89 protein-coding genes, 5 tRNA genes, 2 rRNA genes, 1 pseudogene and 1 riboswitch are annotated in these 100126 nt (G+C 42.3%); of the genes and pseudogenes, 38 read left to right on the top strand and 59 right to left on the bottom strand.

Annotated elements, in window-relative coordinates; all coding sequences use genetic code 11:
* Positions 1 to 138 precede the first annotated feature (138 nt).
* From FTT88_RS06045 to tpiA, 12 genes are all read right to left on the bottom strand, one after another.
* Positions 139 to 804, bottom strand: coding sequence for a M48 family metallopeptidase (locus FTT88_RS06045; RefSeq protein ID WP_180173775.1), 666 nt, complete (start codon positions 802 to 804; stop codon positions 139 to 141).
* Between the two features lie 167 nt (positions 805 to 971).
* Complete coding sequence (locus FTT88_RS06040; protein ID WP_180088887.1) at positions 972 to 1379, bottom strand: ribosome-binding factor A; 408 nt, start codon at positions 1377 to 1379, stop codon at positions 972 to 974.
* A complete protein-coding gene (infB, locus tag FTT88_RS06035) occupies positions 1379 to 4072 on the bottom strand; it encodes a translation initiation factor IF-2 (RefSeq protein WP_168378201.1) in 2694 nt (897 codons plus the stop codon). The genes FTT88_RS06040 and infB overlap by 1 nt, the downstream gene beginning before the upstream one ends.
* Before the next feature lie 10 nt (positions 4073 to 4082).
* The gene (gene nusA, locus FTT88_RS06030; protein ID WP_180010651.1) at positions 4083 to 5567 is read right to left on the bottom strand and encodes a transcription termination factor NusA; all 1485 of its coding nucleotides are present in this window, start codon (positions 5565 to 5567) and stop codon (positions 4083 to 4085) included.
* A 35-nt stretch (positions 5568 to 5602) separates the two neighbouring features.
* Positions 5603 to 6127, bottom strand: a complete 525-nt coding sequence (gene rimP / locus FTT88_RS06025) for a ribosome maturation factor RimP (protein WP_078189416.1) — start codon at positions 6125 to 6127, stop codon at positions 5603 to 5605.
* A 216-nt stretch (positions 6128 to 6343) separates the two neighbouring features.
* Positions 6344 to 6420, bottom strand: a tRNA-Met gene (locus FTT88_RS06020).
* 90 nt (positions 6421 to 6510) lie between these two features.
* Positions 6511 to 6587, bottom strand: a tRNA-Met gene (locus FTT88_RS06015).
* Positions 6588 to 6645: 58 nt separating this feature from the next.
* Positions 6646 to 6722: transfer RNA gene (locus tag FTT88_RS06010), tRNA-Met, on the bottom strand.
* A 73-nt stretch (positions 6723 to 6795) separates the two neighbouring features.
* A tRNA-Met gene (locus FTT88_RS06005) sits at positions 6796 to 6872 on the bottom strand.
* A 48-nt stretch (positions 6873 to 6920) separates the two neighbouring features.
* A tRNA-Leu gene (locus FTT88_RS06000) sits at positions 6921 to 7005 on the bottom strand.
* A 52-nt stretch (positions 7006 to 7057) separates the two neighbouring features.
* Positions 7058 to 7387 (bottom strand): preprotein translocase subunit SecG, encoded by a 330-nt coding sequence (secG, locus tag FTT88_RS05995; RefSeq protein ID WP_078192560.1) that lies wholly within the window; start codon positions 7385 to 7387, stop codon positions 7058 to 7060.
* A 13-nt stretch (positions 7388 to 7400) separates the two neighbouring features.
* Positions 7401 to 8192 (bottom strand): triose-phosphate isomerase, encoded by a 792-nt coding sequence (gene tpiA / locus FTT88_RS05990; protein ID WP_180173774.1) that lies wholly within the window; start codon positions 8190 to 8192, stop codon positions 7401 to 7403.
* Between the two features lie 275 nt (positions 8193 to 8467).
* Here tpiA and pilB point away from each other — a divergent pair, with 275 nt between their 5' ends.
* The 4 genes from pilB to coaE are packed head-to-tail and all read left to right on the top strand — an operon-like array spanning position 8468 to position 12908.
* On the top strand, positions 8468 to 10177 hold the full coding sequence (gene pilB / locus FTT88_RS05985; RefSeq protein ID WP_078192562.1) for a type IV-A pilus assembly ATPase PilB: 1710 nt from the start codon (positions 8468 to 8470) through the stop codon (positions 10175 to 10177).
* Positions 10178 to 10209: 32 nt separating this feature from the next.
* Positions 10210 to 11436 carry a type II secretion system F family protein gene (locus FTT88_RS05980; protein WP_180173773.1) on the top strand — a complete coding sequence of 409 codons (1227 nt, stop codon included), beginning with the start codon at positions 10210 to 10212 and terminating at the stop codon, positions 11434 to 11436.
* Complete coding sequence (locus FTT88_RS05975) at positions 11436 to 12296, top strand: A24 family peptidase (RefSeq protein WP_180173772.1); 861 nt, start codon at positions 11436 to 11438, stop codon at positions 12294 to 12296. The genes FTT88_RS05980 and FTT88_RS05975 overlap by 1 nt, the downstream gene beginning before the upstream one ends.
* 9 nt (positions 12297 to 12305) lie before the next feature.
* Positions 12306 to 12908, top strand: coding sequence for a dephospho-CoA kinase (coaE, locus tag FTT88_RS05970; RefSeq protein ID WP_180145506.1), 603 nt, complete (start codon positions 12306 to 12308; stop codon positions 12906 to 12908).
* 14 nt (positions 12909 to 12922) lie between these two features.
* Here the strand turns inward: coaE and FTT88_RS05965 are convergent, their stop codons facing one another.
* The 3 genes from FTT88_RS05965 to FTT88_RS05955 form a co-directional block, all read right to left on the bottom strand.
* Positions 12923 to 13843 carry a DMT family transporter gene (locus tag FTT88_RS05965; protein ID WP_373886702.1) on the bottom strand — a complete coding sequence of 307 codons (921 nt, stop codon included), beginning with the start codon at positions 13841 to 13843 and terminating at the stop codon, positions 12923 to 12925.
* An 8-nt stretch (positions 13844 to 13851) separates the two neighbouring features.
* Positions 13852 to 14610, bottom strand: a complete 759-nt coding sequence (gene rlmB / locus FTT88_RS05960) for a 23S rRNA (guanosine(2251)-2'-O)-methyltransferase RlmB (protein ID WP_168378207.1) — start codon at positions 14608 to 14610, stop codon at positions 13852 to 13854.
* Positions 14611 to 14787: 177 nt separating this feature from the next.
* Positions 14788 to 15111 carry a pyrimidine/purine nucleoside phosphorylase gene (locus FTT88_RS05955; RefSeq protein ID WP_067763086.1) on the bottom strand — a complete coding sequence of 108 codons (324 nt, stop codon included), beginning with the start codon at positions 15109 to 15111 and terminating at the stop codon, positions 14788 to 14790.
* Between the two features lie 598 nt (positions 15112 to 15709).
* Here FTT88_RS05955 and recN point away from each other — a divergent pair.
* Complete coding sequence (gene recN, locus FTT88_RS05950) at positions 15710 to 17371, top strand: DNA repair protein RecN (RefSeq protein WP_078189423.1); 1662 nt, start codon at positions 15710 to 15712, stop codon at positions 17369 to 17371.
* A 61-nt stretch (positions 17372 to 17432) separates the two neighbouring features.
* Here recN and FTT88_RS05945 read toward each other — a convergent pair whose 3' ends face one another.
* The gene (locus tag FTT88_RS05945) at positions 17433 to 18158 is read right to left on the bottom strand and encodes a hypothetical protein (RefSeq protein WP_180110460.1); all 726 of its coding nucleotides are present in this window, start codon (positions 18156 to 18158) and stop codon (positions 17433 to 17435) included.
* 308 nt (positions 18159 to 18466) lie between these two features.
* On the opposite strand from FTT88_RS05945, the gene FTT88_RS05940 reads away from it, so the two are divergent.
* Together FTT88_RS05940 and ruvX are read left to right on the top strand one after the other, a co-directional pair.
* On the top strand, positions 18467 to 19021 hold the full coding sequence (locus FTT88_RS05940) for a YqgE/AlgH family protein (RefSeq protein ID WP_078189425.1): 555 nt from the start codon (positions 18467 to 18469) through the stop codon (positions 19019 to 19021).
* On the top strand, positions 19014 to 19457 hold the full coding sequence (ruvX, locus tag FTT88_RS05935) for a Holliday junction resolvase RuvX (RefSeq protein WP_180074133.1): 444 nt from the start codon (positions 19014 to 19016) through the stop codon (positions 19455 to 19457). Before FTT88_RS05940 ends, ruvX begins: the two co-directional genes overlap by 8 nt.
* Before the next feature lie 105 nt (positions 19458 to 19562).
* Here the strand turns inward: ruvX and FTT88_RS05930 are convergent, their stop codons facing one another.
* From FTT88_RS05930 to FTT88_RS05920, 3 genes are read right to left on the bottom strand one after another with little or no spacing between them, the layout of a single operon-like run.
* Positions 19563 to 20567, bottom strand: coding sequence for an HlyD family secretion protein (locus FTT88_RS05930; protein WP_180088872.1), 1005 nt, complete (start codon positions 20565 to 20567; stop codon positions 19563 to 19565).
* Positions 20568 to 20601: 34 nt separating this feature from the next.
* Positions 20602 to 20808, bottom strand: coding sequence for a DUF1656 domain-containing protein (locus tag FTT88_RS05925; protein ID WP_168378210.1), 207 nt, complete (start codon positions 20806 to 20808; stop codon positions 20602 to 20604).
* The gene (locus tag FTT88_RS05920; protein WP_180173770.1) at positions 20801 to 22900 is read right to left on the bottom strand and encodes an FUSC family protein; all 2100 of its coding nucleotides are present in this window, start codon (positions 22898 to 22900) and stop codon (positions 20801 to 20803) included. The genes FTT88_RS05925 and FTT88_RS05920 overlap by 8 nt, the downstream gene beginning before the upstream one ends.
* A gap of 463 nt (positions 22901 to 23363) precedes the next feature.
* Here FTT88_RS05920 and FTT88_RS05915 point away from each other — a divergent pair, with 463 nt between their 5' ends.
* On the top strand, positions 23364 to 24140 hold the full coding sequence (locus FTT88_RS05915; RefSeq protein ID WP_168378212.1) for an IclR family transcriptional regulator: 777 nt from the start codon (positions 23364 to 23366) through the stop codon (positions 24138 to 24140).
* A 230-nt stretch (positions 24141 to 24370) separates the two neighbouring features.
* Here the strand turns inward: FTT88_RS05915 and FTT88_RS05910 are convergent, their stop codons facing one another.
* Positions 24371 to 24997, bottom strand: a complete 627-nt coding sequence (locus FTT88_RS05910; protein WP_078192573.1) for an alpha-ketoglutarate-dependent dioxygenase AlkB — start codon at positions 24995 to 24997, stop codon at positions 24371 to 24373.
* A gap of 172 nt (positions 24998 to 25169) precedes the next feature.
* Here FTT88_RS05910 and FTT88_RS05905 point away from each other — a divergent pair, with 172 nt between their 5' ends.
* Positions 25170 to 26966: an ABC transporter ATP-binding protein gene (locus FTT88_RS05905; protein WP_078189432.1), complete on the top strand. Its 1797-nt coding sequence runs from the start codon at positions 25170 to 25172 to the stop codon at positions 26964 to 26966.
* 58 nt (positions 26967 to 27024) lie between these two features.
* On the opposite strand, the gene phoU is transcribed toward FTT88_RS05905, so the two are convergent.
* Together phoU and FTT88_RS05895 are read right to left on the bottom strand one after the other, a co-directional pair.
* Positions 27025 to 27741 (bottom strand): phosphate signaling complex protein PhoU, encoded by a 717-nt coding sequence (gene phoU / locus FTT88_RS05900; protein ID WP_078189433.1) that lies wholly within the window; start codon positions 27739 to 27741, stop codon positions 27025 to 27027.
* Positions 27742 to 27824: 83 nt separating this feature from the next.
* Positions 27825 to 29180: a TolC family outer membrane protein gene (locus FTT88_RS05895; RefSeq protein WP_168378215.1), complete on the bottom strand. Its 1356-nt coding sequence runs from the start codon at positions 29178 to 29180 to the stop codon at positions 27825 to 27827.
* Positions 29181 to 29512: 332 nt separating this feature from the next.
* Here FTT88_RS05895 and FTT88_RS05890 point away from each other — a divergent pair, with 332 nt between their 5' ends.
* The 7 genes from FTT88_RS05890 (at position 29513) to FTT88_RS05860 (ending at position 36238) form a co-directional block, all read left to right on the top strand.
* Entirely contained in the window at positions 29513 to 30481 is a 969-nt protein-coding gene (locus FTT88_RS05890) for a hypothetical protein (protein WP_180173769.1), read from the top strand.
* A gap of 102 nt (positions 30482 to 30583) precedes the next feature.
* Positions 30584 to 30710, top strand: a riboswitch (TPP riboswitch).
* A gap of 116 nt (positions 30711 to 30826) precedes the next feature.
* Positions 30827 to 32722 carry a phosphomethylpyrimidine synthase ThiC gene (gene thiC, locus FTT88_RS05885; RefSeq protein WP_180173768.1) on the top strand — a complete coding sequence of 632 codons (1896 nt, stop codon included), beginning with the start codon at positions 30827 to 30829 and terminating at the stop codon, positions 32720 to 32722.
* A 76-nt stretch (positions 32723 to 32798) separates the two neighbouring features.
* Positions 32799 to 33419: an NUDIX domain-containing protein gene (locus FTT88_RS05880; protein ID WP_111884865.1), complete on the top strand. Its 621-nt coding sequence runs from the start codon at positions 32799 to 32801 to the stop codon at positions 33417 to 33419.
* Positions 33420 to 33429: 10 nt separating this feature from the next.
* A complete protein-coding gene (gene cpdA, locus FTT88_RS05875) occupies positions 33430 to 34233 on the top strand; it encodes a 3',5'-cyclic-AMP phosphodiesterase (RefSeq protein ID WP_180173767.1) in 804 nt (267 codons plus the stop codon).
* A 209-nt stretch (positions 34234 to 34442) separates the two neighbouring features.
* On the top strand, positions 34443 to 34970 hold the full coding sequence (gene dksA / locus FTT88_RS05870) for an RNA polymerase-binding protein DksA (RefSeq protein ID WP_078189438.1): 528 nt from the start codon (positions 34443 to 34445) through the stop codon (positions 34968 to 34970).
* A 4-nt stretch (positions 34971 to 34974) separates the two neighbouring features.
* On the top strand, positions 34975 to 35892 hold the full coding sequence (gene gluQRS / locus FTT88_RS05865; protein ID WP_373886701.1) for a tRNA glutamyl-Q(34) synthetase GluQRS: 918 nt from the start codon (positions 34975 to 34977) through the stop codon (positions 35890 to 35892).
* Positions 35893 to 35977: 85 nt separating this feature from the next.
* A complete protein-coding gene (locus tag FTT88_RS05860) occupies positions 35978 to 36238 on the top strand; it encodes a zinc-ribbon domain-containing protein (RefSeq protein ID WP_078189439.1) in 261 nt (86 codons plus the stop codon).
* Here the strand turns inward: FTT88_RS05860 and ftsW are convergent.
* From ftsW to FTT88_RS05835, 5 genes are all read right to left on the bottom strand, one after another.
* Entirely contained in the window at positions 36227 to 37423 is a 1197-nt protein-coding gene (ftsW, locus tag FTT88_RS05855; RefSeq protein WP_111884862.1) for a putative lipid II flippase FtsW, read from the bottom strand. The two genes, FTT88_RS05860 and ftsW, sit on opposite strands and share 12 nt — an antisense overlap.
* 21 nt (positions 37424 to 37444) lie before the next feature.
* Positions 37445 to 38791: a UDP-N-acetylmuramoyl-L-alanine--D-glutamate ligase gene (gene murD, locus FTT88_RS05850; RefSeq protein ID WP_180173765.1), complete on the bottom strand. Its 1347-nt coding sequence runs from the start codon at positions 38789 to 38791 to the stop codon at positions 37445 to 37447.
* Positions 38792 to 38949: 158 nt separating this feature from the next.
* Positions 38950 to 39201: a DUF6587 family protein gene (locus tag FTT88_RS05845; protein WP_168378221.1), complete on the bottom strand. Its 252-nt coding sequence runs from the start codon at positions 39199 to 39201 to the stop codon at positions 38950 to 38952.
* 36 nt (positions 39202 to 39237) lie between these two features.
* Positions 39238 to 41103 carry a ferrous iron transporter B gene (locus FTT88_RS05840; protein ID WP_180173764.1) on the bottom strand — a complete coding sequence of 622 codons (1866 nt, stop codon included), beginning with the start codon at positions 41101 to 41103 and terminating at the stop codon, positions 39238 to 39240.
* Positions 41100 to 41363: a FeoA family protein gene (locus FTT88_RS05835; RefSeq protein ID WP_180049855.1), complete on the bottom strand. Its 264-nt coding sequence runs from the start codon at positions 41361 to 41363 to the stop codon at positions 41100 to 41102. Before FTT88_RS05835 ends, FTT88_RS05840 begins: the two co-directional genes overlap by 4 nt.
* Positions 41364 to 41535: 172 nt before the next feature.
* Between FTT88_RS05835 and xerD the strand changes: the two genes are divergently transcribed.
* The 4 genes from xerD (at position 41536) to thrC (ending at position 45999) form a co-directional block, all read left to right on the top strand.
* On the top strand, positions 41536 to 42453 hold the full coding sequence (xerD, locus tag FTT88_RS05830) for a site-specific tyrosine recombinase XerD (protein WP_180173763.1): 918 nt from the start codon (positions 41536 to 41538) through the stop codon (positions 42451 to 42453).
* A gap of 96 nt (positions 42454 to 42549) precedes the next feature.
* Positions 42550 to 43362: a DsbC family protein gene (locus FTT88_RS05825; RefSeq protein WP_078189446.1), complete on the top strand. Its 813-nt coding sequence runs from the start codon at positions 42550 to 42552 to the stop codon at positions 43360 to 43362.
* 130 nt (positions 43363 to 43492) lie between these two features.
* Positions 43493 to 44797, top strand: a complete 1305-nt coding sequence (locus FTT88_RS05820; protein WP_078192857.1) for a homoserine dehydrogenase — start codon at positions 43493 to 43495, stop codon at positions 44795 to 44797.
* 62 nt (positions 44798 to 44859) lie between these two features.
* Entirely contained in the window at positions 44860 to 45999 is a 1140-nt protein-coding gene (thrC, locus tag FTT88_RS05815) for a threonine synthase (RefSeq protein ID WP_078189447.1), read from the top strand.
* A 126-nt stretch (positions 46000 to 46125) separates the two neighbouring features.
* Here thrC and FTT88_RS05810 read toward each other — a convergent pair whose 3' ends face one another.
* Positions 46126 to 47175, bottom strand: coding sequence for a serine hydrolase (locus tag FTT88_RS05810; protein WP_180004717.1), 1050 nt, complete (start codon positions 47173 to 47175; stop codon positions 46126 to 46128).
* A gap of 212 nt (positions 47176 to 47387) precedes the next feature.
* On the opposite strand from FTT88_RS05810, the gene FTT88_RS05805 reads away from it, so the two are divergent.
* The 3 genes from FTT88_RS05805 to FTT88_RS05795 are packed head-to-tail and all read left to right on the top strand — an operon-like array spanning position 47388 to position 51058.
* Positions 47388 to 48023: a response regulator gene (locus tag FTT88_RS05805; RefSeq protein WP_078189449.1), complete on the top strand. Its 636-nt coding sequence runs from the start codon at positions 47388 to 47390 to the stop codon at positions 48021 to 48023.
* A 22-nt stretch (positions 48024 to 48045) separates the two neighbouring features.
* The gene (locus FTT88_RS05800; RefSeq protein WP_180173762.1) at positions 48046 to 49611 is read left to right on the top strand and encodes a PAS domain-containing sensor histidine kinase; all 1566 of its coding nucleotides are present in this window, start codon (positions 48046 to 48048) and stop codon (positions 49609 to 49611) included.
* A gap of 19 nt (positions 49612 to 49630) precedes the next feature.
* Positions 49631 to 51058: a sigma-54 dependent transcriptional regulator gene (locus FTT88_RS05795; protein WP_180173761.1), complete on the top strand. Its 1428-nt coding sequence runs from the start codon at positions 49631 to 49633 to the stop codon at positions 51056 to 51058.
* Positions 51059 to 51080: 22 nt separating this feature from the next.
* Here FTT88_RS05795 and FTT88_RS05790 read toward each other — a convergent pair whose 3' ends face one another.
* The 4 genes from FTT88_RS05790 to lptF form a co-directional block, all read right to left on the bottom strand.
* Positions 51081 to 52256 carry a S41 family peptidase gene (locus tag FTT88_RS05790; RefSeq protein WP_180059120.1) on the bottom strand — a complete coding sequence of 392 codons (1176 nt, stop codon included), beginning with the start codon at positions 52254 to 52256 and terminating at the stop codon, positions 51081 to 51083.
* Between the two features lie 17 nt (positions 52257 to 52273).
* Positions 52274 to 53821: a 2,3-bisphosphoglycerate-independent phosphoglycerate mutase gene (gene gpmI / locus FTT88_RS05785; RefSeq protein WP_180064891.1), complete on the bottom strand. Its 1548-nt coding sequence runs from the start codon at positions 53819 to 53821 to the stop codon at positions 52274 to 52276.
* A gap of 122 nt (positions 53822 to 53943) precedes the next feature.
* Positions 53944 to 55014, bottom strand: a complete 1071-nt coding sequence (lptG, locus tag FTT88_RS05780; RefSeq protein WP_078192591.1) for an LPS export ABC transporter permease LptG — start codon at positions 55012 to 55014, stop codon at positions 53944 to 53946.
* A gap of 1 nt (position 55015) precedes the next feature.
* Positions 55016 to 56116 carry an LPS export ABC transporter permease LptF gene (lptF, locus tag FTT88_RS05775; protein ID WP_180173760.1) on the bottom strand — a complete coding sequence of 367 codons (1101 nt, stop codon included), beginning with the start codon at positions 56114 to 56116 and terminating at the stop codon, positions 55016 to 55018.
* Between the two features lie 159 nt (positions 56117 to 56275).
* Here lptF and FTT88_RS05770 point away from each other — a divergent pair, with 159 nt between their 5' ends.
* The 4 genes from FTT88_RS05770 to FTT88_RS05755 all read left to right on the top strand — a co-directional run bounded on the left by FTT88_RS05770 (position 56276) and on the right by FTT88_RS05755 (position 59163).
* Complete coding sequence (locus tag FTT88_RS05770) at positions 56276 to 57724, top strand: leucyl aminopeptidase (RefSeq protein WP_180173759.1); 1449 nt, start codon at positions 56276 to 56278, stop codon at positions 57722 to 57724.
* Positions 57717 to 58124 (top strand): DNA polymerase III subunit chi, encoded by a 408-nt coding sequence (locus FTT88_RS05765; RefSeq protein WP_078189457.1) that lies wholly within the window; start codon positions 57717 to 57719, stop codon positions 58122 to 58124. The genes FTT88_RS05770 and FTT88_RS05765 overlap by 8 nt, the downstream gene beginning before the upstream one ends.
* A 39-nt stretch (positions 58125 to 58163) precedes the next feature.
* On the top strand, positions 58164 to 58802 hold the full coding sequence (locus FTT88_RS05760) for a hypothetical protein (RefSeq protein ID WP_180173758.1): 639 nt from the start codon (positions 58164 to 58166) through the stop codon (positions 58800 to 58802).
* 142 nt (positions 58803 to 58944) lie between these two features.
* Positions 58945 to 59163: a hypothetical protein gene (locus FTT88_RS05755; RefSeq protein WP_180035948.1), complete on the top strand. Its 219-nt coding sequence runs from the start codon at positions 58945 to 58947 to the stop codon at positions 59161 to 59163.
* A gap of 62 nt (positions 59164 to 59225) precedes the next feature.
* On the opposite strand, the gene FTT88_RS05750 is transcribed toward FTT88_RS05755, so the two are convergent.
* The 7 genes from FTT88_RS05750 to glnK form a co-directional block, all read right to left on the bottom strand.
* Positions 59226 to 59771: a VTT domain-containing protein gene (locus tag FTT88_RS05750; protein WP_078189460.1), complete on the bottom strand. Its 546-nt coding sequence runs from the start codon at positions 59769 to 59771 to the stop codon at positions 59226 to 59228.
* Positions 59772 to 59883: 112 nt separating this feature from the next.
* Positions 59884 to 60543 (bottom strand): riboflavin synthase, encoded by a 660-nt coding sequence (locus FTT88_RS05745; protein ID WP_078192598.1) that lies wholly within the window; start codon positions 60541 to 60543, stop codon positions 59884 to 59886.
* A 33-nt stretch (positions 60544 to 60576) separates the two neighbouring features.
* A complete protein-coding gene (locus tag FTT88_RS05740; protein WP_078189462.1) occupies positions 60577 to 61869 on the bottom strand; it encodes a DNA adenine methylase in 1293 nt (430 codons plus the stop codon).
* Complete coding sequence (gene ribD, locus FTT88_RS05735) at positions 61866 to 62969, bottom strand: bifunctional diaminohydroxyphosphoribosylaminopyrimidine deaminase/5-amino-6-(5-phosphoribosylamino)uracil reductase RibD (protein WP_180110449.1); 1104 nt, start codon at positions 62967 to 62969, stop codon at positions 61866 to 61868. The genes FTT88_RS05740 and ribD overlap by 4 nt, the downstream gene beginning before the upstream one ends.
* 36 nt (positions 62970 to 63005) lie before the next feature.
* Entirely contained in the window at positions 63006 to 63464 is a 459-nt protein-coding gene (nrdR, locus tag FTT88_RS05730) for a transcriptional regulator NrdR (protein WP_067763170.1), read from the bottom strand.
* Positions 63465 to 63602: 138 nt separating this feature from the next.
* Complete coding sequence (locus FTT88_RS05725; RefSeq protein ID WP_180173757.1) at positions 63603 to 65009, bottom strand: ammonium transporter; 1407 nt, start codon at positions 65007 to 65009, stop codon at positions 63603 to 63605.
* Between the two features lie 61 nt (positions 65010 to 65070).
* Positions 65071 to 65409 carry a P-II family nitrogen regulator gene (glnK, locus tag FTT88_RS05720; RefSeq protein ID WP_067763174.1) on the bottom strand — a complete coding sequence of 113 codons (339 nt, stop codon included), beginning with the start codon at positions 65407 to 65409 and terminating at the stop codon, positions 65071 to 65073.
* Positions 65410 to 65687: 278 nt separating this feature from the next.
* Between glnK and FTT88_RS05715 the strand changes: the two genes are divergently transcribed.
* Positions 65688 to 65915, top strand: a complete 228-nt coding sequence (locus FTT88_RS05715) for an accessory factor UbiK family protein (RefSeq protein WP_078189551.1) — start codon at positions 65688 to 65690, stop codon at positions 65913 to 65915.
* A gap of 66 nt (positions 65916 to 65981) precedes the next feature.
* Positions 65982 to 67472: a YifB family Mg chelatase-like AAA ATPase gene (locus FTT88_RS05710; protein WP_180173756.1), complete on the top strand. Its 1491-nt coding sequence runs from the start codon at positions 65982 to 65984 to the stop codon at positions 67470 to 67472.
* A 43-nt stretch (positions 67473 to 67515) separates the two neighbouring features.
* Here FTT88_RS05710 and FTT88_RS05705 read toward each other — a convergent pair whose 3' ends face one another.
* Together FTT88_RS05705 and FTT88_RS05700 are read right to left on the bottom strand one after the other, a co-directional pair.
* Positions 67516 to 68253, bottom strand: coding sequence for a TorF family putative porin (locus tag FTT88_RS05705; RefSeq protein WP_180173755.1), 738 nt, complete (start codon positions 68251 to 68253; stop codon positions 67516 to 67518).
* Between the two features lie 396 nt (positions 68254 to 68649).
* Complete coding sequence (locus tag FTT88_RS05700) at positions 68650 to 69426, bottom strand: TorF family putative porin (RefSeq protein WP_180064897.1); 777 nt, start codon at positions 69424 to 69426, stop codon at positions 68650 to 68652.
* Between the two features lie 715 nt (positions 69427 to 70141).
* Between FTT88_RS05700 and FTT88_RS05695 the strand changes: the two genes are divergently transcribed.
* Positions 70142 to 71461 (top strand): OprD family outer membrane porin, encoded by a 1320-nt coding sequence (locus FTT88_RS05695; RefSeq protein ID WP_180026517.1) that lies wholly within the window; start codon positions 70142 to 70144, stop codon positions 71459 to 71461.
* A 103-nt stretch (positions 71462 to 71564) separates the two neighbouring features.
* Here FTT88_RS05695 and ppa read toward each other — a convergent pair whose 3' ends face one another.
* Positions 71565 to 72101: an inorganic diphosphatase gene (gene ppa, locus FTT88_RS05690; protein WP_180173754.1), complete on the bottom strand. Its 537-nt coding sequence runs from the start codon at positions 72099 to 72101 to the stop codon at positions 71565 to 71567.
* A 115-nt stretch (positions 72102 to 72216) separates the two neighbouring features.
* Positions 72217 to 72615: an MAPEG family protein gene (locus FTT88_RS05685; protein WP_078189470.1), complete on the bottom strand. Its 399-nt coding sequence runs from the start codon at positions 72613 to 72615 to the stop codon at positions 72217 to 72219.
* Between the two features lie 107 nt (positions 72616 to 72722).
* Here FTT88_RS05685 and FTT88_RS05680 point away from each other — a divergent pair, with 107 nt between their 5' ends.
* A complete protein-coding gene (locus tag FTT88_RS05680) occupies positions 72723 to 73112 on the top strand; it encodes a hypothetical protein (RefSeq protein ID WP_180173753.1) in 390 nt (129 codons plus the stop codon).
* Positions 73113 to 73169: 57 nt separating this feature from the next.
* Here FTT88_RS05680 and FTT88_RS05675 read toward each other — a convergent pair whose 3' ends face one another.
* From FTT88_RS05675 to FTT88_RS05650, 6 genes are all read right to left on the bottom strand, one after another.
* A complete protein-coding gene (locus FTT88_RS05675; RefSeq protein ID WP_168378241.1) occupies positions 73170 to 74849 on the bottom strand; it encodes a long-chain-fatty-acid--CoA ligase in 1680 nt (559 codons plus the stop codon).
* Between the two features lie 149 nt (positions 74850 to 74998).
* Positions 74999 to 77218, bottom strand: a complete 2220-nt coding sequence (gene parC, locus FTT88_RS05670) for a DNA topoisomerase IV subunit A (protein ID WP_180010706.1) — start codon at positions 77216 to 77218, stop codon at positions 74999 to 75001.
* Between the two features lie 163 nt (positions 77219 to 77381).
* Positions 77382 to 78701, bottom strand: a complete 1320-nt coding sequence (locus FTT88_RS05665; protein ID WP_078189474.1) for an MFS transporter — start codon at positions 78699 to 78701, stop codon at positions 77382 to 77384.
* A 144-nt stretch (positions 78702 to 78845) separates the two neighbouring features.
* Positions 78846 to 79490 carry a trimeric intracellular cation channel family protein gene (locus FTT88_RS05660; RefSeq protein ID WP_078189475.1) on the bottom strand — a complete coding sequence of 215 codons (645 nt, stop codon included), beginning with the start codon at positions 79488 to 79490 and terminating at the stop codon, positions 78846 to 78848.
* A 59-nt stretch (positions 79491 to 79549) separates the two neighbouring features.
* Positions 79550 to 80017 (bottom strand): YchJ family protein, encoded by a 468-nt coding sequence (locus tag FTT88_RS05655; protein WP_180173752.1) that lies wholly within the window; start codon positions 80015 to 80017, stop codon positions 79550 to 79552.
* Between the two features lie 389 nt (positions 80018 to 80406).
* Positions 80407 to 81978 (bottom strand): TerC family protein, encoded by a 1572-nt coding sequence (locus tag FTT88_RS05650; RefSeq protein ID WP_180022085.1) that lies wholly within the window; start codon positions 81976 to 81978, stop codon positions 80407 to 80409.
* Between the two features lie 320 nt (positions 81979 to 82298).
* On the opposite strand from FTT88_RS05650, the gene FTT88_RS05645 reads away from it, so the two are divergent.
* A complete protein-coding gene (locus FTT88_RS05645; RefSeq protein ID WP_078189478.1) occupies positions 82299 to 82919 on the top strand; it encodes a TIGR00730 family Rossman fold protein in 621 nt (206 codons plus the stop codon).
* 85 nt (positions 82920 to 83004) lie between these two features.
* Here the strand turns inward: FTT88_RS05645 and FTT88_RS05640 are convergent, their stop codons facing one another.
* Positions 83005 to 83970 carry a hypothetical protein gene (locus FTT88_RS05640; protein WP_078189479.1) on the bottom strand — a complete coding sequence of 322 codons (966 nt, stop codon included), beginning with the start codon at positions 83968 to 83970 and terminating at the stop codon, positions 83005 to 83007.
* 157 nt (positions 83971 to 84127) lie between these two features.
* Entirely contained in the window at positions 84128 to 86032 is a 1905-nt protein-coding gene (locus FTT88_RS05635; protein WP_180173751.1) for a choice-of-anchor I family protein, read from the bottom strand.
* A gap of 174 nt (positions 86033 to 86206) precedes the next feature.
* On the opposite strand from FTT88_RS05635, the gene mdtD reads away from it, so the two are divergent.
* The 6 genes and pseudogenes from mdtD to FTT88_RS05605 all read left to right on the top strand — a co-directional run bounded on the left by mdtD (position 86207) and on the right by FTT88_RS05605 (position 92591).
* Complete coding sequence (mdtD, locus tag FTT88_RS05630; protein WP_180035938.1) at positions 86207 to 87598, top strand: multidrug transporter subunit MdtD; 1392 nt, start codon at positions 86207 to 86209, stop codon at positions 87596 to 87598.
* Positions 87599 to 87675: 77 nt separating this feature from the next.
* Entirely contained in the window at positions 87676 to 88461 is a 786-nt protein-coding gene (locus FTT88_RS05625; protein ID WP_180173750.1) for a GH25 family lysozyme, read from the top strand.
* Between the two features lie 59 nt (positions 88462 to 88520).
* Positions 88521 to 89534 (top strand): annotated as a pseudogene (locus tag FTT88_RS05620) (MBL fold metallo-hydrolase).
* 63 nt (positions 89535 to 89597) lie between these two features.
* Positions 89598 to 90653, top strand: a complete 1056-nt coding sequence (gene dinB, locus FTT88_RS05615; RefSeq protein WP_180110442.1) for a DNA polymerase IV — start codon at positions 89598 to 89600, stop codon at positions 90651 to 90653.
* A gap of 235 nt (positions 90654 to 90888) precedes the next feature.
* Entirely contained in the window at positions 90889 to 92205 is a 1317-nt protein-coding gene (shiA, locus tag FTT88_RS05610; RefSeq protein WP_180173776.1) for a shikimate transporter, read from the top strand.
* A gap of 29 nt (positions 92206 to 92234) precedes the next feature.
* Complete coding sequence (locus FTT88_RS05605) at positions 92235 to 92591, top strand: RidA family protein (RefSeq protein ID WP_180005213.1); 357 nt, start codon at positions 92235 to 92237, stop codon at positions 92589 to 92591.
* Positions 92592 to 92672: 81 nt separating this feature from the next.
* Here the strand turns inward: FTT88_RS05605 and FTT88_RS05600 are convergent, their stop codons facing one another.
* From FTT88_RS05600 to FTT88_RS05565, 8 genes are all read right to left on the bottom strand, one after another.
* Entirely contained in the window at positions 92673 to 93215 is a 543-nt protein-coding gene (locus tag FTT88_RS05600) for a DUF2726 domain-containing protein (protein WP_078189487.1), read from the bottom strand.
* Between the two features lie 434 nt (positions 93216 to 93649).
* Complete coding sequence (locus FTT88_RS05595) at positions 93650 to 96061, bottom strand: YgiQ family radical SAM protein (protein ID WP_180055481.1); 2412 nt, start codon at positions 96059 to 96061, stop codon at positions 93650 to 93652.
* A gap of 229 nt (positions 96062 to 96290) precedes the next feature.
* Positions 96291 to 97121 carry a M48 family metallopeptidase gene (locus FTT88_RS05590; RefSeq protein ID WP_180117092.1) on the bottom strand — a complete coding sequence of 277 codons (831 nt, stop codon included), beginning with the start codon at positions 97119 to 97121 and terminating at the stop codon, positions 96291 to 96293.
* Between the two features lie 110 nt (positions 97122 to 97231).
* Positions 97232 to 97702: a transposase family protein gene (locus FTT88_RS05585; RefSeq protein ID WP_180135299.1), complete on the bottom strand. Its 471-nt coding sequence runs from the start codon at positions 97700 to 97702 to the stop codon at positions 97232 to 97234.
* The gene (locus tag FTT88_RS05580; RefSeq protein ID WP_180173749.1) at positions 97659 to 98060 is read right to left on the bottom strand and encodes a transposase family protein; all 402 of its coding nucleotides are present in this window, start codon (positions 98058 to 98060) and stop codon (positions 97659 to 97661) included. Before FTT88_RS05580 ends, FTT88_RS05585 begins: the two co-directional genes overlap by 44 nt.
* A gap of 294 nt (positions 98061 to 98354) precedes the next feature.
* Positions 98355 to 99548 (bottom strand): MFS transporter, encoded by a 1194-nt coding sequence (locus FTT88_RS05575; RefSeq protein WP_180173748.1) that lies wholly within the window; start codon positions 99546 to 99548, stop codon positions 98355 to 98357.
* Positions 99549 to 99710: 162 nt separating this feature from the next.
* Positions 99711 to 99825 (bottom strand): 5S ribosomal RNA (gene rrf / locus FTT88_RS05570).
* 196 nt (positions 99826 to 100021) lie between these two features.
* Positions 100022 to 100126, bottom strand: a 23S ribosomal RNA gene (locus FTT88_RS05565); the annotation flags it as partial.

The raw sequence follows: 100126 nt of genomic DNA, 5'->3' as shown, positions 1-100126 counted from the left end.
CTGATGCTAGTTGGTCTAACACCTTGCAATGTTTGTCTTTTATACGTAATTTAAGGGTTTTCATGTACTTATATTAACAATCAAAACTCAAGGAAAATAGTCCTTAGTTAAATCAAACGACACTTCATGTCGTGTCGCTTATATCTCTGACCTGAAGGACTGAGTTTTACGCTCCATTTGATAAAACAGCTGTGCCATCACGGCATTCTGTCTTGAAACAAAATTTTTCCGCTCATTAATCTGTAAACTGGCCTGCTCTCGTATGGCATCGTATTCCGCTGTTGTGAGTTTTCGTTGATTCTTCCAGTGCGCATCAGGTACATAACCTATTCCATAATGTACATTCAACAATGGATATTCATGAAAATATTTTGCTGTCGCACGTTTTTCTTTGGCTGTTAAAATATTCAGATGAATCCATTCACTGCCAAGATGTATCGATGGATCACGCTTCATGCCTTCAGCAATCCATTTTTTGGCCTGTGGAATATTGCCAATCAACTCATATGCAGTACCTAAATTCACTGCAGTCTTTGGTAAACCTGGATGCTCTTTTTCAATTGCACGCAAAACCTTAATGGCTAAATCGTAACGGCCTGCGTAGATCTGATGTACGGCATAATCATTTTCTGCCTGATAGTCTATTGGGCTAGGATGCCTTGAGACAAAGTTATTCAATTTTTCATCATGATCTTCTTCGTGTTGATTTTCTTTTTCTGAATCAGATGTATAAAAATCTTCTACATAGGTATTTAAACATGCCCAACTTGGCATAGTGATGAGTAATATGCTGCTCAATAGCATGATTTTTTTATTATATTGTGTGTATAGACTGGACTATCCAATGTCATTTTCAAGCTTAGTTTTATCATCTAGTTATAATTCTGTGTGTTATTGGGGATTTTTAAAGAATGACCATTCAAACATAAAAAAGCCACCCGAAGGTGGCTTTTTTCATTCAGCGAACTGAATTATTCATCATCTTTTTTTGCTTCGTCAGTAGGAGGTAAGTCCTTGACCGCTTCCGCAATTAGACCAAACATATAGTTGCCATAAGCATTTGTTTTGTCGTAATGGAAACGCAAACGTGGCGTAATACGTGTTTTGATACGATGGCTTAGTTCATGACGCAAGAAACCAGATGCTTTATTCAAGACATCTAAAGTCTCTTTATTTGCGGCTTCACTTTGCTCATCGCCTAGCTCACGACCCATTACAGTCACATAAACTTCGGCATATCCTAAGTCTGGGCTCACCTTCACGGCAGAGATGGTCACTAGACCACCTAAGCGTGGATCTTTCAGCTCCTGACGGATCAGTTCTGACAACTCACGTTGTACTGTATCCGCCATACGCTTCAGACGTTGACTACCCGCCATTAAAGACTCCGTTTAATTAATTGAACATCGTACACTTCAATCTTATCTTGTGCTTTGATGTCTTTATAGCCTTTCACCGCAAGACCACATTCCATACCGGCACGAACTTCTTCAACCACATCTTTGTAGCGACGAAGAGATTCAAGCTCACCTTGGAATACCACCACGTCATCACGTAATACGCGAATCGGTTTATTACGGTGTAATGTACCTTCAAGTACCATACAACCTGCAGCAGCACCGAATTTACTTGAGTGGAACACTTCACGTACTTCAGCAACACCCAGAATTGTTTCACGGTGTTCAGGCGCCAATTTACCGCTCATCGCATCTTTCACATCATCAATTAATTGATAGATGATTGAGTAGTAACGAATGTCGATACCATCAGCATCAGCTTTTTGACGTGCAGTATTATCAGCACGTACGTTAAAGCCGAGAAGAACCGCTTCTGATGATTCAGCAAGTGTTACGTCAGACTCAGTGATCGCACCAACACCTGAACCAATAATACGTACTTTCACTTCATCAGTTGCAAGTTCAGCAAGTGCAACGTGTAATGCTTCCAAAGTACCACGTACGTCTGTTTTCAATACCACGTTGACAATAGGCACATCTTTCTTGCCCATAGACGCCATGATATTTTCAAGACGCATCGCAGATTGACGCTCAAGACGTTTTTGACGTTCACGATCCATACGTGCATCAGCAACTTCACGTGCTTTCTTCTCGTCATTTACAACAAGAACTTCGTCACCCGCCATTGGCGCTTCAGGAAGACCCAAGATTTCCACAGGAATCGAAGGACCAGCAGATTTAATACGTTGACCATTTTCATCTGTCATTGCACGTACACGACCGTATGACGAACCTGCAAGAACAAGGTCACCCACTTTCAATGTACCGTTTTGAACAAGAATCGATGTTACCGCACCACGCCCTTTGTCTACACGTGCTTCAATTACAACACCTTGTGCCGCACCCTCTTCAGATGCTTTAAGCTCAAGAAGTTCGGCTTGAATTGAGATCAAGTCAAGAAGTTCGTCGATACCTGCACCGCTGTGCGCAGAAACCATTGCCACTGGAACGTCACCGCCCCATTGCTCAGGTACGATTTCTTTCGTCGTCAACTCATTCAATACGCGATCTGGATCAGCAGACTCTTTATCCATTTTGTTGATAGCAACAATAATTGGCGTACCTGCTGCACGTGCATGGTCAATCGCTTCCGCAGTTTGTGGCATAACACCATCATCTGCTGCAACAACCAACACTACGATATCTGTAGATTTCGCACCACGTGAACGCATTGCAGTAAATGCTGCGTGTCCCGGTGTATCTAAGAAAGTAATAATACCTTTTTCAGTTTTCACATGGTAAGCACCAATATGCTGTGTGATACCACCTGCTTCACCTGCAGCCACTTTAGAGCGACGAATACGGTCAAGAAGTGATGTTTTACCATGGTCAACGTGACCCATAATTGTCACAACTGGCGGACGAGTGGTTTGGACACCACGCGCTTCTTCAGCTGCTTCAAGTAAGTTGTCTTCTGCTTGTGTATCCGAAACAAGTACTGGATTGTGACCCATTTCTTCAACAACAAGTGCTGCAATTTCTTGATCAATCGCTTGGTTTTGAGTAACCAATTCGCCCATTTTCATGAGTGATTTGATAACTTCGCGAACTTTAACCGCCATTTTCGCAGCCAAGTCAGCAACAACAATTGTTTCACCAATTTCAACATCATAAACTTGTTTTTTAACTGGTTTTTCAAAGCCATGCTTGTTCGCTTGACTTGTTTTTAAACCACGTTTATGTGAGTTATCACGGAAAGATTGCTCTTCGCCACGACGACCACCTTTTTTAGGTGAACGTGAATTGTTGGTATTGGTACCACGTTTAATTTCACGGTCTTCTTTCGCAAATGAATCTTCATATGCCTGACCTACAAGGCCGGCAGCAAGCGGAGAATCATCTACAACACGAATGGTCGCAGTAGTGTCTTCGTTAGAATACTTAGACGCCATTTGACGCATTTGCTCAAGCGTACGTTGTTGCGCTTCTTCAGCGGCTTTACGACGCGCCGCTTCTTCTACAGCTTTCAATTGTGCTGCTTGAGCTTCACGTGCTTTTTTCTGTTCTAGAGTTTCAACAGGTTTTGTAATTGGCTTGTTGTTTGACTTACGTTTTACAACAACCGCAGCTTTCGGTGTTTCTTGCTTCGCATGTTCTTGCTTCGCAGCAGCACGCATTGCTTCTAAAGCTTGTTTCGCTTTAGATACTGGTTGTTGCTTCGGTTCTTCAGCTTTCGCTTCAACCTTAGGTTCCTGTTTACGTGCTTGTTGGTCAGCTTGTGCTTTCGCTAATGCTTCAGCTTTAATTTGCTCAGGATCCGGTTTAACAAATGTATGTTTCTTACGAACTTCTACATTAATCGTTTTTGCCTTGCCCGATGTACTCGCCACTTTAGCAGTACTGGTAGTTTTACGTTTCAACGTGATTTGTCCTGCATTGCCCGCATCCTGACCATGAACTTTTTTCAAATGGTTAACGAGGGCATTTTGTTGTTCAGTGGAGATAATATCTTCAGGTTTAGTTTGTGTTAAACCTGCATCACGAACCTGTTCCAGCAGCTTCTCAACTGGACGACCCACGCTGAGAGCTAACTCCTTAATCGACTTGTCCGTCATATATTACCTCCTAGTTAAACCATGATTCGCGCGCTTTCATAATAAGTTGACCTGCTTTTTCAGCACCTAAACCTTCAATATCAGAGATATCGTCAGTGGCTTGATCTGCAAGATCATCTACAGTTACCACACCGCGAGCGGCAAGCGCATACGCGATTTCTTTAGTCACGCCTTCCATTGCAGCAAGCTCTTCGCTTGGCTCTTGGATGTTCTCTTGTTGTTTCAATGCATCAGCCAATGCAACTTCTTTTGCACGACCTTGTAGCATTTCAACAGTTTCAGCATCAAGTTCGATCTCATCGAATGTTTCCGCAGGAACATACGCGATTTCTTCTAATGATGTGAAGCCCATTTCAACCAACGCCATCGCTAAGTCTTCATCAATATCTAGACGTGTAACAAACATATCTAAATATTGTTGCGCTTCGTTTTGTTGGCGTGCGTGATATTCTTCTTCAAGCATCATATTGAGCTTGTAACCAGTCAATTCAGATGCTAAACGTACGTTTTGACCTTGAGAGCCAATTGCACGCGCTAACTGATCACTCGTTGCAAAAATAATATCTGCAGTACGTTCTTCTTCATCAATCACGATACCTGATACATCAGCAGGCTCTAAAGCACTTGCAATGTACTGTGCCGCGTCATCCGACCAAACGACTACATCAATACGCTCACCATTTAACTCTGACTGAACCGCTTGGATACGTGTACCACGCATACCAATACATGCACCTACAGGATCAATACGGTGATCGTTTGTTTTCACAGCGATTTTAGCACGAACGCCAGGTTGGCGTGCAGCTGCCTTAATCTCAATGATTTCTTCAGCAATTTCAGGAATTTCTTTCTTCATCAATGCGATGAGCATTTCTGGTTTAGAACGAGAAAGTAATAACTGAGCACCACGGCCTTCACGGTTCACATTAAACAAAATCGCGTTTACACGTTGTTTAGGACGTAGAATTTCTTTAGCGATCATTTCTTCACGCGCAAGATATGCTTCTGCATTGTCACCTAAGTCAATGATAAAGCCATCTTTGGTTTGTTTTTTCACTTCACCGTAGATGAGTTCACCAACTTTAGACTCGTAAGCATCTGCAATTAATGCACGTTCTGCTTCACGAATTTTTTGAACAATCACTTGTTTCGCAATTTGTGCCGCAATACGACCGAAATCAATCGATTCAACTTCAAGTTCACGAATATCACCAATTGCCCATTTTGCAGGATCTACATCAGAGATCGCATCTTGGCATGCTGGCATTTCGTGATCTTCGTCGGCAACCACTTCCCATTGACGGAAAGTACGGTAATCACCAGTACGACGGTCGATTTCTACACGTAGACGAGCTTCTTCCGAGTGAGTTCCCTCGTAGAATTTCTTCTTAGTCGCTGCAACTAAAGCTTGTTCAAGCGCTTCAAAAATTGCATCACGACTTACACCTTTTTCGTTACTAACCGTTTCTACTACGGTAAGAATTTCACGAGCCATAAGTCACCTATTCGTTCAGATTCTTATTTATTAAATTAATCTTGGAAAACCAGATTTGCTTTATCAATATTGTGGCTGTCAATATCCAACACTTGTTGCTTTTCAACTTCAACCTGAATCATTTCGCTTTCAAGGTCTACGCTTACAAGTTTGGCTTGGAATTTACGACGATTATCCACAGCACTGATCAAACGCAAAGCGACTTGCTGACCAATGTATGCCGTCATTTGTTCCAATTTAAAGAACTGACGATCCCAACCTGGAGATGACACTTCCAATGCATATTCGCCTGAAATTGGATCATGTACATCCAACATCGCACCCACTTGCTGAGTGACACGAACACAGTCCTGCACGCCGATACCACGGCCTTGCTCAACTTCGCCATCTTCATTGATGACAGGTTCTGCATTTTCATCAACTTCACGGTCGATATAAATACGTAACAGTGAACGTTTTCCTTGAGGTTGGAAATCAATCCCCCAAAGTTCTACATCACATGCTTGCACCGCTGGGGCAATTAAGTCCTGAAGTGCTTGAGTTTTATTTGATAGCTTCATTTACTCTCGTCAAATTTGTGCGATTCGATGGTCGAAATGACCACTACAGACCAATGCAAAACTATAGTAGTAGTGAAACATGACGGTTTGACCAAAATACTGTCGACACTACACGATAGCCAATAAAAAAGGGCGTAAATCGCCCCATTATTACACAGAAAACCATAGTCCACTGTGCAAAAAGGCCCACCTAGTTGTGAGCCTCTTTTAGAAACTTGGTAGCGGGAGCTGGATTTGAACCAACGACCTTCGGGTTATGAGCCCGACGAGCTACCAGACTGCTCCATCCCGCATCAACATGCAAAAATTATATACAATTTCTTGGTCATTTTCAATCTAAAACAACCTGAAGAATTGCCCCACTGAGTTGCATCTCAGAGGATTGGTAGCGGGAGCTGGATTTGAACCAACGACCTTCGGGTTATGAGCCCGACGAGCTACCAGACTGCTCCATCCCGCATCAACATCACAATGACTTTCAGATAAACTGCTTATATAGATTGTGTGCTATATAAGATTGGTAGCGGGGGCTGGATTTGAACCAACGACCTTCGGGTTATGAGCCCGACGAGCTACCAGACTGCTCCACCCCGCATCAATATGCAAATAGTTCTCTCAGCTTTAAAAGCTGTCCATTTAAAAGTTTGCATCTTAAAAATAGAATTGATTGGTAGCGGGAGCTGGATTTGAACCAACGACCTTCGGGTTATGAGCCCGACGAGCTACCAGACTGCTCCATCCCGCATCAACAGAGTTTTGCTGCATACACCAACTTATGTTCTGGATTATAAGTTGGTGCGGAAGGGGGGACTTGAACCCCCACGCCCGAAAGCACTACCACCTCAAGGTAGCGTGTCTACCAATTCCACCACCACCGCAGCTGTGACGCATTCTAGTCGCAACACGTCAAAAAAGAAAGCGCTAAATAAATTATTCAGCGCTTTTTGGTGCAGTTGGCGAAGTTTCAGCCGATTTTGCTGGCGCAGTCGGTACTGAAGAAATCGCATTCAGACTATAAGCATCTGTCGTTTGTTTCTTTGCAAACACCGCAAGTGTCAAGCTCGTAACAAAGAACAAAGCCGTTAAAATTGCAGTCAAACGGGTCATAAAGTTACCCGAACCAGATGCACCAAATACAGTTGCAGCACCGCCGCCACCAAAAGATGCACCCGCATCTGCGCCTTTACCATGCTGAACTAAAATCAGCACGATCATTAAAATCGCTAAGATAATATGTACCACCAGCACAAACGTATGCATGCTGAACTCCTAATTATTTTGTATTTGCAAATGCTTGAGCAATTTTATAAAACGACTCTGCATTTAATGATGCACCACCGACCAGCGCACCATTGATATCTGGACAGGCTGCCAACTCTACTGCATTTTCAGGTTTTACACTACCACCATAAAGAATTGCAGTATGAAGTCCTATTGGGGTGATTTGGCTTAAACCTTCACGAATTTTAGCATGCATCGCTTGCGCATCTTCAGGTGACGCTGTTTTACCTGTACCAATGGCCCAAATTGGCTCATAAGCAACCACAATTTGCTTCCACTGCTCTGCTTGTACGACAGCAGCAATATCACATATTTGTTGTAACACAACCTGTTCTGCTTGGCCGCTTTCACGTTGTTCTAAGCTTTCACCCACGCAATAAATCACAGTCAAACCTGCGTTTAATGCATTTTTTACTTTTTCATTAATGATATGCGGTTGATCAGCAAAAATTTCACGGCGTTCTGAATGACCAATAAGTACAAATTCAATACCATAATCTTTTAATAGCTCAGCACTAAGCTCACCCGTGTATGCACCTGTACCTGCGACGCGAGAAACGTCTTGTGCAACAGTCATGATGTAACGGCTTGCTTGTGCTAATTCATTTTGCACCGAGGTCAGAGCAATAGCTGTTGGTGCAACCCCAATATGGCATGCCGCTTCAGCAATATTTTGTTCATTTAATAATTGCTTAAAATTCTTAAGAAGTGCGCCAGCATCGGCTTGCAATGGGTTCATTTTCCAGTTACCCACTACCCAAGGCGTAATCGTCGAACCCGACATATTTATCCCACATGACAAAGATGAAATCGGGCACATTCTACACGTAATTCATAATTTTGAAGATACATTTCAACACATTTGCATCTTCGAAGCACACCAGTCATTCCAAGATCTTCACTTTTCTGTAAAAAAATTAAGCAGATTTAAGGACTGGTTCATGCTTTTTACCAATTCTTAGCTAGTGACAACACTTTAAGATATGGTATTTTTGTGCAACAAAAGTATAATTTTGCTATACCAATTATAAACAGACTGAAGCATAGGCAAGTAAAAGCATGACAGCAGTTCAAGGTTCTTCAAGATTTACGGGGTTTATTCGTCGCTTAGTTGACGAAGGGCATCTGTCTGCCGAAAAAATGCAAGCAGCGCTGCAAAATTCAAAAAAGGCTCATCAAGATATCGTGCCGCATTTGATTCAGGAATATCACCTTTCAGCACGCCTGATCGCAGAAACCATCTCGATAGAGTTCGGTGAACCGGTTTTTGATATTTCAACTTATGATACGTCTTTAATTATACGTGATGAATTTGAAGATAAACTCATTACCAAGCATCGTATTTTGCCTATTTTTAAACATGGCAATTTATTATTCGTTGCGATCAGTAATCCCACCAATATTGAAGCAGTGGATGCCATTCGATTTGGTAGTAAGCTGAATACTGAAACAATTATTGTTGAACATGACAAACTTGAAAAGTTAATTGAACAGAACTTTGCTGAAGAAAGTACTTTTGACTTTGATGATGACTTTGATCTTGATTTAGAACAGGAAACTATTGATCCAGCGAAAGAAGATGAAGATGAGGCAACAGGGGATGAAGCTCCGATTGTTAAATACATCAATAAACTACTAGTCGACGCCATTCGTATGGGTGCATCTGACTTACATTTTGAACCCTACGAAAAAACCTATCGCGTCCGCTACCGTGTCGATGGCGTGTTAAGAACAATTACAAATCCGCCATTACAGCTCGCTACACGACTCGCTTCACGTTTAAAAGTCATGTCACAAATGGACATCTCGGAAAAGCGTATACCTCAAGACGGTCGTATCAAGTTAAAGCTGTCAAAGAACAAAGCTATCGACTTCCGTGTGAACTCTTTACCGACATTGTTTGGTGAAAAACTTGTTCTACGTATCCTTGATCCATCTAGTGCGATGCTAGGGATTGATGCGTTGGGTTATGAACCTGATCAAAAAGAACTGTTCATGCAGGCTTTAGAAAAACCACAAGGCATGCTACTCATTACCGGTCCAACGGGTTCCGGTAAAACCGTATCTCTATATACAGGTTTAAATATTCTCAACCGTGAAGATACCAACATTTCAACGGCCGAGGATCCTGTGGAAATTAACTTAGAAGGGATCAATCAGGTCAACGTAAATAATAAAGTCGGCCTCACCTTCTCTGCAGCCTTAAAATCATTCTTACGTCAAGACCCTGATATTGTGATGGTCGGTGAGATTCGAGATTTAGAAACGGCTGAAATTGCAATTAAAGCGGCTCAAACAGGTCACATGGTTATGTCTACACTGCACACCAATAGTGCACCTGAAACACTGACACGCTTACGCAATATGGGCGTGCCTTCATTTAACATCGCGACATCCGTAAACCTTGTCATTGCGCAGCGACTTGCACGTCGCCTATGTTCACAATGTAAAGAAACAGTAGACGTACCAAAACAAAGTCTATTGGAGCTTGGTTTTACCGAAGATGATTTAAATACACCAGAATTTCAAATATACCAACCTGTTGGTTGTGCCGAATGCCGTGAAGGCTATAAAGGTCGTGTCGGTATATATGAAGTCATGAAAGTGACACCTGAAATTTCAAGAATTATTATGGAAGATGGCAATGCCTTACAAATTGCCGAAGCTTCAAATCAAGCAGGTTTTAACAATTTACGCCGTTCAGGCTTAATTAAGGTCATGCAGGGGGTGACTTCACTTCAAGAAGTCAATCGTGTGACCAGTGAGTAAGTGAATTAGTATTTAAAAATAAGGATAAATTCATGGCTGTAAAAAAAGCGCAGATGATGCCAACCTTCAGTTATGAAGGCGTGGATCGCAAAGGGGCGAAAATCAAAGGGGAAATGCCTTCGCGTAATATGGCTTTAGCCAAAGTCACTTTACGTAAGCAAGGCATCACCATTAAAACCATTCGAGAAAAACGCAAAAATATTCTCGAAGGCTTGATGAAAAAGAAAGTATCCACTTTGGATATCACGGTATTCACGCGCCAACTTGCAACCATGATGAAAGCCGGTGTACCGCTCGTTCAGGGTTTTGAAATCGTGGCGGAAGGCCTAGAAAACCCAGCCATGCGTGAAGTGGTCTTGGGGATCAAAGGTGAAGTTGAAGGCGGTAATACCTTTGCTGGTGCGCTGCGCAAATATCCGCAGTATTTCGATAACCTATTTTGCTCCTTGGTTGAATCAGGTGAACAGTCGGGTGCATTGGAAACCATGCTAGACCGTGTTGCCATTTACAAAGAAAAAAGTGAATTGCTTAAGCAAAAAATCAAAAAAGCCATGAAATACCCAGCAGCGGTCATCGTTGTCGCTGTTATTGTGACGATTATTTTGATGGTAAAAGTGGTTCCCGTATTCCAAGACTTGTTTTCATCATTTGGTGCAGACTTACCTGCCTTTACCAAAATGGTGGTCAACATGTCGGAATGGATGCAAAAATATTGGTTCTTCCTCATCATTGGAATTGGAGCTGTGATTGCTGGTTTCATGGAAGCGAAAAAACGTAGCAAGGCTTTCCGTGACTTCTTGGACAAAGCTGCACTGAAAGCACCGATTTTTGGTGATTTGGTTTATAAAGCAATTATTGCCCGCTACAGCCGTACCTTGGCAACCACATTTGCAGCCGGTGTACCCTTAATTGATGCGCTTGAATCAACTGCAGGTGCAACCAACAACGTGGTATATGAAACAGCTGTGTTAAAAATTCGTGAAGATGTGGCGACCGGCCAGCAATTGCAATTCGCCATGCGTGTCACCGATAAATTTCCCTCTATGGCGGTTCAAATGGTGGCTATTGGTGAAGAATCAGGTGCTTTAGATACCATGCTAGATAAAGTGGCAACGCATTATGAAAACGAAGTTGATAATGCCGTAGATGGCTTAACCTCGATGATGGAACCCTTAATTATGGCGGTACTGGGTGTCCTCGTTGGTGGTCTTGTGATTGCAATGTATCTTCCAATCTTCCAAATGGGTTCTGTGGTTTAATGCAAGAATTAATAACATATTTAATCAATACCCCAATTGCGATGTATATCGCAGTTGGGATTTTTAGTCTTTGCATCGGTAGTTTTTTAAATGTGGTGATTTACCGTACGCCAAAGATGATGGAACAAGAATGGCGCACGGATTGCCAACTGTTTTTACATCCAGACCAACCGATTATTGATGAAACAAAGATCACCCTGAGTACACCTGCTTCAACGTGTCCAAAATGCAAAACACCTATACGTTGGTATCAAAACATTCCAGTCATCAGTTGGATCGTGTTACGCGGAAAATGTGGAAGTTGCCAAAACCCGATCAGTAGCCGTTATCCACTGATCGAATTACTCACCATGATCTGTGCGCTGATTGTTGTTGCAGTTTTTGGCCCAACCATCCAAATGCTGTTTGGTCTGGTGCTGACTTATGTCTTGATTGCCTTAACATTTATTGACTTTGACACCCAACTTTTACCTGACCGTTATACCCTTCCTTTGGCTGCACTCGGGCTTGGCGTGAATAGCTATGCCATTTATACCTCTGTAACCTCAGCCATTTGGGGATATATCATCGGCTTCTTATGCCTATGGATTGTTTACTATTTATTTAAAATCATCACTGGTAAAGAAGGCATGGGCTATGGTGACTTTAAGCTTTTAGCTGCCTTAGGTGCATGGATGGGCCCTTTCCTGCTTCCACTGATTGTATTACTCTCTTCACTGGTGGGTGCAATCATTGGCATTATTTTGCTCAAAGTCCGTAAAGAAAACCAACCTTTTGCATTTGGTCCCTATATTGCCATCGCCGGATGGATCGCCTTTTTATGGGGTGATCAAATTATGAAAATTTATTTGGGTCAGTAAGGTCGTTGTATGACATTTGTCTTGGGTTTAACAGGTGGTATTGGTAGCGGTAAATCTGCTGCAAGCAATTGGTTTGAACTCCAAGGCATTCAAGTCGTTGATGCTGATCTCGTTGCACGTGAGATAGTCGAACCTGGTCAACCCGCACTGAATCAAATTCAGCAACATTTTGGTGATTGGGTTTTACAGGAAAATGGTGAGTTAAATCGGCGCGCTTTACGTGAACATATCTTTAAAGATCCTACAGCACGTCAAGCACTTGAAGCCATTACCCATCCTGCAATACGCCAGTCCATTATCCAACAATTAAACGAAGCCACTAGCCCCTATGTCATCTTGGTTTCACCACTATTATTTGAAACCAATCAACATGAATTGACCAATCACACCTTGCTGATTGATGCCACAGAACAATTGCAAATTCAGCGTGCATCACAGCGCGATGGTCAAAATATCGAGCAAATCCAAAAAATTATTCAAGTTCAAATGTCACGTCAGGAAAAGCAAAAAATCGCCGATGATATCGTGCTGAATGATGGTCATTTAGATCATCTTTATGCGCAGCTTCGGCCCTTGCATCTCAAGTACTTAGCGCACGCTGAAAAAAACTAAATAAAAAAGCAGTCTTACTCAGACTGCTTTTTTTGTTGTTCGAGTTGCTGCTCTAGACTGTCCTTTCGCCCCAACCATTTCCACGGTTGAATCGCTCCAATCCCCATCCCGACTAATCCGCACACGATTGCAAAACTTAAAGGTTCATTTAGCAGCGGCACCGCTAAAATCGCAGCAATAAAAGGTGCCAAAGTTACGATGCTTCCGGCTTTAAATGCACCCAAGCGCTTGATCGCCTCTACATACGTTAAAGTCGCAATAATCACCACAAAAATACCGTGAAAGATGACTTGCCCAATGAGCTGCAGCGGCTCAGGATCGGACCAATGTTTAGGGGAAAATAGTAGGTAAATTGGCACAAATACCACGGCAGACCAAATCGCAACCCCCGCCATGGCATGCCAAGCAGAGAGTTTCCATTGTTTAAGCAATACCGTAAATATCCCCCACCAAATGGCACTGATAAAAAACAGCAAATCACCGAGACCAAATGCTACACCGGTTTCCACATACATCAGATAGCTCATTAAGCTAATGGCCGAAACCATAATGACCACACTGATCCAGGTATGCTTATCGAGCGGCTGCTTGAAGATCAAAAACGCGGCTATGGCTGTACATAAAGGAATACAACCATTGAGGAAAATTGCAGCATGGGCCGCAGGAGCATAATGAAATGCGCTATAGGCCGTTAAACAATAGGTCACCCCACCGAGCATAGCAAGGATAAAAGGCTCTTTTTTCCATAAAAAAGCCGTATCTTTTTTATAAATCAAAATTGGCATTAAGATGCAAAATGCCAAAGCAAACCTGAGCGCCGTGATATCCCAAGCACTGATTCCCCAATTGGCGCTTAAACGCGCCGTTAAGGTAAATCCACCCCAAATACACATGGTAATGAACACATATAAATAACCTTGCTTTTGAGGAGACATCATCACTGCTATTTCAATTCATTATTACGTTGACGGCATGCTTCATACAATGCCATACCTGTCGCGACACTGACATTTAAGCTTTGCAAATTACCAGCCATTGGAATGTAAACAGTTTGATCACATTGCGCCTGCGTAATAGGACGTAAACCTGTATCTTCAGCGCCCATCACCACACATACACCCGTACCTGTGAAGTCAAAATTTTGAATCGGCAATGCTTTTTCATCTAGCATAGTGCCGACCACACGTACATTAAAGTCTTCTTTGATTTGAGCCAAGGTACGTGCCAAGTTCGTCACCTGAATAAACTTCACTTTTTCAGCACCACCTGCAGCAACTTTACGGGCTGTTGGGGTAAGCGTCGCTGAACGATCACGCGGTGCAATCACAGCTTCAACACCCATGGCTGCCGCTGTACGAATGCATGCACCAAGGTTATGTGGATCTGTAATATGATCTAATGCCAATAGCAACGCATTTGGATTGGCTTGTAATAAAGCCTCTAAATCTTTTTCGTTCAAAACTGGATGTGGACGTACAGCAGCAACCACACCTTGATGGAACGGTTGTCCCGCAAGTTTTTCCAAACTATCACGACTAGCTTTTTGAATGCTGACACCAAACGGTTCTGCAAGCTCAAAAATACGTTTTAAACGCTGATCATCACGTCCTTTTAACGCAAATAAAGTTAAAACGCGTTCTGGCTCAAGTTCCAGTAATGACTCCACTGAATGAACGCCATAATAATATTCCGGTTTCGCCATGAACGACCTCTAAATTGCAAACTTCGATAAACTTTTGAACAGGGTATGATATCCCTAGAGCACAGCATAGGCTGCCAAAAAGAAAAATCCTGCAAAGCAAGCTTTACAGGATTTATGCTATGACACATAGTTTAACCGATTTGAGGTTAAAAAACTGTGCCTAAATTGATTGAATCATTAGCCTTCTAAGTGGCACACATAATCCAACACTTCGTCTGTTTCAATTTTAAATCGGCTATTACCTGGCACGTAGAATGATTGACCCGCACGGAATAATTCGCTTTCTTCGCTATCTGCAATTTGAACACGACATTCACCTGAAATAATTTCCATACGTTCAGGTACATGGGTTTCAAAAGTCAGCGCTTGTTCAGTTGGAAGCAACACACCCAGTGTTTTCTTTGTTCCATCTTCAAATTGCACAGTATGGCTGATGCATAGACCGCCAAAATAAACATTTGATTTTTTGATTACCGATACATGATCAAACTGTGCTGACATGCGTTTTCTCCAGATAAAGCATATTTATAATATTTTGATCGATGTAGTTTAATTGTGCTGCAAAAACTAATCAATCTGTGTTGAAAACTGTGCGATAGATAATTACAAAAATCTGAGTACTGGATGTGCCCCTATTTCATCCCACCACCTCAACATTTAGAGTCTAAAACAAGCTGTGCTGTTGTACAAAATACTTTTTTGTTTCATCCACTAAAGTCCTAGTTAGGGTTAATTGAAACGCTGCAAACTCATTTCAAAAAAATAGCAGCGTGATGAATCATATTGGTGGATTTGAGTGACCAAATCATGACGTTTTATGGCAATAACACGCTAGATTAAATACAAGAATACATACACAAACGTGTTTTGTGAGGACTTGGCAGGACATTTGATGGTTTCAGCTCACGTTATGCAAGATCACCTACTCTTTACATCACAACACTGCATGGATACAGCGGATAAGAAACTAATTTCTTGTTAAACTGAAATTTAAGATAGAATTATGAGGTTTTTCGTCATCTTAAAATAAAACTTGTCTTGTGACCAAAACAAAACTTAATTATCTTTAACTAGAACTTTTCGCAGCTCGGATGCGTTTATGCTGACACATTTAACTCTGATCAATTTTGCATTAGCCGACCATTTAGCCATCGACATTGAACAAGGCTTTAATGTCCTGACGGGTGAAACGGGTGCAGGTAAATCTTTACTTCTAGACGCATTATCAGCTTGCTTAGGTGAACGTACAGACACCAACTACGTGCGCTATGGATCAGACAAAGCCGATGTGACAGCGACCTTTAGCTATCAAGAGCACAGCCCTGAAGCGCTTTGGCTCAAAGAACACGAACTAGATGATGAGTCTGGCGAAATCCATTTACGTCGCGTGATTTTTGCAACAGGTCGCAGCAAGGCATGGATAAATGGACGTCCGAGCAGCTTGTCCGAGTTAAAAGAAATTGGCCGCTTATTGGTACAACTTTATAGCCAACACAGCCAACAACAACTCTTAGAACCACCCTATCCAAAGCATTGGTTGGATCGTTATTATAATTTTTATCAGCCTGCTCAAGCCGTGCGTGATGCCTATAGCAAATGGCAAAAGGACATTCGTCAGCACCAAGCAGCACTCGATGCACAGGCTACACGTAAGCAACGGATAGAAACGCTTGAACTTCAATTGGAAGAACTTGAAGACGTTGTGCAAACGGACTACAAAGAAATCGAGCAAGAATTTGACCGTCTCAGTCATCATGAACATATCATGCAAGATTGTAGCTATGGTCTAAATGCCCTCGATGATGCCGAGCAAAATATCAATCAAGAAATGGGCGCGATCATTCGTCGGATTGAATCGCATGCAGGACGTAGTGAACAACTTTCTGAAATTTATACATCGCTGCTGAACGCTCAAAGTGAAATTGAAGATGCGACAGCAAATTTACGTCAGTTTATTGATCGTCAAAGTTTCGATCCTGAACGTATGGACGAATTAAACACTAAACTCGAAGTTTTTCATCGCTTAGCGCGTAAATATCGTACTCAGCCTGAAGACTTAAAAAATGATTATGATGCGTGGCAACTTGAGCTAGAACAATTACATCAACTTGAAGATCCTGAAACCTTAGCTGAACAAGTGGAAGTGTCTCATCAAGACTTTTTAGCCAAAGCACAGCATTTGGATGATATTCGTCGTGAAGCGTCTACCCCATTGGCGAAGCAGTTGACTGAACAAGTGAAGCAGCTCGCGCTCCCAGAGGCTCATTTTGAATTTAAATTTGAGCCTCTAGAACAAGCTTCAAGTGAAGGTTTAAGCTTTATTCAACTTCTGTTCACCGCAAACAAAGGGATTCCTGCTCAGCCTTTAGCACGCGTGGCATCGGGGGGGGAATTGTCACGTATTGCATTAGTCATGCAAGTGATGAATGCTGAAAAAACCGAATCCGAAGTGTTAGTCTTTGATGAAATTGATGTCGGGATCAGTGGCGGAACGGCAGAAATTGTCGGACGTTTGTTGGCTGATTTGGCACAGCATGTTCAAATTTTATGTATTACTCACCAAGCCCAAGTCGCTGCTCAATCTGACCAACATCTCCTGGTGAAAAAACGTCAAACGGATCCTGCAAGCAGTACCATTATCGAATTAGAAGAAGATGATCGGATTCAAGAGCTGGCTCGAATGACTGGTGGTGTGGAGATTAGTCAAACGACCTTACAACACGCAAAACAGTTGCGACAATTAAAATTTCAACATAGTTAATTTTTGATGCTTTCAAAAAAGCCTGTGTATTCAAAGTACACAGGCTTTTTTCTTAAATACACTATTTGAAAATCCCCTGATACACAAAGCCTTTTGAGCCCAAGCTATAGCGTAAATATTTATACTGCGGCTGATGTTGTTGATTGAGTAACATAACATCCACGTGTTTCGGACTGATTTTGAGATATTCATTACCGCTACGACGATCGGTTTCATAATGGCAGTCATAATCTACCGAGATTTGATCTAGTTTCTTTTGCTTAGTTTGAAATACATAAGATTTAAGTAACTGTTTTGGTCCAACTTCAACAGCTCTTAGATGATGTAGTCCACTGCAATTATCACCTTTATAATAACTCTTCACCAAATATACGGTTTTATTTTGGATGTTGACCGGCAAAATTTGATTGATATAGCCTGAGTCAAATTGATCTAAATGTTGCGTTTTTCCCGTTGCATATTGCACATAGCTGCTCCACTCCCCCATCGTGCCTCCGCCAGACACATCAAAACTATAAAATTTAAGTTTTTTATCTGGTGAATATTGCACATGAACAAAACCTTGCTTTTCGAGTTGCGTAAATCCGTAGTGAAAACTGCTCGGATCTGCCGCAATGACATCCACAATTTCACGTTCTATCGCTTCATTGACCTCATAAAAATTTAAGTTTTTATATTTTTTAATCACCTGAGATTCATGTTTTTGTAAGTCAGCGCTTCCTGCAAAGCCTGAAATAGGTAGGCTTGCACAGAGTGCCATCCCTATTATTTTTGAATAATGTGTCATTGTTTTACCCTCAGTTTATCCTGCTATTTTAAGCAATCTCAGTCATCCATCACGTATATCTTCTCCTCACTTTTGTACTGCTGTTGTTCAAATCACCAATCATCGCTTCACAATTCACCGTATTGTAGACCTGCCTGCACGATGAAGATTTTTAGCATGTCCCTCATCGGTCGTGCATGACAAATATTGAATTTGCAGAAAAACTCATTGTTGAAAACTTGTGAGTCTAGTATGTTGATAAATACAACGTTATTCGAATGCAATTCACCCCAAGAATGAAACTTACCCCAATAAGGAGAAGCCATTAGGTGACTAAACAATACCTTACACACCGCTGCCTGATTGCTCCACCCGAAATGAACGATGAATTCTTTGCCAATACGGTGATTTATTTAGCGCGACATGATGAAGATGGCGCTCAAGGCATCATTATTAATCGTCCATCAGGTTTACAGATCAAAGAACTCTTGAATGATTTGGAAATTGAGGCAGATAATGTGCATCCTCATGAAGTGTTGCAAGGTGGACCTTTGCGCCCAGAGGCAGGTTTTGTTCTTCATACCGGTCAACCGACATGGCATTCGTCTATTGCTGTAGGTGAAAATGTCTGTATTACCACGTCTAAAGATATTTTAGACGCGATTGCACACAATGAAGGTGTGGGTCGTTATCAGGTGGCCCTAGGCTATGCCAGTTGGGGTAAAAGCCAATTAGAAGAAGAAATTGCTCGGGGTGATTGGCTCATTTGTGACTCAGACATGGATTTAATATTTAACTTACCTTATGACGACCGCTGGGACGCTGCCTATAAAAAAATGGGCGTAGACCGCATGTGGTTATCATCTGAGATTGGACATGCCTGATTTACAACAATATCAAATGATTATGGCCTTTGACTTTGGCACACAAAAAACAGGAATGGCTGTGGGACAAGCCCTGATTGAAAGTGCAAATCCCCTGCCACTCTTTCCCATGAAAGATGGCATTCCCAATTGGGATAATCTACTCAAGATTGTGAAACAGTATCAGCCGGATTTGTTCATCGTGGGTCTACCGCTCAATATGGATGATAGCGAATCTGAACTCTCCACACGTGCGCGTAAATTTGCACGACGCCTTCGCCACCAAACCAATATTGAAACCTTGATGGTCGATGAACGCTTAACGACACGTGAAGCGCGTGATGAATTAGATCATTATCAAGCCCAAGGCCGTGCGAAGAATCTTTCTGCCGACAGCCTTGCTGCAGCATTGTTTATTGAAAGTTGGTATCGAAATCCAGTCGGGCTAAAACCTTAAGCGCTTTCAACAAACAGGCAAATAAAAAAGCATCCGAAAGAGGATGCTTTTTTATGCGCAAGATTGATCACTCAATGCTGCGCGAATGAAATGATTGGGGATAACTTAGTTTTTATCCACAATATGAATCGTGGTGGTTCGACCCGCGACAAAAGCCAGCTGATCATGCGGCACTTCATCCAGTACAATTTTCACTGGTACACGCTGTGCCAAACGGACCCAACTAAAGGTTGGATTGACATTGGCAAGTAAGCCATCAGTCGATGTACGTTCACGGTCTTCAATCCCTGTTGCAACGCCTTGTACATGGCCTTTATAAACTTCAGAACTTCCCATCAGTTGGATTGTTGCAGGTGCGCCAACATAGATTTTATCCAGTTTGGTTTCTTCAAAATATCCCACAACATACAATTGTTGACGGTCAATTAAGGCCGCTACGGCTTGACCGACTTTGACGTAATTCCCTGCTTTGAGCTCAAAGTTAGACAATGTTCCATCAGTCGGTGCAACCACTTCTGAACGTTTTAAATTCAATTCAGCCAAATGCAAACTGCTATTCGCCGCTTCAATTAGGGCTTTTTGCTGCACCACACTAGCTTTGGCTTGCTCAATCGCTGCCTGAGTTTGCTCATGCTCTGCATGTGATTGATCACGTACTGCAAACATTTGATCTTGTTCTTGTTTTGAAATCGCACCATCCATCAAACTTGCATAACGATTTGCATTTTTATCTGCAAGATTGATATTGGCTTGTGACTTCACTAGATTGGCTTTAGCTTCAGCAAGCTGCGCTTCAGCCCCTGCTAGTCCAGCTTTGGCTTTTGCCAAGTCAGATTTGGCTTGCTCAACATCCAAAGCTTGACGTGCCACATCTATACGAAACAGCACTTGGCCTTTTTTCACTTGTTGGTTGTCTTGAACCAAGACGTCTGTGACCAAACCTGAAACATCCGATGACACTTGAATTACATCACCACGTACCCGTCCATCACGCGTCCATGGTTCCGAATTGTAATATTCCCAAATATGTTTCAGCGCAAGTAATGCGCCACATAGCACAATTATTAGCAATATAGGCCGAATATATTTTCGGACATTCAAATTGGTCATACGATTACCTCAATCATTTCATTTTTTTAGGGGCTTAGAACTGGCAGAAAATAAAGATTTCATGCACCAGCCAAAGCAACATCACAAATACACCCAAATAAAAAATATTGGGCATCGGCACCCAATCTTGCGCCATCCATCGGTCAAGCAAACGCATGATGACCCGTAATAACAGATAGGCCAATACCGCTTGAATCAATAGAATGGGCACATAGACGCCATATACATTTAGCTCACCCATGTTGTGCCTCGACCTGTAAATGATTTGGAGTCTGCTGTGTTAGAACATGACAAAAACTGCTTTGAATATTGTTCAGTAAATACTGAATTCGATGCATAACATCGTCGTTTTCAATACCCTGAACGGCCTGATTCAATCGTTGAATTCGCTCTACAATTTGCTGTTTCAAGCTCATATACACATTCTTTTGCCCTTGTTCCATGGCCCGAAAATAGTCATCTAAATCCTGTTGTAACTCTTCGAGTTCGCTGACCAATGCATCATTCGGATCGAGTTTATTCATCAGTTCTTGTAAGCGGGTCAAATCAATCACCGCACTGGCTTCCACCAAAGCCCACTCGATCTGTTGTTTCAAATTTCCTGATTGCACCATTTTGCTGTTTAGGATGCCAATTCGGTCCAACATACTGCGTAAATGCACCCGAAACGGTAAGCCGTACGGCAGATATAAAGCCTGACGCAGTGCTTTGTAGTGCTGTGAAAGTATGCGTTGGGCCGTCATATCTGGTGACATTGCACGTACTAAATGAATAATAAATACCGAGATAATGGGTCCCAAAACCGTCCCAATCGATGCATCAAAGAAAAACACCTGATCGAGGCTAAAGCGGTTTTGAAAATTCAGTCCCATGATGGTGCCCATCAAAAGCGGCAAGCTGATCCCAATCAAAGGCGGATGTAAAAACAGCATCAGACAGAACATCACAAACGGTGCTAACACCACGATCAACTGCCAAAAAGCGGTCACATGCGGGAAAATGCCATAGGCGTAGATAAACACCATGAAAGCCGCATACATATTGGCGCGAATAAACATTTTCAATGCAGGAACAGGGTTATCCATTGCAGTTAAAATACAGGCACTGATCGCAGCCATTTCAGCCATCATAAATCCAGCTTTCCACCCACTAACGATCCAAAAACCCGTGGAAATTAAAATAATCAGACACGCAGACACTCCGCCACGAATAGCAACCCCCGCATCTCGGTGCAAAGTCGGATAATGACTATTGCTCAAGGCGGTCAGTGTGGCTGGTAAAGTTGAATCGCCTTGCTGTACCCGCTGCCAAAGCAAGCGAATCGCACGGATATTCTGAATAAAATGGCGAATATCCATTTTTAGACTGCCCAAAATCACCTGCTGTGATGGCAATGCCTGTGCCTGAATCTGTTGAAAATCTTGCTCAAACTGTTCAGGCAATTGATTAAGTTTACTTTCCTCAATCTGATGTTGATCTAATAAAAACGCGGCAATATGTTCATGGGCTTGCTTGAGTGCCGTCCGATAATGTATGTCCAGACCGTCTAATTGTTTCATCCGTTCAGACATGGCCACCAAGTTACTGACCAACAAACTCAACTGATGCAAGATTTCCTGCAATGGACGTGTCATACCTTTTAAGGTAGATTTTTCATAAGACAAATGCACCGCCATGACATGTATATCCGCGATATCTCGTGCAATATTGCCGAGGTTTTTTGAATAATTTTCTAGTTCGGCGGGCTCTAATAAAATCTGATCAAAAATTTCTTTGGTATCGGCAAAGGTTTTACTCACCCGTGTTTCGACGGCAGGGCCAATATGCATTGGAAATAATGTCGTGGTCACGATGGCACTACATACCACACCCACCGTAATTTCGAGAAAACGCCCCAAGGCCATATCGAAGATCGAAGCGGTATCAATAAAATACACCACGTTAAAACAGATAATGACCGTGGTATAACCCGCCAACATGGAAACATAACTACGAGGCGTACGGTCTAGCAGTGACAAATACAAGCAAAACCCAACCCAAACCGCTAAAAACACCGTAAACAGTACAGGCATGTGGATGAGATGTGGCAGTGCCACCACTGACACAGCCGCCCCTAAGAACGTCCCTAATACACGATACAAACTTTTTGAAGACGTCATGCCTGAATATGGATTCGCGATCACGAAAACGGTGCCAATTGCCCAAATCGGATAAGCCAAATTCAGTACAAAGGCTACATACAATGCCAACATGCCCGCGATGAACGTTTTGGTCGCAAAAATCCAGTCCATTTTATTGGGCCGAAAAGCGAGTATTTGTTTCGTCAGCAGCATGATTGATCTCGTCAGTTTGCTTCTTTTTAGTGAAAACGGCCTCGTATCGAATGCTTAAACATTCGACAGCACAACCTGTATCACGGCACAGGAATGACTAGAAATTTCAATAAGTAAAGAAGCGATTCAAATCGTGTTTCAAACCATTTGAATACAAAAAGTAATGTGCAACATTGCCTGCGCATCGAAAGAATGAGCGATATTTATTCAATATAGGATATTTTCACAACAATTTTGCTTAAAAAACAAATTAAAGTCAATATTAATATCTTATTTTGATAATTAGTCTATATTTTAAATGCATATTTCAATTTTTTATTATGCTTTTATCAGAATAACCCAAGAAACCCTGTGATATTTCAGATTTGTTTCATTTCCAATGTAGAAAAGCGCAACATCAGGCCGAGCAATTTGTTATAAAGTAACTTAACGATTCATTTTTATTGTGACCAAGCAGGTTCTTATGGCGCTTTCCAGTTTTGGTAAAATTCTCACCGTACTTGACTTATTTTCAGTTGCTCGTCCCATCATCAATGTCGACATTATTAGTGAAGAATTAGGCTTATCTAAACCAACGAGCTATCGCTATTTAAAAGAACTGGTCTCTGCTGAATTATTGCAGCGCCTCAGTGGAACTTCTGGCGATTACACACTGGGTTCAAAAATTGCTGTGCTTGATTTTATTTCTCGCACCACCGATCCATTGGTGCAAATTAGCATTCCCTTCATGAAAGAAATTGTGGAACGCACAGAGTCTTGTTGCTTATTGACGCATCTGAATATCGACTCATGTATTGATGTACATCATGAACTGTATAAGGACTATACTGCCTTGGCATATGGTCGAGGTAGCCCACGTCCAATGTACAAAGGCTCATCGTCTAAAGTGATTTTGTCGCAGTTACCTAAGCAACGGATTTTAGATTATTACCACCGTTTTGCGGACGAGTTATCTCAAGTTGGTTTTGCGCATAATGAAGAAGAATTTATGCTGCAAATGAAAAAGATTAAAAAGCAGGGTTATTATTTTTCCAATGGTGAAGTTGACCCAAATATGTCGAGCTTATCGATTCCGATTAAATTTTCCAGTAAAGAACCCCCGCTTGCTTTGACCCTATTGGCGTCTAAAAATCGTTTTGATTTTATGAATTTTCAGAAAGTTGTAGAAATGCTGCAAGACTGTACAGCGCGTATTGAGAAAAAATACAGCAGTATGATGGAAGAATCGGACGCCATTTAAATCTGATCAGATTGCGCACAACTGATGCGATGTTGTAAAGATGATATTTAATTAATCTGATAAACCCATATTATTAATTGAATTTATTAATTATAAATATTGGATAAATTATCATAATATGATTATTGTTCTTTAGCAGTCATCTCAGCCATGTGTTCCATGATTTCAGTTGATTGTCGCTATACTCTTCCTCAGAGAAAGAAAAAAGCTCATCTAGATATGGGCTTTTTTTACGGCTGTTGATCATAGAAATAACGAAAGGTTAAATTCACCCTCGGCTCGGTCACTTTCATCGACTTCATTAGGGCATGTTTCCAATACCGTTGGGTTTTCCCACGCATCACAATCAACTGTCCACTTTGCAGTAAAAGCTGTACTTTCTCTTGAGTGCTTTTATGTTTAAAGCAAAACTTTCGGCTTGCACCAAAACTCAAAGATGCGATCACCACCTGCTGTGTGGGTGAAAGCAAAGATGGCTCATCATCACTATGCCACCCCACCGCTTGCGTACCATTTTCGTATAAATTGGCCAAACAGGAATTAAACGTCTGACCCACCCGTTGCTCAATATATTTCTTTAAGCGCAGTAAAGCCGGATTCCAGATCAATGCCTGCTTTTGCATGCCTGAATAGTGATACTCATAATGAGCATCTCCATACCAAACCACTTTTCGTTCCGTTTGAAAATACTGTCCATGCAAAATGACTTCATCATGCTGCCAAGCCAACTGCGTGAGGAAATAGCGTAAATATTTTTCACTGTCTTCAGCATTGAAGATCAATCCATAATCTTCAACTTCACCATCATAGGGCAACAGATTTGCATGCGGTTCAGGCGTAAATAATTCAAAATTCATCGGTTCAACTCAACACTGTTTGGCACAGCAGCGTGATGCTGATGTCGTGAGCACATTTAAAAAATATCTTAGCCGAAAAACTCTCGTCACAAATCAAAACATTGTCATTACTTGTCGCATAGAATTTTCAGTCTTAGACTAAAGCTCATATTCACAATAAAAATAATTGCTTATGAATCTGTGGCAACTTTTCCAAAAATTACGCCCATTCGTACAGCCATACCGCTGGCTGGTGGTCGTGACGCTGATCTTGACCTTAATTGGCTCACTCACGGCACAGGTGAATGCCCTGACACTCAAATATGCCGTAGACAGCATCAATCAGCTTTTACAACAAGGCCTCGGTCTAGCCAATGGTTGGCACATATTAATCACAATCACCGTAGTTTTACTGGGAAAAGAAGTCATCAATGCCATCGTGCAATTTGGACAAAAATCGTTTGGTGAAAAATTACGTATTTTAATTTCTCAGGATTTGTCCCAAGGCATTATTGAAAAATTTATCACCTATCGATTGGCATTCTTCGATCAACAAGACAACCAAGCAGGTAAGCTCCAAACTCGAATTGATCGGGGTGTCAGCTCGCTCACACGACTGGTTCAAATCTTTTTTATTGATATTTTACCGCTTTTTACCAGTGCGATTATTGCACTGGGCTTAATGTATTATGCCAATGTTTGGGTTGGCGTGGTGGCCACAATTATTGTGCCGATTTATTTTTGGCTGACCTTTAAACAATCACAAAAACTGGCAGGCAAACGCCGTGCCCTACGCGATAATTTTGAAAAGAAAAATCAGGGTATTCTGAGTATTATCAACTCGATAACGGTCATTAAATCTTTTAACAAAGAAGCCGTCGAATCGAAAAAGCAATTAAATCTGCAAAAGTCGCTGACTGAAAACCAGATGCAGACACGGCAAACCAGTTATATCTTTGACGGACTCAAAACCTTTATTGAACAGGTCGGTGTAGTGCTGATCATCATTCTGACGGCCTATTTTGTTTTGGATGGGCAAATGAGTATCGGGATGATTATGTATCACGTGTTGTTATTTAATAATGTCTCTGCCCCGATTCGCTCGCTGCATCGTATCTATGATGAAATTAACTCTGCGATGATTTATTCGGAAAGCTTCTTTAATATCTTAGAAGCGGATCATGAAATTGAAACCAGTGGCACTGCTCAACCTCCGATTCAAGGTCAATTTGAATTGAGCAATGTCGACTTTAGCTATCCCAATGGCTTTCAGGCATTGCACCGCATCAACATGACCATCCAACCGAACAAAATCACCGCGTTGGTTGGTTTATCTGGCGCTGGTAAATCGACATTAATTAGCTTACTGGATAAGTTTTATCATCCTCAAGCGGGCAATATCAAACTCGATGGCATCGATTTAGAACAGATTGATACACAGTATTTACGTGAAAATATTGGTTTGGTATTGCAAAAAAATCATATTTTCCCAGGTTCAATTTTTGAAAATATTCGCTATGGCAAAAGTACAGCTACAGAGCAAGAAGTCTTTGATGCGGCAAGGAAAGCCTCGATCCATGATCAGATCTTAAAACTGCCACATGCCTATGAAGCCGATGCTTTACTGCTCTCAGGTGGACAGCAACAACGTATTGCCTTGGCACGCATGTTCCTGAAAAATCCGCCGATTATTTTCTTGGATGAGCCGACTGCGAGTTTAGATGCGATCGCGGCTGAACAAATTAAAAATAGTCTGGATCAAATTAAGCAAGGGCGTACCGTTATCATGATTTCGCATAGTTTGTCGCAAATTATCGATGCCGATTACACCTATGTGATGAAAGACGGACAAATCGTAGAACACGGGGAGCATCATGATTTGTACCATCAAGAAGGTGCCTATAAGCAAATCTTCGATGCGATGGCGAAAAGTTTAAACATTGACAAAATTGCCCGAACTTTTGAGGAAGACGAAGAAACACATAGTTAATTTTAGACAAAAAAAAGCCCATCGTGTGATGGGCTTCGTTCATATTGGTTTTTATCAATTAACGCTGAACTTTTTGCTCAATTTCTTCAACACTGGTGTGACGGACATCTAGACCTTTCACCATATAAATCACTTGTTCAGAGATATTTCGAGCATGGTCACCAATACGTTCAAGTGAACGCAGCACCCAAAGTACATTCATGACCCGAGTAATGTGGCGTGGATCTTCTATCATATACGTCATGAGGGTACGGGTTGCCGATTGGTACTCGCGGTCAATATCAGCATCGGCCAAAAGGACACGTAAAGCCTGATCTACATCCAAACGTGCAAAGGCATCGAGCGCATCATGAATCATCACGCGGACTTGGTTGCCAATATGACGTGTTTCCATATAACCACGCGGTGAACCACCCTCTTCACACAAGCTTTGTGCAATACGGGCAATTTTTGCCGCTTCATCACCAATCCGTTCTAAATCGGTGTTGGCTTTCGACATCGCAATCACCATGCGTAGATCAATCGCAGCAGGATGACGACGCGCCAAAATTAGGGTAAGCGCTTCATCAATTTCAGTTTCCATACGGTTCACCGTATTGTCTTGAAATTGAACATCGATCGCCATCGTTGCATCCGTATCCAATAAGGCATGAATGGCATTTGCAACCTGCTGCTCCACCAAACCACCCATGGTCATAAATTTGGTATGCACATCCTGCAACTCTTCATTGAATTGCGAAGAAATGTGATGGTTTAAAACAGGATTATTAGGCAAAGCGAGTCTCCACTACAACGTGAATCGGCAGATTTTAGTGCCATATTAAAGCATATTGATTGTGAAACTTTTATGACCATGGCTTATTTCTTTAGTAGGATCGATGGCTGATTTTTCTGATCGACCAACCACGCATTCATTTCCACTAAATCAGCTTCCGTTAATTTCCCAACGGAGGCTTTAAGTTGCAGTACATGTATTAAATAATCGTACTTGGAATTTAAATAATCTTGACGGGCTGAGAAGGCATTACGCTGTGCCAGTAGCACATCAACCATGGTTTTCAGGCCTTCTTGGTACTGGGCTTGTGAGGCCAAAGACACTTGCGCGGAAGAATCCATCGCGGCTTTACGTGCCTGTAATTTACTTTGATCCGTTTCGACTTGCATATATGATTTTTTTACATCGGTTTGTGCTTTTCGAATTGCTGCATCCACCTGTGCTTGGCTTTTTTCAACATTGATCGCCGCTTGCTTAATGGATTTCTGTGTCCGTCCACCATTAAACACATTCCAGTTCATTTCAATCCCCACCTGATCAAATTGACCATCTTGCGACATGATGGATTGTGGACTTTGCTTGTTATACCCATAGGTACCTACCGCTTCAATCTGAGGATATAAGGCAGCTTTTTCGACGCGTTTACCATCTTCCGCATAACGTTGTTGCATACGCGCTTGTAAAATACCTAGATTCTGCCCCTGAGCCAGTTCTTCCCACGCTTGCACATTGTTTGGAATCGGTTTTTCAAACTGAAAATCTTCACGTAACACCGCCAGATTTTCTCGATATGGCCCAATCAATTGCTGTAATTGTTCCTGCGCCAAAACCAATTGAACATTGGTCGCCATACGGTTGGCCCGCGCATTTTGATATTGAGCATTGGCTTCGCTGACGTCACTTTTTGCCACCAAGCCTTCTTTTAATTTAGCATTCATCATGCGCAGCTGTTCAGATAGCGCCTGTTCTTCTTGTAAGTTGGCAACCGTCAATGCTTGCTGACGTAGGACATTAAAATAAGCTTCAGAGACATTTAAAATATGATCTTGTTTTTGAATCCGCAGATTGATTTCACTTAAGTTAATTGAGGTCTTGACTTGCTTCAGCCCTTCCCATGCATCCCAACGAAAAATGGGCTGACGGGCAGTGAGCGCAATTTGTCTTGTTGTGGTGCTGTCTGGCATGATCAGCCCTGCTTGAGCGCCACTTTGGTTGGAATTTTGATTTTTTCGGGTCACATTTCCGGAGATTGTTACCGTTGGAAGTAAGTTCCCATTGGCAATCCCCAAATTCAATTTATCCGCTTCATATTGTAGTTTATTGGCTTGCCAATTGGGGTCTTCTTGTTTTGCACGTTCATAAGCTTGCACAAGGTCTAGCGCACACGCCCATTGACTCGTGAAAAGCAAACAAAGACCCACCACAACTTTTTTGTTCATTTTTTTTGTAAATTCCTAATATTCAAATACCCGAGATTGAATATTCAAGCCTAAAACTAAGCAAATACTAATCATATCCTTGCAAATTTCCGTATGATTTTTATTAATTTTTTATATCAAATGCGACAAAACCGGATAATTTCAGTCGTTTTCGGACACTACTCACAACGCTATAACAAAGAACTGTACAATAGTACACATATTGCACGTGTTTCATCTATAAAATAGTCGACATTCCATCGGACAATACCACTTCTATAGCGCATCGAGTTCCTGTGTCAAAATTTTTTCAGCTGCCTGCAAAGTTTAGTGCAATATTTTTATGTTTCAGCATGTTGAGTGGATGCCAACAACAGCCTGAACCACAACCTGCACCAGAGTTTCCCAACAATAAGACTGTTGAAAAAGAAGCAGTCGATTTGTCTTTGCTGTGTAAAAAACTTGAAAAAAATATGCTGGAAATAGACGATCAACGCACAACTTTCGCTTTAGAACAAATCAACCAAGATCTCAAAGTCTGCTTACCGCTGTTAAAAGCGGACGAACAAAAAAAATTACTGCGCTTGTCCAATCAAATGTATCGCAACTTTTTACATGTTGAACGTACGGCTCAACAGCAAATGGCGTTCGAACAATTTGCCTTTGATATGGCTCAGCATCCCACCATTCAACAAAATCATTATGAGCAGCTCACCGCCCGAGATCAGTATTTACTGAAACATAAAGGCCAAGCCTATGTGGAATTGTTCGATGCCGGTGAAGGACAGTTACGCTATCGCCGTAGTCCTGAATATTTAGCCAAAATTTTTGCGCCTTATATGCAAGAATCTGAGCAGGTCTTTATTGAAAAACTGGCCGAACAAAATGCACAACCTGCCTTGCTGCAACAAAGTTTAGCCATTGAGCCACAAGAGATTGCGACACGTGCCATTTTTTGGGAAGACTATCTGAAACAATATCCAGATAGCCCCTACAAAAAAGATGCACAACAATTACTATATCAATATAGCCAGTTGTTATTTATTGGTTCGGCACATAGTCCAGTTTCCAATGACTTTTCAGACCGCCTCAGTATTCAAGCCAGTTCTTTAGAAGAAATTGAACGCTTGGCTCAATTAAAAAACTCCAAATTGGCAGATCAGGCGCGTTTATTTTTAAAATTATTAGATCAAAATACTGCTGCATCTAATCAGCGATCAGAAGCGCAGCTGTTGAATTTAATTGGTGTCCGCAATCCTGATCCGCATTATAAGAAAGACTGTTTTAGTGACGCCATCTGTGTAAATCAGTCCTCTACTTAGCCAATGCAAGTTCAATTGCACATGTGCCTAGCCAAAATTCTGCACTGCAAAATCGATGAAAAATAACACTGTTTTAAAACAGCCTTCATGCTAATATCCGCACAAAGCTTGACGGAGCGCAGGTAATTTCCTGCTGAGATCATCTAAATTTAGTTCGCTAAATTTAAGGATGAGTACCGTTGAACCTGATCAGGTTAATACCTGCGTAGGAATCAAGCCATCTAAAAACTTAAGCCCTTCTTATCTCTTGGTTTTACGCCTTTATTTTCAGGTGAATCCATCAGATAAACTGCCACGTTTTTGGTCGTGCTTGATTCGTTGATGTCATTCATAAGGATCATCGCAATGAACCAATTAACGAATCTCACCGCTTCAGATCGCGCTGCTCAACATGAACAAGATGCTAAAGATCTCACTCGTATTCTCCCCGCGTCAAAGAAAGTCTATATCCAAGGCTCACGTCCAGATATTCGCGTACCAATGCGTGAAATTAGCCTTACAGATACGCCTACAGGTCTGGGTGGAGAAAAAAATCTGCCGATCATGGTTTATGACACCTCTGGTGCTTATACAGACCCCAATATTCAAATTGACCTGAATCAAGGTCTACCCAATGTCCGTGAATCTTGGATCGAGTCTCGAAATGATACGGAAATACTCGATACCTTAACTTCAAAATTTGGACAAGAGCGTCTTCGAGATATTCGTACTGCAGAGATTCGTTTTGCGCATATTTCAAAACCCCGTCGCGCTCGTCGTGGACACAATGTCTCTCAAATGCACTATGCCAAACAAGGCATCATCACTCCTGAAATGGAATACATTGCGATTCGTGAAAATCAGCGCCAGCGTGAAGGTGTTGATATGCGCCAACATGCCGGTCAAAATTTTGGCGCCCGTAATTTAACTGAAATCACGCCTGAATTTGTACGTCAAGAAGTGGCTGAAGGTCGTGCCATTATCCCTGCCAACATTAACCATCCTGAATGTGAACCGATGATTATTGGACGTAACTTCTTGGTGAAAATCAATGCCAACATTGGTAACTCAGCGCTCGGCTCAAGCATTGATGAAGAAGTGGCAAAAATGACTTGGGCAACTCGTTGGGGCGCTGACACCATTATGGATTTATCGACAGGTAAAAATATCCATGAAACCCGCGAATGGATTATTCGCAACTCACCTGTACCGATTGGCACCGTACCGATTTACCAAGCTTTAGAAAAAGTTGACGGTGTCGCAGAAGACTTAACCTGGGAAATTTTCAAAGACACACTGATTGAACAAGCCGAACAAGGTGTCGATTACTTTACCATCCATGCAGGTGTGCTGCTTCGTTATGTCCCACTCACAGCCAACCGTTTAACAGGGATTGTGTCACGTGGCGGATCCATCATGGCGCAGTGGTGCTTAGCGCATCATGAAGAAAACTTCCTGTATACGCATTTTGATGAAATCTGCGAAATCATGAAAGCCTATGACGTGTCATTTAGTTTAGGTGATGGTTTACGTCCGGGGTGTATTCAAGATGCCAACGATGAAGCTCAATTTAGTGAATTACGCACCTTAGGTGAATTGACTCACCGTGCATGGGAGCATGATGTACAAGTCATGATTGAAGGCCCAGGCCATGTCCCAATGCACATGATCAAAGAAAATATGGATCTACAGCTAGAGGTTTGCAAAGAAGCACCTTTCTATACCCTTGGACCACTCACAACCGATATTGCGCCGGGCTATGACCACATTACCTCTGCGATTGGTGCAGCAATGATTGGTTGGTACGGCACCGCGATGCTGTGTTATGTGACCCCGAAAGAGCACCTTGGTCTACCAGATAAAAAAGACGTCAAAGACGGCATTATCACCTACAAAATTGCAGCCCATGCCGCAGACCTTGCCAAAGGTCATCCCGGTGCGCAGGCCCGTGATAATGCATTATCGAAAGCACGCTTTGAATTCCGCTGGGAAGACCAATTTAATCTGAGCTTAGACCCTGATACAGCACGCAGCATGCATGATGAAACTATGCCGAAAGAAGCACATAAATCGGCCCATTTTTGTTCCATGTGTGGACCTAAATTTTGCTCGATGAAAATCACACAAAATGTGAGAGATTATGCAAAAAATCAGCAAGATATGCAGCTTTCTTCAGAATTTAATCCTGAAATTGAGAAGGGTTTACAAAGCATGAAAGCGGCCTATCATGAACATGGTCAAAAGTTGTACCACAAAGTGTAAAGCTTAAAAAAAATCTTTTGTATTCAACAAAATCTCGGTTAGGATGAAATGGAAGATTTCATCCTAATTAGCGCTTATGAATATTATTAAACAGGCCACATATAACAAAAAAGATTACAGCATTGAAGGGCGTGAACATCTTTATAAAGGCTTTATTCAAGTTGAAAAAGTTCAGCTTCGACACCGCTTATTCCATCAAGACAGCATGATTCCAACCATTCAGCGTGAATTGATTCATCGTCCTGAAGCAGCAGGTGTGCTGATTTATAGTCATCAACAACAAAAATTTGCCTTAATTGAACAATTCCGCATTGGGGCGATTGATGATGAAACTTCGCCATGGCAACTAGAGATTATTGCCGGCGTGCTCGATGGTGATGAATCCGCTGAAAGCTGTATCCGCCGGGAAAGTTTGGAAGAATCAGGCTGTGAATTAGATGCGCTACAGCATTTATTTAGTTTTTATCCTTCTGCGGGTGCCTGCGCGGAATTATTCCACCTTTATAGTGCTGAAGCTGAACTGCCTGAACATGGTGGAGTCTTTGGCATGCCTGATGAAGGAGAAAATATTCAATTGCATATCTTAAACTATGCTGATATTCCTGAATTATTAACCAATGGTCGGCTAAAAAACGCACCTGTCATTATGGCCTTGCAATGGTTACAACAACAAATACATACTACAAGGAATGTCTAAGGGGAAGGACATGACTTTAAGGGACACACCACAATACGACTGGACACTGATCCAGATCTCGGACACACATTTAATGGATCAGGAAGATCTTGAGTTTGTCCGCATGAATCCAGAGCAGAGTTTTCACGATGTGATTCAACAAATTCAGTTGAACCATCATCACATCGATACGCTTGTCCATACTGGCGATCTTGCACAAGTGCCGGTAGAGCGCACCTATGCGCGTTATCGCGAATATATGCAACAGCAGCCGTTTCCGTTTTATCAGATTCCGGGGAACCACGACGAAGCATCTTGCTTCCCTTTTCATCAACAGGAAGATCGGGCACACTGCATCGCATTAGGCAATTGGTGTCTGATTTTACTGAACAGTGCGGTCAAGGGAAAAGTCGATGGTTGGGTATCACAACAGCAGTTGGAACAATTAGACCAGTTGCTCACAGCACACCCACAGCAACATATCATTGTGGCATGCCACCACCACCCTTTTGCCATGCAATCGCATTGGATAGATCAGCACAAATTAAAAAATGCTGAACATCTGATGGATGTGCTTTCACGTCATGACAATGTCAAAATTGTACTGTGCGGACACGTACATCAAGACTCATCTAATCAATGGCGCAATATTCAGTTTTTATCGACACCTTCGACCAGTGTTCAGTTCAAACCGCATAGTGAAAATTTTGCCTTAGATGAAGCTTTACCGGGGTATCGTGTACTCTATCTGAATGATAATGGTGAATTTAAAACGGAAGTTGTTCGGGTCAAATTGAAACAACCTCAAATTAATGTTGAAATTTCAGGTTATTAACTTTTCAATTTGATTTTTTTGCTTTACTTTATGCCTTCTAAAGGAAAAGTGATAGTTAGAATCCAAACATCAAAGACTATCAATAAGCAGAAAAAGTCTATATGATGACGACCCCCACAGAAGGAAACTCTGTGTTGGGTGGATAAAAAACTTGCATATCACCATATTTTTTGCGTATAGATATATGCATATGATGAGGAATGCCCTATATGGCGAATGACAACCAAAATCAAGTCTTAGACGAACAAACTGATGTAGTAGACGAAAAGTCTACCAAACGCGTGCGCAAATCAAAGCCAAAGGCGACTGAAGGTGGTTCTACTGCAAGCTTATTTGGTATTGAACCTTATCAGCCTAAAAAGAATGAAGAATACATGTCTGAAGGGCAACTTGAGCATTTCCGCCACATCTTATTGGCGTGGAAAGCTGAGTTAATGTCAGAAGTAGACCGTACTTTGAATACCATGCAAGACGAAAATACTGCGCTTCCAGATGTGAACGACCGTGCAACGCAAGAAGAAGAATTTGCGATTGAACTTCGTACACGTGACCGTGAACGTAAACTGATCCGTAAAATTGAACAATCAATTGAAGCGATCAAAAATGATGACTACGGTTTCTGTGAAACGTGTGGTATCGAAATTGGTTTACGTCGCCTAGAAGCGCGTCCAACAGCGACTTTATGTATCGACTGCAAAACACTTGCAGAGATCAAAGAGAAGCAAAATAACGGTTAATTCTGTGTTGAGTAATTCCTCTCTAGCCCTCCCTTTAGATAAGGGAGGGAAAGCTACAGAGCATTACGTGGGCCGGTTTGCGCCATCGCCAACCGGCCCTTTGCATTTTGGCTCTTTAATTACAGCAGTCGCAAGCTACTGCGATGCCCGTGCCCATCAGGGGCAATGGGTGGTTCGTATCGAAGATACCGACATTCCACGTATATTTCCCGGCAGCGAAGAACACATCTTACGTTGTATTGATGCATTTCAATTCGAACCAGATGCCGAGATCATTTTCCAAAAAGACCGCCTCGAAATTTATGAGCAAGTCATTACGCATTTGCATGCACAACGCTTGGTCTATGCCTGTCAATGCACCCGAAAAATGCTTGGTTCGAATCATATCTATCAAGGCACATGTCGTAATCTGGGCCTTCCCCTTCAGGATCAGGCCATTCGAATCAAAGTCGATGCACAGAACATTTGTTTTACCGACCGCTTACAAGGGATGCATTGCTCGAATCTGCAACAGGATTTGGGCGACTTTGTCTTAAAACGCCGTGATGGCATTATCAATTATCAACTTGCTGTCGTGGTGGATGACTACCTACAAGGGATGACCCATGTCGTACGTGGAGCTGATCTTTTGGACAATACCGAACGTCAAATTTGGCTCGGACAGGTTTTGGGTTATCCACGCCTTGAATACATGCACTTGCCATTGGCAATGAATAATCAGGGACAAAAACTGTCAAAACAGAATATGGCTCAAGCTCTTGATTTAAAAAAAGCAGCATCTTTATTGCAACAAGCATTGCAGGCCCTACACCAACCGCCAGTCGACTTAGACACGCCGCGTATTATGCTGCAACAGGCGATTGCGCAGTGGGATATTCAACATATTCCCCATGGCACAGCATTGCCTCAAATCTATCAATAAACCCAAATATTGATCTAAGCCAATCACTCGATTTTCAATTGAATTATGCTTTAATAAAGTGATCAATCGACCATTGGAGAGCCTAATGTTTTTTATTTTTGGAGTTGGTCCGAAAACCAAAGTCATTGAAAAGAGCCAATTTACTTGCCCTGTCTGCAGAAGCAGAACTCAGTATGAGTTAAAACAGCAACGTAATTATTTTTCTTTATTTTTTATCCCATTGATTCCCCTTTCTAAAGCCAAGGCGAGCTTGGTCAAATGTCTCCATTGTGGAACGGAGATGCCAGCCAGTGTCCTCCACCATGCATCTCCCGATCCGCAACGAGATACCAATTTAGAAGCTTGATTCTTCTTTACTTGGGTTTACTTCTTTGGTCGTCGCATCGATCTTTAAGATCAGACTCACCATAACCGCACAGATAATCAGAGAAGACCCCCCATAACTAATAAACGGTAAGGTCAAACCCTTGGTTGGAAGCATGCCCATGTTCATGCCGGCATTCACCAAAATTTGCAGCAAGAAGATAATACTGATGCCATAAGCCAAGTAGCCTGCACGCAAGTATTGATGACGTAAAGCACGATGACCAATGCGAATACAGCAGACCAACATCACAAATGAAAGCGTCAATACGGTCAAAATCCCAAAGAAGCCAAATTCTTCACCCAAAACCGCCAACATGAAGTCGGTATGTGCCTCAGGTAAATACGACATTTTTTGAATACTATGACCTAATCCGACACCAAACCATTCACCGCGACCAAAAGCCATTAATGCATTTGATAACTGGTAGCCTGCACCTAGTGGATCATTCCATGGATTTGAGAACGACATCAATCGTTCTAAACGGTAGGGTTCAAATAAAATCAAGAACACAAAGGCCATGATGATCGCACCAAAGGCAATTGCGAACTGAATCAACGGTGCACCTGCGAGGAAGAATACCCCTAGCATAGTTAAGGCAATCACCACCGTCGCCCCTAAATCTGGCTCTGCCATGACTAAACCGACAGTTGCAGCCATAATCACTGCCAATCGTACCAAGCCCTTAATGTTATTGCGGACTTCTTCAGCACGTCGTACCACATAGTCCGCGGTAAATATCGCCATCATCACCTTGGCGACTTCGGATGCCTGTAAGGTAAAACCGGCAATACGAATCCAACGTTTAGAACCATTGACCTCTGTCCCGACAGCCAATACAGCAGCCAGTAAGATAATCGTGATAATCCATAAAAAGAAAGTGTTATTAAACCAAACATTCAACGGCACTTTATAGGCGATATAGGCGGCGGCGGCGGCGGCGGCAATCGAAATACCGTGTCGTGAAATGTAATGAAAGGCATTTTCATGCATGCGTTCTGCATAGGGCATAGATGCAGATGCCACCATGATCGAACCAATACACAACAATGCCAAAACACAGAACACCAGAACATTGCGCACGTTGACCTCGGCAGGTAACCGAGGAAGCCAACGCTCTACAACTTCATTTATTCTATTTATGGTCGTCTGAGCCAACCCAGCCATACAACTTTCCTTATCGTTCTTTTAAACGAGTACATTCACACAATCAACAAATTGGTGTCCACGCTCACTGTAGCCTTTAAACATATCAAAACTTGCGCACGCTGGAGACAATAACACCACATCATTGGCTACCGCATTTTGTTGGCACAGCTCAACCGCTTGTTTCAAACTTTCAGCATGAATCAGCGTGGTTGTCCCTTCAACCGCTTTTTCAATAATTGGACGATCTTCACCAATCAATACCGCAACTTTGGCATATTTTGAAAGTGAATCACGCAGCGCAGTAAAGTCCTGCCCTTTGCCTTGACCACCTAAAATAATCGCAACTTTACCGCCTTTGGCTTCAATCGCAGCACCTAGACCATCAATCGCAGCTAAAGTCGCACCAATATTGGTGCCTTTAGAGTCATTATAATAACGAACACCATGCACTTCTTTGACAAATTCACAGCGGTGCTCTAAACCTTTAAATGTTTTCAAAGTTTCCAACATGCCTTCTAGGGGCAAACCAATCGCTTCACCCAAAGCTAAACATGCCAAGGCGTTTGCCACATTATGTGTCCCTTGGATATACATGTCTGCACTTTTCAGTAACCGCTCACGACCACGTGCCAACCAAATTGTGCCATCAGTATCACGTAAAATACCGAACTGATTCATATCTGGTGCATTTAGGCCAAAGCTTTGCATTGGGGTGACATCTGGAACCAATGGACGTGTTAATGAGTCATCACGGTTATACACCACTTTTTTCACCGCTTGGAAAATACGATGCTTCGCAGTGTGATAGCCCATCATATCGCCATGACGGTCCAAATGGTCTTCGCTCATGTTCAACACAACAGCAACCTCTGCTGCCAAGTTCGACGTGGTTTCTAATTGAAAACTTGAAAGCTCTAAAACATAAAGCTCAGGATCATCTTTGGTGAGATCCAAAGCCGGTCGACCCAGGTTGCCACCCACTGCCACTTTTTTGCCTGCATCTGCTGCCATAAGACCAAATAAAGTCGTTACGGTACTTTTCGCATTCGAACCTGTAATCGCGACAATTGGCTTATCCGTCGCACGACGTAAAATTTGAATTTCTGAAACCACAGGAATGTTGGCTGCAATGGCCGCCTGAATTTGCGGTAATTTTGGATCTAGCCCCGGGCTGATAATAATTTCTTCTGCTTGGAGTAATAAATCTTGATCCAACTGACCAAAACTGGTTTGTACATCACTTGGAATTTGATCATGACCCGGTGGGACTGCTCGTGAATCGGTGACTGCAACGCGGTAGCCATGGCTATGTAAGAAATTCACTGCGGAAACACCAGAAATCCCTAATCCGGCAACAACCTTCAATCCACCACGCTGTATTAACATTTTCGCCCCATTTTTTGGTCGGTTTTTAAATCTGACAAAATGTTAGCACTTTGCTGTTTTGAATGCTTTTTATGTTTTCACTTTCTCGCAGTTTTTTTGTGTCCGCTCGTAAAAAACCGCCCATCTCGGGCGGTTTCTTCACGCAACGGGCGGTGAGCTTATTTCCACTTCACCGCTTGTACTTCAGCTTTTTTTGCAGATGGATTATCTGAAGCTGAACATCCACAACCGCCTGCACAGCCTGCTGCCATTTTTGGCTTTAACCATTTGGCTAGACTGTTCCAACCACGGTTTGCACAGTGCTCAGATAAAGTTGTGAAGACTGAGTTCGATGTTTTTGGAAATACCTTCTTAAACACCACGACAGCACTCCAAATCACCAATACCGCAATAATTATTGATTCAAGCATGTCTCTCTCCTTTGTTCAGCTTTTGCCATTCACAATTCAGAATCCAAAATAGCGTGTTGCAAATTGATACGTGATGAATGCCATTAAATAAGCCAAACCAAATAAATAGATGGTCATGAAACTCACCGTTTTCAAGGAGCCAGTTTCACGTTTAACTGTCGCCAGTGTCGCCAAGCAATGTGGCGCATAAATAAACCACACCAATAATGATAAACCGGTTGCCAATGACCAACCCAATGACCCATCACTACTAATTAAATTTGCCAGACCTTGAGACATGGCATCGTCATCAGTTGCAGACAGGGCATACACCGTACCCAATGCCGCCACAACGACTTCACGTGCCGCCATCGCTGGAATTAAGGCAATACAGATCTGCCAGTTAAACCCTAATGGTGCAAAAATCGGTTGTAATACATGCCCAAGCATACCTGCCAATGAATAATCAATATCCGGCAAGGTTGCGCCTTCTGGCGGTTGCGGGAAAGTACACAAGAACCATAACAAAATCGATAAAGCGAAAATGATGCCACCGACACGTTTCAAGAAAATCTTGGCACGGTCCAGTAAACCAATCCAAACACTCTTAATATCTGGGAAACGGTAGCTTGGAAGTTCCATCAATAAGGCATGCTGTGATTTATCTTTTTGGAAGAATTTCAGCACTGTTGCCACAATTAAGGCACTCACAATCCCTGCTGCATATAATGCAAATAGCACCAAGCCTTGTAAGTTAAAGACGCCCCAGACCATTTGCTGTGGAATAAATGCTGAGATCAGCAAGGCATAAACCGGTAAACGTGCCGAACAGGTCATCAATGGCGCAACTAAAATCGTTACCAGACGATCTCGGGGGTCTTGAATACTCCGAGTTGCCATGATGCCCGGTACAGCACAGGCAAAGCTCGACAGCAAAGGAATAAAAGCACGACCACTCAGTCCGGCTTTAAACATCAGCTTATCTAGCAAGAATGCTGCACGTGGTAAATAACCTGATTCTTCTAAAACCAAAATAAAGAAGAATAAGATAATAATTTGTGGGAGGAAGACAATTACGCCACCCGCACCTTCAATAATCCCTTTAACAACCAAGCTCTGTAGTAATGGATTGGAAATCATGCCACCTGCGGCTTCACCAACCCAATCCTGCACCCATTCAATACCTTCCATAAACGGCGCAGCCCACGCAAACACCGCTTGGAAGATAATAAACATCATCACCGCTAAGGTAATTAAACCAAAGACTGGATGTAGAAAAATTTTATCGAGGAAGTCTGAGCGTTTATCTTCATGATCAACAAACACCACCACGTCTTTTAAAATTTGTTCAATTTTTTCGTGGTTAGTCCCAGAAAGATTGGTATCACTTAATGACGCATCAGGTTTTCTGAAACCTTCAGCATCTAACGCGCCCATTAAGTTTTCAATACCCGCATTACGCACAGCAACGGTTTCTACAACAGGCACACCCAAACGCTGAGACAGCTTTTGGGTATTAATTTGCATGCCACGACGGCGTGCTTCATCCATCATGTTGAGGACAAGTAAAATTGGACGACCCAAATCGATCATTTCCATGACCAAACCGAGGTGCAATTTTAAGTTTGTCGCATCAACTACACATAAAAAGACGTCTTGATGGCCTTCTTCTGCAATTTTACCTTGCACGACATCACGCGTAATGGCTTCATCAGGACTCGTCGCTTCTAAGCTATACGTCCCCGGCAAATCCAAAACTCGAACAGATTTACCCGATGGCAACGTAAATTGACCAACTTTACGCTCAACCGTTACTCCAGCATAGTTCGCAACTTTCTGACGTGTACCCGTTAAATGATTGAATAATGAAGTTTTACCACAGTTTGGATTACCAACGAGGGCAATACGTAACGCATCACTCATGCTGATGCCCCTTCCATTGCTATTTCCACTTTTTTAGCTTCTACTTTTCGCAGTGCAAAACGAGTAAACCCAACTTGAATTAAAATCGGATCACCACCAAAAATACCTTTGGTAATCACCTGTACTTTTGTTCCGGGAACAAAACCCAAAGTCTCTAAACGGCTAGCGACTAAATCAGCCGGAGCATTGTTGCCATTCTGGTTACGATGTACCTTATGAATGACTGCGCTTTGTTTCACTTTCAAATCAGATAATCGCACGCAACTAACCCTAAAAAATTTTGAACATTATACAAACAAATGAGAATAATTAACAAATCGGATTCGATTTCAATTCTCATTTAGCAATCTAGCATCGACACGACTATTTTTTTAAATTACATTGCATTAAACCATTGTGATTTCTTGGTTTAATTTCAAAAATGAGCGGCACATGTTAAATAAAAAACCACGAATCCCGACCCCAGTCCAAATTCCAGAAACACTCAGTTTTTTACACGGATATCGTGATGATTTAATTGCTCAAACGGTCAGTCCACATACTCGAAATGCATATTTATCTGATTTAATTCAATGCAGTGGGTGTCATACACATGTCATGACAGATTGGAGCAGTGACGACATTTCAGATGTCTTGCTCAGCCTGACTAAACAAGGAAAAAGCCCTCGCTCGATCGCCCGCTCACTTTCTGCACTGCGTTCATTTTTCAAGTTCTTACGCGAACAAAAAATACGCAGTGACAATCCTGTTGCAATCCATAAAACACCCAAATTGGGTCGTGCCCTACCAAAGGATTTATCTGAAGCAGATGTTGAAGCCCTGATTAATGCCCCAGACCTCAGCACCGCATTGGGTCTACGTGATCGTGCCATGCTCGAAGTGCTGTATGCCTGTGGTTTACGTGTCTCTGAGTTATTAAATTTAAGATTAGAACTGATCAATCTTAAACAAGGCTATTTACGAATTACCGGTAAAGGCAATAAAGAACGCTTAGTTCCTTTAGGTCAAATGGCGGTGGAATGGATCGAGAAATATTTAGCCGAAGCGCGCCCCGTCTTATACAAAAGCGCAACCGATGCTTTATTTCTCACTCAACTCGGTGGAATGATGAGTCGCCAAAACTTTTGGTACGCGATTAAACGCTATGCGCTCATTGCAGGCATTCAAGCCGAATTATCACCACATACCTTACGCCACGCCTTTGCCACGCATTTGCTCAACCACGGTGCCGACTTACGTGTAGTGCAGATGCTGCTCGGCCACAGTGACTTGTCTACCACGCAAATTTATACCCATGTCGCGCAGATTCGTATGCAAAAATTACATGCAGACTATCATCCGAGAGCTTAACGGCAGGAAATATCAGACCAAGAAGTTCTATCGTGGCCGATATTTTTTGCTATGCTTACTCACCTGTTTGATAAAGCTAAAAGAAAAGGGTTGTTTATGTTATTTACCCGTTCAAAAATTTTTCTCGCATCGACACTTGTTGCCAGTATGGCGTTAGTGGCTTGTTCTAATTCAAATAATGACGAAAAGAAAGATGCGACATTAACGGCAAGTACGCCTGCAACTGGTGAAGCTTCGAATTTATCTGAACGTAATGCTCAGCAGCGTTTAATTGATACTTTGCAATCCAATCTGCAAAAAGCCAATATCAATGCCAAAGTCACTGGGGTGAAAGCGACTGAAGTTCCTAATTTGTTTTGGGTCAGCTTTGAAGGCATGCCTGCGGTCTATGCTACAGCTGATGGTAAATACATTTTCCAAGGCGATGTGGTTCGTTTAGGTGAAAAACAACTCTTTAATGTAGGCGATACCCTACAAGCAGAGGCCAACAAAAAATTATTTGATCAATTAAAAACCGAAGACCTACTGATCTATAAAGCCAAAGGTAAAACCAAACACGTGGTTTATGTATTTACCGATGTCAGCTGTCCTTATTGCCATAAGTTACATGAACAAATGGATGATATTAATGCCCGTGGCATTGAAGTCCGTTACATCGCTTGGCCACGTGGTGAACAACACATGCCAATGATGGAAACTATCTGGTGTAGCAAAGACCGTCGTGCCGCATTTGACAAAGCCATTGCCGGTGAGCAAATCGAGCCAGCATCATGTAAAAACCCTGTGCGCAGCATGTATGAAATGGGTCTAAATATTGGTGTGAATGGTACGCCAGCGATCTATAACGCAGAAGGCAAACACATCGGTGCTTACATGTCGGCTTCCGAACTTGAAAGTGCGCTTAAATAACTAATTTTTATAGGCTAAATGAATGTTTTTTATGGGTAGGAATAAAGTGATTTCTACCCTAGAGTCCGAACGTTTTTTTAGCTATGATCTAAACTCACTTAAAGCAATGATGAAATAAATGGAGTGTGACGTGAAACCAGTTCGTCTGGCAATCCTCGGTCTTGGTACTGTGGGTGGTGGTGCCCTTAAACTACTAAAAGAAAATGCTGCTGAGATTAAACGTCGCACCGGTCGTGAAATTGAAATTACCCATGTGGGTACGCGTCGCCCTCGTCCTGATTTAGAACTGCCTGCTTCAGTGAAGCAAAGTGCTGATTTATTGGATATCGTCCGTCAACCCGATGTAGACGTTGTGGTTGAAGTTATGGGCGGCATTCACCCTGCCTATGAAGTAATTCGTGAAGCAATCGTTCATGGCAAACAAGTAGTCACAGCCAACAAAGCACTTTTAGCTGAACACGGTAATGAATTGTTCAAATTGGCCGATGATCATCACGTTCAGATTGCTTATGAAGCAGCTGTCGCAGGTGGTATCCCAATTATTAAAGTCCTCCGTGAGGGTTTGGCAGCCAATAAAATTGACTGGCTTGCAGGTATCATTAACGGTACTGGTAACTTTATCCTGACTGAAATGCGTGAAAAAGGTCGTGCCTTTGCAGACGTTCTCAAAGAAGCGCAAGAACTCGGTTATGCCGAAGCAGATCCAACCTTCGACGTCGAAGGGATCGATGCAGCGCACAAGTTAACATTGCTGGCTTCTATTGCTTTTGGTATCCCACTCCAGTTTGACAAAGTCTTCACTGAAGGCATCAGCAAAGTTACTGCGCAAGATGTGAAATATGCTGAAGACCTTGGTTTCCGTATTAAACATTTAGGTATTGCACGTCGTGCTGCAACAGGCATTGAGCTTCGTGTACATCCAACGCTGATCCCTGAAGACCAACTGATTGCCAATGTAAATGGCGTTAAAAATGCTGTATTGGTTCAAGCCAATGCTGTTGGTCCAACGCTTTACTATGGCGCAGGCGCAGGTGCAGGCCCGACAGCATCAGCGGTGGTTGCTGACGTTGTCGATATTGTCCGTGACATCTCATATACCGAAGATGGCGCTGGTACAATTCCACAGCTTGCTTTTGAAGCACTGACCGATTTACCAATTCTTCCACGTGAAGAAATGACCACAGGATACTACATCCGTATTAATGCCGAAGATCAAACTGGCGTTCTTGCTGATGTCACTACGATTTTAAGCCGTGCAGGAATCAGCATCGATGCGATCATGCAACAGCCGCGCTTAAAAGACCTTATTCCTATCGTGATTCTGACTGATCCAGTCAAAGAATCTAAAATGGATGAAGCCCTTCAACAAATTCAAGCATTGCCTGTCATTCATGGCGAAATTGTACGAATTCGTTTAGAATCGCTTGATAATTAATCGGGTCGAGGGGAATATTTCAGTTCCTCTCGCCAAGCTCTACACACAATTGGAACATCATCATGTCTAATGCCAATCGTTATACTGGTTTAGTTGACCGCTATCGCGACCGTTTACCCGTATCTGCAACTACTCGCGCAATTTCTTTGGGCGAAGGTAATACGCCACTGATTAAGCTTGAGAACATTCCACGCATTATTGGCAAAAATGTTGAAATTTATGTGAAGTACGAGGGCTTAAACCCGACTGGTTCATTTAAAGACCGTGGTATGACCATGGCCGTAACAAAAGCAGTGGAAGCAGGTTCAAAAGCAATTATCTGTGCCTCTACAGGTAACACATCTGCTGCCGCAGCGGCTTATGCTGCACGTGCGGGTATTAAAGCATTTGTGCTCATCCCAGAAGGCAAAATTGCCATGGGTAAAATGGCGCAAGCGATGATGTATGGCGCAGTAACGATGCAAATCCACGGTAACTTCGATGACGGTATGCGTCTTGTAAAAGAAGTTGCAGATCAAGCACCAGTTACGATTGTAAACTCAATCAACCCATACCGTCTGCAAGGTCAAAAAACCATTGCTTACGAAATCGTGGATGAGTTAGGTCGTGCGCCAGATTACCACTGCTTACCTGTAGGTAATGCGGGTAACATCACAGCACACTGGATGGGTTATACCGAAGCTGTGGCGAATCAGCCTAAAGAAGAATTTGTACAAGTGGTTTATGATCCTGAAACTGATCAATTCACAGGTCCAAAACCTGCGGGTCTACCAACAATGGTGGGTTACCAAGCTGCTGGCGCGGCACCATTCCTACGCGGCGCACCTGTAGAAAACCCTGAAACTGTAGCAACTGCGATCCGTATTGGTAATCCACAAAGCTGGAACCATGCTAAAGCCGTAGTCCGCGACTCAGAAGGTTGGTTTGACGAACTGCAAGATGCTGAAATCTTAGAAGCACAGCGTCTACTATCTATGTACGAAGGTGTATTCGTAGAACCTGCTTCTGCAGCTTCTATCGGTGGCGCGATTCGTGACATCAAAGCAGGTAAAATTGCTGAAGGTTCTGTGATCGTATGTACTGTAACAGGTAACGGTTTAAAAGATCCTGACACTGCCATCAAGCAATGCCAAGATGCCGTAATGTTGTCGATTGATGCAACTATGGATCAAGTTCGTGATTCAATTCTGTCAAATATGTAATTTATATGCTGACTGAATAAAAAAAAGCCCTGCTCTTGCAGGGCTTTTTTTATATCTTGCATTCACTTCAGCATTTAAACGTTGAGTAAATCTAAATACTGAAAGAATGAAAAATCTGAAATCTTGTTAAATACGTTTTGGTAACTGGCTCGCCCAGTTCATTAAACGAGTCGCATCATTGGTTCGTGCCACTGAAGAATCCGCACCCAATAACACCACCACCGCTGGACGGTTATTCAGTGTGGTATGCATCACAACACAGCGCCCTGCTTCATTAATAAATCCTGTTTTTGAAATATTAATATTCCAACCACCATTACGCACTAAAGCATTAGTATTGTTTGATTTCAACACGCGGTAGCCCAAATTAAAGTCATAACTTGGTGTGGTTGAAAATTGACGAATCAAACCATACTGCGAAGCGGTATTCACCAAAATCCCCAAGTCACGTGCCGAAGCGACATTGCCTGGGTGCAAGCCAGTCGATTCCATATAATGAGTCGAGTTCATCCCTAATGAGCGTGCTTTCGCATTCATCGCTGAAATAAATGCAGAACGACCACCTGGATAAGTACGTGCTAATGCCGAAGCCGCTGGGTTTTCAGACTTCATTAAAGCAAATAGCAAAGCTTCTGCGCGGTTCATACTGTCGCCAGCACGAAGTGTTGAACTTGAGCTTTTACAACCTGAACATGAGAAATCAGACTGTTGTAAGGTAATCTTTTCAGACATGTTTAATCGGGCATCTGAAATCACTACTGCTGTCATGAGTTTGGTAATTGATGCAATCGGTAAAGCGGTATTGCTATTTTTGCTATACAGCACCTCACCGGTTTGCCCATCCATAACCAATGCCGCACGTGCATTTACAGAGGGCTGTCCTGCGTATTGATTGGTATCAATAATACGGACCGTTTTCGATGGTGCTGTCTGTACCACACCGCCTGTACTACGTACAGAAGTAGTCACTTTCGTTGACCCTTGAGGAGATGGCTCTTCAGCGCTATAAGACACGTCACCGTTGAGTAACTGGTTTGCATCTTCAGATGACCAGCTAATATTTGACTGCTGATTTGCAGCACTATTCATCACAATTTCAGCAGAACTGAAACTGCTCATACTGAATAAAATTGACATGCCCAAAACGTGCATGAAGGATTTATTTAATTTTTTCACCATTGCTCACTCAACTCAGGATACTAAACATTTGCGCAAGACCAGCAATATGCCGTACATTGGTCACAACTACGAACATTTTTTGCTCACACATTGTGTATGAAGTTTTTCATTTCATATAAGAATAGGATTGCTAATTTTGTCGTTTCATTGCAAGCTTATTTTGCTTTATGTAACAAAAAAAACAGATTTTGATTTGAGGGAGAGTGTAGGTGATCACAGTTTTGGTGGTAGATGACCATGAATTAGTCCGTACTGGTATTTGCCGTATGCTCGAAGACCATGCAGATGTCCAAGTCATTGGACAAGCCGAATCGGGTGAAGATGCGATTACACTTGTTCGCCAACACCATCCAAATGTCGTTCTATTAGATGTCAATATGCCGGGGATCGGAGGTGTAGAAACCACACGTCGCCTACTTCAAACAGCGCCAGATACAAAAGTCCTCGCAGTCAGTGGACTTGCTGAAGAACCCTACCCGTCTTTATTGTTAAAAGCAGGTGCCAAAGGCTATATCACCAAAGGTGCACCAGTTACTGAAATGGTCCGTGCGATTAATAAAGTGATGCAAGGTGGCAAATATTTCAGTGCAGACATTGCGGAACAACTGGCTAGCTCATATTTGTCTGATACACAACAATCACCTTTTGACGCCCTGTCTGAGCGTGAAATGCAAGTTGCCATGATGGTGGTCAATTGTATTAGTGCACAAGAAATTTCCGATAAATTATTTGTTAGCGTTAAAACGGTGAATACCTACCGTTACCGCATTTTTGAAAAACTGAATATTGATAGTGATGTCAAACTAACTCACTTGGCGATTCGCTACGGGTTAATCAAACCTTAACACAACGTACATCCTGTTACTTATGACACAGCGTTCAATTCATAGTGAATTGAACCAGTATCATTTGGGCCTTTGGTACAGTGCTTATCGCTTTATCATCAGTGCCTGTCTGTTACTGGTCTTTTTACTGACCTACACTCAATTCAGTTCAGATTATGAATACCCACGTTTATACCTATATGTATTGACGATTTATTTGCTGTTTACCAGCATTCAATTCATGTCACTTGGACGTTTCAAAGTCCGGATCCCAAACCAGTTACTACTGTTATTCATTGTAGATGTCATTTCGCTGAGCTTACTGACCTTAGCCATCGATGGACCCAATTTACATTTGAGTTTGCTGTTTGTGATTACGATTTTTGCAGCATCCCTGTTATTAGATGCCCAAAAAGCTTTGGCCATCACCCTCATCGCTGTGATTTGCGTGGTGTATCAACTGTTTTTAGGTTCAATTCTTGAATTTACCTCACTCAAAAATTTAACCAACAGTGCGATTTTGGCTTTTTTATTTTGTGTGGTGTATGGCAGTGCGCAAATTGCCGTGAAACGTTTCCAGTTACTAGAAAATCTGAATTTTTCGCAATCCTTAGAGCTACATCGACTACAAAACATTAACCGCTATATCTTGGAGCAGATTGATACGGGCTATTTGGTGTTGGATGAAAACTGTCATGTGGTGCTGAGTAATCCTGCTGCTTGCCATTTACTCGGCATGCCAAATTTTTATCATCATGATCAATATCCACTGTATACCACGCAGCCCGATTTATTTGAATTACTCAAATTTGAAGATTTAAAAAGCGGTGAAAAATTCCAATTTGAATCGCAACAAAGCCAATACCACATTCAGGTACTCGTACAAAAACTCGTTGTGCCGCATCAAATGCTGACCTTGCTGATTTTACAAGATGCACAAAAACTCAATCAGCAAGTGCAACAACTAAAATTAGCCGCTTTAGGGCAACTCTCCGCCAGTATTGCACATGAAATTCGCAATCCATTAGCCGCAATTGTGCATGCCAATGATTTATATCCGCAAAGTGATACCGAACAACAGCACATGTTGAATCATATGATTTCACGTCAAGCGGTGCGGATTGACCGAATTATTCAAGACACCCTAAATATGGTGCGCAATAAGGAAACCCATCCTACTCGTCTGAATCTAGAACAATTTTTACCGCTGTTCCTACAAGAAGATCTAGCAGACATTCAACAGAACATTCGACTCAATGTACAAGCCAAAACTTTGATCGATTTTGATGAGGCACAGTTCAGACAAATTTTAATCAACCTGATTCGTAATGCGATTCGCCATAACAATCCGGACATGTCGTATATCGAAGTGGTGACGCGTACGGATCAGAAAAAAGTCCAGATCGATGTCCGAGATTTCGGTCATGGGGTTGCTTTACAAAACCGCGCACAGTTATTTCAACCATTTTTTAGTACCGAAATTACCGGAACTGGTTTAGGATTATATCTTGCTCATAGCTTCTGTGAAGCGAATCAAGCACAGCTTTCCTATGTAGAACAAAAACAGGGAGCTTGCTTTAGGATTGAGTGCTTACAAGCTGTTATTTAATTGTTTTTAGGGGAAAACTGTGGATTCACAACCACTGGTATTATTAGTTGATGACGAAGAAGACTTATGTATGCTGATGCAAATGTCTTTATCAAGGATGGGGGTTAAAACGCATGTTGCACATCGCCTCGATGAAGCTAAAAAAGCCTTGTCTACCTATAGCTACGATGCCTGTCTAACCGATCTCAACTTACCCGATGGTAATGGTCTACAGCTCTTAGATTGGATAAATGAACACTGTCCTGCCCTTCCAGTTGCTGTGCTAACAGCCTATGGCAACATGGACATTGCCATTGCCGCATTAAAGGCGGGAGCATTCGATTTTGTCAGCAAACCGATCAATCCAAAACATCTTGAACAACTGCTACAAAAAGCCCTGAATAAGCCTTTGGCCGAAGACATTACTTCGCAAGATGCTTTAGAACATAAAATGTTGATTGGTGAATCACTTCCAATCCAGCAATTGCGTCGAACTCTAAAGAAAATTGCACGTTCACAAGCACCTGTTTTTATTACGGGTGAATCTGGTACGGGTAAAGAGGTCGTGGCCAATCTGGTTCACCGTTTAAGCAACCGTAATGAAGGGCCCTTTATTGCCATTAACTGCGGGGCAATTCCGACCGAGTTAATGGAAAGTGAACTTTTTGGCCATAAAAAAGGCAGCTTTAGTGGTGCCACCCAAGACAAGCAAGGTCTGATTCAATCTGCACATGGTGGTAGCTTATTTCTGGATGAAATTGCCGAATTACCTTTAGCCATGCAAGTTAAACTGCTACGTGCGGTACAGGAAAAACGTATTCGCCCCGTAGGTTCAGACTGTGAAATTGATGTCGACTTCCGTGTGATCAGTGCCAGTCATCAGGACTTAGAAGCTCTTGTCCAACAAGGTCGATTCCGCCAAGATTTATTTTTCCGTATCCATGTGATGGATTTAGTGTTGCCTGCCTTACGTGAACGTGGCGACGATATCCTCTTATTGGCGCAACATTTTATTCAAAAAATTAGCCATGAATGGGAAATTGCCACTAAGCCTCTGACTGAACGTGCGAAAAGTTTCCTACTCAGCCAATATTATCCGGGTAATGTTCGTGAACTACGCAATATTATCGAACGTGCCATGACCCTCTGCGATGATGATCAAATTGATCTTCAACATCTGCAAAGTGCGCCATTAAGACAACCAAGTGCTCAGTTCAATTCCGCTCCAACAACGAATGATTCTGCTCAGTTGGGTGCAAACAGCAACGAACAAAGCGTGGTCCCTCGCAAACTACCTGAAGAAGGCTTAGAGCTCTTTTTAGAAAATATCGAAAAAGAAGTGCTCATGAATGCGTTGAACATCACCCACTGGAACCGAACCCTTGCCGCAAAAAAATTAGGCATGTCATTCCGTTCATTGCGCTATCGTTTGAAAAAATTCGGTTTAGATACCGAAGACGAAGAGTAAAAGCTTTCCAGCGTATTGCTGTTTATTTTTGATTCAGCAATAACTCTGCAACATGATCGACATAGTGATCTTCACGTGCATCATGTTGCAGCGGATAGTTATAGTCTGGCTGCACCCCAATTCCTTCAATCATTTTGCCATTCGGTGTCAGATATTGCGACACAGTCATTTGTAAAGCCGCACCATTACTCAATGGAAATAGTTTTTGAACCACACCTTTACCATAACTTTTCTCACCCGCTACCCATGCACGTTTATGCTCTTTTAATGCTGCGGTAAAGACCTCTGCGGCAGAAGCAGAACGATTGTTGATTAAGATGCCGACTTTCATATTTTGAAATTCAAAACTTGGTAAAGCCTGAAATTGTTGGTCACCCTCAGATCGACTTCGAGTCGACACAATAATGCCCTGATTCAAAAATAAATCGGCAGACTCTACTGCTGCGGACAGTAACCCCCCAGGGTTATTTCTTAAATCAAACAATACCGCTTTGACACGCGAACCATGACTTTCAATCAAACGCTTTATTTCATTGGCTGTATCTTGTTGAAAAACTTTAACGTGTAAAACTAAAACCTGATTATTTAATAATTTAGATTCTATATCTGTTTCAACTTTAGTGTTTCTGACCAAATTAACCGGTTGACTTGCAGTTATCAACTGTAGATTCAGCGTCGATCCGATACTGCCTGTGAGCAGGTGTCGCACTTGATCTTGATTAAGTTTTTTGAGTTCTTGATCATCAATTTTAAACACCGCCGCGCCATTTTTCAGACCTAGCTTTGCTGAATCGGCATCAGGCTTTAAATTGGTGATGACCCATTGCTGTAAACCTACATCAAAGCGCAAATTGAAATCGACACTCGCAATATCCCCTTCAGTGTATTGCAAAAGCTGCTTATAGTCTTCAGGTGAAAGATATCGTGAATAGCGGTCTAAACCACTGACCATGCCTTTGATGGCTTGTTGGAATAATGCATCGTCATTTTTTTCAACGACATAATTTTCTTTGACAATGCCATAGATTTGAACAAATTGTTGGATTGATTCGACAGGTACTTCGGCATAACTTTGTTCATAGCTGCCATCAAATTCATCGAAAGCCGACTTTGCTTTATCGGCTCCCCATGTCGAATGACTAGAACACAGCAGCAAGGCTGTAAGGCTTACAACTGACGTCCAGTGTGCTTTAGTCATTCATGCTTCCTTACATTTTAAGCTTCAAGAGTAATCAAGTTACGACCTTGCATTTCTGTTGGTACAGGAATGTGCATAAGCGTTAACATTGTCGGCGCTACGTCAGCCAAAACACCACCTTCTGCAATTGTTGCATTGGTCGGACCAACATAGATAAATGGCACAAGTTCAGTGGTATGTTGAGTATGCACCTGACCACTTTGGTAATCCTGCATTTGCTCTACGTTACCATGATCGGCGGTCACTAGCATGTGACCTTTATTTGCCATCACAGCTTCATATACACGGCCTAAGCACGTGTCTACAGCTTCAACCGCTTTGACTGCTGCATCAAACACACCGGTATGGCCAACCATATCACCATTGGCATAGTTCACCACCAGTAAGTCGTACTCACCTGAATTAATTGCGGCAACCAATTCATCAGTGACTTCATAAGCACTCATTTCTGGTTTTAAATCATAAGTCGCAACGTTTGGTGATGGAATCAAAATACGTTTTTCACCCGGATATTCATCTTCACGACCACCACTGAAGAAGAAGGTCACGTGTGCATATTTTTCAGTTTCAGCAATACGCAGTTGTGTTTTACCCAAATTAGACAGGTATTCACCAATCGAGTTATGTAACGCTTCTGGCATATAAGCCACAGGTGCATCAATTGTTGCTTGGTAACGTGTCAACATGACAAATTTTGATAAAGCGGGAACCACTTTACGTTCAAAACCTGCAAAATCTTTTTCCACAAAAGCTTTGGTAATTTCACGCGCACGGTCAGCACGGAAGTTCATGAAGACAACGCTATCACCATCTTGGATCGGTGCTAAATCACCAATACGCGTCGCTTTCACAAATTCATCTGATTCTTCAGCAGCATAAGCCTGCTCTAGACCTTCAACAGCAGTCGCTGCTGTACGCACTGCTTCACCTTCAGTTAAAAGACGATAGGCTTGCTCAACACGATCCCAACGGTTGTCACGATCCATTGCAAAGTAGCGACCAATCATGGTGGCAATACGACCTTGACCCGGATACTGAGCAAACAGTGCATCTAATTTTTCAAGCGAAGGTTGTGCACTTTTTGGCGGTGTATCACGACCATCAAGGAATGCATGAAGATAAACTTTTGCACCGCGTTTTAATGCCAATTCAGCCATCGCCACAATGTGATCTTCATGTGAATGCACGCCACCTTCAGACAATAAGCCCATAATATGTACAGCGCGATTGGCAGCTTTGGCTTTTTCAACCGCATCAACTAAAACATCATGTTCAAAGAATGCACCGGTACGAATATCTTTGGTAATACGAGTAAAGTCTTGATACAGCACACGTCCTGCACCAAGGTTCATGTGGCCCACTTCAGAGTTACCCATTTGTCCATCAGGTAAACCAACGTCTTCGCCAGAGCCTGAAATCAATCCATGCGGATGCTTTTCCTGCATTGCAGTCAAGTTAGGTCGTTTTGCTGCTAAAAAGGCATTGTCCTCGACCGCTTCGCGATGACCCACACCATCCATAATTACCAATACGTGTGGGATTTTGCCAGCAGTTGCATCCGTCATAATGAACACTCTTTCGTTTATAAATTAATCATACTATCTTACCGAATTTTCGGTGAAGACTCTATGTGACAACCATGGTTTATCTAGGTCATCAACATTGTTTTACTCAATCTTGCATGCACTTAACGTGCGCGGTGCAGCAGATAGCCACCCGCTACAAACATCAAAATAATCGGTATAAAGACGAACCATGCAGGCGATGGTGCGTACACCAAACTTGCATACCCCAAGAAATCTTGTAAGTAGTAAAAGCCCAGTCCAGCAAATAAGGCAATCACCAAGCGGAAACCCATCGACTGTTGACGTAAAGGTCCAAAAATAAAAGAACACGCGATCACCACCAAGGCAATTAAAGCAAAGGGTGAACCAAACTTTTGCCAAAATGCCAATTGGTAAGTCTTCGGGACTTGGCTATATTCATGCATATAGCTCATAAAGCTCACCAATTGACTCGGTGATAGGTCTTCAGGGTCAATGGTAACCATATGCACATATTTGGGTTGCAACGCCAATGAAAGCGGCTGTTCAGCATTTTGCTTCGCCACGGCATCACCCGTCGCTAAGAGATCGACTTGGGTTGAATTTTGTAGCGACCAAGAGCCATTTTTGACAAAATTCCCTTGCTCCGCATCCAAAGTGCCTCGCAAACGATATTTTTCATCAAAATCAATAACCTGAACATCTTTAATTTGACCTTGCGAATTGGCATAGTCAATATAAATAAAGCGCTGACCTTCACGCGACCAATAGCCTTTGACTTCGCCCAGTTCAGCCGCAGTGCGGTGACTTTTGACGCTTTTGGCTTGTTCATTGGTATAGGGAATGACCCATTCGCTTAATGCAAAGGATAAAACCACCAAAATGAGTGCCGAACGAATCACCCAGCCCACAATCCGCCAAAGGCTGATGCCGACCGAACGCATCACAATCAATTCACTGTTTGAAGCTAGAGTCCCTAAACCCAGTACCGCTCCAATCAAGGCTGAAATTGGTAAAATTTCATATAAATAATTCGGTGAACTCCATAACACATACTGCAAAGCATTCCATGCGTTATAGCCTTCTTTCAGCGAGCCCAATTCACCTAAATAAGTAAAAAGCACTTGTAAGCCAGCCAATACCGCGGTCGCACCAAGCATGGCTAAAGCAGTAGTTTTGGTCACATGTTTTGCAACTATACGACGTGCCAACATTTTAAGACCTCACTCGCTGAATTTGTTTCTTAATTTTGGGCGCTAATTTTTGTTTACGCGAGAACAATGCTGCTGCAATACCGTAAATCACTAAGACCAGTGGATAAGCCCAGATGCCCATTTCATCTTTACTGATCCGCGTTTTGATCGCCATTAAGGCTACGATTAAACTGGCAAAAATAAGTAAAGCTGGGAACAGTTTCAGGTAACGCCCTTGACGAGGACTCACTTCAGACAAAGCGGTGGCAAGCAATAACGCCACCAAAATAGCGAACGGCACAAAGATTCGCCAACCGAGTTCGCTGGCAACCACAGGATCATGGCGGTTATCCCATAACTTCGAAGTTGGTAAAGCTTCTACTTCGGTACTTTCAAATTTTGCTTCTTTATCATTTTCTAAACGTAAACGATAACTTTGGAATTCAGCTTGAGAATAACGCGGTTGCCCTGGATAGATTTCGTAACGGCGGCCTTCAACTAAGTCAACAACATTGGCATTGTCATCGGGCACTTCGACGCGGGTCGCTTCTTTTGCCAAAATAATGACATCGGGTTTACCGTCTTTTTCTGCGCGCTGATAGAAGAAAATATCTTTTAAGTTTTTACGGTCTTCTGACAAGTCCCCTGCATAAATGGTATAGGGCCCAGAGGAAATAAACTCTTTCGGGCGAACCAAGTCAAAGCCTGTTCGTACTGCTTGTGAAGTCGTTAAGGCTTCAAACTGACGGATGCCCCAAGGCGACGCCCACAGCATCAAAAATGCTTGAACAGCCATAAAGACCACAGTCATCGGCACCAATAAGCGTGACAATTGATTTCGACTGACGCCGCTACCATTGAGCACAGCCATTTCATGATCGACATACAGACGACCAAAGACCAACATCAGACCAATAAAGAAACCGAGCGGAAGAATTAAGGTTAAAAACTCAGGCAAACGGTAGCCAATGATGCTAAATAAAATACTTGCATCTAAACGACCCTGCGCCGCCACACCAAAGTACTTGATCAAACGACCACCCATCATGATCAAGGTCAATAAGGCAATCACAACCAGTGATGTCGACACCACTTGCTTGACCAGATAACGCCGAATAATCAAATTAATTCTTCCAAAAATAGGGCCAATAAAAACTAGCGTTAGTTTACCCGAATGTAGAAAATATAAAACCTATACCCTTGTTGCTCATTGAAACTCTATTCATATAAATGTTTCAATGGTTTAATGGTTTATAAATTTAAAAAGGCATAAATACCGCACATGAAACTTTCTATTAATACGTCATTCCAAGCGAATGCGTCCAGCCAATATTTGTTGATATTAGTAGATTCTGAGCACGTTAAAAATGCAGCTACTTCATATCAAATCAATGATTTAGATAATTTAATTGACGCGACTCAATTTAAAGCAGCACTCAATGAAAGCCTGCCTTTGGTGGCGAACATTGCCACTTGTCGCAATAGCGCACTTTTAGGCCTCGGCAAAGTTGCTGAATTACAGGTCAATAAATTTGCAAAAATTGCACAAACCATTATTAAAGCGTCACAAAAAAAATTCAAACAGATCAGTGTCGATATCTCTGCTCTACCACAAGAACAACATTATTTATTTGCACTTAGCCTGACGCAAGCGGCTTATGCATTTGATGAATACAAGTCTAAGAAAAATGAATTTGTTTTGGAGCAGATCCATTTAATCGCTACTGAAAGTCCATTAACCACTGCACAGCTTGAATTAATTTCTGCAGTGCAATCAGGTCAAAGTTTTACTCGTGACTTAGGTAACCGTCCGGGCAATATCTGTTTCCCTGAATATTTAGCCGAACAAGCTCAAGCACTTGCAGCTGAATTCCCAGATCAACTCAAAGTGACTGTACTCGATGAACAGCAAATGGCTGATCTCGGTATGGGTGCTTTCCTTGCTGTGAGTAAAGGTTCTGACCGTCCAGGCCGTATTATTACCATCGAATACCTTTCAAATCGTGAAGAAGCCCCTGTAGTGCTTGTTGGTAAAGGCGTGACTTTTGATACTGGTGGTATCTCACTTAAACCAGGTGCGGGCATGGACGAAATGAAATTCGACATGTGCGGTTCTGCATCAGTTTTGGGTACCATCCGTGCGCTGTGTGAAGCGAAATTACCGATTCATGTGGTCGGCGCAATTGCTGCTGCAGAAAACATGCCGTCTGGTCATGCCACTCGCCCGGGCGACATCGTGACAACCATGAGCGGTCAAACCGTTGAAATTTTAAATACCGATGCCGAAGGTCGTTTGGTGCTGTGCGATACCTTGACCTATGTAAAACGCTTTAACCCTGCACTGGTGATTGATATTGCAACCCTCACTGGTGCATGTGTTGTGGCATTAGGTTCAGTCCTTACCGGTATGTTCACCCCTGATGATGAACTTGCGGCTGAATTGACTGCTGCGGGTCAACATAGCTTTGACCGCGTATGGCGCATGCCAGTGATTGAAGATTATCAAGAACAACTTGATTCTCCATTTGCAGATATTGCCAACATTGGTGGTCCAAAAGCAGGTTCTGTAACAGCTGCATGTTTCCTTCAACGCTTTACGCGTGAATACCGTTGGGCGCATTTAGACATTGCTGGGACTGCATGGAACTCAGGTGCAAATAAAGGCGCAACAGGTCGTCCTGTACCATTATTAATGCAATTCTTAGCGAATCGTGCTCAATCGAATGGCTAAAGTTAGCTTTTATTTATTTGAAAAAAGTCCTGAACGACAAGTCGAAAGCACTTGTCGTTTATGCCGTAAGATTCTGCGTCAGCCTGTACGTATTTGGCTACATTGTGCTGACCCAGACTTACAGCAACAACTTGATGAACGCCTGTGGAGTTTCGATCACACAGGTTTCATTCCCCATGGTATCGACCAAGCCGAGGCAACGGTCTGTATTTCTGCCCAATTGCCTGAGCAAGCCGACTGGATTGTGTTTAATTTTAACGATCAAGCACTTGAACAGTTCGCAAGTTTTAGTCACATTATCGAAATTATTGAAAATAACGAACCCGCTAAAATTATCGGGCGTGAAAAATATAAACAATATCGACGTTTGGGCGTTCAACCACAGACCCATAAACTTTAACGTGATATTGGTTTTACCCTATTTGCAAGGAGATGCACCATGGCATTGAATGTCGGTCCAGACTTTAAACAGCGCTGGTTAAAAGTACCTGAAGCTATTCGTCAGACCTTTATTGATGACCTTGGTCGCGTTTGCGATGTACTCAATCCCAGTACAGACATTCAACAATGGCTGGTCAATGACCAACAGCAACAGCAAATGTCTTTTGACAAAATTGAGTCTGCCTATGCAGATTTGAAAGCACAGCTGATTGAAGATGCTCGCATTCGTAAACAATTGGCTTTAGAAAAAGCCTTAGAAGAAAAACGTGAAGCTGAACAAGCCTATGCAGAACAACTGAAACGTGACGAAGAGTTACGCTTTGCTGCACAAACGCAAGCGCTCACCATGATGCAGCATAATCTTGATCGTGAAGTACAACACTATGCCGCTCGCTATCATAAAAACCCTGAAACGGGTTTAGCGGGATTAAGCCAAAGCTTATCGGTCAGCGAAGGACAGATGTTGTCAGAACTCGAAAGTGTACGCGTGCGTTTGGAACTTGAGGCAGAAACGCAAATCGAAATAGCCGTCAGTGATTTCCGTGCAAAATTGAAAGCTGCTGCACAAGAAGAAATTGACTATATCTTAGAAAACTCCAATTTTTCGACAGAATCTACATCGTCCCAAGCATCTTAAGCCGTCCATCGAAATCTGGTCACTGTCATTAAACTGACATGTATTTGCAACATGATGTTCATATGGCTGAAGCATTGTCCCTCAAAACACAATGCTTCAGGCATCCTAAAGATATAATCATGCATCCAGATGGGAATTCAATATGGACATCATTCACCAGATTACCCAGAAAATATCCTCTCTATCTGCTGGAGAACAATGGGACATTCGTGCCAAAGATCTTTGGCTGAGTCATTCAGACTTTCATAGTATTTCGGTGTATCTCAGCCGTGAATCAGAAAAAGGTGGTTTTAGCATTCAGCAACTGCCCCGCAGCTCGATTTTTCAAACCCTTGATGTGGTGACCGTTACAAAACACTAAGTTGTCATCGACTCCATAAAAAAAGCCCACAACAGTGGGCTTTTTCTCAGTCTAAGTTTGGCTTAGACCAAATCTGCAACTGCAGAAACGGTATGTCCTAGGAAATAACCAATACCAAGTAATAATCCAATCCAGATAAAACCACCCAGCACGTTATAGAACATAAATGTACCGAGGCTCATGCGCGCAGACCCAGCGGCAAAAGGCGCAAAAGAACGTACAAAAGGTACAAAGCGTGCGACTAAAATCGTTTTACCGCCATGCTTCATAAAATATTTATTGGTTTTGACCATATATTCGGGCTTAAAGTAACGTGTGTGCTTATTAAAGTACTTAATGCCTAACACGCTGCCCGTATAGTAATTGACGCAGTAGCCCAAGACCGATGCGACAAATAACATCAGCCCCATGGTGTGTAAATGCACCACTTCCGTCGTTGAACATAATGCGCCGATGGCAAGCAACAGGCTGTCTCCCGGCAGGAAGAACATAAATACTGAACCCGTTTCTGAAAATATCACCAGAAATAAAATGGCATAAATCCACACACCATAATTTTCCAATAACATGGGTAACCACTGTTCCAGATTCAGTAAGAAATCAATCATTATCACCTGTCTGATTATTCATCATATATGTCATTCCGCGACGCATTATCACCAAAAATAAAAAAACAGTCTAATTTTTCAATCAGACTGTTTGGTTTTCTTCGGTATCAACTTATTTCAAGAAGCCATTTTCAGCGAGAAAATCTAAGCTAATTTTCGATTGCGCTGTGGTCTCAGCGGCTTTATCTCCGAGCAATAAACGCTCAATATAACGTGCTAAAACATCCACTTCCAAGTTCACTTTAGCCCCAGCTTTCCACGTACCGATATTGGTTCGTTCAGCCGTGTGCGGAATTAAATTTAAGCTCAGCACATTGCCACGTAAATGGTTAATCGTCAGGCTAATACCATCCACGGTCACAGAGCCTTTTTCTGCTAAATAGCGTGCAATTTCTTTCGGTGCAGTCACTTCAAAATAAATTGAACGTGCATCTGAACGAACTTGAGTGATTTCACCCACTGCATCGACATGACCACTGACAATATGTCCACCAAAACGCGTGGTCGGCAACATGGCTTTTTCCACATTTACTGCCTGCCCTGCTTTCCAGTGTTCCAAAGTGGTCCGATTTAAACTTTCACGTGATACATCAGCTGCATACCAATTGCTACCAAAGTCAATCACGGTTAAGCAAATGCCATTGGTGGCAATAGAATCTCCCAAATGCACATCCGACATGTCTAAATCTGTCTGGATACGCAAGCGGACATCGCCACCCACGTTTTGAATGCTTTCAACTTTACCTAGACTTTCAATAATGCCTGTAAACATGTTCAATCCCTGAAAAATATGGGGCGATGATTTTTACCACAAATCAAGTTGCGTACTCACACCAGAGGTATCGACACCACCCAATTCTGCAAAATGGTGCAATTGACTCAACAACTGACGGATCGGTGGACCTGATTTGGCATGCGTATCCGTGATGACAATAAACTCTAGTACGCGTGCACGTTCAGACTGACGCTGCTTACTCACGCGGTAACGTGGTACATCTTGCGTCAATAAGCTTACTCGGCCACGTTTTAAATTGGCTTGTAACAAATCTGTGGCGCTGATATTACCATCGGTTGAATAGCTCGTCAGGATGTAACGTGCATTGATGGTTTCTAATAATTTTTCATAAGCTTCTTTCGCATGCTTCGAAGAATTATATGGACTTGGACGTTCTTTACGCCATGCACGATCGATTCCGCTCTTAAAGCCTTTGGTGTCTGGTGTTGGTAAATCCACCTGATCCCATAACGTTAAGGCATTCAACACATGGTAGTTACTGCTGTAAGCGTGCTGGTTATATGGTGGATCGAGATAAGCCACATCTACTTCAAAGCCACTCATTTGATTAGCCAAATGCTGTGCGTCGACACACCACATTTCCGCGGCGGGTTTTTTCGGATCACCAATTTCACAAAAACGACTTGGGGTCAGCCATAACAATGAACCGATACGATCTAATGCCGCTTGGGTTTTACCACCCCAACCATGATGAAAGCTTTTAAATACACCGCTGGTATTGCTGACAAAACTTGCTGAATACAATAACGGTGCCAACAAAGCACTCATTTCCACATCATCAATCGCGCCTTGAGCCTGCCAAGTTGCAATTTGCTGACGAATCGCATCGATACGCATACCATTACGACGTTTAAAGAATAAACGGTCACGTGCCGGATCGTAGATTTCATCATTACGTGGACACAAGTTATGGGTCACCCAACCTTTAACTTCTGGCAAACGGTTCAGATAATCAATCGCTTTCTGATAGCCACCCAACTCTTTAAAAGCAGGTGCTTCAACGCAAGAGAGAATCGCGCTGTTCAAGGCATGGCTGTAGGGTTCCCAGTCATTGGCAATAACACGATAGCCGTTTTGACGAGCCAACCGTGATACCACACCCGAACCTGCAAAAAAGTCTGCAAATATCGGCGCACGACCATCTTCGCGTTTTAAGGTTCCCGTTTGCTCAAGTGCTTCTAAAATCAGATGTAATAGGCGGCGTTTGTTTCCCAAATAAGGAACCAACTGATGGAAAAGATATTCGTCTGTGGTACGAGCCGCATGACGACGTTTGTGATAAACCGTAGACTCTGAATTCATAGCGTCTCTTGAGAAGGGATTAACCTTAAGCGAATGTCATCACCCAATTGAGTGACATCTTTCAGCTTAAATCGAAGCTGCTCTGCCATGCGGTCAAATTCCGCATTAAACATCGCACGTGCTGACTGACCCAACAAGGTCGGTGCAACATAACTGATCATTTCATCGATCAAATGTTCTTGTAAGAAAGCGGTCGAAAGTGTCGCACCGGCTTCCACAAGGACATCATAAATTTGGAACTGTTGAACGCATGCTGCTAACAGATCGGCCAAAGGCTGAATTTCAAATTGTACCACGCCCAAGTCAGCAAGTTCCTGACGATATGGCCCCATGACCATCACGGTTTCAGGTTGCTGCAATATTTTTGCGCTTAATGGCAAGCGGCCTTGGCGATCTAGCACGATACGTTTCGGCTGAACCACGCTTCGCATATCAACAGCATCATCGAGTTGACGTACGTTGAGTAAGCAATCATCAGCTAATACTGTCTCAATCCCAGTGATTACGGCACCAGAGATCGCACGCCAATGCTGTACATCTTGTCGCGCCATTGCACCGGTAATCCATTTAGACTCACCCGAGGCCATGGCAGTACGCCCATCCAGGCTCGATGCGACTTTGAGCCGGACATAAGGCATGCCCGTCGCCATGGCTTTTAAAAAGCCCAAGTTCAATTGATGCGCTTCTGCTTCACAAATACCTGTGATCACTTCAATGCCAGCATCACGTAGGATTTGTACACCTTTACCCGCAACCAATGGATTCGGATCGGGACATGCTACAACGACTTGAGCAACACCTGCTTCTACCAAACCTTTGGCACAAGGTGGCGTACGTCCATAGTGTGCGCAAGGCTCTAAAGTCACATAAGCGGTTGCGCCACGTGCAGCCTCACCTGCATCACGCATTGCAAAGACTTCGGCATGCGGCTGACCCGCTTTGGGATGAAAGCCTTCACCAACCAATTGACCGTCTTTGACAATCACACAGCCCACATTGGGATTGGGACGAGTGCTGTATTGCCCCTGCTGTGCCAATGCAATTGCACGCCGCATCCACTGTTGATGCTGCTGCAAAGGCACTTGATCTAACTCAGACATGTAATCACTCATGATAAAAATGGAAGCAGATGTGCATTAGTGCTCACGCTGCTGCATTTGTTCAATTTGACGACGAAAAGCTTCTACATCTTGGAAGTCTTGATACACAGAAGCAAAACGTACATAAGCCACATGATCTAAAGCAAACAAAGACTGCATGACAATTTCACCAATGGTGCGTGATTTCACGTCACGTTCACCCAAACGGCGAATTTGCAATTGAATATCACTGAGTACCGTTTCAATTTGCTCTTGCGTTACTGGACGCTTTTGCAAGGCATGCATGAGCGAGCGGCGGAGCTTGGCTTCATCAAAAGGTTCACTCTTTGAATCAGACTTGATGACACGCGGCATCACCACTTCATAGCTTTCAAAAGTTGTAAAACGTTCACCGCAACTAATACATTCACGGCGGCGGCGTATCTGACAGCCTTCAGCAGCAAGACGTGAGTCAATCACTTTACTGTCTTCAGCGTTGCAAAATGGACAATGCATAGCGGTTAAATTGAACAAATCCGAATGAATTTAGAGTGTAGCAAAAATTTTGAAATTTGTAGAGCTTTACGCTAGATATGGAAAAAAAACAGCCCTTTCGGGCTGTTTTACACAATATATTGATTTACTGTGATCTTATTATTCTACACGTTCACCATGTTGACTTAAGTCTAGACCCATACGTTCGTCATCAGCTTCTACACGGATGCCAACCACTAGATCAATCACTTTCAAGATAATGAATGTCATCACTGCTGAGTAAGCAATAGTCGCTAGTACACCTTCGACTTGAACCCATAATTGATGCATTAAGTTGCTCGGTGCATTGTCACCCATGATGAATTCGCTGGCAAAGAATGCTGTAAGGATCGCACCGACGATACCACCGACACCATGTAGACCAAACGCATCCAAAGAGTCATCCGCTTTCAAGGCGCGTTTCAGTGCAGTAATACCCCAAAAGCAAACCACACCACCAATCAGGCCCATCGCTAGAGCGCCGCCAACTGTTACAAAACCAGCCGCAGGTGTAATCACCACAAGACCTGCTACTGCACCAGAAGCACCACCCAAAACAGACGCTTTACCACGAACCACTTTTTCAGTAATTAACCATGCCACTGCTGCTGCCGCTGCTGCAACTTGTGTTACCACCAATGCATAACCAGCCGAACCATTTGCACCCAGTGCAGAACCACCGTTGAAACCAAACCAACCTACCCATACAAGGCTTGCACCGATGACGGTTAAAGTTAGGTTATGTGGCGCCATAGATTCACGGCCAAGCCCCATACGTTTACCAAGCATGTACGCTGCAACGAGACCCGCAACACCCGAGTTGATGTGAACTACTGTACCACCCGCAAAATCAAGCGCACCGTCGTTACCTAACCAACCACCGCCCCATACCCAGTGAGTAATTGGTGCATAAACCACGACACTCCAAATTGCGATGAACGCAACAAAAGCACCGAATTTCATACGTTCTGCAATCGAACCACTAATAATGGCAACGGTAATAATGGCAAATGTCATTTGGAAAATAACAAAAAGAATCTCTGGAATCGTACCCGTCAACGCTTCTGTAGTGATACCCGACAACATAAATTTGTCTAAGCTACCGATAAAGGCATTGCCTTCACCAAATGCTAAGGTATAACCCACAATCACCCACGTTAAACTCACGACACCCACAGCAACAAAACTGTGTGCCATGGTGCTGAGTACATTTTTCTTACGGACCATACCGCCGTAAAACAATGCTAAACCGGGAATTGTCATAAGTAGAACAAGTGCAGTGGATACTAAAATCCATGCTGTATCACCTGTATCGAGCTTAGGTTCTTCTTCTGTAGGTGCTGGTTCTGCAGGTGCTGGCGCTGCTTCAACTGGAACTGCAGCTTCTGTTGTATTTAGCGTTGTTGTATTTGCAGTATCAACTACTGTGACTTCTTCTGTAGGTGCTGTTGCGCTTTCTTCAGCCCACGCAACAGAACCACCTAAAAGTGCACTGGACAAGCCGAGTGCAATTAGCATTTTTTTCATTCGTATCCCCCGACCTGATTTTCTGAGTTATTAGCTACTCAGCAAACTTCATGCCAATTTTTTAAACGGCATCTGCACCTGTTTCACCAGTACGGATACGGATGACTTGTTCCAGATTGCTTACAAAAATTTTACCGTCGCCAATTTTTCCTGTGCTTGCAACACGAGTAATTGATTCAATTACGGTATCGACCATTTCATCACTGATTGCGATTTCGATTTTTACTTTTGGTAAGAAATCAACCACATATTCAGCACCACGATAAAGTTCAGTGTGACCTTTCTGGCGACCGAAGCCTTTAACTTCAGTGACAGTGATCCCTTGAACACCATTTTCAGAGAGTGCTTCACGCACGTCATCTAATTTAAAAGGTTTTACAATTGCAGTTACGAGCTTCATGTTTTGTTTTCCTTCGGCTTATTTCACCTGTAAGGTTTTATGTTCAATTTTCATGCCAATATGACTACAGTCGGGGGAAAATAGTCAGCCCAGCATGAGATTTCTTTATAACCTATTTTATACGGATAATCTTGCGTATGCTTATAAAAATAGACGTTTTTACTAGAAGAATTACGATTTTACTGATCGATTAAACGCATATTTAAATAAAAGCACTATGGTCATGAATGTGGCGATGTTAAACTGCTGCCACCAATTCACTGAGGATGGTCAAAACAATGATTGAAACCTTATTACAAGCGATATTAGAACAAATCGATCAGCCGAAAAAAGACGTCGAACATAATCTTCGCAGCTTACTCAATGAAGCTGTGAGCAAAATGGATCTCGTATCTAAAGAAGAAATCGAACGCCAACGTACTGCACTGAATAATGCCAATTTACGTTTAAATGAATTGTTGAAACACGTCGAAGAACTCGAACAAAAAATTCAGAACAAAAAATAAGCACCTTTTTAGTGCAACAAAAGACGCATAACGATTAAAAATAATGCACCATAACGGAACAATAATATGTCTTTTGCCAAAATCTATACTCGGGGTTTGCTCGGCTTAAATGCACCCCAAATTGAAGTTGAAGTTCATGTCAGCCAAGGCCTACCGTCATTGACCATTGTGGGCCTACCTGAGGCCGCCGTCCGTGAAAGTAAAGACCGTGTCCGCTCTGCGATTATTAATAGCGGCTTTCAGTTTCCGACCAAACGTCTGACCATTAATCTAGCACCCGCAGATTTACCCAAAGATGGTTCACGTTTAGATCTCGCCATTGCTTTAGGGATTCTGATCGCGTCGGGACAACTTCCTGAAAATGCAGCAGATGGTTTTGAATTTATTGGAGAATTGGCACTTGATGGTTATTTACGACCTGTCAGTGGCATCTTAAGTATAGCCATTGCCTGTCAGCATATCGGGCATCATCTGATTCTACCGGCACTCAATGCCGATGAAGCGGCGCAACTGCCGGAGTTCCAAGTCTTTCCTGCACAGCATCTTAAGGATGTATGTGAACATTTAAGTCGTTCAGCCTTAATCAGTAGCCACCCTTCAACATCGTCAGCCAATCAACACAGTTACCCTTTTGATTTATCTGATGTGAAAGGTCAACTGAGACCACGTCGTGCTTTAGAAATTGCGGCGGCTGGCGGTCATTCCCTGCTATTTCGTGGCCCTCCAGGCACAGGTAAAACTCTACTCGCCTCGCGTTTGGCCAGCATTCTTCCGCCCTTAGATATGCAAGAAAATTTGCAAGTCGCGAGTATTTATTCCATTGCAGGTGCAAATCATCATTTTGGGCAGCGTCCATTTCGTGCGCCGCACCATACTGCGTCTGCGATCGCCCTCGTCGGTGGAGGATCAAATCCTAAACCGGGTGAAATCACCTTGGCACATTTAGGGGTTTTATTTTTAGATGAGCTGCCTGAATTTGATCGAAAGGTATTGGAGGTATTACGGCAACCACTCGAATCCAAAGAAATTGTGATTTCACGGGCTTCTCGTCAAATCACCTTCCCCGCAAATTTTCAATTGATCGCGGCAATGAATCCTTGCCCATGTGGCTATGCCTTCAACCAAGACAGCCGCTGTCAATGTAGTGCTGAAAGTATTAAACGCTATCAAAACCGTATTTCAGGTCCATTATTAGATCGTATTGACTTACATATAGATGTCCCGCCACTGGCAGCGCATGAATTACAAAGTTCGCAAGAGGTTGAAAGCTCAAGTACGGTTAGGCATCGTGTCATTCGTGCCTATGAGTTACAAATAGAGCGTCAGCAAAAATCCAATATGGCACTGACGCCGACGCAATTGGAGCAACAAGCAGTTTTGGATGCTACTGCACAGAATATTTTACAGTTAGCCCAGCAGAGAATGAATTTATCTGCGCGTGCTTATCATCGCGTATTACGTGTTGCCAGAACCATTGCCGACTTGGCTCAAAGTGAACACATTCAAGCTCAACACGTTTCTGAAGCGCTGTCCTATCGAAGCCAACTCAATGCTTAAAAAAATGGCGACCTAAGGTCGCCATTTTTAATGCTCTTTAAAATTAGAATTCGTATTTCAAACCAAATACGACTTTATTCTTTTGTTTTTCATCCGCACGGTCATAACCACCAACTGTGTAATTCATGCTTGCGGTAACACCTGCATCTGCTAAAGGCTTGCTTAGACCAATATCAAAGTGACGGAAACCAAAGCTTTCTGTTGTTCCTAAATTTTCTTCAAAATCACCTGAATCTTGATATGCATATAAACCAAGCGCGGTATCTAGACTGAAGTCTTTAGGAAGTGCATAGCTATATGATGCTTTGATATAAGTATCACCTGCATTACCCCATGAAACATCTTCAAGCAAAGTTTGCGCTGTTAAGCCAAAATCTTTATAGCTTAGCCCAAGCATTGTTTCTAAACCGTTTGCATCACTTGTATCAATATCATAGTAATAGTAGTAAGTTAGACCTGCTGTGTAACCAAGATCATCATTAATTGAACCGTTATAGCCCGCATAAAAATCATTTTCAAAACCATTCGGTAGGTCATCACCATAGTTTAATGTTGAACCCCACCAACCTGCATAGAAGCCTGATGCATGGCTATAATCCAAACCACCTTGGATTGTCGCATCTTTATTTTCAGGCACATTGGTAATACCACGTAAATTATAGCTAGACAGTACGCCGATATTTCCAGATACAGAATGCTCTGAAGCAGGTGCTTCAGCAAATGTAAACGTCGATGCTGCTCCAAGTACAGCGATTGATAAAGCTTTAAGTGCAAATTTCATGGTTTGTTCCCCCACATCGTGCGACGACGTATTTTTTGGTTATTTCGTTGAACTCAATGATGTATTAGCAAGCGCTGTGCCATGTTTAAAAATAAGCGCATATTTTTTTTATAGAAGCCACCATTTTGGTTTATCAAAAACCAATATATTACTGTTTTTATTTATTATTTTTTAATTATCCTATTTGGCCTTTTTTCTCTTTAATTTATTTTAGAATGCAGATTTTCATCTATATAGATTATTTAAATCTTCGGGTTGATAGATGTAACAGGATTTTAAAAATGCGCTTTTTTGAGTATATTTTTTCAACACCGATCTCAAAAATGCATAAAAAAAGTGCACAATCACCATTATGCACTTTCAAGAATATGACCGAATAAGGTCAACTCGTTAATGTTAGAAAGAATAGGTCAATCCAACCACAACGTTATCATCTAATTGCTCGCCTTCTCGATCTTTACCGCCCCATACATAGTCAGCAGCAATTTCAAATCCAGTATCTGCAATCGGTTTACTTAAGCCCAAACGTGCTTCAGTGAATACTACATCTTCTGTGGTTGTTAATAGGCTGTCATCGTGACTGTCATTAAAAACAGAAACGCCGAGCGATGAATTTAATGAAACATCATACGGTAATGCATAGCTATAAGTAGCGTTCAGATATACATCGCCTGCGTTGCCATAATTAACATCAGACAACAATACAGCCATGCTTGCAGTTAAATCTTTATAACTTATGTCCTGAATAAATTCGACGCCTGTCGTGCGACGCTTTTCAGATCGGTCGTCGTTATAAACAGAACCTCCACCTTGATAGACATAAGCCATCACTTGTGACTTATAGCTCCAATCTTCATTGAGTTCACGTCCATATCCGACATAGAAATCATGTTCAAAACCATGCGACTGACTGTCGTCCGTAGGATCATAGTTGAGTGTAGAACCCCAATAGCCCGCGAACAGCCCACTGTTGTGTGCATATTCAAGTCCAGCTTGTAATGCCGCTTGATCATTTTCTTCACTCGCACGGTACACATATTTGTTTACCACGCCCAAACTTCCAGACCAATTCCCTTGTGCAGTTGTGGCTTGTTCAGTTTGTTCTGCAAATGCAGGGACTGTGCCTAGGGTCACTAAAATACTTAAAATTGCTTTTTTATAAAATTGAATCATGTTTAGTCCCCACATCGGATCGATCGTGGATTGGGTTGAGTAAAATTTAGCGCCGATTTTAATCGATTTTACCGCACTGTATAGCCCCTTTTTTCTTATTTTGATCAATTAAATCATTTAAAAACAAAGCTAAGATTATATAAAACAGTAAAAACTAAGCTTTTGATTCATAAAATGTCTTTTATCGTGTTCCAGTCTTTAACAATGATTTAATGTTTTCATTTATATGTATTTATCACGATTATTATCATCTTTTATTGAGCTAGATTTTAAGGAAAACATTTCTGACGACTTCGCTAAAAGTCATTCTCTATTTACAAAAAACACGCCAACGGTGCTTACTGTGCCTGAACAGTGATGCCATGCACCTCAACCATTGATATACTTTTTGATCAAAATACGAATTTAGATTCGGCACAATTTGTCGCAAAGAGTAATGATAAATCAGCAAGTTAAATGAAAGTTTTTACCATTTTTTATATTTTTTTATGATAAGTAATGAATAAACTTCTCTTTAGATTGATATATATTCAATTTAAATAAACTATTTGTTAAACAACAATAACATACGAAATATTTGCTTATTACAGATTGACCAATGATCTGAATGTTTTCTAACTTTAGTGTAATAAGCGCATTAAAAATAGTGATTTTTTTAAGAAAAAATATACAATCGCACTACATATTAACCAAATTTGCATGAGGCTCTCTCCCAATGCTTAAAGCTCAACAACTAACACTTGCAGTATTAGTAAACGCTGCTCTTATTTCTACTGCTTTTGCTAGCGAACAAAGCGAATCTAAAGGCTTTGTGGAAGATGCCGAAGGCTCTGTATTGTTCCGTACAGGTTATTTACATCGTGATAAAAAAAATGGCGTAGATGATACTAGCTCTTTTGCGCAAACTGCTATCGTAAATCTTGATTCAGGTTTTACCAAAGGCACTGTTGGTTTTGCAGCGGGTATCATAGGCGATGCATCAATCAAACTTGGTGAAAATGCTCATACCGGTAACGATATGATTCCAACGCATGGTAGCAAAGATGCGAATGGTAAAGTTGATGCTTATGATCACTGGGCGCGTGGCGGTGCATATGTAAAAGCACGTATTTCAAATACGACTGCAACTTACGGTACACAACTTCTCGACATCCCTGTTTTAGCAAGTAATACTGCACGACTAGTACCTGAATACTACACAGGTGTTTTGGTTGAAAGTAATGAGATTAATAATCTTAACCTGATCGCTGGTAAATTCACTGAAAATCAATTATCAAATCAAATTAATTCTGATGGTGCTAAGTTAGACCGCGCAATTGTTTGGGGTGCAAAATATAAAGCAAATGATCAATTAAATCTTGCTTACTATGGTACAGATATTAAAGATCGTTTAGATCGTCATTATATCAATGCCAATTTTACTCAAGGTTTAGCTGATAAAAGCTCATTGACTTATGATTTAAGCGCTTATCACACAAAATGGGATAAAGATGCTAATCAATACTTATATTCTCAAATTGGTGAAAGCAACGACTCATTCGATAACTCAATCGCTGCCCTTTCTACAACATATAATCGTGGTCCACACAATGTCATGGTTGCTTACCAACAAAACTTTGGTAATACCGGTTACGACTATGGCTTAGGTACAAACGTTGGTGATGGTAAACAATCTATTTACATGCCAAACTCGTATCTATCTGACTTTATTGGTAATGATGAAAAGTCTGTACAACTTCAATATACCTATGACTTTGGCGCATTAAATGTTCCAGGCCTATCTTGGACTTCAGCATTTGTTTACGGTTGGGATATTAAAGCCACTAATAATGCTGGCACAATGATTAGCGACAATGAAGAAGAACGCGAATTCTTTAACCAAGTGAAATATACCGTTCAATCTGGTTTTGCCAAAGATGCAAGCTTACGCCTTCGTCATTCTTACTACCGCGCTAGTAATAACTACCAAAACAACTATATTGGTGATACCAATGAATGGCGTATTTGGTTAGACATCCCTGTGAAATTATTTTAATTTCGCAGCTAGTCTAAGATAGCGAAAAAAAACCTGCACACTGTGCAGGTTTTTTTTATGAGCATCGTTTTCATATAAAAACGATGCTCAACTTAAAACAATATTATTTGTTCGCAGCTTGGTAAGCTTCAATTGAGCTCAGTACTTCTTGTTTCGCAACATCAGCACCTTCCCAACCACTTAACTTAACCCATTTACCAGGCTCTAAGTCTTTGTAGTGTTGGAAGAAATGCTCAATTTGATTGATCAACAATGCAGGAAGATCGGTATATTCTTGAACATCTTTATAAAGCGGAGTCAATTTGTCGTGTGGAACAGCAATGAGTTTTGCGTCAACACCACCGTCATCTTCCATGTTCAATTTACCAACAGGACGGCAACGAATTACAGAACCTGGCTCTACTGGATGTGGAGTTACCACAAGTACGTCTAATGGGTCACCATCCAAAGATAATGTATTTGGAACATAACCATAGTTCGCTGGGTAGAACATTGCAGTACCCATGAAACGGTCTACAAATAACGCATCAGAATCTTTATCGATTTCGTATTTGATTGGTGCTGCATTTGCAGGAATTTCAATAATGACATAGATGTCGTTTGGTGCATCTTTACCCGCTGGGATATTGCTGTAGCTCATAGCATCACTCTTTAAACAAAGTTAAATCTTTTAATCCGGCACAATTATAACGGTTTTATCGCTTTTTTTGTGATTTTAGCGATCATGCTGATAATTTAATCATCAAGCAGAACATTTAGCTTAATTTAATGACCAATAACATCAGACAAATTGGGCATAACATCGACAAGGTCCAAATAATTGAACGTAAAGTTGCCCAATTGGCTAAATAACATAGCCCATAAATAACGCGTAAAACGAGATAGGCAATCCCAAAGGTCATGATGTATTGTTGATGAATCACCATGTATTCAGCCATTAGAATAGCCGCAATAAATAAAGGTAAACTTTCAAAACTATTTTGCTGCACTGCATGTGCGCGGCTCGCCAATCCTGTAGAGCGCGCTAAAACTTCACGTGGATTTTGATTATCACTCGACTTAAAACCTGCAGCTCGCTTCGCAATAAATGTAAATACATATGGCAATAAACAAGCGGCCAAAATGAGATAGATGATCCCACTGATGCTGTGCATGTGTTTTTTCTCAGGAAGATTTTATGGCTGCTATAATACCATGGCATTTCGTGAATAATTTTTGTTAAATATAGTGTTTTTATAATCGGCAGATGAAAGGATCCTCTATGAGCACTTCTGATCAAGATCAATTATTTGAAGTTCTTGAAGAGCAAAAACGCCATCAGCTTCGCGTCGATCGTGTCTTAAAAATCGTCATTCCAGTGACTGCATTTTTACTTGCTGTGATTTGCGCCAACTTAAATGTCTGGTCGACTGTTTTCAGCTTTGTCATCATGTGGGTTGCATTCTATGCAGTTTCCATCAAGCAACTTCCCCTTTGGCATTGGGTCATTGTCATTGCACTGTATTGTTTAGTCGACAATATTTTAACCTATGGCAGCTATAACCAATCCGGCTTTAGTCGTCAGTTCGGTGCGATGTTTATTTTCTTAGGTGTTTTTGGAGTAGGACGTCGCTACTTTGATCGCTGGTCGATGAATAAAGGCAAGCTTTAATGAGCTAAATTTAAAGCGATAAAAAAGCGCCCGAAGGCGCTTTTTTTATGCATCGTATTATGCGGTTTTACGCAAATCTTTACGTAGAATTTTACCAACGTTTGATTTTGGTAATTCATCCATAAATTCAACATAACGTGGACGTTTATAGCCAGTTAAGTTTTCTTTTGCGAATGCCAAAACTTCTTCAGTCGTTAAAGATGGATCTTTTTTCACAACGAATAATTTAGGTACTTCACCTGATTTTTCATCAGGAACACCAATCGCAGCAACTTCTAGCACTTTTGGATGTTTTGCAACAACTTCTTCAATTTCAGAAGGATAAACGTTGAAGCCAGACACCAAAATCATGTCTTTTTTACGGTCTACAATCTTCACATAACCGCGTGGATCCATGACACCAATGTCACCTGTACGGAAGAAACCGTCCGCCGTCATTACTTTGGCAGTTTCATCTGGACGGTTCCAATAGCCTTTCATGACTTGAGGACCACGAATCGAAATTTCACCTTGCTCACCTTGAGCAACTTCATTGCCATCATCATCTAAAATAGCAACTTCAGTCAGTGGCAATGGAATACCAATCGTACCGCTGAATTCCATTGATGCTGGAGGGTTTGCGGTTGCAACAGGTGAAGTTTCTGATAAACCATAACCTTCGATAATATTGGTACCTGTAACTTTCTTCCACGCTTCTGCAGTCGAAGGAAGCACTGCCATACCACCACCCATCGCCATTTTTAGCTTACTGTGGTCAAGTTGCTTGAACTCTTCATTGTTCACCAAAGCATTGAACAATGTGTTCACTGCTGGGAAGAATGAAGGTTGGTATTTACGTAATTCTTTCATTACCGCAGGTAGGTCACGCGGGTTAGGAATCAATACGTTTGCCTGACCTTTGTACATACCGTAAAGTGCACACACCATAAATGCAAAGATGTGATACAGCGGTAATGCACAGAAGATACGATCATCTGGCTGACCATCTTTCTGACCAAATTTACTTTGGAAAATACCATCACACTGCAACATATTTGACACAAGGTTACGATGGGTCAATTCTGCGCCTTTAGATACGCCAGTTGTACCACCGGTATACTGAAGTACAGCAGTATCACTTAAAGTTAAGTTTGGACGTTTGTAATTGTTTGCACTCACTTTAGACATTGCTGCATTAAAGCGAATATGACCTGGAATGTTCCAAGCTGGAATTTGTTTACGTACTGAACGTAATACAAAGTTAACCAATGTACCTTTCAGCGTACCAAGCATGTCACCCACAGATGCCACGATCACGTGTTTTACTGGGGTTTTACCAATAATCGCTTGGTAAACAGATGCAAAGTTTTCAATAATAACAAGAGCTTCTGTTCCAGAGTCATTCAATTGATGCTCAAGTTCACGAGAGGTATACAGTGGATTCACGTTGACCAATACCAGGCCAGCACGGAATACACCCAATGCGACAACAGGATATTGAAGAACGTTCGGCATCATGACTGCAACGCGTGAACCTTTGGCCAAACCTAAACTTTGCAAATAAGTTGCAAATTTACGACTAGCTTCATCAAGTTCTTTAAAAGTTAAGACTTTATCCATGAAGATAAAGGCATCTCTTGAGCCAAACTTCTGGAAATTACGCTCAAAAATATCGACCAATGAGGTATTTTCTGCGGGTAATTCTACAGTTTCTGGAATCCCTGTCTTTTGGTATTCAGCGAACCAAATCTTTTCCATAACGCCCAATTCTCCTGTCGTAATCCTTAATAATCCAACTGTTTTTTTTCAATATTAAGCGGTCATTATTTAACTTGTTTGTGCTTAATATTGCATCCATTTCACGAATAACAGCATATATAACGTATTTCGTTCCATGGATGCTAGTATTATCTTTGAATGAACAGTTTATTTGCTTTTTGATATCCACGTGGTAACAACACGCCTTTCGATGCACGTTTGCCCACATATTTTTGCAGATCGTCGGCTTTAAGCTTTAATTGTTGATTACCTGCAAGCACTTGAATTATTTCATCTAAATTCAAAGTTGTCATGGATACAATTTGATCTTTTGCCTCAAGTTGTATCAATTTATTACCTTTACCCTTATTTAGGACTGGTAATTCATCAAGTTCAACCAACAGCAAACGCCCCGCAGAACTGAGGAGTGCAAGATGTGTTGCATTCTCAATCGCCGTTAAATTCATAACTGCCGCCCCTTCGGACAAGCTAAGGAAGGCTTTACCCGCTTTGGCATTGGTATCTAGATTTTTCGCTTGGGTTTTAAAGCCATAGCCTTTACTACTCATGGCCAAGACTTCTGTTTCATCTTCAGCAATAAATACTTGTTTAAAGCCAACACCACTTGCAGGTGCAAGTTTAGAACTCAGAGGCTCACCTAAACCACGCGCGGATGGTAAAGTATTGATGCCCAAAGCATAGCTACGACCGGCATCATCTAAGACATAAACACGTTGATTTGATTTACCTTGTGCATGGCTGAGATATTGGTCACCTGCACGGAAATTTAAGTTCTCAGCGTCGACTTCATGACCTTTCGCCGAGCGAATCCAACCCGCTTCAGACAACACCACAGTCACAGGATCTGCAGGAAGCATATCTTGTTCATTAATCGCATGGGCTTCTGCACGTTTCACAATTGGAGAACGGCGGTCATCACCAAATTTCTTCGCATCTTCTTTCAGTTCATTAATGATCAAGGCTTTTAATGATTCAGGATTCGCCAATTGTTCACGAATAATGGCAGCTTTGGCTTCCAGTTCTTCTTGTTCACGGCGCATTTCCATTTCTTCAAGTTTTGCCAAATGACGTAACTTGAGTTCTAAAATGGCTTCGGCTTGAATTTCATCGATATTAAAATGCGTCATTAACACGGGTTTAGGCTGATCTTCTTCGCGAATAATACGAATCACTTCATCAATATTCAGATAGGCAATGATCAAGCCTGCAAGTATATGTAACCGTTTTTCAATTTTATTCAGATGATAAGTCAAACGACGTGTCACGGTATTTTTACGGATTTCGATCCATTCCAACAAAATACGGCGGATCGATTTCACTTGCGGACGACCGTCAGCGCCAATCATGTTCATATTGACACGATAGCTCGACTCTAAGTCAGTGGTTGCAAATAAATGACTCATCACCGATTCAGCATCAATACGATTCGAGCGCAGGACAATCACTAAACGTGTTGGGTTTTTATGATCTGACTCATCACGTAAGTCCGTGACCAATGGCAACTTCTTCGCCTGCATTTGATCTGCAATCTGCGTGATCACTTTTGAGCCTGAAACCTGATACGGCAGCTCCGTAATCACGATTTCATTTTTCTCAATGCTGTACACCGCACGAGTTCGATAACTACCGCGACCCGTGGTTTGTATTTTGAGTAATTCTTCTGGAGAGGTAATAATTTCCGCACGTGTAGGCAAATCAGGTGCAGGAATATATTCTGCGACTTTCTCATCAGTTAAGTTTGGATTGCGAATTAAGGCGATGGTGCCCTTCACCACTTCACGTAAGTTATGCGGTGGAATATCCGTTGCCATACCCACTGCAATACCCGTTGTGCCGTTGAGTAAAATATTTGGAACACGTGCCGGTAAATTCACTGGCTCTTTCATCGAACCATCAAAGTTATCCTGCCAATCACAGGTTCCTTGTCCTAACTCAGACAATAATAAATCACTATAAGCAGACAGTTTTGCTTCGGTATAACGCATCGCTGCGAAGGATTTCGGATCATCTGGTGAACCCCAGTTTCCCTGACCTTCAATAAATGGATAGCGATAACTAAACGGCTGCGCCATGAGTACCATAGCTTCATAACAAGCTAAGTCACCGTGAGGATGGTATTTACCCAGTACATCACCAACCGTACGTGCAGATTTTTTTGGCTTACCCGTTGGCTTTAACCCGAGTTCACTCATCGCATAGACGATACGACGCTGAACGGGTTTTAGACCATCACTGATATGTGGCAATGCACGATCCATAATCACGTACATGGCGTAGTTGAGATATGCTTGTTCGGTAAATTCTGCTACGGAACGGTTTTCTGTCGCATGATGCGCAAGGCTTGTCATAACAACCTGTAATCCTAAATTGTTCGTTCTTTATTGGGTTCTTATGCTATGTCGCAGGTGTCCCCTATACAAGGGGATGATCTAACACTCTGCGACAAATTGTGTCTTATGGCGTAAAAATATCCATTTTATTCACCATGATCAACTAAAAATTCAACAGTCTTTATAGACCGATGGATTCTAAAGTTTTGCCCTTGGTTTCTTCACCTAAAACCAAAATCACCACAGCAACTGCAATTAAGACTGCAGTAAACATCATAAAGACATAGCTAAAACCATGATCCATATCCATCATATGTGTCACAGCAAAAGGCGCGGCAATGCCCCCGATCCGACCAATGGCACCCGCCCAGCCCGAACCAAAGGCACGAATATTGGCCGGGTATTGTTCTGGTGTATAGGTGTAAAGTACGCCCCAAGCACCGAGATTAAAGAAGGACATTAAACAGCCCCAAATCACAATCTCTGTCACACTGCCAGACTGACCGAAGAAATATGCCGAAATGGCACACATCCCAATGAAGCCCGCCAACGTAGCTTTACGACCTAATTTTTCGACCAACCATGCAGCTGCAATATAACCCGGTAATTGTGCCAAAATCATGACCAAAACATATTCAAAGGATTGAACAATGGTGTAGCCTTCTTTAACCAATAAACTTGGCAACCACGTAAAAATACCGTAATAAGAAAAGACGATACCGAACCAAATGAGCCACAGCATTAAAGTACGACGTGCAAAAATGCCTGACCACAACTGTGAAAAACTGATGTTGTGCTTTTCTGCAACCGGTTTGACCTCAAAGATTTCAACAACTTCCACACCACATTTGGCTTCAATCTTTTTCACCAATGCATGTGCTTCATCAAAACGTCCACGGTTAATCAAATAAGGCACCGATTCAGGCACCATTTTCCAAATCACGATCGCATATAACGCAGGAATACCGCCAATCAGGAACGCTGCATGCCAACCAAAATCAGGAATAATAAAGCGTGAGACCAACGCTGCAACCAACCAGCCCAGTCCCCAAAAACTTTCTAGTAAGACAATAAAACGACCACGCACATGCGCCGGAATATATTCACTGACCAAAGTCACCGCGACTGGGAGTTGCCCCCCTAAACCTAAGCCGACAATAAAACGAAACACCAACAACCAAGTTAGATTAGGTGCAAACGCACATGCAGCGGTGGCTAAGCTATAAATCACCAATGTCCATGCAAAGACTGTTTTTCGGCCAAAGCGATCTGCCAGTCCTCCAGAAAACACCGCGCCAATCGCCATCCCAACAAAACCAATCGAGACCACCCAACTTTTATCATTTGGCGTCATGGCCCAATCTTCAGCCATTTTCGCTAAGATAAAAGAAATGAGCCCCGTATCCATGGCATCAAACATCCAGCCAAGGCCAATAACCCAAAGTAAAGTGTAGTGAAACTTACCGATGGGTAAGCGTTGTATACGTGAGACTAAGTCCATAACAAGATCTCTGAACTGGTGGAAGGATGAACACTGCTTTCCCAACAGGATGTATGATTTTGCGTTTTTTAGTATAGATCCATGCAAAAGACCGACCATTGATCCGTCTTTTCAGCATTTTAATGTGATGTTATAGCAACGCGGCTATGACAAATCTTTTGAAGATACCGACTGATCATCATCATCTTTATAAATAAATTTAGGCATTTCTAAGCCAAAGTAAATGGCGATCAGACGTAAGGTGAAACCGAAAATGAGCGTCGCAATGACGGTCAATTCTAGCGATAAGCCAATCTCAATGCAGAGCCAATAACAAATCACGGACACAAAAGAAATACTGGCATAAAGTTCACGACGGAACACCAGCGGGACATCGTTACAAAGGATGTCTCGTAAAATACCGCCAGAGACGCCCGTTAGTACCCCTGCTACCGCAGAAACCACAAAACCATGTCCCATTTCTAAAGCGATTTGACAGCCAATAATGGTAAAGCCAATGAGACCAAGGGCATCGAGAACTAAGAAGATATTACGAAGATGACGCATCCACTTTGCAATCAGGATGGTGACAAATGCAGCAAAGCAGGTCAGCATGAGGTATTCGGGATGCTTAACCCATGTCAGTGGATAGTGCCCAAGTAGCACATCACGAACCGAACCGCCCCCCAGTGCCGTGACACAGGCAATCAATGTTACCCCAAACCAGTCCATACTCCGCCGACCCGCAGACAATGCACCTGTCATTGCTTCTGCCGTGATTGCGATAATATAAATAACGGTAAGTAACATCGCCCTTCTTCCACTGAGGGTTGAGATGCGCGCTATTCTAAGCTAAATCTGCTCAAATGTTATAAAAATTGCGCACAACATTGTTTAAATTTTCGTCCAGAACCACAAATACAGGGCTGCTTCATGGTGATTTGCATCTCTGTGGTCGGATCAAGGAAATACCAGCGCTGCTCGAACTTCACAAAGTGTGAAATTTCATGATGTACCTGCGCTTGCTGCCCATCGTGATAATGGGCTTTAAATTCAACTTGAGCATGGTTTTTATCGAGTTTTTCTTGAGCCTGTACCACCTCAAGTTTTAACCACTGATTGGCCTGACTCCACGCTGCAATGGCACTGACATCCAAGGCTTGCTGCTGTCCAAACGCAGTTGTTTGTACAATATAATCAATCTTATGCAGTGCAAAAGCACTATAACGTGAACGCATCAACTGCTCTGCAGTCTGTGCATTTTCACACCCCGTATGTAAGGGCTGACAACAGCTACCATATTCACCTTTGCCACACGGACACTGGACTTGTGACATGTTTGTTTCCATAAAAAAATAGCCTGACAATGCAGGCTATTTTAACGGATCTTTCCACACAATTTTCATCAGTAGATCCGTATCGATTCAAATAAAAGAATGATACACGGTAAGGTCATCCGCAAGTGTTTGAGACAGGACTACTTCTAATCAAAAATGTTTTTGCAATGCTTTGAATAATTTGACGGTAGTGAACGAGTTTTGCGGATGACAATGGTTTTGGGTACTTTTGCCGAAACAAAAGTACCTCCAGCCGAAGGCTAATCCCTTTATTTAAACCCTAGATGTAAGACTCCGTCGAATAGACTTAAAAATCATTTTAAAAATGCGTAATTACTTTTACGTGCGTAACATCAGTGATCTATATAGATTACCCCCCGATACGCAACTTAATCTTCAGTTGGCATGGGAATGACATGCACTTTTTCGATCTTATGACCATCCATTGTGACCACTTCAAAGATGTGTTCATCCGCTTTGAATTTTTCACCATTGGCTGGTAAACGGCCCAAATGAAATAAGATATATCCGGACAATGTCGAATACTGTTCAGCATCATCCACCAAGTCACGACCCAACAATAAAGACACATGACGAATGTCAGTTGAGCCATCGAGTAACAATGAACCATCATCGAGACTTTCTGCTGCTGTCTCCGGTTCATCTTCATCGGGAAACTCACCAGCAATCGCTTCTAAGACATCAATTGGTGTTGCAATCCCTTCAATTGAACCGTATTCGTTCAACACCAAGGCCATTTGCAACGGCGCTTGACGCAGTTGTTCCATCACCATCAAGACTTGTGCATTTTCATGCACCACTACAGGCTCACGGAGATGCTTTTCAAAATCAAGTACGCCTGTTTCAATATAGTCATTCATGACTTTATGAGTCAGTACCGCACCCGCGATATTGTCTAACTCGCCGTGTGCCACAATCAAACGTGAATGCGTGGTACTGAGTAATTGAGCACGAATCGCCTCAGGCGCTTCATCCAAGTCAATCCATTCTAGTTCAGGACGAGGTGTCATCACTGACTTCACTGGACGTTCAGATAAACCCAGTACCCCTTGTACCATGACACTGTGGTAAACCCCGTTGTCTTCATCAAAGACTTCATCGGCAAAGGCACGTGTTGCAAGCACATCTTCATTTTCATTTTGATTGTCTGCAACATTTCTCCCACCAAGCATACGCATCACCGCTGAGGCTGTGCGATAACGTAAGTCTGTGGTTGTCACCATTTTTTCCTGATTATGACGCATGGTTTGGTTCAAAAACTCAATCAGTACGGAGAAACCAATGGCTGCATATAAGTAGCCTTTTGGAATATGGAAACCAAAGCCTTCGACTAAGAGCGAGAAACCGATCATCATCAAGAAACACAGGCACAGAATCACTACCGTTGGATGACGGTTCACGAAGTTCATCAGAGGCTTAGATGCCCACAGCATGATGCCGACAGCAATAATGACCGCAATCATCATGACTGACAGGTGTTTCACCATCCCGACAGCGGTAATCACGCTGTCGAGCGAGAACACAGCATCGAGCACCACAATCTGCACAATCACCATCCAAAACGTCGCATGCACAGGATTTTCTTCCTTGAGCATCGGCTTGTTTTCAAGACGTTCACGCAGTTCCATGGTGCCTTTAAATAGCAAGAACACCCCACCAAACAGTAAGATTAGGTCTCGACCGGAGAATGGATGGTCGAAAATATGGAACAGTGGATTGGTTAGAGTCACCACCCATGCAATTGAGGCCAGTAAGACCAATCGCATACACAGTGCAAGCAATAAGCCGACAATCCGTGCGGTATTACGCTGTTCTGGCGGTAATTTTTCCGCAAGAATCGCAATAAAAACCAGGTTATCGATACCTAAAACAATCTCAAGCACCACCAGTGTTAATAAACCCACCCATGCAGAAGGATCGGACATCCATTCAAAGATCATGGTTGTATCTCCTGAATGTTATTCACACGTAGATCATGCTGATTTGAAGATGAAATGCATTGGACATGCGCAAACGCTTTTAATGGCGTTCTTTCTAATATTTTGATGTGTGCTGAGTGACAACAACCACTACCCATGACGGTTCTTTAGCTTGAAATGAAGTTTTAAGTATAGCAAGTTAAGGTAAAAATTCACCCTTTTTTACCAAAGTACAATCTCAGTATGGAAGAATTTAAACCCAGTGATGACATTAAATTGTCATATTTAGCTGCCAATGTAGTGTCATAAAAAATAACATGCTAAGGTAAAATTAAAACGTAATGAATAGCGGATTAAAAATGACAGAAAAACGTGGTAATCCTTCTCCTGCTACAACACAACCTTTAATCGCACTGTATTGCGGCTCCCGCTCTGGGAACAATCCAATTTATCAAGAAAAAGCCATCGCGTTGGCGCAAGGCTTGGCTGAACATGGTTTTGGTCTGGTCTATGGTGGCGCCAGTATTGGCCTGATGGGTCAAGTCGCTGACGCTGTGGTCGAACATGGCGGCGAAGCCGTTGGCGTGATTCCTGAGTTTATGTTGGATTATGAAATTGCACATAATCATTTGACTGAACTACACGTCGTGCGCAGTATGCATGAGCGTAAAGCCATGATGGCAGAACGTGCAAGTGCCTTTGTTGCCCTGCCCGGTGGTCTCGGTACATTCGAAGAAATTCTAGAAATCGCCACTTGGGGACAGTTGAATCAACACCAAAAGCCGATGATGCTTTATAACGTCAATGGCTTCTATGATGCACTGATTGCACAATTAGACCATGCGGTCGCTGAAGGTTTCTTGCCGCCGCAGCATCGTGCCAAACTGATCGTATGTAATTCTTCGAAGCAGATCTTTAGTGCACTGAAAAATTTAGATTGCCCGAAAAATTTCGTGGTCTAACTGTATTTTGGATGTCAAAAAGGGGAATAAATCATTCCCCTTTTTTATTACTCGATGTCCTACTTCAAATCTATATCGTGCCGACTTAACCCGACACCACACGATAGAACCATGGCAAGGTTGTCGCTAAGAAAATACTCATCAATAAACCAAGCATCAATTTCATCGCATCTTTGCTGACATTTCGTGAAGTTCGATATTTATTCACTTCATGTAAATGCATGGACATGGCAAATTCACGTCCTGCAAGTAAGCCCAAGAACACCCAAGTGGTACTCATTGGAATATTACTCCACTCTTTGAACACCAATAAAATCAAGGCATACATAAAGTCGATAATGGTTGCCGAGCGGATATCAGCCACACCCGTTTTGGTGTCGATAATGCCCTGAATCGCCCCACCACGTTGGTACAAAATGATCCCAAGCAGTACGATAAACACCACAATTGCAAAAATCAGGAACTCCAGCGGCACCTGACGAGGGACGTAGACAAAAATATTGGCCAAATCCTGAATCAGCCACTGACTCCATAAAAATGCCGTCGAAACCCACTGTAGTCCCACCCAAATATTCGAGGGTGTTTCATCACGTGTTTTACTGAAATAAACCGAGATGCCTTTAATTACAAAACGATAAACAATAATTGCGACAACAAAAGCTACCGCATAACCCATCATGGACTTGGTTAACATCGAGCCGAGACTACTCGGAGAGAAAATCGTCAACACTAAGAATGTGGTGCTGACTGGGATTCCGTAGCGAGTCAAAATGATCAGTAAGATCGGTGGCACAATATAGAGCCACGTGACCCCTTCTGCGGGAAATGGAATCGTTTCTAAACGACCATAAGATGCATCCCCCACGCCAGAACTGTACCAACCATAAACCAATACAATGGCTAGAATACTGCTGACATAGATCCACAACAGCCACCAAGGGCGATGCGCATTGGATGAAATAAAGGTTCCCAATGTCTGTGGCACATCATTACCGACAATAGAATAGGCCGCGAGACAGAAGCCTATGACCATCAGAATTTCGATTGTCATAAAAACAAAACACCTTTGCCATAAAGAAAAAGCCCTCCAATAAATGAAGGACTTGAGCGCATTATGACAGTTTATCTGGCGTTCATACAATTTCGTGCCGTGCTTTTCTCGACACTAAAATAAAAACCTCAAATAAAACAATTGCTTTAAACTTTAATTATTTCAATTTAATCTGATAAACCGCCGTGCTACCGCTCACTTCATTTCCAACCACCAACAAAGGTTGAGCATTAGGTGAATCTTTGGCCGCAATAAAAATCAGACCTTCGGGCCCTAAATCGCCCTGCTTAGTTATATCGGTTTGCGCAATATCCCGTGTATTAAAATACTGAATAAATTTCGCCTGTTGCGGCAGTGTGATGTCATACACCATGATCCCACTGGCCCGCTCTAGCCCGATAAAGGCATAGGTTTTTTGACCAATTTTACCCAGTGTGATGCCTTCAGGTTCAGGGCCTTTATTGTCACTGCGGTCATCAAATTTAAAGGCTTCATGATTACTATTAAATTGGGCTGGAAACAATTCAGCAATTTTGCGTTCAAACTCACTGCCCGAATCCCAAACAATTTTTCGACTGATGGGATCGACAATACTGAACGAGCGCCCACCATAGGTATACAATTTGTCATAAACCAACTTACCGTCTTCCAATACAGGTTTTCCGGCAGTATCACGTTTAAAACCTTGCGTCCAACTGATGGTTAAACGGCCAATCTGTGCATCTTTGATCAAGTTATCCGCACAAATTTCTGTCGGCGCTGTGGTGGTACAAGCTTTAAAGACGCTCGGATCGAGTTTTGCACCAACGACACCAGGCACCAAATGACGTAAATGGGCTGCATAATCCCCTTTTGCATCAAAACCGGCTTTTTTAAACAGATGCTTAACTCGAATTTCTTCGGTATAGCCTTGGCTTAAATCATCGCCCGTAAAATACTGCGTTTCGTCTTTTAACCACTCTCGGGCATCGCCTTCATTGGCAGTGACCAAATAACTTTTTCCATCCGCTTGATAATGTGCAATGGCATCAGGCATATACATACCATACAGCTCAGGCCATGCCTGAATATTGATCATCCCTGCATCTTTTGCACAGCTCTCGACCTGACGGCCTACGCTGTCCGTCGCACCAACCACACAATCACGATCACTGCCATCGAGTGCATTTTCAGGCAAGCTGTGATCTTTATAGCCCATCGGAAAGATATCAATAAATTCCGCTTTCACTAGATCGAGCACGGCAATCGCATTGTTCTCTTGTAAGCTCACCCATGCCGTTTGACTATCTTGGCTCACCGCAATGTACTCAGGTTCTAGGTCTTGAGCCACACTCGTGGTTTGTACACCTTGCGTCTTCACATCGGCATATTGTGCGGTGTCGGGTCCAAAAATGCGAACGCCAGCATCAATTAGCTCTTGTTTACGAGCATTCCACGCACGGAAATCCACCAATTTCGCCGTTGGCTTTTCAATCTGAGTTAGATCAATAATACTGACTGAACCTTCAGGGTCGACTGCATAACCTTCATTTGGTTCGCCTTCATTAGCGACCAATACTTTTTTGCCATCTGGGCTAAAGGTCAGCATGTCTGGCAAAGCCCCAACTTCGACCTGACTGATAAAACTTAAATCTTGTGCTTTAAAAAAGGCCACGATGCCCGGCTGCGTTTTATCGGCCGCTTGCACCGCGAGTGCCACGATGCCATTGTGTACAGCAACGCTATTCACTTCAGAATCGGCCAAATATTTTTTAGCATCTAAAGATTGTAAATATGTAGGCTGTGCTGGTTGTTTTAAATCCAGTACATCAACCACACCAGCTTTGGCATTGACCACAAATACGCGCTGACTTTGAGCATCATAAGCAGGAATTTCTGCTGCACTCGCGCCAAAAATACCCGATTCATAACGCCCAATCTGTTCCAACACGATAGTGTTTGGCGTGACTTCTTCGACCACTGGAGGAGGTGTTTGCACTTGCGCATCATCATTGCTGTCATTACACGCCACTAGCCCCACAGACAACATGGCACACATCAGCGCCGAAATTTGTAGTTTCATGTTTTCATTCGTCTTTTATTAAAATATGACCAATTTATAAACATTAGGTTGCATAGAGATGAAACTTTCATTGCATTTTTCTTGCAATTTTTTGGCTCAATTATGCAAAGCTTTTACTACATCCGAATGGCAATATTCATTTAAACTGTTTAAAAATCTCAGCTTTATTGACTTATGAATAGCACGCCAACGCATCAGGCTTTACAACCCGAATTTAGACTTCTTGTGCTATTGGTCTCTATTGGCTTTTTTATGCAAGGGCTGGATACGACCATCGTCAATACAGCAATCCCAGCGATGGCAAGAAGTTTGGGCGAAGACCCGCTACAAATGCATAGTGTGGTCGTGGCCTATGTCTTGTCCGTTGCGGCGTGTATTCCTTTAAGTGGTTGGTTGGCCGATCGTTTTGGTGTACGAAATACGTATTTCACAGCCATTATTATTTTTACGTTAGCATCGCTAGGCTGCGGCATGGCCAATAGCCTGAATGAGCTGCTGGTTTATCGGGTAATTCAAGGTATAGGTGGCGCATTACTGCTGCCTGTTGGGCGTTTGGCGATGCTCAAAGTGATTCCTCGGACACAGTTTTTATCGGCTATGAGTCTGATGAGCCTTGCTGGTTTAATGGGCCCCTTAATTGGTCCTACCCTTGGCGGTTGGATGGTGGAAGTCGCAACATGGCATTGGATCTTTTTAATAAACATTCCAATGGGACTGTTAGGAGTACTTATTACCTTTAAAGCCATGCCCAATGTGACCGAACCGAGCGTACAACGCTTCGACTTTATGGGTTTTTTCTTATTGGTCATCGCCATGGTGGGTTTATCGTTAGGCATTGAAAACTTTGCTAGCCCGCATCTGCCGCTATGGTGGAGCCTGCTATTAGTCGCTGCGGGGATCATCGCCAGTTTGATCTATGCCTTTCATGCACATACCCACGCCAATGCGCTGTTTCGCAGTAAATTATTTCAAAATCGGATCTATGCCATCGGCATTATCGGCAACTTCTTTGCCCGCCTTGGCGGCAATGCCATGCCATTTTTGATTCCCTTAATGCTACAAGTGGCTTTTGGCTTTGAGCCATTTATCACAGGGTTATTGATGATACCGACTGTACTCGGCTCATTGGCATCTAAACCGATTATTCGTCAAATTATTCAACGCTTTGGCTATCGCAAAGTGTTATTGGTAAATACCTTCTTGGTCGGCGCTTGTATTTGCAGTTTTGCGCTCTCTACGGCTGAGACCCCCACGTGGTTACGTGCCTTACACTTTTTTATTTTTGGTATTTTAAATTCGCTGCAATTCGTTTCGATGAATACCTTAACCCTCAAAGATTTACCCCAACAAGATGCCAGCAGTGGCAACAGTTTCTTGTCGATGATTATGATGGTGTCGATGAGTATCGGTGTGGCTTTGGCTGGGACTTTAGTCAACGTGTTTACGGCCTATTATGGTGCTGCACAAATCGAAACAGCATTCCATAGCACCTTGATTTTACTCGGCTGCATTAACCTGATTACCGCAGCGATTTTTTGGCAGATTCCTAAACATGTGGATGTCTAAATCCGTGTCATCGGGCAAATCTATGACAGATCAGCCATTAAAGGGTTATGATAAAAGAGATACTTGGATACATTTTCATGCCTAAAAAAGCCAAATCACGTACCACAAAAAGTTCACTCAAAAAATACAGCCCGATTATTGCACTCAGCGCTATCAGCGGCGTCTTGGTGGTGGCAGGACTGGGTTATTTAGCCGTTATGCCGCATCGCCCTGCGTCTGCAGAAGAATATCCCGTAAAAGGCTTTGATGTTTCCCATCATCAAAAAGATATTCAATGGTCAAAAATTTCACCTAAAAAATACCAATTCGTTTATCTCAAAGCCACGGAAGGTGGTGATTTTAAAGATCGAAAATTTCAAGATAACTGGTTACAAGCGCGGGAAAATGGCTTTTTAGTTGGGGCCTATCATTTTTACCGTTTGTGCCGTGATGGCAAGATTCAAGCAGAAAATTTTATTGCTTCCGTGCCGAAAAAAGCCGATGCCCTTCCTCCCGTGATTGATTTGGAATATGACACCAACTGCATTAACACCTACAGCAAAGAGCAGTTACTCAAAGAAATCACTTATATGCATGATCGCTTGCACCGCCATTATGGCAAACAACCGATTTTTTATACCTCGAAGTCTTTTTATAATATTGTCTTAGCTGGCGAGTTTAAACAGACGCCGCTGTGGGTCCGTGAATATAAAGGCCCACCCGATCTAAAAAACAATCCGAAATGGCTGATTTGGCAACATACCAATCAAGGACAAATTCAAGGCATCTCGACCAGCGTCGATTTAAATGTATTTTCAGGTGATGCCAAGGCATGGACTGATTTTTTAGACAAAAATGGCGTTTCGCCGATCAAACCCCGTTGATTTATTCACCGACTCAGGACAACATCGAAGCAAATAATCCATGAAAACTGAGTCGCAGGATGCGTATTTTAAAAACTTTTCTTATTATATTTTCAGTCTTTATGATCCTCTCCATCGGGATATTGGCTTATTTGATCCAACCTTCAGGGACCTTGGCAGCGTTTAAAACGTGGCATTATCAACATCCCGCACAAAGCACTACAGATACTCACTCAGCGGCGCCCTATCACGTAAAGTTCTTTGGCGTTTCGACCTTACTGTTTGACGATGGCCAAGAGCAAGTCCTCATCGATGGCTTTTTTAGTCGGCCATCGCTCAGTCAGACCATATTCACTCAGATTCAAAGTGATCAGCCTTTATTACACAACTATATCGACCAATACGACTTAAAACGCACTCGTGCTATTTTCGTGACTCATTCACATTATGATCATGCGCTTGATATTCCAATGTTGGCCCACCAGCTCCCCAAGGCCATGATTGTCGGCTCTAAAAGCACCTTAAATATTGCACGGGCAATGCCAATCGCTGAATCACAATTACACGAAGTTCAAGCATGGCAGCCGATGCAAATCGGTAAATTCACCATTACTGCCATCCCCTCGCAACATACTCCGCCAACGGCCGTTAATGATGATTTGGGGGAAGAAATTTCGCAGCCACTGCAACTCCCTGCACATTTTAGTCAGTTTAAAGAAGGTGGATCATATGACTATCTCATCCAACATGGGCCGCATTACAGTTTAGTCAAAGCCAGTACAGGTGCTGTGCCCAAACAGTTGCAAAAACTAAAAGTCGATACTTTATTTCTAGGCATCGCCCAACTTTCCAAGCAAACGGCAGCGTTTCAACAGTAATATTTCAAAGAAACCTTAGCGACTCTTCAACCCAGCACCGTGATTCCAATTCATTGGGATAATTTTTTCAAACCACTGAATCCAGAGCTCGAATTTTTGCCCCGTTTTGCCGATGACACCCCTCAAAGTCTAAATCTATTAATACGCTCGGCAGCAGCTCAAAACACCAAGGTGGTTTTACTCAGTCAACCTGTGTCGTTCGAGTTAAAAAATTGAGGAAAGTGCTGGATTGACTGTGCGATACTGACATTCAATTTTTAGGCACTGATCTAACTAGGCATGAGGAAAATCATACATATCGACATGGATGCATTCTTTGCATCAGTAGAGCTGCGGGAACGTCCAGAACTCAAGCAGCTTCCTGTTGTTGTGTCTTCACATCACCCTCGTGCAGTCATCTGTGCCGCATCCTATCCTGCACGTGAGTTTGGTTTACGCTCTGCGATGTCGATGGCACAGGCCCGTAAACTCTGCCCACAGGTCGTGGTGATCGAACCTAATTTTGAAAAATATCGTGCTGTTTCGGCGCAAATTCATGCCATTTTTCAACGCTATACGTCGCTGATTGAGCCACTTTCTTTAGACGAAGCTTATTTGGACGTCACAGAAAATTTACAACACATTCCGAGCGCCACCGAAGTCGCTATGCGAATTCAGGCAGAGATTTTACAAAGCACTGGTTTAACTGCCTCCGCAGGTGTCGCGCCCAATAAATTTTTGGCTAAAGTCGCTTCTGATTGGAACAAACCCAATGGCATTTGTATTATCAAACCGTCTCAAGTTCTGCATTTCATCCATGACTTGGCACTGAAAAAAATTCCTGGTGTGGGAAAAGTGACTCAAGAAAAATTAAAAGCCATGCAACTCAATACATTAGGTGATTTACAACAAATAGAAGAAGCCGTTCTGATTCATCATTTCGGTAAATATGGACGACAACTCTATCTGTATGCACAAGGGATTGATGAGCGACCGGTCCAATCTAGCCGTGAGCGTCAGCAGATTTCCAAAGAAACCACTTTTGATGATGATCTCACCCTGAGCCAATGTCAGCCCTATTGGCCCAAACTGATTGACCAAGTTTGGTCTAGTTTAGAAAAAAAGCAGTTAAGCGCGCGCGGTGTATCGGCCAAATTAAAACTGAAGAATTTCCAAGTGCTACAGCACAGTAAAAGTTTTAAAACGTCACTGAATCATCGTGAAGACCTTGCGCAGGTATTGCAGCAATTACTGCATGAAATGCATATTTCTGAGGAAGATCAATTTCGTCTGATTGGCGTAGGGGTCTATCAATTAAGTGCGCAAAACCAAGAAACACAACTTTCGCTGCTCTAAAAACTTCAAGAAGATCGTATTTGCTTAAGATTTAGGCAGAAGAACAAAATTAAAGCAATTTGCTATTCACAAAGCCTAAAATTAGAGTACTCTATCAGCGCACTACATTATCCGTGTATGCGCTGAGATGCTGAAAATCACCTTTACTTTCAGCATGCTGTCCTGTGATTGGCGTGACGATCAAATCCGAATATTACAGGGCAACTCTGTTGTCAATCATGGAATACCCCGCTGTATGCCTTCTGCAAAATCTGCTCTAAACCCTCAAAATATTTCACAAAATCAAGAACAACGCGCTCGTAAAGCCGCATTAAGTAGCTTCATTGGTGCCGTAGTCGATTGGTACGATTTTTTACTTTATGGCATTGTTGCCGCACTCATTTTCAAAGATCAGTTTTTCCCCAGTATTGGCAACAATATGGGAACCTTGGCAGCCTTGGCGACCTTTGGCGTCGGCTTCCTGTTCCGCCCCTTAGGCGGCATTGTGTTTGGACATTTTGGTGACAAGCTGGGTCGGAAAAAAATGTTGGTGCTCACCGTCATCCTGATGGGGATTTCGACGGTCGGCATTGGTTTATTACCCAATTTTGCGGCCATCGGTTGGTGGGCCCCGATCCTGCTCGTGACACTTCGGGCAATACAAGGTTTTGCGGTCGGTGGAGAATGGGGCGGCGCTGCCCTGATGGCTGTAGAAAATGCCCCGAAAGGCAAAAAAGCCTTTTACAGCAGTGGTGTACAAATTGGCTATGGCGTCGGACTCGTTCTGGCAACAGGCGCTGTGTCGTTGATTATTGCCACTTTGGGTGAAGATGCTTTTGCTGATTGGGCATGGCGAATTCCCTTTATTGCCAGTATTATCTTGCTGGCTATCGCGATGTGGATTCGACGTGATCAAGACGAATCTCAAGAATTCGTCGACCATGTGGTCAAAGCTCGACAAACGCCGCAAAAATTACCGATTCTGCAAGCGATTAGCCAACACCCCAAAGCCTTTTTTTACATTATTGCGCTGCGCCTGACCGAGTTACTCACCATGTATTTGGTGACGAACTTTGCACTGAATTATTCCACCGCTCAATTGGGTATGGACAAGCAGTTCTTCCTCAATATCACCTTAATGGTTGGTGCAATTAGCTGCTTCAGCATTCCCCTCTTTGCGTGGCTAGCAGATCGATTTGATCATCGTAAGATGTGTGTGCTGGGTGGCTTAATTGGTGCGCTTTCTGCCTTTCCATTCTTCATGGCCCTTGATGCTCAAAATACTTGGCTGATTATTGTCGGTGCAATTTTCCTTGCCAATATTGCCCATGATATGGTGGTGAGTGTACACCAGCCGATTTTTACCTCCTTGTTTGGTACCGCCTATCGCTACAGTGGCGCAGGTGTCGGCTATCAAGTGGCCAGTATTATCGGTGGTGGCTTTACCCCAATGATTGCAGCAGCTTTGGTGATTTGGGGTGATGGTTCATGGCATTATGTGGCAATTTACCTTGCTGTCGGCTGTTTATTGACGGCCTTAGTTGCAGCTACAATGCCTAAAACTCAAGATTAAGTGACCTTTTTGCTTTCAGGATATTCCGCATGACCATCCAACGCCTGCATGTTTCAAAACGCTTCTCCGAAATCGCTATTTCCGGTCAATTGATCCATTTAGCAGGTCAATTGGCAACAGACCTTGATTTAGACATCAAAGGACAAACACAGCAAACATTTGAGATCATTGATCAATTTCTTGCAGATGCCGGTACAGATAAAAGCCAGATTATGTCAGTGACCATTTATCTGAAAGATATTGAACAGGATTATGCCGCATTCAATGAGGTATGGGATGCGTGGGTGTCAGACATTGAAGCATTACCCAGAACTTGTGTTGAAGCCAAATTATACGACCCGCGTGTACTGGTAGAATTAACCGTCGTAGCCGTTAAGCCTGAATAATCATTAAGCCTAAATAACCATTAAAAAAAAGCATGTCTAAAGACACGCTTTTTTTTGCAAAAGGCTTTGCTCTTTGAATCCCTAAGATCCAATAATTTTGATCTTTTTACGTTCCAAATCTGAATATAAATGATATTTTTTCAAATCATTAACCGGTACAAATGGCGCTTGTACACGCTGCTCATTTAAGAAATCTTCGCGTAATTGAACGTACTCAGGCACATCATCATAACGAATGACACGATAGCCCGCCAAAGCGAGCAAAGCATCTTGATATTGCGACTGCTGCATCCGTTTGAGTACCATTGGATCATCTAAAGCGACGATCGCTAAGATTTGGTGCTGTTCATCGAGGACGACAAAGTCCGCCACCATATTTCGATACTTGTTCCGCGTCCGATAATATTTCGTGGTCAACAGTGCATCAAAAGACACATGCGCAAGGATTGTATGCTTAGGCAAAATTTCTTTTAAACGCGTGTAGGTTAATTGCTCATTAATGTTGAAAATAGCACGTTGTTTCAATGCGCTATCTTGTTGCTTAGAATCACCTTCTAAACTTTTCCAAGCCATTATGAGCACACAGAAGAGTAAAATACTCCCTATTACTATGTATATAGTCATCTCATAATCCTTTATATTTCTTATATTTTTGGTTTTTGACATACTTCTTATGAATACGAAGTATACAACCAGTATTATTTTTTTAATTTCCTATTAAAAAAAATAACTCTAACTTTCACACAATACGTATTTAAACTGACAAAAAGTTGCAAACTTAAAGCGTCAAACATCACATGCCACTTCGTTCAGAGTAATAGCATCCATTGCTATATATTGATACTTTAGATCATTCGCTAAAACGACAGCAAGTGCATTTCCTCTCACTGTCTGACAATTCCGATAAGCTGTCAAATTTTGCTCGTATTTCATTGAGATAACCGACGCACATATGGCATTGAGCTTGTAACAACATATAAAAATGCAAACTGTCTGATGCTGCCGAGCATATCAGCCATAAAAAAAGACACCGAAGTGTCTTTTTTTATTTCATCATTTTAAGCGCGTGATTTAGGCTTCGATTTTCCTTTGGGTTTCGAACCGCCAAAAGGTTTTTTCGCTTCACCCGTTTCACGCGGCGGCAGACCAGTATGCTGCGTCAAAATTTGACCACGCTCAGGACGCTTCTTGGTATTTGAAGGACGCGATTGAGCAGCCTTCGTCCGATTACCTTGTTCGCCTGTACGTTTTTGTGAATCACCCGCAATGCTTGAGTTCTTTTTACGTGCAGATTGGTATTGGCCCTCAGCACTACCCGCAGGCTGATACGTCGGAATCAAATGCTGTTTTGAGTTCCCGATCAGATCCTGACGCCCCATTTCTTTGAGCGCTTCACGTAGCAATGGCCAGTTGTTTGGATCATGATAACGCAAGAAGGCTTTATGCAAACGGCGGCGTTTTTCACCTTTCACGATATCGACATTTTCGGTATAACGCGCCACTTTAGCCAGCGGGTTTTTACCGGTGTAATACATGGTCGTTGCAGTCGCCATTGGTGATGGATAGAAGGTTTGCACCTGATCGGCACGGAAACCATTCTTCTTCAGCCAAATCGCTAAGTTCATCATGTCATAGTCCGTCGTACCCGGATGCGCTGCAATAAAGTAAGGAATGAGATACTGCTCTTTCCCTGCTTCCTTACTGAAACGATCAAACATTTGTTTGAAACGGTCATAGGTCCCGATCCCCGGTTTCATCATCTTCGATAATGGACCTTTTTCGGTATGTTCAGGCGCAATCTTCAAGTAACCGCCGACGTGATGTGTCACCAATTCTTTGACATATTCTGGGTTTAACACCGCAAGGTCATAGCGTAAACCAGAACCGATCAGAATCTTTTTAATCCCCGGCAATGAACGTGCTTTACGGTATAACTGCGTTAAAGGTGCATGATCGGTATGTAAGTTTTGACATACACCCGGGAATACACACGACGGCTTACGACAGTTCTTTTCAATCTCAGGATCTTTACATGCCAAACGGTACATATTGGCCGTTGGGCCGCCTAAGTCAGAAATGATCCCGGTAAAGCCCGGTGCGGTATCACGAATTTTTTCAACTTCACGCAAAATCGATTCTTCAGAACGGTTTTGAATGATACGCCCTTCATGCTCTGTAATTGAGCAGAAGGTACAGCCGCCAAAACAGCCACGCATAATGTTCACAGAGAACTTAATCATGTCAAAGGCAGGAAAACGCGCTTCACCATACGCAGGATGTGGCAGACGTGCATACGGCAAGTCAAACACATAATCCATTTCTTCTGTAGTCAAAGGAATCGGCGGCGCATTCAGCCAAACATCACGTTCACCATGCTTTTGCACCATCGCGCGCGCATTGCCCGGATTGGTTTCCAAATGCAAAATACGGTTGGCATGTGCATACAGCACAGGATCATTCGCCACATCTTCATAGGCAGGTAAACGAATCACCGCCAATTCACGCGGCGGCAATTTATGCTTAATGGCTTTTGATGCAGGCTGCAGCTGCACGATTTGCGTATCGGCGTCTAAGTTATCGCCTTCACGAACAATCGGATTTGCTACCGCCTCTTTTTGGAAGCCTTGATATTGCGTAACGCTGTCTTTGCCTTTTTCGATTTCACAGCCTTCAAGGTCTTCGGTCATCACATAAGGATTAATGATCGGATCGACACGGCCAATCGCATCGACATCATTCGATGCGATTTCAACAAACTTCGCTTTTGAAGCCCTGTTATTTTTATTCACAATAAATGCTGTACCGCGGACATCCGTAATCTCTTGGATTTTTTCACCGCGGGCCAAACGATGCATAATTTCAGTGATCGAACGCTCACCGTTACCATACATTAATAAATCAGCTTTTGAGTCCATCAATACTGAACGGCGAACTTTGTCTGACCAATAATCATAATGTGCAATACGGCGCAGCGAGGCTTCAATACCGCCCAATAATACAGGCACATCTGGATAAGCTTCACGCACACGTTGGCAGTACACGGTTGCCGCACGGTCTGGGCGTTTATTCGGTTGATTATCAGGAGAATACGCATCATCTGAACGGATTTTACGGTCAGCCGTATAACGGTTGATCATTGAATCCATGTTACCGGCAGTCACGCCCCAAGCGATATTCGGCTTACCTAACACACGGAACGCTTCTACATTGGTCCAGTCTGGCTGAGCAATAATCCCGACACGGAAACCCTGCGCTTCAAGGGTTCGACCGATGATGCCTGAACAGAATGACGGATGATCGATATACGCATCACCGCAAACCAAAATAAAGTCGCAGCTGTCCCAACCGAGTTGATCCATTTCTTCGCGTGACATCGGCAAAAATGGCGCAGGGTCAAAACAAGACGCCCAATATTTGTCGTAATCAAACAACGCTTTTGGCGCAGTCTGCATAGTATAAGCAGTAGACATGGCTAGCAATTCTCGGCTGGCAGATGGAATGATCTGAAAAAAGATCAAAGAAGATGAAAGCCGATCATTTTACCATGAATTCCATTCATCATGCTTGATTATAATTTATACAACAGCTACAGAATCATTGAATTGTTTTATATAGACATCAGATGTAATCGTGCTGTAGCACGACTATAAAACAAGATTTAAATAAATCATTTGTAACTTTGCTTTAGTTTAAATCAACCTAGAATGTGCCATGAGTTATCGCATTTTTATTCAACATTAAAGCCTGCGCCTGTTGAAATTGAATGTGCATTTCAGGTAAATATTTTTCAATATAAATCTTACGCTTATCTATACTGTCTTGAGTCATTAATGGTTTTACATCAAGCATTTGACGGCGTGTCGTTTCCTGCTGATATTTCTGCCAAAAACTCAATGCTGCATTTGGATCAAAACCCGCTTTCGACATCAGATCAAGTGCAAGGACATCTGCTTCCAGTTCAAATTTTGAAACTTTAGGCAAAAAAACAGCTTGCCCAGTCACACTACTGGCCGCAGTAGCAAGCGCGCCGATACCTGCAGTTGAAGAAATCATCGCCACCTGACTAGCAAACAGCAAGGAAATCTTCTCACGATGATGATCACGCAATGCATGTGCCATTTCATGCGCCATCACAAATGCCAATTCATCTTCAGTCAGCTTTAGACTCCAATACAAACCCGTGTTAATAACAATTTTCCCACTCGGGAAACCATGTGCATTTAAATCTTTATTGAGATTCCCACTGACTTGCCAATCCCATTGACTCGAACCATGGCGGTAAAACTCCGCATTTTGCTTGAGTTTATTTAAAATTTGATCCAATTTCGGATCTATGATCAAAAGTTGCTTGTCTTTCGCTTGATGAATAAATTGTTGATAGGTTCTATCCGCCTGTTTAGTTAATAACTTTTGAGGAACGATAAAAAACTGTTTTCGCTCTGCGCCTGCTGTCCCTAAATTCGTGGTACTTGTACAAGCTGAGATTAAGATAAAAACTAAAGCCATCATTAAAATAGTTATATTTTTCATAATCACCTTCAGTTTAAAACCAATGATGATCTATATATAATTCTAACCAAAAATAAATGCAAAAACATTCAAAAAATAAAAATAAACATTTAATAGAGTTCTTTCATAAATCATTTTTTATTCAGCTCCATGTTATAGATTCCAGCAATTAAATTGAATCTTAAACCTAGTCTTTTACCTCGATTACGATATCGTTCGGCAATGATTTTGAAAGTTTTCAAACTGCCGAATACATGTTCAATCCCAATTCTTCTTTTATTGATTTCTTGATTGTAAACTTTTAGCTCGGGATCTAGTTTGCAGCGTCTCTTTGCTTTTAGAGGCAATAAGCTATTTGGATACATTGCATAGATACCTTGATAGCCTTTATCTGCAAGAATAAAAGCACCTTTAGGAATATGATTCAAATTACGTTTGAAAAGCTCGAAATCATGTACAGCACCACGACTCGTACATAAACTCAGAACTTGCTGTGTTCTATAATGGATAATGGCTTGAACTTTAAAAGTATGTGCTTTCTTCTTGCCACTATAGCTTTTATTCTGTTTTTTTAGGTCTTTGTATTGGAATTTCTGTGGCATCTACGATCACCACATTCCAGTCGATACCTTCGCCTTCAGGCAAACTTTTGGGTAAATTAAATAGATTAGACTTGATCAGGCAATCTTCTACGTGGCGGACAATTCTTGAAGCAGTAGGCTCTGACACGCCAAAACTCGTTGCGACATGAAACAATGTTCGGTATTCACGCCAATAGCTTAAGCATAGAAGAATTTGATCTTCTACACTTAACTTTGATGGTCTACCTTTAGCAGGCACCAGCATTTTTAGCTGTTCAACCATTAAATCAAAGGTTGACCATGAGATGCCTGTGTATCGCTTGAACTGAGGATCAGAAAGCTTGTTTGAATCGATGTATTTCATCCGCAGATTATGCACGAATGCTAAGAAATCCGGAGTGCAAATATTAACCAAAAAGAAGATCGTTTTTTGATTTATGAAAGAGATCTAATTATTTAAAAATATATTAAATTTTAAAAATGATAACCAAAAATAATTTATTTATAATATTGTGATGTATTTCATTATTATGAGGCACCTTTTAAAAGGCATATTAGACCAAAGTTGTATAATCATAAAAATAGTAAACTTAGCCATTTTTATAGCGTTATTTATAATAAAAATAGATGTAAAACGAATATTTAATAATAGCTTATTCACATATTTCTATCTTTATTTATTCAATTGTATTGCTAAAAATAAACCAATCATCAAGATAACAGCAATAAAGCTCGTCAACCCAATCCAACCAGAAATTTCCCAAACCAAACCACTACTGCTACCCAAAATACTAGAACCTAAGTAATAGCAAAATAAATATAAAGATGAACCTACGGCACGGTATTGCAGGGATTGAACTGATACCCAACTACTTGCCGTGGAATGCGCTGCAAAAAAAGCAAAAGTGAATACAATCAGCCCCAAAATGACTGACCAAAATGCCGGAATGAGCATGATCAATAGCCCCAACAACATCATGATCAGCATCGAAGGTAAAACTTTTGCCCGGCCAAAGCGTTTCCCCCAACTTGCAGCCCGAGGTGAACTATATATTCCTGCCAAATATGCTATGGAGATTAGTCCAATCCATGTTTGAGAAAGTTGATAAGGTTCTTCTAATAGGTGGTAGCTCATATAGTTAAATATAGAGACAAAACATCCCATGAGGATAAAGCCTTGAAGGAATAAAATTCTCAGCTTTGGATCTGCTAAATTTTTAACGAAAGATTCATAAAATCGGTTGAAACGAATGGGATAAGCTTGAAAATATTGAGATGCTGGAAGTAATAAAAAGAATGCTGTGGCTATACATAGGTTAATGATGCCGATAATCATCATGGCATTTTGCCAACTAATATAGTCAATCAATACCCTTGCAATGAGACGACCACCCATTCCGCCAATAGCGGTACCTGAAATATACAGGCCCATTGCAAAGCCTATATCTTTTTGCGCAATTTCTTCACCTATATAAGTCATTGCAACTGCAGCAACGCCACTCACACTTAATCCGATCAGCACGCGATTCAATAAAAATATTTCCCAAAGTGCAAATATGGAACTGATAATTGAAAGTGACGCCGCCAAAAATAAAGCAGTGACCATCACAGGCTTGCGGCCGAATCGATCTGAAATCAAACCGGTGAAAAGCAGCCCTATTGCTAAGGCAATGGTAGAAAAAGATAAAGGAAAACTGCTATGTGTCGGACTGACATGAAAATAATCCGCAAAGATGGGCATCATCGGTTGTACACAATACAACGATGAAAAAATTGCGAAGCCAGCTAAAAATAAAGAAAATAAAATGGCATGAAATGGCCGTGTGCCATATTCAATATATGGAGAATTTGAGGCTAAATCAGACATGAGCTTTCCATCAACGACAAGGATAGTATACGCCTTTCTGCCTTTAATTTAAAAATCACATAAAAATGAATGAAGAATTCTTTATTTTCTCCCCATTCCCTCCCTTTTCATCACACATAAAAAAACACCCCCTGGACTAGTCAGGGGGTGTTTCGAATAATGAGCTGGCGATGACTTACTCTCACATGGGTAACCCCACACTACCATCAGCGCTAAGAGGTTTCACTTCTGAGTTCGGGAAGGGATCAGGTGGTTCACTCTTGCTATTGTCGCCAGCACAACTGTTATGGATACTTGCTTAGTCTAATCTCAGAGCAGTGCTCTTCGTGCTAAGTTTTCTACCAAATGAGTTATTAACAGAAGTACTTGAGTTAATTTAAGGTGTTCATTTTATCTAGCTTTTCAACTAAATCAAGTTTGATTGATTATATGTGAATCAATTGATGCTATTTATACAACTGTTTGGGTGTTGTATAGTCAAGCCTCACGAGCAATTAGTATTGGTCAGCTTCATGCGTCACCGCACTTCCACATCCAACCTATCAACGTCGTAGTCTTCAACGGCTCTTTAGTGGACA

The sequence above is a fragment of the Acinetobacter sp. YH01024 genome (assembly GCF_013420195.1).
GTDB classification, from domain to species: Bacteria; Pseudomonadota; Gammaproteobacteria; order Pseudomonadales; family Moraxellaceae; genus Acinetobacter; species Acinetobacter amyesii.
This window is presented reverse-complemented; position numbering and strand designations above follow the sequence as displayed.

Excerpts from the sequence above, each read along its gene's own strand:
- FTT88_RS06045 (WP_180173775.1), bottom strand. The coding sequence starts at position 804 with ATGCTATTGAGCAGCATATTACTCATCACTATGCCAAGTTGGGCATGT.
- FTT88_RS06040 (WP_180088887.1), bottom strand. The coding sequence starts at position 1,379 with ATGGCGGGTAGTCAACGTCTGAAGCGTATGGCGGATACAGTACAACGT.
- infB (WP_168378201.1), bottom strand. The coding sequence starts at position 4,072 with ATGACGGACAAGTCGATTAAGGAGTTAGCTCTCAGCGTGGGTCGTCCA.
- nusA (WP_180010651.1), bottom strand. The coding sequence starts at position 5,567 with ATGGCTCGTGAAATTCTTACCGTAGTAGAAACGGTTAGTAACGAAAAA.
- rimP (WP_078189416.1), bottom strand. The coding sequence starts at position 6,127 with ATGAAGCTATCAAATAAAACTCAAGCACTTCAGGACTTAATTGCCCCA.
- secG (WP_078192560.1), bottom strand. The coding sequence starts at position 7,387 with ATGCATACGTTTGTGCTGGTGGTACATATTATCTTAGCGATTTTAATG.
- tpiA (WP_180173774.1), bottom strand. The coding sequence starts at position 8,192 with ATGTCGGGTTCGACGATTACGCCTTGGGTAGTGGGTAACTGGAAAATG.
- pilB (WP_078192562.1), top strand. The coding sequence starts at position 8,468 with ATGACAGCAGTTCAAGGTTCTTCAAGATTTACGGGGTTTATTCGTCGC.
- FTT88_RS05980 (WP_180173773.1), top strand. The coding sequence starts at position 10,210 with ATGGCTGTAAAAAAAGCGCAGATGATGCCAACCTTCAGTTATGAAGGC.
- FTT88_RS05975 (WP_180173772.1), top strand. The coding sequence starts at position 11,436 with ATGCAAGAATTAATAACATATTTAATCAATACCCCAATTGCGATGTAT.
- coaE (WP_180145506.1), top strand. The coding sequence starts at position 12,306 with ATGACATTTGTCTTGGGTTTAACAGGTGGTATTGGTAGCGGTAAATCT.
- FTT88_RS05965 (WP_373886702.1), bottom strand. The coding sequence starts at position 13,843 with ATGTCTCCTCAAAAGCAAGGTTATTTATATGTGTTCATTACCATGTGT.
- rlmB (WP_168378207.1), bottom strand. The coding sequence starts at position 14,610 with ATGGCGAAACCGGAATATTATTATGGCGTTCATTCAGTGGAGTCATTA.
- FTT88_RS05955 (WP_067763086.1), bottom strand. The coding sequence starts at position 15,111 with ATGTCAGCACAGTTTGATCATGTATCGGTAATCAAAAAATCAAATGTT.
- recN (WP_078189423.1), top strand. The coding sequence starts at position 15,710 with ATGCTGACACATTTAACTCTGATCAATTTTGCATTAGCCGACCATTTA.
- FTT88_RS05945 (WP_180110460.1), bottom strand. The coding sequence starts at position 18,158 with ATGACACATTATTCAAAAATAATAGGGATGGCACTCTGTGCAAGCCTA.
- ruvX (WP_180074133.1), top strand. The coding sequence starts at position 19,014 with ATGCCTGATTTACAACAATATCAAATGATTATGGCCTTTGACTTTGGC.
- FTT88_RS05930 (WP_180088872.1), bottom strand. The coding sequence starts at position 20,567 with ATGACCAATTTGAATGTCCGAAAATATATTCGGCCTATATTGCTAATA.
- FTT88_RS05925 (WP_168378210.1), bottom strand. The coding sequence starts at position 20,808 with ATGGGTGAGCTAAATGTATATGGCGTCTATGTGCCCATTCTATTGATT.
- FTT88_RS05920 (WP_180173770.1), bottom strand. The coding sequence starts at position 22,900 with ATGCTGCTGACGAAACAAATACTCGCTTTTCGGCCCAATAAAATGGAC.
- FTT88_RS05915 (WP_168378212.1), top strand. The coding sequence starts at position 23,364 with ATGGCGCTTTCCAGTTTTGGTAAAATTCTCACCGTACTTGACTTATTT.
- FTT88_RS05910 (WP_078192573.1), bottom strand. The coding sequence starts at position 24,997 with ATGAATTTTGAATTATTTACGCCTGAACCGCATGCAAATCTGTTGCCC.
- FTT88_RS05905 (WP_078189432.1), top strand. The coding sequence starts at position 25,170 with ATGAATCTGTGGCAACTTTTCCAAAAATTACGCCCATTCGTACAGCCA.
- FTT88_RS05895 (WP_168378215.1), bottom strand. The coding sequence starts at position 29,180 with ATGAACAAAAAAGTTGTGGTGGGTCTTTGTTTGCTTTTCACGAGTCAA.
- FTT88_RS05890 (WP_180173769.1), top strand. The coding sequence starts at position 29,513 with ATGTTGAGTGGATGCCAACAACAGCCTGAACCACAACCTGCACCAGAG.
- thiC (WP_180173768.1), top strand. The coding sequence starts at position 30,827 with ATGAACCAATTAACGAATCTCACCGCTTCAGATCGCGCTGCTCAACAT.
- FTT88_RS05880 (WP_111884865.1), top strand. The coding sequence starts at position 32,799 with ATGAATATTATTAAACAGGCCACATATAACAAAAAAGATTACAGCATT.
- cpdA (WP_180173767.1), top strand. The coding sequence starts at position 33,430 with ATGACTTTAAGGGACACACCACAATACGACTGGACACTGATCCAGATC.
- dksA (WP_078189438.1), top strand. The coding sequence starts at position 34,443 with ATGGCGAATGACAACCAAAATCAAGTCTTAGACGAACAAACTGATGTA.
- FTT88_RS05860 (WP_078189439.1), top strand. The coding sequence starts at position 35,978 with ATGTTTTTTATTTTTGGAGTTGGTCCGAAAACCAAAGTCATTGAAAAG.
- ftsW (WP_111884862.1), bottom strand. The coding sequence starts at position 37,423 with ATGGCTGGGTTGGCTCAGACGACCATAAATAGAATAAATGAAGTTGTA.
- murD (WP_180173765.1), bottom strand. The coding sequence starts at position 38,791 with ATGTTAATACAGCGTGGTGGATTGAAGGTTGTTGCCGGATTAGGGATT.
- FTT88_RS05845 (WP_168378221.1), bottom strand. The coding sequence starts at position 39,201 with ATGCTTGAATCAATAATTATTGCGGTATTGGTGATTTGGAGTGCTGTC.
- FTT88_RS05840 (WP_180173764.1), bottom strand. The coding sequence starts at position 41,103 with ATGAGTGATGCGTTACGTATTGCCCTCGTTGGTAATCCAAACTGTGGT.
- xerD (WP_180173763.1), top strand. The coding sequence starts at position 41,536 with ATGTTAAATAAAAAACCACGAATCCCGACCCCAGTCCAAATTCCAGAA.
- FTT88_RS05825 (WP_078189446.1), top strand. The coding sequence starts at position 42,550 with ATGTTATTTACCCGTTCAAAAATTTTTCTCGCATCGACACTTGTTGCC.
- thrC (WP_078189447.1), top strand. The coding sequence starts at position 44,860 with ATGTCTAATGCCAATCGTTATACTGGTTTAGTTGACCGCTATCGCGAC.
- FTT88_RS05800 (WP_180173762.1), top strand. The coding sequence starts at position 48,046 with ATGACACAGCGTTCAATTCATAGTGAATTGAACCAGTATCATTTGGGC.
- FTT88_RS05790 (WP_180059120.1), bottom strand. The coding sequence starts at position 52,256 with ATGACTAAAGCACACTGGACGTCAGTTGTAAGCCTTACAGCCTTGCTG.
- gpmI (WP_180064891.1), bottom strand. The coding sequence starts at position 53,821 with ATGACGGATGCAACTGCTGGCAAAATCCCACACGTATTGGTAATTATG.
- lptG (WP_078192591.1), bottom strand. The coding sequence starts at position 55,014 with ATGTTGGCACGTCGTATAGTTGCAAAACATGTGACCAAAACTACTGCT.
- FTT88_RS05770 (WP_180173759.1), top strand. The coding sequence starts at position 56,276 with ATGAAACTTTCTATTAATACGTCATTCCAAGCGAATGCGTCCAGCCAA.
- FTT88_RS05765 (WP_078189457.1), top strand. The coding sequence starts at position 57,717 with ATGGCTAAAGTTAGCTTTTATTTATTTGAAAAAAGTCCTGAACGACAA.
- FTT88_RS05760 (WP_180173758.1), top strand. The coding sequence starts at position 58,164 with ATGGCATTGAATGTCGGTCCAGACTTTAAACAGCGCTGGTTAAAAGTA.
- FTT88_RS05755 (WP_180035948.1), top strand. The coding sequence starts at position 58,945 with ATGGACATCATTCACCAGATTACCCAGAAAATATCCTCTCTATCTGCT.
- FTT88_RS05750 (WP_078189460.1), bottom strand. The coding sequence starts at position 59,771 with ATGATTGATTTCTTACTGAATCTGGAACAGTGGTTACCCATGTTATTG.
- FTT88_RS05745 (WP_078192598.1), bottom strand. The coding sequence starts at position 60,543 with ATGTTTACAGGCATTATTGAAAGTCTAGGTAAAGTTGAAAGCATTCAA.
- FTT88_RS05740 (WP_078189462.1), bottom strand. The coding sequence starts at position 61,869 with ATGAATTCAGAGTCTACGGTTTATCACAAACGTCGTCATGCGGCTCGT.
- ribD (WP_180110449.1), bottom strand. The coding sequence starts at position 62,969 with ATGTCTGAGTTAGATCAAGTGCCTTTGCAGCAGCATCAACAGTGGATG.
- nrdR (WP_067763170.1), bottom strand. The coding sequence starts at position 63,464 with ATGCATTGTCCATTTTGCAACGCTGAAGACAGTAAAGTGATTGACTCA.
- FTT88_RS05725 (WP_180173757.1), bottom strand. The coding sequence starts at position 65,009 with ATGAAAAAAATGCTAATTGCACTCGGCTTGTCCAGTGCACTTTTAGGT.
- glnK (WP_067763174.1), bottom strand. The coding sequence starts at position 65,409 with ATGAAGCTCGTAACTGCAATTGTAAAACCTTTTAAATTAGATGACGTG.
- FTT88_RS05715 (WP_078189551.1), top strand. The coding sequence starts at position 65,688 with ATGATTGAAACCTTATTACAAGCGATATTAGAACAAATCGATCAGCCG.
- FTT88_RS05710 (WP_180173756.1), top strand. The coding sequence starts at position 65,982 with ATGTCTTTTGCCAAAATCTATACTCGGGGTTTGCTCGGCTTAAATGCA.
- FTT88_RS05705 (WP_180173755.1), bottom strand. The coding sequence starts at position 68,253 with ATGAAATTTGCACTTAAAGCTTTATCAATCGCTGTACTTGGAGCAGCA.
- FTT88_RS05700 (WP_180064897.1), bottom strand. The coding sequence starts at position 69,426 with ATGATTCAATTTTATAAAAAAGCAATTTTAAGTATTTTAGTGACCCTA.
- FTT88_RS05695 (WP_180026517.1), top strand. The coding sequence starts at position 70,142 with ATGCTTAAAGCTCAACAACTAACACTTGCAGTATTAGTAAACGCTGCT.
- ppa (WP_180173754.1), bottom strand. The coding sequence starts at position 72,101 with ATGAGCTACAGCAATATCCCAGCGGGTAAAGATGCACCAAACGACATC.
- FTT88_RS05685 (WP_078189470.1), bottom strand. The coding sequence starts at position 72,615 with ATGCACAGCATCAGTGGGATCATCTATCTCATTTTGGCCGCTTGTTTA.
- FTT88_RS05680 (WP_180173753.1), top strand. The coding sequence starts at position 72,723 with ATGAGCACTTCTGATCAAGATCAATTATTTGAAGTTCTTGAAGAGCAA.
- FTT88_RS05675 (WP_168378241.1), bottom strand. The coding sequence starts at position 74,849 with ATGGAAAAGATTTGGTTCGCTGAATACCAAAAGACAGGGATTCCAGAA.
- parC (WP_180010706.1), bottom strand. The coding sequence starts at position 77,218 with ATGACAAGCCTTGCGCATCATGCGACAGAAAACCGTTCCGTAGCAGAA.
- FTT88_RS05665 (WP_078189474.1), bottom strand. The coding sequence starts at position 78,701 with ATGGACTTAGTCTCACGTATACAACGCTTACCCATCGGTAAGTTTCAC.
- FTT88_RS05660 (WP_078189475.1), bottom strand. The coding sequence starts at position 79,490 with ATGTTACTTACCGTTATTTATATTATCGCAATCACGGCAGAAGCAATG.
- FTT88_RS05655 (WP_180173752.1), bottom strand. The coding sequence starts at position 80,017 with ATGTCACAAGTCCAGTGTCCGTGTGGCAAAGGTGAATATGGTAGCTGT.
- FTT88_RS05650 (WP_180022085.1), bottom strand. The coding sequence starts at position 81,978 with ATGATCTTTGAATGGATGTCCGATCCTTCTGCATGGGTGGGTTTATTA.
- FTT88_RS05645 (WP_078189478.1), top strand. The coding sequence starts at position 82,299 with ATGAATAGCGGATTAAAAATGACAGAAAAACGTGGTAATCCTTCTCCT.
- FTT88_RS05640 (WP_078189479.1), bottom strand. The coding sequence starts at position 83,970 with ATGACAATCGAAATTCTGATGGTCATAGGCTTCTGTCTCGCGGCCTAT.
- FTT88_RS05635 (WP_180173751.1), bottom strand. The coding sequence starts at position 86,032 with ATGAAACTACAAATTTCGGCGCTGATGTGTGCCATGTTGTCTGTGGGG.
- mdtD (WP_180035938.1), top strand. The coding sequence starts at position 86,207 with ATGAATAGCACGCCAACGCATCAGGCTTTACAACCCGAATTTAGACTT.
- FTT88_RS05625 (WP_180173750.1), top strand. The coding sequence starts at position 87,676 with ATGCCTAAAAAAGCCAAATCACGTACCACAAAAAGTTCACTCAAAAAA.
- dinB (WP_180110442.1), top strand. The coding sequence starts at position 89,598 with ATGAGGAAAATCATACATATCGACATGGATGCATTCTTTGCATCAGTA.
- shiA (WP_180173776.1), top strand. The coding sequence starts at position 90,889 with ATGCCTTCTGCAAAATCTGCTCTAAACCCTCAAAATATTTCACAAAAT.
- FTT88_RS05605 (WP_180005213.1), top strand. The coding sequence starts at position 92,235 with ATGACCATCCAACGCCTGCATGTTTCAAAACGCTTCTCCGAAATCGCT.
- FTT88_RS05600 (WP_078189487.1), bottom strand. The coding sequence starts at position 93,215 with ATGACTATATACATAGTAATAGGGAGTATTTTACTCTTCTGTGTGCTC.
- FTT88_RS05595 (WP_180055481.1), bottom strand. The coding sequence starts at position 96,061 with ATGTCTACTGCTTATACTATGCAGACTGCGCCAAAAGCGTTGTTTGAT.
- FTT88_RS05590 (WP_180117092.1), bottom strand. The coding sequence starts at position 97,121 with ATGAAAAATATAACTATTTTAATGATGGCTTTAGTTTTTATCTTAATC.
- FTT88_RS05585 (WP_180135299.1), bottom strand. The coding sequence starts at position 97,702 with ATGCCACAGAAATTCCAATACAAAGACCTAAAAAAACAGAATAAAAGC.
- FTT88_RS05575 (WP_180173748.1), bottom strand. The coding sequence starts at position 99,548 with ATGTCTGATTTAGCCTCAAATTCTCCATATATTGAATATGGCACACGG.